Source organism: Streptococcus parasanguinis, from assembly GCF_019929185.1.
GTDB lineage: Bacteria > Bacillota > Bacilli > Lactobacillales > Streptococcaceae > Streptococcus > Streptococcus parasanguinis_O.
In genome coordinates this window covers 173015-262324 of the sequence record NZ_JAHZPC010000002.1, presented here as the reverse complement: position 1 = coordinate 262324, position 89310 = coordinate 173015, and the positions used below count along the sequence as shown (strand labels likewise).

88 protein-coding genes, 1 tRNA gene and 2 pseudogenes (1 of these 91 running past the window's edge) are annotated in these 89310 nt (G+C 42.7%); 73 read left to right on the top strand and 18 right to left on the bottom strand.

Going from position 1 to position 89310, the window contains the following annotated elements; translation table 11 throughout:
- Positions 1–149 precede the first annotated feature (149 nt).
- The 7 genes from K1I56_RS02675 (at position 150) to K1I56_RS02645 (ending at position 5901) form a co-directional block, all read left to right on the top strand.
- Positions 150–428 (top strand): DUF2129 domain-containing protein, encoded by a 279-nt coding sequence (locus tag K1I56_RS02675; RefSeq protein WP_023918810.1) that lies wholly within the window; start codon positions 150–152, stop codon positions 426–428.
- A 108-nt stretch (positions 429–536) separates the two neighbouring features.
- Complete coding sequence (locus K1I56_RS02670) at positions 537–1694, top strand: ABC transporter substrate-binding protein (protein ID WP_023918808.1); 1158 nt, start codon at positions 537–539, stop codon at positions 1692–1694.
- Positions 1695–1775: 81 nt separating this feature from the next.
- Positions 1776–2645, top strand: a complete 870-nt coding sequence (locus K1I56_RS02665) for a branched-chain amino acid ABC transporter permease (protein WP_021153669.1) — start codon at positions 1776–1778, stop codon at positions 2643–2645.
- Between the two features lie 3 nt (positions 2646–2648).
- Positions 2649–3596 carry a branched-chain amino acid ABC transporter permease gene (locus K1I56_RS02660; RefSeq protein WP_003008278.1) on the top strand — a complete coding sequence of 316 codons (948 nt, stop codon included), beginning with the start codon at positions 2649–2651 and terminating at the stop codon, positions 3594–3596.
- On the top strand, positions 3596–4360 hold the full coding sequence (locus tag K1I56_RS02655) for an ABC transporter ATP-binding protein (RefSeq protein WP_003005595.1): 765 nt from the start codon (positions 3596–3598) through the stop codon (positions 4358–4360). The genes K1I56_RS02660 and K1I56_RS02655 overlap by 1 nt, the downstream gene beginning before the upstream one ends.
- Positions 4360–5070, top strand: coding sequence for an ABC transporter ATP-binding protein (locus tag K1I56_RS02650; RefSeq protein WP_003005434.1), 711 nt, complete (start codon positions 4360–4362; stop codon positions 5068–5070). Before K1I56_RS02655 ends, K1I56_RS02650 begins: the two co-directional genes overlap by 1 nt.
- Positions 5071–5244: 174 nt before the next feature.
- Complete coding sequence (locus tag K1I56_RS02645; RefSeq protein WP_003005183.1) at positions 5245–5901, top strand: CBS domain-containing protein; 657 nt, start codon at positions 5245–5247, stop codon at positions 5899–5901.
- 42 nt (positions 5902–5943) lie between these two features.
- On the opposite strand, the gene K1I56_RS02640 is transcribed toward K1I56_RS02645, so the two are convergent.
- Complete coding sequence (locus K1I56_RS02640) at positions 5944–6831, bottom strand: YitT family protein (RefSeq protein WP_223141680.1); 888 nt, start codon at positions 6829–6831, stop codon at positions 5944–5946.
- A gap of 149 nt (positions 6832–6980) precedes the next feature.
- Between K1I56_RS02640 and tmk the strand changes: the two genes are divergently transcribed.
- The 8 genes from tmk (at position 6981) to K1I56_RS02600 (ending at position 12758) form a co-directional block, all read left to right on the top strand.
- Complete coding sequence (tmk, locus tag K1I56_RS02635; RefSeq protein WP_049472085.1) at positions 6981–7619, top strand: dTMP kinase; 639 nt, start codon at positions 6981–6983, stop codon at positions 7617–7619.
- Positions 7616–8509 (top strand): DNA polymerase III subunit delta', encoded by an 894-nt coding sequence (locus K1I56_RS02630; protein ID WP_223325164.1) that lies wholly within the window; start codon positions 7616–7618, stop codon positions 8507–8509. Before tmk ends, K1I56_RS02630 begins: the two co-directional genes overlap by 4 nt.
- 9 nt (positions 8510–8518) lie before the next feature.
- Positions 8519–8839 carry a DNA replication initiation control protein YabA gene (yabA, locus tag K1I56_RS02625; protein WP_003005416.1) on the top strand — a complete coding sequence of 107 codons (321 nt, stop codon included), beginning with the start codon at positions 8519–8521 and terminating at the stop codon, positions 8837–8839.
- A 2-nt stretch (positions 8840–8841) separates the two neighbouring features.
- The gene (gene rsmI, locus K1I56_RS02620) at positions 8842–9699 is read left to right on the top strand and encodes a 16S rRNA (cytidine(1402)-2'-O)-methyltransferase (protein WP_070587045.1); all 858 of its coding nucleotides are present in this window, start codon (positions 8842–8844) and stop codon (positions 9697–9699) included.
- Positions 9700–9716: 17 nt separating this feature from the next.
- On the top strand, positions 9717–10298 hold the full coding sequence (locus K1I56_RS02615; protein WP_031576369.1) for a GNAT family N-acetyltransferase: 582 nt from the start codon (positions 9717–9719) through the stop codon (positions 10296–10298).
- A complete protein-coding gene (locus K1I56_RS02610; protein ID WP_223325162.1) occupies positions 10282–10773 on the top strand; it encodes a methylated-DNA--[protein]-cysteine S-methyltransferase in 492 nt (163 codons plus the stop codon). Before K1I56_RS02615 ends, K1I56_RS02610 begins: the two co-directional genes overlap by 17 nt.
- Positions 10774–10778: 5 nt before the next feature.
- Positions 10779–11132: an arsenate reductase family protein gene (locus tag K1I56_RS02605; RefSeq protein WP_223325160.1), complete on the top strand. Its 354-nt coding sequence runs from the start codon at positions 10779–10781 to the stop codon at positions 11130–11132.
- A gap of 84 nt (positions 11133–11216) precedes the next feature.
- On the top strand, positions 11217–12758 hold the full coding sequence (locus K1I56_RS02600; RefSeq protein WP_223325159.1) for an ABC-F family ATP-binding cassette domain-containing protein: 1542 nt from the start codon (positions 11217–11219) through the stop codon (positions 12756–12758).
- A 323-nt stretch (positions 12759–13081) separates the two neighbouring features.
- Here K1I56_RS02600 and K1I56_RS02595 read toward each other — a convergent pair whose 3' ends face one another.
- Positions 13082–13927 (bottom strand): peptidylprolyl isomerase, encoded by an 846-nt coding sequence (locus K1I56_RS02595; RefSeq protein ID WP_118095442.1) that lies wholly within the window; start codon positions 13925–13927, stop codon positions 13082–13084.
- 239 nt (positions 13928–14166) lie between these two features.
- Between K1I56_RS02595 and K1I56_RS02590 the strand changes: the two genes are divergently transcribed.
- From K1I56_RS02590 to K1I56_RS02570, 6 genes and pseudogenes are all read left to right on the top strand, one after another.
- Entirely contained in the window at positions 14167–14931 is a 765-nt protein-coding gene (locus K1I56_RS02590; RefSeq protein ID WP_182280159.1) for a hypothetical protein, read from the top strand.
- A gap of 63 nt (positions 14932–14994) precedes the next feature.
- Entirely contained in the window at positions 14995–15498 is a 504-nt protein-coding gene (locus K1I56_RS02585) for a hypothetical protein (protein ID WP_118227925.1), read from the top strand.
- A gap of 152 nt (positions 15499–15650) precedes the next feature.
- A pseudogene (locus tag K1I56_RS10015) lies at positions 15651–16407 on the top strand (DNA translocase FtsK); the annotation flags it as partial.
- Positions 16408–16559: 152 nt separating this feature from the next.
- A pseudogene (locus tag K1I56_RS10010) lies at positions 16560–18014 on the top strand (DNA translocase FtsK); the annotation flags it as partial.
- A gap of 66 nt (positions 18015–18080) precedes the next feature.
- A complete protein-coding gene (gene gloA2 / locus K1I56_RS02575) occupies positions 18081–18467 on the top strand; it encodes an SMU1112c/YaeR family gloxylase I-like metalloprotein (protein ID WP_155167469.1) in 387 nt (128 codons plus the stop codon).
- 8 nt (positions 18468–18475) lie between these two features.
- Positions 18476–20821 carry an HAD-IC family P-type ATPase gene (locus tag K1I56_RS02570; RefSeq protein ID WP_223325143.1) on the top strand — a complete coding sequence of 782 codons (2346 nt, stop codon included), beginning with the start codon at positions 18476–18478 and terminating at the stop codon, positions 20819–20821.
- 22 nt (positions 20822–20843) lie between these two features.
- Here the strand turns inward: K1I56_RS02570 and K1I56_RS02565 are convergent, their stop codons facing one another.
- Positions 20844–21692 (bottom strand): helix-turn-helix domain-containing protein, encoded by an 849-nt coding sequence (locus K1I56_RS02565; protein WP_223325140.1) that lies wholly within the window; start codon positions 21690–21692, stop codon positions 20844–20846.
- Between the two features lie 83 nt (positions 21693–21775).
- Between K1I56_RS02565 and K1I56_RS02560 the strand changes: the two genes are divergently transcribed.
- A complete protein-coding gene (locus tag K1I56_RS02560) occupies positions 21776–23362 on the top strand; it encodes an ATP-binding cassette domain-containing protein (RefSeq protein WP_223325133.1) in 1587 nt (528 codons plus the stop codon).
- A gap of 94 nt (positions 23363–23456) precedes the next feature.
- Here K1I56_RS02560 and K1I56_RS02555 read toward each other — a convergent pair whose 3' ends face one another.
- Positions 23457–23801 (bottom strand): DUF3397 family protein, encoded by a 345-nt coding sequence (locus tag K1I56_RS02555; protein ID WP_223325131.1) that lies wholly within the window; start codon positions 23799–23801, stop codon positions 23457–23459.
- Positions 23802–23961: 160 nt separating this feature from the next.
- On the opposite strand from K1I56_RS02555, the gene rplK reads away from it, so the two are divergent.
- The 7 genes from rplK to K1I56_RS02520 all read left to right on the top strand — a co-directional run bounded on the left by rplK (position 23962) and on the right by K1I56_RS02520 (position 28904).
- On the top strand, positions 23962–24387 hold the full coding sequence (gene rplK / locus K1I56_RS02550; RefSeq protein WP_003005369.1) for a 50S ribosomal protein L11: 426 nt from the start codon (positions 23962–23964) through the stop codon (positions 24385–24387).
- A 97-nt stretch (positions 24388–24484) separates the two neighbouring features.
- The gene (rplA, locus tag K1I56_RS02545; RefSeq protein WP_003005355.1) at positions 24485–25174 is read left to right on the top strand and encodes a 50S ribosomal protein L1; all 690 of its coding nucleotides are present in this window, start codon (positions 24485–24487) and stop codon (positions 25172–25174) included.
- A 163-nt stretch (positions 25175–25337) separates the two neighbouring features.
- On the top strand, positions 25338–26069 hold the full coding sequence (pyrH, locus tag K1I56_RS02540) for a UMP kinase (protein ID WP_003005706.1): 732 nt from the start codon (positions 25338–25340) through the stop codon (positions 26067–26069).
- Between the two features lie 19 nt (positions 26070–26088).
- Positions 26089–26646 carry a ribosome recycling factor gene (gene frr / locus K1I56_RS02535; RefSeq protein ID WP_003005165.1) on the top strand — a complete coding sequence of 186 codons (558 nt, stop codon included), beginning with the start codon at positions 26089–26091 and terminating at the stop codon, positions 26644–26646.
- 99 nt (positions 26647–26745) lie between these two features.
- The gene (cvfB, locus tag K1I56_RS02530; protein ID WP_013903940.1) at positions 26746–27600 is read left to right on the top strand and encodes an RNA-binding virulence regulatory protein CvfB; all 855 of its coding nucleotides are present in this window, start codon (positions 26746–26748) and stop codon (positions 27598–27600) included.
- 10 nt (positions 27601–27610) lie between these two features.
- Complete coding sequence (locus K1I56_RS02525; protein ID WP_003005127.1) at positions 27611–27826, top strand: YozE family protein; 216 nt, start codon at positions 27611–27613, stop codon at positions 27824–27826.
- A 79-nt stretch (positions 27827–27905) separates the two neighbouring features.
- Positions 27906–28904 (top strand): PhoH family protein, encoded by a 999-nt coding sequence (locus K1I56_RS02520; RefSeq protein WP_049514277.1) that lies wholly within the window; start codon positions 27906–27908, stop codon positions 28902–28904.
- Positions 28905–29212: 308 nt separating this feature from the next.
- Here the strand turns inward: K1I56_RS02520 and ald are convergent, their stop codons facing one another.
- Positions 29213–30325, bottom strand: coding sequence for an alanine dehydrogenase (gene ald, locus K1I56_RS02515; RefSeq protein ID WP_195529566.1), 1113 nt, complete (start codon positions 30323–30325; stop codon positions 29213–29215).
- 202 nt (positions 30326–30527) lie between these two features.
- On the opposite strand from ald, the gene K1I56_RS02510 reads away from it, so the two are divergent.
- The 15 genes from K1I56_RS02510 (at position 30528) to tehB (ending at position 43953) form a co-directional block, all read left to right on the top strand.
- Positions 30528–31097, top strand: a complete 570-nt coding sequence (locus K1I56_RS02510) for a GNAT family N-acetyltransferase (protein WP_223325129.1) — start codon at positions 30528–30530, stop codon at positions 31095–31097.
- A gap of 50 nt (positions 31098–31147) precedes the next feature.
- Positions 31148–31220: transfer RNA gene (locus K1I56_RS02505), tRNA-Thr, on the top strand.
- A gap of 392 nt (positions 31221–31612) precedes the next feature.
- Positions 31613–33337 (top strand): tetracycline efflux ABC transporter Tet(46) subunit A, encoded by a 1725-nt coding sequence (gene tetA(46), locus K1I56_RS02500; protein ID WP_223325127.1) that lies wholly within the window; start codon positions 31613–31615, stop codon positions 33335–33337.
- Between the two features lies 1 nt (position 33338).
- Positions 33339–35075 (top strand): tetracycline efflux ABC transporter Tet(46) subunit B, encoded by a 1737-nt coding sequence (gene tetB(46) / locus K1I56_RS02495; protein ID WP_223325125.1) that lies wholly within the window; start codon positions 33339–33341, stop codon positions 35073–35075.
- A 97-nt stretch (positions 35076–35172) separates the two neighbouring features.
- The gene (ybeY, locus tag K1I56_RS02490) at positions 35173–35670 is read left to right on the top strand and encodes an rRNA maturation RNase YbeY (protein WP_003005431.1); all 498 of its coding nucleotides are present in this window, start codon (positions 35173–35175) and stop codon (positions 35668–35670) included.
- Entirely contained in the window at positions 35651–36049 is a 399-nt protein-coding gene (locus tag K1I56_RS02485; RefSeq protein WP_003008202.1) for a diacylglycerol kinase family protein, read from the top strand. Before ybeY ends, K1I56_RS02485 begins: the two co-directional genes overlap by 20 nt.
- A gap of 29 nt (positions 36050–36078) precedes the next feature.
- Positions 36079–36978, top strand: a complete 900-nt coding sequence (era, locus tag K1I56_RS02480) for a GTPase Era (RefSeq protein WP_003004993.1) — start codon at positions 36079–36081, stop codon at positions 36976–36978.
- 46 nt (positions 36979–37024) lie between these two features.
- Entirely contained in the window at positions 37025–37849 is an 825-nt protein-coding gene (gene mutM, locus K1I56_RS02475) for a DNA-formamidopyrimidine glycosylase (RefSeq protein WP_223325123.1), read from the top strand.
- Positions 37850–38446: a dephospho-CoA kinase gene (gene coaE / locus K1I56_RS02470; protein WP_223325122.1), complete on the top strand. Its 597-nt coding sequence runs from the start codon at positions 37850–37852 to the stop codon at positions 38444–38446.
- A 16-nt stretch (positions 38447–38462) separates the two neighbouring features.
- Positions 38463–39662: a multidrug efflux MFS transporter gene (locus tag K1I56_RS02465; protein ID WP_223325177.1), complete on the top strand. Its 1200-nt coding sequence runs from the start codon at positions 38463–38465 to the stop codon at positions 39660–39662.
- Complete coding sequence (rpmG, locus tag K1I56_RS02460; RefSeq protein WP_003005699.1) at positions 39652–39801, top strand: 50S ribosomal protein L33; 150 nt, start codon at positions 39652–39654, stop codon at positions 39799–39801. Before K1I56_RS02465 ends, rpmG begins: the two co-directional genes overlap by 11 nt.
- Positions 39802–39842: 41 nt before the next feature.
- A complete protein-coding gene (gene secG / locus K1I56_RS02455) occupies positions 39843–40076 on the top strand; it encodes a preprotein translocase subunit SecG (protein WP_003008189.1) in 234 nt (77 codons plus the stop codon).
- Between the two features lie 96 nt (positions 40077–40172).
- Positions 40173–42533 (top strand): ribonuclease R, encoded by a 2361-nt coding sequence (gene rnr / locus K1I56_RS02450; RefSeq protein WP_223325120.1) that lies wholly within the window; start codon positions 40173–40175, stop codon positions 42531–42533.
- On the top strand, positions 42496–42963 hold the full coding sequence (smpB, locus tag K1I56_RS02445; RefSeq protein WP_003005443.1) for an SsrA-binding protein SmpB: 468 nt from the start codon (positions 42496–42498) through the stop codon (positions 42961–42963). The genes rnr and smpB overlap by 38 nt, the downstream gene beginning before the upstream one ends.
- A gap of 129 nt (positions 42964–43092) precedes the next feature.
- Positions 43093–43953: an SAM-dependent methyltransferase TehB gene (gene tehB / locus K1I56_RS02440; RefSeq protein WP_223325118.1), complete on the top strand. Its 861-nt coding sequence runs from the start codon at positions 43093–43095 to the stop codon at positions 43951–43953.
- A gap of 415 nt (positions 43954–44368) precedes the next feature.
- On the opposite strand, the gene K1I56_RS02435 is transcribed toward tehB, so the two are convergent.
- Positions 44369–44911 (bottom strand): TetR/AcrR family transcriptional regulator, encoded by a 543-nt coding sequence (locus tag K1I56_RS02435; RefSeq protein ID WP_049483745.1) that lies wholly within the window; start codon positions 44909–44911, stop codon positions 44369–44371.
- Between the two features lie 342 nt (positions 44912–45253).
- On the bottom strand, positions 45254–46600 hold the full coding sequence (locus tag K1I56_RS02430) for an Nramp family divalent metal transporter (RefSeq protein WP_003013089.1): 1347 nt from the start codon (positions 46598–46600) through the stop codon (positions 45254–45256).
- 168 nt (positions 46601–46768) lie between these two features.
- Here K1I56_RS02430 and K1I56_RS02425 point away from each other — a divergent pair, with 168 nt between their 5' ends.
- The 4 genes from K1I56_RS02425 to K1I56_RS02410 all read left to right on the top strand — a co-directional run bounded on the left by K1I56_RS02425 (position 46769) and on the right by K1I56_RS02410 (position 51777).
- Entirely contained in the window at positions 46769–47470 is a 702-nt protein-coding gene (locus K1I56_RS02425; protein WP_223325116.1) for an ABC transporter ATP-binding protein, read from the top strand.
- A gap of 13 nt (positions 47471–47483) precedes the next feature.
- Positions 47484–50207, top strand: coding sequence for an ABC transporter permease (locus K1I56_RS02420; RefSeq protein ID WP_223325114.1), 2724 nt, complete (start codon positions 47484–47486; stop codon positions 50205–50207).
- Between the two features lie 165 nt (positions 50208–50372).
- Complete coding sequence (locus K1I56_RS02415; RefSeq protein ID WP_070675008.1) at positions 50373–51215, top strand: metallophosphoesterase family protein; 843 nt, start codon at positions 50373–50375, stop codon at positions 51213–51215.
- A 112-nt stretch (positions 51216–51327) separates the two neighbouring features.
- On the top strand, positions 51328–51777 hold the full coding sequence (locus K1I56_RS02410; RefSeq protein WP_223325112.1) for an Rrf2 family transcriptional regulator: 450 nt from the start codon (positions 51328–51330) through the stop codon (positions 51775–51777).
- A 240-nt stretch (positions 51778–52017) separates the two neighbouring features.
- Here K1I56_RS02410 and K1I56_RS02405 read toward each other — a convergent pair whose 3' ends face one another.
- On the bottom strand, positions 52018–53100 hold the full coding sequence (locus K1I56_RS02405; RefSeq protein WP_049473332.1) for a M24 family metallopeptidase: 1083 nt from the start codon (positions 53098–53100) through the stop codon (positions 52018–52020).
- Positions 53101–53260: 160 nt separating this feature from the next.
- On the opposite strand from K1I56_RS02405, the gene ccpA reads away from it, so the two are divergent.
- The 4 genes from ccpA to thrS all read left to right on the top strand — a co-directional run bounded on the left by ccpA (position 53261) and on the right by thrS (position 59027).
- A complete protein-coding gene (ccpA, locus tag K1I56_RS02400) occupies positions 53261–54265 on the top strand; it encodes a catabolite control protein A (protein WP_045759706.1) in 1005 nt (334 codons plus the stop codon).
- A 142-nt stretch (positions 54266–54407) separates the two neighbouring features.
- Entirely contained in the window at positions 54408–55406 is a 999-nt protein-coding gene (locus K1I56_RS02395) for an LTA glycolipid anchor biosynthesis glycosyltransferase, IagA/BgsA family (protein WP_003008161.1), read from the top strand.
- Between the two features lies 1 nt (position 55407).
- On the top strand, positions 55408–56730 hold the full coding sequence (locus K1I56_RS02390; protein ID WP_021153617.1) for a glycosyltransferase family 4 protein: 1323 nt from the start codon (positions 55408–55410) through the stop codon (positions 56728–56730).
- 353 nt (positions 56731–57083) lie between these two features.
- A complete protein-coding gene (gene thrS, locus K1I56_RS02380; protein ID WP_070595233.1) occupies positions 57084–59027 on the top strand; it encodes a threonine--tRNA ligase in 1944 nt (647 codons plus the stop codon).
- Between the two features lie 210 nt (positions 59028–59237).
- Here thrS and K1I56_RS02375 read toward each other — a convergent pair whose 3' ends face one another.
- A complete protein-coding gene (locus K1I56_RS02375; protein WP_223325110.1) occupies positions 59238–60287 on the bottom strand; it encodes a DUF389 domain-containing protein in 1050 nt (349 codons plus the stop codon).
- An 884-nt stretch (positions 60288–61171) separates the two neighbouring features.
- Here K1I56_RS02375 and yycF point away from each other — a divergent pair.
- From yycF to K1I56_RS02350, 5 genes are all read left to right on the top strand, one after another.
- Positions 61172–61873, top strand: coding sequence for a response regulator YycF (yycF, locus tag K1I56_RS02370; protein ID WP_003008151.1), 702 nt, complete (start codon positions 61172–61174; stop codon positions 61871–61873).
- Positions 61866–63218 (top strand): cell wall metabolism sensor histidine kinase VicK, encoded by a 1353-nt coding sequence (gene vicK / locus K1I56_RS02365; protein WP_061591303.1) that lies wholly within the window; start codon positions 61866–61868, stop codon positions 63216–63218. Before yycF ends, vicK begins: the two co-directional genes overlap by 8 nt.
- A 7-nt stretch (positions 63219–63225) precedes the next feature.
- Positions 63226–64035 carry an MBL fold metallo-hydrolase gene (locus tag K1I56_RS02360; RefSeq protein WP_223325108.1) on the top strand — a complete coding sequence of 270 codons (810 nt, stop codon included), beginning with the start codon at positions 63226–63228 and terminating at the stop codon, positions 64033–64035.
- Positions 64036–64193: 158 nt separating this feature from the next.
- Positions 64194–64739, top strand: a complete 546-nt coding sequence (locus K1I56_RS02355) for a putative periplasmic lipoprotein (protein ID WP_049497366.1) — start codon at positions 64194–64196, stop codon at positions 64737–64739.
- 33 nt (positions 64740–64772) lie between these two features.
- Positions 64773–65159, top strand: coding sequence for a YbaN family protein (locus K1I56_RS02350; RefSeq protein WP_223325106.1), 387 nt, complete (start codon positions 64773–64775; stop codon positions 65157–65159).
- A 262-nt stretch (positions 65160–65421) separates the two neighbouring features.
- Here the strand turns inward: K1I56_RS02350 and K1I56_RS02345 are convergent, their stop codons facing one another.
- Positions 65422–65883 carry a hypothetical protein gene (locus K1I56_RS02345; RefSeq protein ID WP_223325104.1) on the bottom strand — a complete coding sequence of 154 codons (462 nt, stop codon included), beginning with the start codon at positions 65881–65883 and terminating at the stop codon, positions 65422–65424.
- 333 nt (positions 65884–66216) lie between these two features.
- Between K1I56_RS02345 and rnc the strand changes: the two genes are divergently transcribed.
- The 5 genes from rnc to ftsY are packed head-to-tail and all read left to right on the top strand — an operon-like array spanning position 66217 to position 73706.
- Entirely contained in the window at positions 66217–66918 is a 702-nt protein-coding gene (gene rnc, locus K1I56_RS02340; protein ID WP_049483702.1) for a ribonuclease III, read from the top strand.
- Positions 66909–70445, top strand: a complete 3537-nt coding sequence (smc, locus tag K1I56_RS02335; RefSeq protein WP_223325102.1) for a chromosome segregation protein SMC — start codon at positions 66909–66911, stop codon at positions 70443–70445. The genes rnc and smc overlap by 10 nt, the downstream gene beginning before the upstream one ends.
- A complete protein-coding gene (locus tag K1I56_RS02330; protein WP_070587100.1) occupies positions 70435–71241 on the top strand; it encodes a Cof-type HAD-IIB family hydrolase in 807 nt (268 codons plus the stop codon). Before smc ends, K1I56_RS02330 begins: the two co-directional genes overlap by 11 nt.
- On the top strand, positions 71238–72059 hold the full coding sequence (locus tag K1I56_RS02325) for a Cof-type HAD-IIB family hydrolase (RefSeq protein WP_070587102.1): 822 nt from the start codon (positions 71238–71240) through the stop codon (positions 72057–72059). The genes K1I56_RS02330 and K1I56_RS02325 overlap by 4 nt, the downstream gene beginning before the upstream one ends.
- A complete protein-coding gene (ftsY, locus tag K1I56_RS02320) occupies positions 72060–73706 on the top strand; it encodes a signal recognition particle-docking protein FtsY (protein WP_070587104.1) in 1647 nt (548 codons plus the stop codon). It abuts the gene before it with no gap.
- 91 nt (positions 73707–73797) lie between these two features.
- Here the strand turns inward: ftsY and zwf are convergent, their stop codons facing one another.
- The 4 genes from zwf to K1I56_RS02300 all read right to left on the bottom strand — a co-directional run bounded on the left by zwf (position 73798) and on the right by K1I56_RS02300 (position 77324).
- On the bottom strand, positions 73798–75264 hold the full coding sequence (gene zwf / locus K1I56_RS02315) for a glucose-6-phosphate dehydrogenase (RefSeq protein ID WP_223325086.1): 1467 nt from the start codon (positions 75262–75264) through the stop codon (positions 73798–73800).
- Positions 75265–75457: 193 nt separating this feature from the next.
- Complete coding sequence (locus tag K1I56_RS02310; RefSeq protein ID WP_003015619.1) at positions 75458–76273, bottom strand: TIGR03943 family putative permease subunit; 816 nt, start codon at positions 76271–76273, stop codon at positions 75458–75460.
- Positions 76270–77175 (bottom strand): permease, encoded by a 906-nt coding sequence (locus K1I56_RS02305; RefSeq protein ID WP_070587107.1) that lies wholly within the window; start codon positions 77173–77175, stop codon positions 76270–76272. The genes K1I56_RS02310 and K1I56_RS02305 overlap by 4 nt, the downstream gene beginning before the upstream one ends.
- A complete protein-coding gene (locus K1I56_RS02300) occupies positions 77175–77324 on the bottom strand; it encodes an SPJ_0845 family protein (RefSeq protein ID WP_023918704.1) in 150 nt (49 codons plus the stop codon). Before K1I56_RS02300 ends, K1I56_RS02305 begins: the two co-directional genes overlap by 1 nt.
- Positions 77325–77472: 148 nt before the next feature.
- On the opposite strand from K1I56_RS02300, the gene K1I56_RS02295 reads away from it, so the two are divergent.
- The 7 genes from K1I56_RS02295 (at position 77473) to K1I56_RS02265 (ending at position 83558) form a co-directional block, all read left to right on the top strand.
- A complete protein-coding gene (locus tag K1I56_RS02295; protein WP_371106515.1) occupies positions 77473–79629 on the top strand; it encodes a Tex family protein in 2157 nt (718 codons plus the stop codon).
- Positions 79616–80071 carry a SprT family protein gene (locus K1I56_RS02290; RefSeq protein WP_070587111.1) on the top strand — a complete coding sequence of 152 codons (456 nt, stop codon included), beginning with the start codon at positions 79616–79618 and terminating at the stop codon, positions 80069–80071. The genes K1I56_RS02295 and K1I56_RS02290 overlap by 14 nt, the downstream gene beginning before the upstream one ends.
- A 74-nt stretch (positions 80072–80145) precedes the next feature.
- On the top strand, positions 80146–80427 hold the full coding sequence (locus K1I56_RS02285; protein WP_013903896.1) for a PspC domain-containing protein: 282 nt from the start codon (positions 80146–80148) through the stop codon (positions 80425–80427).
- A 559-nt stretch (positions 80428–80986) separates the two neighbouring features.
- Positions 80987–81919 carry an HPr(Ser) kinase/phosphatase gene (gene hprK / locus K1I56_RS02280; protein WP_023918696.1) on the top strand — a complete coding sequence of 311 codons (933 nt, stop codon included), beginning with the start codon at positions 80987–80989 and terminating at the stop codon, positions 81917–81919.
- Entirely contained in the window at positions 81916–82698 is a 783-nt protein-coding gene (gene lgt / locus K1I56_RS02275) for a prolipoprotein diacylglyceryl transferase (protein WP_223325084.1), read from the top strand. Before hprK ends, lgt begins: the two co-directional genes overlap by 4 nt.
- Positions 82699–82701: 3 nt before the next feature.
- Entirely contained in the window at positions 82702–83085 is a 384-nt protein-coding gene (locus tag K1I56_RS02270) for a DUF948 domain-containing protein (protein WP_013903891.1), read from the top strand.
- A gap of 14 nt (positions 83086–83099) precedes the next feature.
- Entirely contained in the window at positions 83100–83558 is a 459-nt protein-coding gene (locus K1I56_RS02265) for a YtxH domain-containing protein (protein ID WP_195227739.1), read from the top strand.
- 131 nt (positions 83559–83689) lie between these two features.
- Here K1I56_RS02265 and K1I56_RS02260 read toward each other — a convergent pair whose 3' ends face one another.
- Positions 83690–83983, bottom strand: coding sequence for a DUF3270 family protein (locus tag K1I56_RS02260; RefSeq protein ID WP_223325082.1), 294 nt, complete (start codon positions 83981–83983; stop codon positions 83690–83692).
- Between the two features lie 129 nt (positions 83984–84112).
- Here K1I56_RS02260 and K1I56_RS02255 point away from each other — a divergent pair, with 129 nt between their 5' ends.
- The gene (locus K1I56_RS02255; RefSeq protein WP_223325080.1) at positions 84113–85042 is read left to right on the top strand and encodes a peptidase U32 family protein; all 930 of its coding nucleotides are present in this window, start codon (positions 84113–84115) and stop codon (positions 85040–85042) included.
- Between the two features lie 95 nt (positions 85043–85137).
- Positions 85138–86424, top strand: coding sequence for a peptidase U32 family protein (locus K1I56_RS02250; protein ID WP_003002878.1), 1287 nt, complete (start codon positions 85138–85140; stop codon positions 86422–86424).
- A 182-nt stretch (positions 86425–86606) separates the two neighbouring features.
- Here K1I56_RS02250 and K1I56_RS02245 read toward each other — a convergent pair whose 3' ends face one another.
- Both K1I56_RS02245 and K1I56_RS02240 read right to left on the bottom strand, forming a co-directional pair.
- Positions 86607–87977: an MFS transporter gene (locus tag K1I56_RS02245; RefSeq protein ID WP_150906377.1), complete on the bottom strand. Its 1371-nt coding sequence runs from the start codon at positions 87975–87977 to the stop codon at positions 86607–86609.
- A gap of 40 nt (positions 87978–88017) precedes the next feature.
- Complete coding sequence (locus K1I56_RS02240) at positions 88018–88143, bottom strand: 3-hydroxyacyl-ACP dehydratase (protein WP_013903887.1); 126 nt, start codon at positions 88141–88143, stop codon at positions 88018–88020.
- Positions 88144–88245: 102 nt separating this feature from the next.
- Here K1I56_RS02240 and K1I56_RS02235 point away from each other — a divergent pair, with 102 nt between their 5' ends.
- Positions 88246–88575: a winged helix-turn-helix transcriptional regulator gene (locus K1I56_RS02235; RefSeq protein WP_013903886.1), complete on the top strand. Its 330-nt coding sequence runs from the start codon at positions 88246–88248 to the stop codon at positions 88573–88575.
- Positions 88576–88838: 263 nt separating this feature from the next.
- On the opposite strand, the gene K1I56_RS02230 is transcribed toward K1I56_RS02235, so the two are convergent.
- Positions 88839–89171: a hypothetical protein gene (locus K1I56_RS02230; protein ID WP_003008097.1), complete on the bottom strand. Its 333-nt coding sequence runs from the start codon at positions 89169–89171 to the stop codon at positions 88839–88841.
- 90 nt (positions 89172–89261) lie between these two features.
- Here K1I56_RS02230 and K1I56_RS02225 point away from each other — a divergent pair, with 90 nt between their 5' ends.
- A protein-coding gene (locus K1I56_RS02225) for a YdbC family protein (protein ID WP_223325078.1) crosses the window boundary here: on the top strand, positions 89262–89310 show its 5' end (the start). It continues 164 nt past the right edge of the window; only the first 49 of its 213 coding nucleotides appear in the window; its start codon is at positions 89262–89264; the stop codon falls past the right edge of the window.

The window sequence follows — 89310 nt, the reverse complement described above, 5'->3', positions numbered from 1 at the left end:
CCCTACTCAACTGTGCGGAGGTGGGACGACGAAATCGAATTCTAACGAATTACCGATTTCTGTCCCACTCTCTTTTTTGCTCCCATAAAAGAGTAGTTCTTTTTCTTGAAATTTGATATACTAGTAACAGAACGAGAAAGGGATTGACCATGTTTGAGAAACAAGAAAGAACAGGCTTGATTGTCAAGTTGTATTACAATCGAGATGGGAAAAAATTACAATCTGTCGGAGATGTCTTGTACCATTCTAAGAAATGCCGTTATGTTCAATTGTATGTGGACAGTGACAAGGCCGATCAAGTCATGGAAGACTTAAAGAAAGAACGTTATGTCAAAAAGGTCTTGCCTTGCCATCTCAAAGATTTAGATACAGATTTTGTGGGGAGTTTACAACGATTGGAGACCCCATCTGTGGTCACAGAAGTTTAGAAAACGCAATCATTTGATGGATTGCGCTTTTTTTATTGACAATTGTCAGATAATTCGGTATATTCTTAATGTATTTATTTTAAGATTCATTTAAGGAGATCATTACAAATGAAGAAAAAATTTGCTCTTTCATTTTTAACCATTGCAAGTGTCGCTCTTCTTGCTGCTTGTGGTGAAGTTTCTACTTCAGGTTCAAACACAACTGGTAACGAAATCGGCAAAGAACTAAAAGTCGGTTTTAACTTTGAAAAAACTGGTGAAGTAGCAGCCTACGGTAGCGCTGAACAAAAAGGTGCTCAATTGGCCGTTGATGAAATCAACGCTAAGGGTGGAGCTGACGGTAAGAAGATCGTTGTCACAGATAAAGATAACAAATCTGAAACAGCTGAAGCAGCTACAGTCACTACAAACCTTGTCACTCAATCAAAAGTGAACGCTCTTGTAGGACCTGCAACTTCAGGTGCTACTGCAGCAGCGGTTGCCAATGCTGGTAAAGCAGGTGTTCCATTGGTTACACCATCTGCAACTCAAGATGATTTGACAAAAGGTCAAGATTACCTTTTCCGTGCAACCTTCATCGATAGCTTCCAAGGAAAAATCATTGCCAAATACACAACGGATAACTTGAAAGCGAAGAAAGTCGTTCTTTACTACGATAACTCATCTGACTATGCGAAAGGGATTGCTGAAGCCTTCAAGAAATCTTACAAAGGTGAAATCGTAGCAACAGAAACCTTCCAATCTAAGGATACAGACTTCCAAGCTGCCCTTACAAAAATCAAAGATAAAGACTTCGATGCGATTGTTCTTCCAGGTTACTACACTGAAACTGGTAAGATCGTAAACCAAGCGCGTGGTATGGGAATCAAACAACCAATCATTGGTGGGGATGGATTTAGCGATGCTAAGTTCGTTGAACAAGCAACACCTGCTGCAGCTACAGATATCTACTACGTAGCTGGATTCTCTACTGAAGGTGAAATGACTGATAAAGCCAAGAAATTCGTAGAAGCCTACAAAGCGAAATACAATGAAGAACCTTCAATGTTCGCAGCTTTGGCTTATGATTCAGTTTACATGGTTGCAGAAGCATCTAAAGGTGCTAAGAACTCTGTCGAATTGAAAGATAACCTTGCGAAGTTGAAAGACTTGGAAGGTGTGACTGGTACAATGTCAATTGACAAGAACCACAACCCGGTTAAATCAGCTCTTATGATTGGCTTGAAAGATGGTAAAGTCAAATCAGTTGAGTCTGTAAAACCATAATTATCATTTGTTGTTTGTACAAGAGGCTGGGAGAATGAAAATTCCTGGCCTCGCTCTTTATTGTTAGAAAGGATGGTTCAAATGCTCCAGCAATTAGTGAACGGTCTAATCTTGGGAAGTGTCTATGCACTCTTGGCCCTTGGTTATACCATGGTGTATGGAATTATCAAATTGATCAACTTTGCCCATGGGGATATCTACATGGTAGGTGCCTTTATGGGATATTTCTTATTGAACTCATGGAAAGTGAACTTCTTTGTAGCCTTGCTCCTAGCAATGGTTGGGACAGCTATTTTAGGGGTTGTAATTGAATACCTGGCTTATCGTCCGCTTCGTCATTCGACTCGGATTGCTGCCTTGATCACAGCCATCGGGGTTTCCTTCTTGCTTGAATATGGGATGGTCTTCTTCGTAGGGGCCAATACCCGTTCCTTCCCGCAAGTGATTAAAACGGTTCGTTACAACTTCGGTCCTATTTCAATCTCCAATATTCAGTTGATGATCTTGGGAGTGTCTGTTTTCTTGATGGTTGCTCTTCAATTTATTATTCAAAAGACAAAGATGGGGAAAGCCATGCGGGCTGTATCTGTCGATAGTGATGCCGCTCAATTGATGGGGATTAACGTAAACCGTACGATCAGCTTTACCTTTGCTTTGGGATCAGCCTTGGCAGGTGCTGGTGGTGTCTTGATTGGTTTGTATTACAACTCGATCGAGCCTTTGATGGGGATGACACCAGGGATCAAAGCCTTTGTCGCAGCCGTTCTTGGAGGAATCGGAATCATTCCAGGTGCGGCCCTAGGTGGATTTGTTATCGGTTTGTTGGAAACCTTCGCTACAGCGATCGGTCTTTCAGACTTCCGTGATGCCATTGTGTATGCCATCTTAATTGTGATCTTGCTCATCCGTCCAGCAGGTATCCTCGGTAAAAATGTGAAAGAGAAGGTGTAAGCCATGAAACAAAATTTAAAAGTGAATTTAGTCTGGCTTGGTCTTTTGGTCGCAGGTTTTGCCTTGATCCAAGTCTTGGTTGCAGCGGGTGTGCTCAACCTCTTCTATATCCAAATATTAGAACAAATTGGAATTAATATTATCCTTGCAGTTGGCTTGAACCTCATTGTTGGTTTCTCAGGTCAATTCTCGCTCGGGCATGCCGGATTTATGGCGATTGGTGCCTATTCTGCAGCCATTCTCGGTTCTAAATCACCAACCTATGGTGCTTTCTTTGGCGCGATGGTTTTAGGTGCTTTGATTGCTGGTGTCGTTGCCTTGATCGTTGGGGTTCCAACCCTTCGTTTGAAAGGGGACTACCTCGCGATTGCGACACTTGGGGTTTCTGAAATCATCCGGATCTTGATCGTCAATGGGGGTACTCTCACCAATGGGGCTGCTGGGATCCTTGGTTTGCCAGCCTTTACAACTTGGCAATTGGTTTACCTCTTTGTTGTCATTACAACGATCTTTACGATTAACTTCTTACGCAGTCCAATTGGACGCTCTACCCTTTCTGTTCGTGAAGATGAAATCGCAGCAGAATCTGTTGGGATCAATACGACCAAAGTCAAAGTCATCGCCTTTGTATTTGGTGCGATCACAGCGGCGATTGCTGGATCTCTCCAAGCTGGCTTTATCGGATCTGTTGTTCCTAAAGATTACTCTTTCACCAATACCATTAATGTCTTGATCATTGTCGTGTTTGGTGGTTTGGGATCAATGTCAGGAACAGTTGTAGCAGCCATCGTCTTGGGTATCTTGAATATGGTGCTTCAAGACTTCTCAAGTGTACGTATGATCATTTACTCATTGGCTTTGATTCTCGTGATGATCTTCCGTCCAGGTGGTCTTCTTGGAACATGGGAATTCAGCTTGAAAAAACTACTCTCAAAAAAGGAGGCTAACTAATGGCACTTCTTGAAGTAAAAAATTTAACAAAAAACTTTGGTGGTTTGACAGCCGTTGGGGATGTGACCATGGAACTCAATGAAGGGGAATTGGTTGGTTTGATCGGACCCAACGGTGCCGGGAAAACAACCCTCTTCAACCTCCTAACAGGGGTATATGAACCAAGTGAAGGGACCATTACCTTAGATGGTCAGCTCCTAAATGGTAAAGCACCTTATAAAATCGCTGCAGGTGGTCTGGGACGTACTTTCCAAAATATTCGTCTCTTTAAAGATTTGAGCGTGTTGGACAATGTCTTGATTGCCTTTGCTAATCACCACAAACCACATGTCTTTGCGAGTCTTTTCCGCTTGCCAAGCTATTACAAGAATGAAGAAGCTTTGAAAGCAAAAGCCCTTGAATTGTTAGCGATTTTTGGTTTGGAAAAAGAAGCAGATACCTTGGCCAAAAACTTAGCTTACGGACAACAACGTCACTTGGAGATCGTTCGTGCCCTTGCTACAGAGCCAAAAATCCTCTTCTTGGATGAGCCTGCTGCAGGGATGAACCCTCAAGAAACAGCAGAATTGACCCAATTGATCCGTCGCATTCAAAAAGAATTTAATATTACGATCATGCTGATCGAGCACGATATGAGCTTGGTTATGGAAGTAACAGAACGGATTTATGTATTGGAATACGGTCGCTTGATTGCCCATGGTACGCCAGATGAAATCAAGACCAACAAACGCGTAATCGAAGCCTATCTAGGAGGTGAAGCCTAATGTCTATGTTAAAAGTTGAAAATCTTTCTGTACACTATGGCATGATCCAGGCTGTCCGTGATGTCAGTTTCGAGGTAAACGAAGGGGAAGTTGTTTCTCTTATCGGTGCTAACGGAGCTGGGAAAACATCTATTCTTCGTACCATTTCCGGTTTGGTGCGTCCAAGTGCTGGGAAAATCGAGTTTTTGGGTCAGGAGATTCAAAAGGTTCCGGCTCAAAAGATTGTAGCAGCGGGACTCTCTCAAGTTCCAGAAGGTCGTCATGTCTTTCCAGGATTAACTGTTATGGAAAACTTGGAGATGGGAGCTTTCTTGAAGAAAGATCGAGAAGAAAATCAAGCTAACTTGAAGAAAGTCTTCTCCCGTTTCCCACGTTTGGAAGAACGGAAGAACCAAGATGCAGCAACCCTATCTGGTGGGGAACAACAAATGCTTGCAATGGGTCGTGCACTTATGTCGACGCCAAAACTCTTGCTTCTGGATGAACCTTCTATGGGATTGGCCCCAATCTTTATCCAAGAAATCTTTGATATCATCCAAGATATCCAAAAACAAGGGACAACTGTTCTCTTGATCGAGCAAAATGCCAACAAGGCTCTTGCCATCGCAGACCGCGGTTATGTTTTGGAAACAGGGAAAGTCGTTCTTACCGGAACAGGAAAAGAACTCTTAGCCTCAGAAGAAGTCCGCAAGGCCTACCTTGGTGGATAAGATTTCTAAAGTTCACTAGAATAGTAAAAAGAAAGGTCCTGAAGACCTTTCTTTTTTCATCTTTCTTGTTTGATTTTTCTAAATTTTGAAAACAAGAGAAAACTGCTGAAAGCGTTTGAAATCATTCTTAAAATCAAGTATAATAAAACTAATAAAAGCATAGGAGAACTTGTTATGGCTGTTAAAGATTTTATGACACGTAAAGTGGTTTACATTAGTCCAGATACTACAATTGCCCACGCGGCAGATTTGATGCGCGAACAAGGTTTGCACCGTTTGCCAGTCATTGAAAACGATAAATTGGTTGGTTTGGTGACAGAAGGTACGATTGCAGAAGCAAGTCCATCTAAAGCAACAAGCTTGTCTATTTTCGAGATGAACTATCTGTTGAACAAGACTAAGGTTAAAGATGTCATGCTTCGCGATGTCATTACCGTCTCTAAATTTGCGAGCTTAGAAGATGCGACCTACCTCATGTACAAGAACAAGGTGGGAATTCTTCCAGTCGTGGACAATGACCAAGTATCCGGTGTCATCACAGACCGTGATATTTTCCGTGCTTTCCTTGAAGTATCGGGCTATGGAGAAGAAGGAGTTCGTGTTCGCTTTGTGACAGAAGATAAGGTTGGCGTTCTAGAACAAATCATTCACTTGATTGTAGAAGAAGGGTATAACATCGCCAATACAGTCAATATCCCAACCAAAGACGATCGTGTGGTTATCGAAGTCCAAATTGATGGGGTGACAGATCTAGAAGGAATCCGTAGTAAATTTGAAGCCAACGGTTTGAAAGTTGATGAAATCACTCGAACAACCGCAAAAGCTATTTAATAAAAAAATCAGGCTGGATGACAATCCAGTCTGATTTTTCTATTAACGGTTAATGGGTTGTTTTTCTTTATCTAAAGTGAAGCCTTCGCCGAGAATTTCATGGGCTTCAGAAATGGTGATGAAGGCGAATGGATCGATCTGATTGATGATGTCTTTCATTTGTTTCATCTCATTCCGTGAAACGACACAGTAGACGATATCCAGGTCCTTACGGCTGTAATAGCCCATCCCGCGGATAAAGGTAATCCCGCGACCCAGATCGTCGGATACTTTTTGGGCAATTTCTTCTGGTTTAGATGTGACGATAAGGAAGCCTTTTCCAGCAAAACCACCTTCTCCAATCAAGTCGATCACAAGGGTGTCAATCAGGATAAAGAAGAGGGTGTACATAGCTGTACGGACATCTTGGAAGACAATGACCACAGTTGTCAGAACAATGGCATCTACAATCAACATGAGTTTTCCCATGCTGAGGGAAGTGTATTTGTTAAAGATGCGAGCGAGGATATCAGTTCCTCCCGTAGTTCCCCCAGCATTGAAGATGATCCCTAGACCTAAACCAAGGACAACCCCTGAGGCTATACAGGCAAGCAGAATATCTCCTTTAAAGGCTGTAAAGATAAAGTGATGGTAGTGGTGGCTGAGGGGCATGGCCTCAAAAATTGCCATCCATGCCGAAACCGAGAAAGTCCCAAGTAAGCTCAGGTAAAGAGATTTCTTGCCCAGCAGTTTCCAAGCCAGAACGAAGAGAGGTATATTGATCAGCAAGTTCATCAGAGATACGGGGATTTTTAAGAGGTAATAGGTGATCAAGGTAATCCCTGTCGCTCCTCCTTCATAGAAGTGAAAGGGAATGACCAAAAAATAGATCCCAAACGAAAAAATGCCGGCCCCCAAGATGATAGCCAGAATATCTTTAAATTTAAACATGATAGGTTGTCTCCTAAAACTTTATAAGATCATTGTAACAAAAAAGTGAAAAAATGAAAATGACTTTGAAAAATTTTCTCTCCTAAAATACAAGATTTTTACCCTTATTTTTGGTAAAATAAAAAGTAGAAAACTAGAAAGAGGATACTATGGTAAACGGTACATTAATTTCATTTGAAGGTCCAGAAGGAGCGGGGAAATCATCGGTCCTAGAAGCCGTTTTGCCTCTACTTGAAGAAAAAGGAATTCCTTTTATTACAACCCGTGAACCAGGCGGTGTAGACATTGCAGAAAAGATCCGCCAAGTCATTTTAGATCCAGACCATACTAGTATGGATGCCAAGACCGAGTTGTTGCTCTATATTGCTAGTCGCCGGCAGCATTTGGTGGAACGCGTCTTGCCGGCCCTTGCAGCTGGGAAAATCGTCTTGATGGACCGCTTTATTGATAGCTCGGTCGCTTATCAAGGGTATGGTCGCGGTCTGAGTGTGGAAGATATCGAATGGCTCAATCAATTCGCGACAGATGGTCTTAAACCAGATCTCACCCTTTACTTTGATCTGGATGTCGAAGAAGGGCTCGCCCGAATTGCGAAAAACCAAGAGCGGGAAGTCAATCGTTTGGATTTGGAAGGTTTGGAGCTTCACCAAAAAGTCAGACAAGGTTATTTGGCCTTGTATGAAAAGGAACCAGAGCGCATTGTGAAAATCGATGCCAGTCAATCCTTTGAAGCAGTCTTTGCAGATGTCTTGGCTGTTTTAGAAAATCGCTTGGGGATATTGAAATGAAGCTAGAAGAGATCCAACAGCTCCAGCCAGAATTGGTGGAGCGCTTCACCCAGATCTTAGAACACAAACAGCTCAGTCATGCTTATCTCTTTACGGGTTCTTTTGCCAGTTTTGAGATGGCTCTCTTGCTAGCTCAGAGTCAATTTTGCGAAGATTTGCAGGGAGTCTGGCCTTGTGGCAAATGCCGTTCCTGCCGCTTGATTGCAGAAGAAGAATTCTCAGATGTAAAGATCGTGCGTCCGGTCAACCAGATCATTAAGACGGACCGTATTCGCTTGCTCGTTCAAGACTTTTCTCAATCAGGGTTTGAAGGAAGTCGGCAGGTCTTTATCGTCCAAGATGCGGATAAGATGCATACCAATGCGGCCAACTCTCTTTTAAAAGTCATGGAAGACCCCCAGAGTGAGATCTATCTCTTCTTGTTGACATCCGATGAAAACTTGATCTTACCGACTATCAAGAGTCGGGCCCAGCAGGTCCATTTTCCTAAAAAGCAAGCCTACCTAACTAAACTGCTAGAAAAAGAAGGCTTGATCAAATCACAGGCAAATTTAGTAGCTCGTTTTAGTTTTAGTCTCGAAGAAGCAGAGCAGCAAAAAAAGAATGCTACGTTTTTTGAACTGGCAAAAGTTTGTGATCAGTTCATCGAACGGTGTCAATCCAATTTGAATCGTGCTTATTTGGAAGTGACCCGTTTAGTGAGCCTAGCAGATGATAAGGAAAAACAAAGCCAGGCCTTTCGTTTGATGGAGTTGGCTTTAGAAGAGCAGTTGCGCTTGAGTAGATCCCAGCAGTTGCTTGATAAATTGAGTCTTGCTCGCAGGATGTGGAAGGCCAATGTTTCTTTTCAAAATGCTCTAGAATATATGGTTTTGAGCTTAGAAAGTTAAGGAGTCAGAATGAATAAAAAAGAATTATTTGATGCTTTAGACGGCTTTTCTCAGAATTTGTTGGTCACCTTGGCTGAAGTCGAAGCCATCAAGAAAAATTTGAAACAAGTCATCGAAGAAAATACAGCTCTTCGCTTAGAAAATGATAAATTGAGAGAGCGTTTGGGGGAAGTGGAGAAGACTTCATCCGCAAAGTCACAACACCATGGTCGTGAAAATTTGCAACGTATTTACAACGATGGTTTTCATATCTGCACTTATTCCTATGGTCAACGCCGTGAGAACGATGAAGAGTGTATGTTTTGTGACGAGTTGTTATTTAGGGAGTAAGCATGCAGATCCAACGAAGTTTTAAAGGGGAAAAGAAAACTGGGGTGCTTTACTTGGTCCCAACACCGATCGGTAACCGGGAGGATATGAGTTACCGCATGGTCCAGACCCTAAAGGATGTGGACTTGATCGCAGCTGAGGATACTAGAAATACAGGCCTCTTGCTCAAGCATTTTGAGATTGCGACACCCCAGACCAGCTTTCATGAGCACAATGCCATGGAGAAAATTCCAGATCTGATCGCCCATTTAGAATCTGGAAAAGACTTAGCGCAAGTCTCAGATGCAGGACTCCCTAGTATTTCTGACCCTGGTCATGATTTGGTCAAGGCAGCGATTGAACGCGAGATTCCTGTCGTAGCTGTGCCTGGTCCTAGTGCAGGTATAACGGGTTTGATTGCCAGTGGCCTAGCCCCTCAACCTCATATTTTTTATGGATTTCTGCCTCGCAAAGAGGGGCAACAGAAGGCATTTTTCCAAGAAAAAGTGGCCTATCCGGAGACCCAGATCTTTTATGAATCGCCTCATCGAGTGAAGGCAACCTTAGAGAATATGTTGGCTGTCTATGGGGATCGTCCTGTTGTCCTGGTTCGTGAATTAACCAAGATCTACGAGGAATATACTCGCGGCAGTATTTCTGAGTTAGTCGCATTTCTTGAAGAAAATCCTCTCAAAGGGGAGTGCCTCTTGATCGTCGAAGGAGCCAAGGAAGAAGAGCTAGACCTAGAAGAGGTCGACTTGATCCAAGAGATCGATACCTTGGTCCAAGAGGGCATGAAGAAAAATCAAGCAATTAAACAGGTCGCAAAACAATACGGCCTGCAAAAGAGTGAGCTCTATGCTCGTTACCATCAAGACTAGGAAAGGTTGAAAGCAGGATGGAAATTAGAATGGCTTATCCCAACGAGATTAAGCGAATTATGGAAATCATCCAAGATGCCAAGGAAAGCCTGGCTCAAAGACAGGTTGACCAGTGGCAGGATGGCTATCCAGATGAAGAGATTATTTTTGAGGATATTCTAGAAAGTCGTGGCTATGTGGCAGTTGAAGATCAGGAAGTTGTCGCCTATGCAGCCGTCCACAAGGGAAATGAAGCGGCCTATAATGAGATTTATGATGGCAAGTGGGAGCATGACAATTATATGTATGTCACTTTTCACCGCGTCGCTGTAGCCAAAGAAGCTGCTGGCAAAGGGGTAGCGCAGACCTTCCTTCAAGGTTTAATAGAAGGGGAAAAAGGACCAGATTTCCGTTGCGATACGCACCCGGATAATCTGGTCATGCAACATTTGCTTGAAAAATTGGGCTACCATTATTGTGGAAAGGTCCCTATTGATGGCGTCCGTCTGGCTTATCAAAAGATCAAACGAAAAGCAGAAACTAGTCTATTCCAAGTGGTCTCAGAAGAAGATCGCTGGGACCAAAGAGCAGAAGCGGCCTACAATGACTCTCTATCTTAAACAATTTTATGAAAGTCCTATGGGGCTTCTTTCGATCATTGTCAGTGAGGAAGGCCTTGTAGAGCTTGATTTTTATGATCCGAAAGAGGATGCGCCTGATCCCTATGGGGCGCTGGAGCAGGTCCATCCCTACCATGAGAAGGTGAAGGAGTGGTTGGACCATTATTTTGCGGGAGATCCAATCCCTATCAGCTTTCCACTAGCGCCACAAGGAACAGCCTTTCAAGAGCGAGTGTGGCAGTTATTGCGAGAGATCCCATATGGTGAGACCAAGACCTATGGCCAACTTGCCCAGGATCTTTCTTGTGGTTCAGCCCAGGCCGTGGGACAGGCTGTTGGACGCAATCCCTTGACGATCTTAGTCCCTTGTCACCGCGTGATGGGAAAAGATGGACAACTGACGGGCTATGCGTCTGGACTCGATCGCAAACGCTGGCTCTTACACCATGAAGGAATTATCTGGAAGGAGAAATAAAATCGATGTATACCTTTATTGAATACCCAAAATGTTCGACTTGTCGAAAGGCTAAATCAGAATTGGACGGTCTCCAATGTGAGTTTCAAAGCCAAAATATTGTCACAGAAACACCTACTAGCAAAGAATTGCAAGACTGGATGGCAGCGTCTGGCCTACCGATCAAGTCTTTCTTTAATACTAGCGGGATGAAATACCGGGAACTCGGTTTGAAAGATAAGGTGGATCAACTGACAGTGAAAGAAGCGGCGGATCTCCTTTCTTCAGACGGTATGCTAATCAAGCGGCCTCTGCTTGTCAAAGACGGAAAAGTGGTTCAAGTGGGCTACCGGAAACCATACGCAGACTTAGGTTTGTAAAAGAAAAGGGAGTTGGGCTCCCTTTTCTTTTTGTAGTGAAGATGATATAATCATACGAGTGAAATCAATGAAAGAGAGTCAAGCATGAGTATTTTAGAAGTGAAAAATTTGAGTCACGGTTTTGGGGATCGTGCGATTTTTGAGGATGTGTCCTTCCGTTTGCTAAAGGGAGAGCATATCGGTCTTGTCGGGGCCAATGGTGAGGGGAAATCGACCTTCATGAGCATTGTGACGGGTAAAATGCAACCTGACGAAGGGAAGGTGGAGTGGTCTAAGTACGTGACGGCAGGTTACCTGGATCAGCATTCGGTCTTAGAAGAAGGACAAACGGTTCGCGATGTCTTACGGACCGCTTTTGATGAGTTGTTCACAGCTGAAGCTCGCATCAATGACCTCTATATGGCCATGGCGGAAGAGGGAGCCGATGTCGATGCTTTGATGGAAGAGGTTGGAGAACTCCAAGAGCGTCTAGAAAGTCGTGATTTTTATACCTTGGATGCCAAGATCGATGAAGTGGCGCGTGCTCTTGGGGTCATGGACTTTGGCATGGACACGGATGTGACCTCCTTGTCAGGAGGGCAACGGACCAAGGTCCTCTTGGCCAAACTCTTACTTGAGAAACCAGATATCCTTCTCTTGGACGAGCCAACCAACTATTTAGATGCAGAGCACATCGATTGGCTCAAACGCTATTTGCAGAATTATGAAAATGCCTTTGTCCTCATTTCTCACGATATTCCTTTCTTGAACGATGTGATCAACATCGTCTACCATGTGGAAAATCAGCAGTTGACCCGTTATTCTGGGGACTACTACCAATTCCTCGAAGTTTACGAAATGAAGAAATCGCAATTGGAAGCGGCTTATGAGCGTCAGCAAAAAGAGATTGCTGATTTGAAAGATTTCGTAGCCCGCAATAAGGCGCGTGTGGCTACACGGAACATGGCCATGTCTCGTCAGAAGAAGCTGGACAAGATGGAACTCATTGAGTTGCAAAGTGAGAAACCAAAGCCATCCTTTGAGTTTAAAAATGCCCGCACTCCGGGACGCTTTATCTTCCAAGCTAAGGATCTCCAGATTGGCTATGACCGTCCTTTGACCAAGCCTTTGAACTTAACGTTTGAACGCAATCAAAAAGTTGCCATCATCGGGGCCAATGGGATCGGGAAAACCACTCTCTTGAAGAGCTTGCTAGGAATCATCCCACCGATTGCTGGAGAAGTAGAGCGGGGAGATTACCTAGAACTTGGCTACTTCGAGCAAGAGGTCGAAGGTGGCAATCGCCAGACACCGCTTGAAGCAGTCTGGAATGCCTTTCCAGCTCTCAACCAAGCGGAAGTCCGTGCCGCCCTTGCCCGCTGTGGCTTGACCACCAAACATATCGAGAGCCAAATCCAGGTGTTATCCGGTGGAGAGCAAGCCAAGGTACGCTTCTGTCTCTTGATGAATCGTGAAAACAATGTCTTGGTACTAGACGAGCCAACCAACCACTTGGATGTAGATGCCAAAGAAGAATTGAAACGGGCTCTGAAAGAGTACAAAGGATCGATTCTCATGGTTTGCCACGAACCAGACTTCTATGAAGGCTGGATGGACCAAATCTGGAACTTTAATGAATTGACGTAAAGACAAAAAGAGAACCGCATGGTTCTCTTTTCAGATTCTTTTTAGAAACTTTCCTTAGGTGAGTACGGAGGTTAGGTGAAATTATCCAGTGGATGATTTCAGCAATCCAGGAAGTTCCATGACTAATTATTGAGCCTAAGGTCTCAATAATTCCGTGTGCCTGAAACAAATCTGTTTCAGGCACTTTTCTCACGGTGGAAAGTTTCAGTAGATGAATGACTTAAATAATTAGAATTCATTTTTTTACCAATGAATCTATTAGCTAATTTTATGTAAAATGTTTATCAATATCTTAAAAAGAGAACCTCTCGGTTCTCTTTTCATTATTTCTTGAAATTGTAGTCTTTTAAGATCTCGATTTTTTCAATCTTGATGTCTGTTTTTGGTTTGTCCTTATCATCAGTTTCGGCAGAGGCGATTTTATCCACCACATCCATGCCATCGATCACTTGGCCAAAGACAGTGTAGTTACCACCATCGAGGGTTGGATTTCCACCATTTTTATAAGCATCGATGATCTTAGCTGGGAAGCGATCAGTTGGGAGTTTACTTGAAATATCATCCTTATTTTGGTTGATATAGAATTGACTGCCATTGGTATTTGGACCAGAATTGGCCATGGCAAGGGCTCCACGAAGGTTGTAAAGGTATGGAGAATACTCATTCTCAAAACCAGTACCTGAATCTTTGGATTTGTCTTTGCCCTTCCAGATGGATTCGCCACCAGTACCATCTCCCTTAGGATCTCCAGTTTGGATCATAAAGTTGTTAATGACACGGTGGAAAAGTAAGCCATTGTAGTAGCCTTCTTTTGCATGGGTCAAGAAGTTTTCAACTGCAAGGGGCGCATATTTAGGGAAGAGCTTCACAGTGATATCGCCTTCAGTTGTTGTGATTTTAACCTCTGCTTCGTCTTCAGCCACATCAGTTGAGAGTTGTGGGAAGACGGCATTTTCATTGGTCATGGCATCGTTAAAATCTTTGCGCAGTTGTTCTAATTTCTTTTGTTCTTCTTCAATTTTCTTTTGATCTTTTTCACTAGAGCTAGAAGTTGCTGTTTGCTCTGTCTTTTCTTTGCTTGCACTTGAAGAGCTAGCGTCTGTCTTATTGGACGAACAAGCTGTCAAAGCCAAGCCGGAAAATAATAGTAGTGCGATTAATTTTTTCATATTCTTCCTTTCCAACATAGTTGTCTTTCTCTATTGTACCTTAATTTTGCGATACTTTCAAATCTGGACGGGATTCTCTATTTTCTGAGGTTGTTTCAAGACCGATAACATTTGATAAATCACTAATTAAGAAGGAAGTTGCGTATAGATGGAAAATTCGGTATGATGGGAGATATGTTAATTTGTTTGAAAATGAACGAATTCCCTCAAAAACCGTATCATGAATAGGAGGCTACAAATTGGATTATAAAACTCTACGCAAAAACTATAGACTCTATATTAGATCTGCAGGCTTGTTAGCAATGCTTCTGATCTTTTGCATTGGATTAGTGGTCAGGGATAATCTTCTTCAGACTGCTGGCGTTTTATTGGTTATTGCATGCTTGATTTTATTCATCCAATTGCTCAAGAAAAGCTACACCAACAAGTGCAACACCTTGCTCCATGTAGACTTAGATTTAGCTTTTTGGCAGCAATACCTTCAGTTGAACAAGAATGTGAAAAAAGCTATTTCACAGATAGATATTAAGCTGACATCGGTTGCCTATTCTTTTATGATGGGAGATTTTGATACTGTCATAAAAGAATCTAGGGAAGCACTTAGTCAGACGGATTATTCGCAGAAATATAAGAATTTTTTTGAGAGTTATCTTATTCGCTCGATCGTGCTGACAGATACTGATTTGTCTAGGGAAGAGCTGGAGGATCGGTTGAATGAATTGACTATCACAGACCCTACACTAGCTGAGAAAACAAAAAAAGTCTGTCTCGCTCTTTATGATTTAACCATTGCACACCAAAGCAATGACTATTTCGAAGATTTAAGCAATGATTTCAAGTACCAGCAGTTGGAAATTATCTACTACCAAGCCTTGAATGCTACTCTTAAAGGTGATCAGCACAGAGCCAATGATCTCTTTCACAAGTTAATCTCAGAAGATGAGTCACTCTATATCGTTCGAAAGGCTAAGCAATACTTGAAGGATGAAGGCAGGCATCTGTAAATCCTCCGATCAAAATAGAGATTAATTGAAAGAGCCTGAAAAAACACAAGGAGTTATTGGAGAATGAATAAGAATTTTAACGAGATGTCATTTGATGAATTGAAATGCTACCGTAGGGAAGGTCTATGGGGATCTTTGGGCTTATTACTGGTCATTATTTTGGTGATTACGGGCATGGTCCTGATGGAAGTGAACCATGTTTCTCCATCTAATCAGAATCGTTTTCGGGTTATTGGTTTGACAACGGTCATTGCGCTCTTTGGCTACCTGATGCCTCTGATGGCAGCTAATCGTGTCATGCGAGATCATCCGGATTGGGTCAAGAAATCAGGTATTCGAGCGAAAATTCCCTTGCCGATGGCTTGGCATGTCAAGAGACTTTGCGTCCTTGGAGCGAGTTTATTGGTAATTGGAGTAGGATTTGCTTCGTCATTCAAACCACAAGTCCAGCAGACAAATTTACAAGATCAAATTGATATGATTCAAACGGATCATGACTTGGAAAGAGAGCAAAAAGTCGACCAAGTTCTAGATACCATCACACCGGAGGATAAAAAATCTGAGTAAGAACCATTTTGGAATTTGAACATCATTGAATATCGTTCTAAACAGCTCTAAAGAACAGTGCCCACTCGGTGCTGTTTTTCTGCTTTCTGCTACAAATTTGTGGAAGAGATTTTACTAGAGAACTAGCTTGGAAATGTGATATAATAAAGGTTATGGCAAACAATAATCAATCAAAAAAAACACGGTCGACGAGACGACTGTCCAAAGCAGAATTAGAAAGAAAAAAAGCGATTCATCGCATGATTGCGACCATTCTCATTAGTCTGGTTTTAGTCTTTGCAGCCTTGAAATTGGGGGCAGTAGGGGTCTTGGCCTACAACTTAATCCGACTCTTTGTTGGGAGTTTGGCTTACTTGGCTATTTTAGCGACCTTTTTCTACCTCTATGCCTTTAAATGGCTGGACAAACACGAAGGGGTTATTTCAGGATTCCTAAGCTTCTTTGCTGGGGTTCTCTTGATGTTTCAGGCCTTCTTTGTATCCTCCCTTCATTTAGACAATAATGGAATCAAGGTCACCTTTTCAAGAATCATGGCAGACTTGATTCATCTGCGAGTGGAGAGTTTTGCCGGTGGTGGTATGATCGGTGCCCTTCTTTATGCTCCGATTTCCTTCCTCTTTTCAAATATTGGCTCTTATTTTATTGGCCTTCTCTTTATTGGATTGGGGATTCTCTTGATGAGTCCCTACTCCATCTATGATTTGTTTGAAAAGGGATCGGAAGCCTTCCACGCTTCTATGGAAAAACGCAAAGAACGTCGCGAGCAGAAATTCCTTGAAAAAGAAGCGAGAGCTGCCGAGGAAGCTGCTGCAGCTGAACGAGAGCAAGAAGAAGCAAGTGCAGTTCTTACAACTCCCCTTTCAATGGAAGGGCATCCTGTAGACCCTGAAACGGGAGAGGTGCTGGCGGCGGAAGAGCCGTTCACAGAGACCTTCCCAGAAGCCGAAATTTTCGCACCAGCAACACCAGAGATCTACCTGCCAGATGAAGAATGGCCTGAAGAGCCTGAAGCATACGAAGAGCTTCCGGAAGCCGAAGAATTCGAGGACGATGGGGAAGAAGTTCAAGTGGATTTCACACCTAAGGAACTCCTCCAGTACAAACTTCCAACCATTGATCTCTTCGCACCTGACAAGCCGAAAAATCAATCCAAAGAGAAAAATATCGTTCGTCAGAATATCCGCATTTTGGAAGAGACCTTTGCAAGCTTCAATATCAAGGCGACAGTGGAGCGGGCAGAAATCGGTCCTTCTGTCACTAAGTATGAGGTCAAGCCAGCTGTCGGTGTGCGGGTCAACCGCATCTCCAATCTAGCAGATGATTTGGCCTTGGCACTAGCAGCCAAGGATGTGCGGATTGAAGCACCGATTCCAGGGAAGTCTCTGGTCGGGATTGAAGTGCCCAACTCAGAGATTGCGACTGTTTCCTTCCGTGAATTGTGGGAGCAGTCCAAAACAGACCCAGCTAAACTCCTTGAGATTCCTCTTGGGAAGGCTGTAGATGGCTCGGCACGAACCTTTGATTTGGCTCGGATGCCCCACCTCTTGGTAGCGGGTTCTACTGGATCTGGTAAGTCAGTAGCGGTCAATGGGATTATTTCGAGTATCTTGATGAAGGCCCGTCCGGACGAAGTCAAGTTTATGATGGTCGATCCTAAGATGGTGGAGCTTTCTGTCTACAATGATATTCCTCACCTTTTGATCCCAGTGGTGACCAACCCACGCAAGGCCAGTCGAGCCCTGCAGAAGGTCGTTGATGAGATGGAAAATCGCTATGAGCTCTTCTCGAAAGTGGGTGCTCGTAATATTGCTGGCTTTAATGCCAAGGTGGCTGAGTACAATGCCCAGTCTGAGATGAAGCAAGTGCCCCTTCCATTGATCGTGGTCATTGTCGATGAGCTGGCAGACTTGATGATGGTCGCAAGTAAAGAAGTGGAAGATGCCATTATCCGCCTTGGACAAAAGGCGCGTGCGGCGGGGATCCACATGATCCTTGCGACTCAACGGCCATCGGTTGACGTTATCTCAGGTTTGATCAAGGCCAATGTGCCTTCCCGTGTCGCTTTTGCGGTATCATCTGGAACCGACTCACGGACCATCTTGGATGAAAATGGCGCAGAGAAATTGCTCGGTCGTGGGGACATGCTCTTTAAACCGATCGATGAAAATCATCCAATCCGTCTACAAGGATCCTTTATCTCAGATGACGATGTGGAGCAGATTGTCAACTTTGTCAAAGAGCAGGCAGAAGCTGATTATGATGATGCCTTTGATCCAGGCGAAGTATCGGAGTCGGACTTTGACGGAGGCATGGGTGGCTTAGACGAAGGTGATCCTCTCTTTGAAGAGGCCAAAACGCTCGTCATCGAGACCCAAAAAGCCAGTGCTTCAATGATCCAGCGCCGCTTATCGGTTGGTTTTAACCGGGCGACTCGCCTCATGGAAGAGTTGGAAGCAGCGGGTGTGATTGGACCAGCTGAAGGGACCAAGCCTCGAAAAGTATTGCAACAATCATAAGGATAGGGAAAAAGGGCATATGCCCCACTCCCTTTTCTTTTTATAGAAAATAGAAAGTAGGACCAGATGAAGTTAGACACGATTCATCATATTGCCATCATTGGACGGGATCGCGACGCCATGTTGCATTTTTATGTGGACCAGTTGGGCTTTGCGATTGTCAGTGAGTATGACCGTCCCGAACGCAGAGATATCTTGATCAATCTCCGCCAAGGGGAGTTGACTTTAGAACTCTTTATCAAACCGACGGCCCCAGAACGGCCTAAGCTCCCCTTGCCCGAGCATGCGGGACTGCGTCATCTGGCCTTTAAAGTGGACGATGTAGAGACCTATCTAGCTAGATTGGATCAGCTAGGTATTGAGAATACAGGCCTTCGCTATGATGATTTTGATGGCAAGAAGATGGCATTTTTCTTCGATCCAGAAGGATTGCCCTTGGAAATACATGAGTGAGGAAAGCAATGGTTAGATTAGAAGGACTCAGTCAGGAAGAAGTAGCGAAAAAGATCCAAGAGGGCAAGCAAAATAAGGTCACGATTAAGACAGAAAAAAGTATTGGGCAGATCATTCGAGACAATGTCTTTACTTACTTTAATCTGATTTTCCTGGTCTTGGCGGTCTTGCTGGTAGCAGTGAAATCTTGGAACAATCTCTTGTTTGTCCCGATTGTGGTGGTCAACTCCTTAGTTGGAATTGTGCAGGAAGTCCGCTCTAGACGGATCTTACGTCAGATGCAATTTCTACACATGAGTGAGGCGATCGCTCTTCGCGAAGGCAAAGAAGTCGCTCTACCTATCGATCAGCTGGTGGAGGGCGATCTAGTTCGCTTTCAAGCTGGAGACCAGATCTATGCGGATGGGGTCTTGCTGGAGGGCGAGCTAAAAGTCGATGAATCTCAATTGACAGGTGAAGCTGATGAGGTCAAAAAAGGAGCGCAAGATGCGCTCATGTCAGGTAGCTTTGTGATTGCTGGTCAAGGGCTGGCACGATTGGAAAAAGTGGGGAATGACTCCTACATCAACCAATTGAGCTTGGAAGCCAAGCAGGTCAAGTCCCATGAGGAGTCTGATATGGTTCATGCAGTTAACCGCATCGTAGGGATCATTGGTCTCCTTATCATTCCGCTAGGTTCCCTCCTTTTTCTTCGGAGCTATATCAGCCTAGGTGACAGCCTTAAGCTCAGTGTGACTTCAACAGTCGGAGCCTTGATCGGGATGATTCCAGAAGGTTTGTACCTCTTGATGACCTTGGCGCTGGCTCTTGGTGCTGTCAGATTGGCCAAGGAAAAGGTTCTGCTCAATAGCATGAAGGGGATTGAGACCTTATCGCGCGTGGATGTCCTTTGTGTCGATAAGACAGGGACTATTACAGAGCCTGGTATGGAAGTGACAGAGATTCGTCCGGCAAAAGACGCTCAAGAATTGGAAGCTCTAGCTCAGTATGTAGAAGCTAGTATGGATCAAAACGATACCATGGATGCGATCCGAAAATTCAACAAGATGCCAGTCAGCCGTCCTTGGAAGCCTCTTGAAATACTGCCCTTTACGTCCAAGAAAAAGTATGGGGCCATTGCCTTTGAATCGGGGATCTATGTATTAGGCGCTCCAGAATTTGTTTTAAGAGAAGGTTTTTCAGAGGTTGAAGAGGAGATTGCTTCTGCTACGCAGGCAGGTAATCGGGTCTTGGCCTTTGGAAAATATAGGGGAGAAAACCTTAGAGAGACGTTAGAGGCTCCTGTAGATTTGGTAGCCTGGATTATTCTCTCCAATCCTTTGAGAAAAAATGCCAAAGAAACCTTCGCCTACTTTAAAGAACAAGGTGTAACCATTAAGGTCATTTCAGGGGACAACCCTGCTACCGTCTCAGCTATTGCACAAAAAGCAGGAATTGAAGGAGCTGAAGATCTGATCGATGCCAGAACCTTGCAGACGGAAGAAGACTTGCACCAAGCGGCGAGTCAGTATACAGTCTTTGGTCGGGTGACCCCAGAGCAAAAGAAAAGCCTTGTAGAAGGCTTGCAGGCAAAAGGACACAAGGTCGCTATGACCGGAGATGGTGTCAACGATATTTTAGCCTTAAAAACAGCGGATTGTAGTATTGCGATGGAATCTGGAAATGATGCGACCAAAAAGATGGCACAAGTGGTCTTACTGGATTCCGACTTTGGGAAGATGCCGTCTATCGTAGCAGAAGGTCGGCGGGTGGTCAATAACATTCAACGATCAGCTAGTCTCTTTTTGATCAAGAATATCTTCTCCATTTTGTTGGCTATCTCAGTAACGCTTTTGGCCTTTACCTATCCCATCATGCCGTCGCAGATGTCTTTGATCAGTGGTTTTACAATTGGGATTCCAGGATTCTTCCTAGCGCTTGAGCCCAATAGCGAGCGCATCAAAGGACGCTTTATCGAAACGGTCTTTAAAAATGCACTGCCTGCTGCCTTGACGGATTTTATACTGATCTTTAGTCTGGTACTGTTCTCTTCAGCATTTGGCATGAGGTCGGAAGAACTCTCGAGTGCAGCTATCTGCTTGATGGCCTTCGTCGGCTTTACCATCATCTACCAAGAATCCCAGCCTCTCAATCACTACAAGAGACTGGTTCTCCTAGGAAATATCCTAGCTTTTCTGGTTTCAAGCAGTATCCTAGGGAAATTCTTTAACATGAGCCCCTTGAGGCTTCAAACGTTACTTATTTGTGCCGTCATGGCAGTTCTTTCTCTCTTCTTGATTCAATTCTTCAAGAAGTTAGTAGGCTGGCTCTTTCATCGGAAAAAACAAAAGAAAAGAGCAAAACAGATAAAATAGTTTCGATTGGATGACGATATTCTTACTGTTCAGTTAGTTCTAGAAAATAGGCATCCCATTCTTGTGCTTCGGATTTTGAAAGCAACAATGAAACCGAATGGATCACATCATTATGGAGAGATCTCCCTTGCTTTGGATCTTCCCAAATACTTTGATAGATAGCCTTTAATTCTAGTAAGTATAATTCTTGAAATGCAAAATAGTTAGGGAAATGTTTTTCAAATAGAAGTGTTAGCAGTTGTTTGCTAGCACTTTTTTCTTTTCTACTGATTAAGACAGATACTAAATTTAAAATCGTATCAATTTTGATTCGATCTAGATTGTTCTTAAGTTTGTCCGGTGTATTTTCCAAAATTGTATCCGTAAAGAGAACAATAGCCTCAGTTGTGAAATAGGAGACCACACTTCCCATTAACCCAATGTCAAGATTGGTCCAATAATCTAATGAAAAAAAGTAATCCGTCAGTTCATTTATTGCCTGCTGTGAAACGGTTTTGTGCTGTTTTTCTGCAATGATAATCTCTAAAACGAGGGAGAGGATGTGGTAAATGTATTGATGCTTTGAGATCGCTAATTCTTGCAAATCATTTTTTATTTGAAGAAGTGATGGCCAATCCGAGTTTTCCATTGCTTCATCCATTCGTTTTTTCAAGGTTAAAAACTCAGCACTATGGAAATCACTCCAATCAAAGATCTCATTAATCTCCACAATCATGTACCCCAATAATTGAAGCAATATATCATTGGATAGATTGGTTTTCCCATTTTCAAAATCAGAAATACTCGAAGCAGAACCAGCGATATTCCCAAGTTCTCTTAAGGAGATTTTTCTTTGTTTTCGAATCAATTTAAATTTTTCTCTAATGTCCATTTGTTCGGATTTCCGTAATTTTTTATATACTATTTTTTTATATTATATACTATATCTATAAAAAGGGAAAGGAGAAAAATAAGATGCAAGTCATTCTAAAAAGTTTATCTAAATGGAAATTGATGTTATATGTTCTATTTGCTGTCTTGTATTCACTTCAAGGACTTTTGTTATCGCTTATTATTCAGTTTGCAGGTGAGATTAATCCGCGAGATAAGGGCGCTTTACTTGTCTTTGGTATAGGAGGAATTGCTCTATTTGTATTGATCTATGCATGTATGTATATCGATAATCTTCTAGTTCGATCGATCATCAAAGAATTCAACATATTGATCTCAGAGAAAACTTTAACCTACTTTCATCTAAAAAAATTAGAGTATACAGAGGCAGAGTTAAACTCATTTTTAACACAGGATATTCCGATGTTTTGGCAAGAATTTTTGACTCCTATGCTCATTTATCCAGTATTTGGCTTATCCATTCTAGCATCTATAGTCTATCTCATCATGCAGAACTTTTTTATTGGTTTTCTCTTTACAATAGGTGGTTTCTTGATGATCATTCCTCAGTTTGTATTTAACAAACTCCTACAAAAACGTGGGGAAGAGCTAAGTAAGGCAAGAAAGAAAAGTTTATCAAGTATCACCGATTTCAGCAAAGGAATTCAAACCATCCAAAGCAATCAAGCCGGAACTGAATTTTCTCAACATGTTCTGAAAGAAATTAGTGAAACGGAGCATCAACAATATACCTACTATACAACACACAATTTAGTCATGTTTTGGACGGGTCCTTTAAAAGGATTAGGACTGATTGCCCCCTTGTTAACGGGTTTATTGCTTCTTCCTTCTACGACCCTGTCTCTGACAACACTCATCGCAATGATGACGGCTTCTATGAATCTAATCTCACCTTTGCAACAATTATTAGAAATGACCTCTAATTTGCAAGGATCAACGGTCGTCAAAAAGAAAGTTGTGTCGATTTTGAAAATGCCTGAAGTAAATGAGACGACAACCATCTTAGAACCTTTGGCAGAAAAGCTCAGTATTCAGATCGATGATTTAACGAAGACATTTGGAGATCATTTGATCTTTAGAAATACAAACCTGACGATTGTTGCTTGTCAGAAAGTACTGCTCACGGGTGCCAGTGGCAGTGGTAAAACTTCCCTGTTTCACTTATTATGTGGAGAAGATAATGAGTTTGGTGGAAAAATCGAATTGATAGGTGGAAAAGGGAAATCTTACTGTCCTTCTTATGACATGGTCAATTTAATCCATCAAAAACCCTATCTATTCAAGGGGACTGTAAAAGAAAATTTGACCCTATTTCAGGAGTTTTCAGATGACCAACTTCAAAAAGCTTTAGAAGCTGTTCATCTTTGGGATGAATTGGCTGGCGATTTAGAGTACCAAGTAGATCCACAGAATTTATCTGGAGGACAAATGATGAAACTAGAAATCGCACGGTGTATTCTCCGACCAAAACCCATTTTATTAGCCGATGAGGTGACAGCAGCTTTGGATGAAATAAATGCAAGAGAAATTCGAAAAATATTGGCTCATCAAAAGTGTACCTTGATAGAAATAGCTCATAAATACCAAGAAGAAGATTATGATTCTATTTATCAAATTATCGACCATAAAATTGTAAAAATGAATCATTAACAAAGGCAAATACGTCCTAGTTCATTCAAATCAACGTATTTTGTCAAAAAAAGATACCACCTTGAGATGAAGGAAGATGGTATCTTTTTGAGCATTAGATAAACAAACTAGCGGTTAGGATCAGATAGAGCAAGAAGGTCACCAGAAATCCAGCGCGCCAGAAGTATTTGATAAATTTCGGATAATAAAAGCTTTTTTTCTTTTTTAAGAAATAAATCGTTAGCCCCAAGGCTAAAATCGAAAGGCTTAAAGCTAGCAGCGGTAAGAGGCTGTGATAAAAGGCGCTGTCTGAGATCAGGTAGTACTCTAGGGCAAATAAAGGAAAGGCAATATCTGTGGATCGCCATCCTCTTTTTTGGAGTTTAAAGAGGTGAACAATGATGCCGCTCAGAATCAGCGTTAAAAAAATAAATAATACAGAAGCAACTTTGATTAACATAGCTTCATTCTATCATAAAACGAAAAAAAAGTTTACTATATTTTAATTTTTTCTTGCAAAAAATGAGAAATCGTGTATAATAGAAAGGTATGCACAAAGCATACTTGTGGGAGGTAAAAATCTGTAATTACCGCCAAAACCACAAAGGAGGATTTAAGAAATGGCTAAAAAAGTCGAAAAACTTGTAAAATTGCAAATCCCTGCTGGTAAAGCTACTCCAGCTCCACCGGTTGGTCCAGCGCTTGGTCAAGCAGGTATCAACATCATGGGATTCACTAAAGAGTTTAACGCTCGTACAGCTGATCAAGCTGGTATGATCATCCCAGTTGTCATCACTGTTTATGAAGACAAATCATTCGATTTCGTTACAAAAACACCACCAGCTGCTGTTCTTTTGAAAAAAGCTGCAGGTGTTGAAAAAGGTTCAGGTACACCGAACAAAACGAAAGTTGCAACTGTAACTCGTGCACAAGTACAACAAATCGCTGAAACTAAGATGCCAGATTTGAACGCTGCAAACATTGAGTCTGCAATGCGTATGATCGAAGGTACTGCTCGTTCTATGGGATTCACTGTTACTGACTAATTGTAACAATCCTATTTGCCCGCAATACACTTGATCAAATGACGAGTGACGTGGGAGATGAAAATCGATATGACCACATTACAAGGAGAAAGATAAAATGGCTAAAAAAAGCAAACAACTTCGTGCTGCTCTTGAAAAAATCGACAGCACAAAAGTCTACAGCGTAGAAGAAGCTGTAGCTCTTGCAAAAGAAACTAACTTTGCAAAATTTGACGCAACTGTAGAAGTTGCATACAACTTGAACATCGACGTGAAAAAAGCTGACCAACAAATCCGTGGTGCAATGGTATTGCCAAACGGAACTGGTAAAACAGCTCGCGTACTTGTATTTGCACGTGGTGCAAAAGCTGAAGAAGCAAAAGCTGCTGGTGCAGACTTCGTAGGTGAAGATGACCTTGTTGCGAAAATCAACGATGGTTGGTTGGACTTCGACGTAGTTATCGCTACACCTGACATGATGGCTCTTGTTGGACGTCTTGGACGTGTCCTTGGACCTCGTAACTTGATGCCAAACCCTAAAACTGGTACAGTAACAATGGATGTTGCGAAAGCAGTTGAAGAGTCTAAAGGTGGTAAAATCACTTACCGTGCTGATAAAGCAGGTATCGTTCAAGCGATCATCGGTAAAGTTTCATTCGATGATACTAAATTGGTTGAAAACTTTAAAGCTTTCAACGACACAATCCAAAAAGCAAAACCAGCTACAGCTAAAGGTACTTACGTAACTAGCTTGACTTTGACTACAACTCAAGGTCCTGGTATCAAAGTGGATGTTAACTCACTTTAATTGAAATGAAAAGCTGCCTTCGGGTAGCTTTTTTTGTACGCCATTTTTATTTGCTACAGTTGGTAAAACTAATCGGATGGAAAAAAGAAAATTTTGATGGATATGACTATATAAAAAACGTAATTTATGGTAAAATAATACAGATCAAAAAAGGAGAGAGAAAATGGTAGAACCTAAGTATAAACGTATCTTAATCAAGCTATCTGGTGAGGCTCTTGCCGGCGAACGTGGTGTCGGAATCGATATCAAAACTGTCCAAAATATGGCCCAAGAAATCAAGGAAGTTCACGAGCTTGGAATTGAAATTGCCTTGGTGATTGGAGGGGGAAACCTTTGGCGTGGAGAACCTGCTGCTGAAGCAGGGATGGATCGTGTCCAAGCAGACTACACAGGTATGCTCGGTACTGTCATGAACGCTCTTGTTATGGCTGATTCGCTTCAACAAGTTGGCGTGGATACCCGTGTTCAAACTGCGATTGCTATGCAACAAGTTGCAGAACCATATATCCGTGGTCGTGCCCTTCGTCACCTTGAAAAAGATCGGATCGTGATCTTTGGTGCAGGGATCGGTTCTCCTTACTTCTCAACAGATACGACCGCAGCCCTTCGTGCAGCTGAGATTGAAGCAGATGCCATTCTCATGGCCAAAAATGGGGTCGATGGTGTTTACAATGCCGATCCGAAAAAAGATGCTTCAGCTGTGAAATTTGAGGAATTGACTCACCGTGATGTGATCAACAAAGGTCTTCGCATCATGGACTCAACAGCCTCTACTCTCTCCATGGACAACGACATTGACTTGGTTGTCTTTAATATGAATGAACCAGGCAATATCAAACGCGTTGTCTTTGGTGAAAATATCGGTACAACCGTATCGAATAACGTAGAAAAATAATAGAAAATAGAGGAAGATTATGGCAAACCCAATCGTAGAAAAAGCAAAAGAAAGAATGACCCAGTCTCACCAAAGTTTGGGACGTGAATTTGGTAGCATCCGTGCTGGACGTGCAAATGCAAGTCTTTTGGATCGTATTTTCGTAGAATACTACGGAGTAGAGACTCCTTTGAACCAATTGGCATCTATCACTATTCCAGAAGCGCGTGTCTTGTTGATCACACCATTTGATAAATCATCTTTGAAAGACATCGAGCACAGCATCAATGCTTCTGACCTTGGTATCACTCCAGCCAACGATGGATCTGTTATCCGCTTGGTTATCCCAGCTTTGACAGAAGAAACTCGTCGTGACTTGGCAAAAGAAGTGAAAAAAGTGGGTGAAAATGCTAAAGTAGCGATCCGTAACATCCGTCGCGATGCTATGGATGAAGCGAAGAAACAAGAAAAAGCAAAAGAAATCACAGAAGATGAATTGAAAGGTCTTGAAAAAGAGATCCAAAAAGTTACGGATGACGCTGTCAAGCATGTAGATGAAATGACAGCTCACAAAGAAAAAGAATTGATGGAAGTTTAATCCATCCCAACCACTACAGGAAAGAAAGACTCAGTTGGCACTGCTGGCTGGGTTTTATTTCCATTATTCTTGTGAAGAGGCAAGAGGAAAGAAGGAAACATGAATACGAATCTAGCAAGCTACATCATGGGAATGGTCATCGATGAAAATGATCACTTCTATTTTGTTCAAAAAGATGGCCAGACCTACGCGCTTGATAAAGCAGAAGGACCACACCAAGTCGGAGAAAGTGTCAAGGGCTTTGCCTATACAGATATGAAGCAAAAGCTCCGACTCACGACGCTTGAAGTCACTGCGACTCAAGAAAGCTTTGGCTGGGGAACGGTCACGGAAGTGCGCAAGGATTTGGGAGTCTTCGTGGATACAGGACTTCCAGATAAGCAGATTGTTGTCTCACTAGATATCCTACCGGAGATCAAAGATCTATGGCCTAAAAAGGGCGATCGTCTCTATATTCGCTTAGAAGTTGATAAGAAAGATCGTATTTGGGGGATCTTGGCCTATCAGGAAGATTTCCAGCGTTTGGCTCGTCCAGCTTACAACAATATGCAAAACCAAAACTGGCCAGCCATTGTCTACCGCTTGAAATTGTCTGGGACTTTTGTCTATCTCCCAGAGAACAATATGCTGGGCTTTATCCATCCAAGTGAGCGCTATGCAGAACCACGCTTGGGACAAGTCCTAGATGCCCGGGTTATTGGATTCCGTGAGGTAGATCGGACCTTGAACTTGTCGCTGAAGCCACGCTCCTTTGAAATGTTGGAAAACGATGCCCAAATGATTTTGACCTATTTGGAAGCTAATGGAGGCTTTATGACCTTGAATGATAAGTCATCGCCAGAAGAGATCAAGGCAACTTTTGGGATTTCAAAAGGGCAGTTCAAAAAGGCTTTGGGTGGGCTGATGAAGGCCAAAAAAATCAAGCAAGACCAGTTTGGAACAGAATTGATCTAAGAGGAGACGTATGCGTAAATCGTTTTATACTTGGCTGATGACGGAGCGCAATCCTAAAAGCAATGCTCCTAAGGCCATACTAGCGGATCTTGCATTTCATGAGTCCGCTTTTCCCAAGCATACAGATGACTTCGACGAAGTCAGCCGCTATCTAGAAGAGCATGCCAGCTTTTCCTTTAATCTTGGCGATTTTGATGCGATTTGGGAAGAATACCAAGCCCACTAGAAAAGGACAGGTCGAGGATGGTTTTTTCTCGGCCTCTTTGTTATAATAATAGAAAAACACAGGTAGAGAGGTTCTTTATTTGCAAGAACATTCAGTTGAAATTACATTAACACATCCAGACGATCTCTTTCATTTGTTTGGATCCAACGAACGCCATCTCCGTTTGATGGAGCAAGAATTTGGGGTAACTATTCACGCCCGGACAGAAATCGTCCAAATCATTGGGGAAGAAGAAAGCTGCGAGCAGGTTCGTCAGGTCATCCAGGCTCTCTTGGTCCTCGTCAACCGTGGCATGACCATTGGAACGCCAGATGTGGTGACCGCCATTACCATGGTGAGAAATGGGGAATTGGATAAGTTCATCGCTCTCTATGAAGAAGAGATTATCAAGGATAGTTACGGCAAGCCCATTCGGGTTAAAACGCTGGGTCAAAAGATTTATGTCGATAGTGTCAAAAATCATGATGTCACCTTTGGAATCGGACCAGCGGGGACTGGGAAAACCTTCCTAGCTGTGACCTTGGCCGTGACCGCTCTCAAGCGTGGTCAGGTTAAGCGAATCATTTTGACTCGTCCAGCTGTGGAAGCCGGAGAAAGCCTTGGTTTCCTTCCAGGAGATCTCAAAGAAAAAGTAGACCCTTATCTCCGTCCGGTCTATGATGCCCTCTATCAAATCTTGGGCAAGGACCAAACAACTCGGATGATGGAGCGCGAGATTATCGAGATAGCTCCCTTAGCTTATATGCGGGGCCGGACCTTGGATGATGCCTTTGTCATTCTCGATGAAGCGCAAAATACCACCATCATGCAGATGAAGATGTTTTTGACCCGTCTTGGTTTTAATTCCAAGATGATTGTTAATGGGGATACCAGCCAGATCGACCTTCCGCGAAATGTGAAATCCGGATTGATTGATGCTCAGGAGAAATTGAAGAACATTTCTCAAATTGACTTTGTGCATTTCTCTGCCAAGGATGTCGTTCGACATCCGGTAGTAGCAGAGATTATCCGGGCCTACGAGCCAATACCAAATCCAGTGCTCAAAGAAAAACCGGATGTGGAAGAAGAAGCAGAATAAAAAGGCAAAGATCAGAGGATCTTTGCCTTAAATTGACGATAAAATCATCTTCTAGCCTTTCCTTAGGTGAGAACGGACGTCAGCGAACTTCTTCGAAGTTCCATGACTAATAATTGAGCCTAAGGTCTCAATTATTCCGAGTGCTTGAAACTTAATTGTTTCAGGCACTTTTCTCACGGCGGAAAGTCTCTGAAAATGATTAAAAAAACTCAAAACAACTTGTTTTTTCCAAAACTTTTTTAATTAGTTCAGATGAAAAAATAAGTTGCTTATTTTTTTCGATGATAATTCTTTAAATATATGATTGTTTAAACCAATTCATCAATTGGTGTGAAGTCGCGCTCTAAACCAGTAGCAACGGGCTGGCTAGTGATGTGACCTTGGTAAGTAGTGACCCCTTCTCGCAAGCCTTCGTCGAGGGCGATGGCTTTATGGAAGCCATTGTCAGCTAGGGATTCGACATAAGGAAGGGTCACATTGGTAAGGGCGATGGTAGAAGTGCGAGCGACAGCCCCTGGAATATTGGCAACGGCATAGTGGAGCACACCATGTTTTTCGTAAACTGGCTCCGTATGTGTTGTCACACGATCTGCTGTTTCAATAACCCCACCTTGGTCAACGGCCACATCGACGATGACAGAACCGGGACGCATTTGTTTAACCATATCATCTGTCACTAATTTAGGAGCTTTCGCACCAGGAATCAAGACAGCACCGATGACAACATCGGCATCACGGACGCTGGCTTCAATATTAAAGGGGTTGGACATGAGGGTTTGGATTTGGTGACCAAAGACATCTTCCAGAACAGCTAAACGTTTGGCGCTGATATCTAAGATGGTAACTTGGGCACCGAGTCCAAGGGCGATCCGAGCTGCGTGGGTTCCAACAACCCCACCTCCGATGATAGTGACTTTTCCTTTGGGAACACCTGGCACTCCACCTAGGAGGACACCAGATCCACCTTCTTGTTTGGTTAAGAAGTGAGCACCGATTTGCACCGCCATTCGTCCAGCAACCTCACTCATTGGCACCAAGAGGGGCAATTGGCCATCAAGGTCACGAACCGTTTCGTAGGCAACTCCTGTCGTTTTCGCTGCAACCATAGCGTTCGCTAATTCAGGTGCGGCAGCCATATGCAAGTAAGTGAAGAGCAAGAGGTCTTCGCGAAGGAAACCGTATTCTTCAGCGAGAGGTTCCTTGACTTTCACCACCATCTCAGCGTTCCAAGCTTCTGCAGCAGTCGCAACGATGATTGCCCCTTGCTTAGTATAATCTTCATCCGCAAAGCCAGAACCGAGTCCGGCATTGGTTTCTACCAAAACTTGATGCCCTTTCTTCACCAAGCTTTGTACACCTGCAGGTGTCAAACCGACACGATTTTCATTGTTTTTAATTTCTTTTGGAATACCGATTAACATGTTTATTTCTCCTTGCTTAGATATAGGTGTAAAAAGGTCATTGGTGTGAGATTGCTCTCCTAACTCAATGACCCTTTCACTCCTTATCCGATTGTTTTGATTGATTTTATTGTATAGAAAAGTTGGTTAAAAAGCAAGAAAAATTTGAGCTTGCCTTTCTTTAGGTTATTTGCTAAACTAATCCCTAAAGAAGGAGTGTCAAATGGAAAATTTATATGTGAAGTTAGCGGCTTATTGTGAAATGGAGACAGAGCGTTTACGTTTGCGTCCGGTCACTCTTGAGGATGCACCGGCTATGTTTGAGTATGCTTCTGATGAAGCTGTTACGCGCTACACTTTTCCAACCAATCAAAGTCTAGAAGAGACGCGTAATAATATTGCCCTCTTTTACCTAGCGAGCCCGCTCGGAAGATGGGGGATCGAGCTCAAAGAAAATGGAAAATTTATTGGGACGATTGATTTACTGGATTTGGATCTTTGTCTGAAAAAGGGGAGTATCGGCTATGTTCTGAATAAAGACTATTGGAACCAAGGTCTTGCGACAGAGGCTACCAAGGCAGTCATTGCCCTGGCTTTTGAACAGTTAGGGATGAACAAGCTCATTGCCGTTCATGACAAGGACAACCCAGCTTCTGGCCGGGTGATGGCCAAAGCAGGGATGCAATTTTCCCACGAAGAAGCTTATGCGATGCTAGACCTGCATGAAGAAGGGCGAATGGTGACGAGAGTTCATTATGTCCTCACAAAGGAAGAATATTTGACAGAAAAATGAGTCAGGATATTGACAAAAGGCCTATCTCCATGATATAGTAGATAGGTACTGCTGGTTTAGCTCAGTCGGTAGAGCGCATCCATGGTAAGGATGAGGTCGCCGGTTCAATCCCGGCAACTAGCATAGAAGAAGAGAAGCTTAGAGAGGATCTAGGCTTCTTTTTTTTGCGAATCCATCTTTAAAAGTCCGGCTTTTTTCAACAATTTTCAAAAAAACGTTGACAAGCACAGAAATCCGTGGTAAAGTTAGAACAACAAAGAGAAAGGAGAAAACCATCATGAACAAAGTAGATGTTTTGATGACACAATTGAATACACAGCTTCTCCAATCTCAGTTGAGTTCTATGTAAAAATTGAATGAACCCAAGATGGAGGAGTCTGTCTTGGGTTTTTTGTATGCATTTTTGCCTGCCTTAACTGAATTGGTGATAGGCATCAGAAGGCCCAAGTGTGGACTGAGCACCTACTCAGCTCCTTACTTGGGTTTTTTCTGTGCCATTTTGAAAAGGAGAATATATGATCAGAGCTATTTGGGAGTATATCAGGGAACGCAAGTGGCGATATATCAGTATTGCTGTTGTCCTGATTCTTTATGATTACACCTTATTGATCCCGACGCAAGTTATTCAGCGTCTAGTGGATCATCTGAGTCAGCAGACGCTGACGCAATCCAACTTTGTATGGGATATGGTCCTCTTGGTAGGATCAGCCATCCTCAATTACCTGACGGCTTTTTATTGGCAGTTGCGCCTCTTTCAGTCGTCAGTTCATTTCAAGGCGACCCTTCAGGGACAAGCTTTTCGTAAACTAGTAGCTATGCGACGTCCCTTTTTTGAGAAATTCCGTTCAGGAGATCTCTTGACGCGGTTCACGACGGATGTCGATGGCATGGCCGACATGGCTGGTTACGGGATGATGGTGCTCCTGTTTGGCGGTGGCTTGTTTGCCTTTATTATTCCGACCATGTTTTTCATTTCTTGGCAATTAACCTTGATTTCCTTTATTCCGATGATCTTCCTCATCGTCTCGACCTATTTTTTGAGTAGAAAGCAGGAGGATTATGTTGAGCAAAACCGGGAAGCAGTCGCTCAGTTGAATGATGAAGTCTTGGAGTCCATCGAAGGAATTCGGGTCATGCGGGCCTATAGTAGACGGGACCAGCAGGTCAAACAGTTTCAGAAAAAAACGGCCAGTCTATCCAAAACGGGGGATAAAATTGCCTCTATCCAGTATTCTTTTGGACCTTTAGCCCTGTTGTTTATTGGATTCTCGACGGTCTTGCTCCTGCTATTTGGAGGCCAGTCCCTGGCAAGCGGGCAGTTGAGCCTTGGTAAGTTATTGGCTTTACAGCTGTATTTGGTCTTTTTAATTGAGCCTATGTGGATGATGGCGGACCTGATCTTGGTCTATCAGATAGGGCAAATGTCCTATAAAAAATTAAAAGAAGTGATTGATGAGACAGATGATCTGGAGCCAGATGGTCCTCACTACTTAGAGCAGATTGATTTGGTGCAGTTTAAGGACTATTCTTTCAGCTATCCTGGTGCTGAGCGAAAGAGCCTGTCAGGCATTGATTGGACCATTCAGAAAGGACAGACGGTTGGAATTGTTGGTCGTACCGGTGCAGGAAAGACTACCCTGGTTCGACAATTCTTGCGGCAGTACCCAGTTGGTGAGGGAGAATTCTTGGTCAACCAGCAACCGATCGTGGATTACAACCGACACTCCATCGAAGAAAAAATTGGCTATGTTTCCCAAGAACATATTTTATTCTCCAAGTCTATCCGTGAGAATATAGCGCTTGGTAAAAAAGGAGCCAGCCAAGAAGACTTGGTGGAAGCAGTAGCCCAAGCTGCTTTTGCGGATGATCTCGAACGGATGTCTCAGGGAATGGACACCCTGATCGGTGAGAAAGGGGTCTCTGTATCAGGTGGTCAAAAACAACGGATCTCCCTGGCGCGTGCATTCTTAAGAGATGCTGAGCTCTTGCTGTTAGATGATTCCCTTTCGGCAGTAGATGCTAAGACTGAACAGGCCATTATTGACACGATTCAAAAGGAACGAAAAGACAAGACGACCATCATTGTTTCTCATCGCTTGTCTGCTGTTCATCAGGCGGATTGGATCATCGTCTTGGATCAAGGTCGTATTGTAGAAGAAGGTAGGGCTAGTGATTTATTAGCTCAAGAGGGCTGGTATTATGAACAATACCAACGGCAACAAAAACAGGAAGGAGAATAAGATGAAAGTATTGAAACGATTATTATCGAGGATCACGCTTTATCCAACTGTCTTTCTTGCTGGCTTTATTTGCCTCTTACTAGCCACCATTTTTTCTGAATTGTCACCCTTTCTTCTCCAAAAGATGATCGATGGGCCTTTGACCGCACTGACCCACGGTGGCGGACAAGGGGACTTGCTTCAGATGGGAAGATTCTATCTCTTGGTCTTGAGCCTGGGGCAGCTGATTAGCTACATGGGCAATCGGATCTTACTGCATGGAAGTAATCAAGTAACCGCTAGTCTGAGAGACCAAGCCTTTCAAGTCATGCAAGGACTGCCTATTTCTTATTTTGATGATAAGCCGGCTGGGAAGATCGCGACAAGAATTGTCAATGATACGGAGACCTTGCGGACCCAGTTTTATAACTCTTGTATGATTTTAGTCATCTACTTGGTGCGTTTCCTCTTTATCCTAGGGATTCTCTTTTACCTGAGTCCTATGATGGGCCTTCTCTTGTGTTTGGTCTTTCCGATTTTCTATGGGATCCAGTATCTCTACAAGGTCATGACGGACCAGCCTATGAAGGATTTCTTTGATGCGCGAAGCGAGGTCAATACCCAGGTCAATGAACTCTTGCATGGTGCCAGTATGATTCAACTCTATCATCAAGAGCCTGGTGTGGTGGATGAGTTTGAAGCCACTACTCAGAAGATGTTAGGAGCCAATGATCGAATCCTCTTAGCCGATTCTATTGCTTCTTGGACCTTGACAGAATTGCTCAAGTTTTTAGTGATTGCAGGCATTTTGACTATCGCTGGGATTTCTTTCCTACAGGGTAATATCGGTGTGACGGCTGGTTTCTTATTTATCAATATTAACTATGTGATTAATCTATTTGATCTCATGGCCAATCTTAGTCGTCAATTCCCAAATATTCGGCGATCCTTAGAAACGGGGAGCCGCGTCCTTGCTTTCTTAGACCAACCGTTAGAGGCTGATGGTGCATTGGAACTGAAGATAGAAAAGGCAGAAGTCGTGTTTGACGACGTTCAATTTGCCTATGAAGAAGGCAAGCCAGTTCTGCGGGATATTGCCTTTCAAGCAAGTCCTGGGCAAACCGTCGCTCTTGTGGGTCATACTGGATCGGGTAAGTCTTCGATTATGAACCTGCTCTATCGTTTTTATGATCCTCAAGAAGGAGCGATTTTGATCGATGGTCAAGATATTCGCCAAGTCTCTCGTGAGAGCCTACGAAGCTATATGGGGATTGTCCTGCAGGATCCTTATCTATTTACAGGAACCATTGCTAGTAATGTGGCCATGAGTCAGGATCACATTGATCGGGATGCGGTCAAAGATGCCTTGAAAAAAGTCGGAGCTTGGCCCTTTGTAGAGCGCCTTGAAAAGGGAATCGACCATCCAGTCGTAGAAAAAGGATCCGCCTTTTCAAGTGGCGAGCGCCAATTGATTTCCTTTGCGCGGACGCTCTATATGAATCCGCAAATTCTGATTTTGGATGAGGCTACCTCTCACATCGATACGGAAACAGAAGAAATCATCCAACAGGCTATGGCAGTCCTGCAAAAGGGCCGGACCACCTTTATCATTGCCCATCGCTTGTCCACTATCCAAGATGCGGATCAGATCTTAGTCTTATCCGAAGGACGCATTGTGGAACGTGGTAGACATGAAGAACTGGTTACACAAGGCGGGATCTATGCCCAGATGAATGCCATCCAGCAAACAGTGGTGTAAGATTGTCCTGCAAAGAAAAAGATTGAAAACCAGTCTGTATCTAGTATATAGGCTGGTTTTTGTGATATAATAAAGTGATAATAGTGAGGTGATCCAGATGTATATTGAAATGGTAGATGAGACGGGTCAAGTCTCTGACGAAATCTTAAAACAAACGCAAGAAATTTTAGAATTTGCTGCTCAAAAAATTGGGAAAGAAGACAAGGAAATGGCTGTGACTTTTGTAACCAATGAACGCAGTCATGAACTAAATCTTGAATACCGTGATACGGATCGTCCGACGGATGTCATCAGTTTAGAATACAAGCCAGAGATGGAGATTTCTTTTGATGAGGAAGACCTTGCAGAAAATCCAGAATTGGCAGAGATGATGGCTGAATTCGATACCTATATTGGTGAGCTCTTTATTTCAATTGACAAAGCGCGGGAGCAAGCCGAAGAATATGGCCACAGCTTTGAGCGCGAAATGGGATTTTTAGCAGTGCATGGTTTTCTTCACATTAATGGCTATGATCACTATACGCCGGAAGAAGAAAAGGAAATGTTTGGCTTACAGGAAGAGATTTTGACAGCCTATGGACTCACAAGACAATAAGCGAAAATGGAAAAATCGAGACTTCACTTCAAGCCTGGAGTTTGCGATAACAGGAATTTTCACTGCGATCAAAGAAGAGCGCAATATGCGCAAGCATGCCTTATCAGCCCTTGTAGCAATTCTTGCTGGTTTGGTATTTAGGATTTCTGCGACAGAATGGCTCTTTTTATTGCTCAGCATCACCTTGGTGATTGCTTTTGAGATTATGAATTCAGCCATTGAAAATGTGGTGGATTTAGCTAGTAACTACCATTTCTCCATGTTGGCAAAGAATGCCAAAGACATGGCGGCTGGAGCAGTCCTTGTCGTATCAGGTTTTGCCCTACTAACAGGACTGGTGATTTTTGTGCCCAAATTCTGGGCCTTAGTATTTGGATAAGAGGGAGTATGCCCTCGTGAAAGGATAATATGACATTTAAATCAGGTTTTGTAGCCATTTTAGGACGTCCCAATGTTGGGAAGTCAACGTTTTTGAACCACGTCATGGGGCAAAAAATTGCCATCATGAGTGACAAGGCGCAGACAACGCGCAATAAGATTATGGGGATTTATACGACGGACAAGGAACAGATCGTCTTTATCGATACCCCAGGGATTCATAAACCCAAGACAGCGCTTGGAGACTTCATGGTGGAGTCGGCCTATAGTACCCTTCGAGAAGTGGATACCGTTCTCTTTATGGTGCCAGCAGATGAGCCGCGTGGGAAGGGCGATGACATGATTATCGAACGCCTCAAGGCTGCTAAGGTGCCGGTTATTCTTGTGGTCAATAAGATCGACAAGGTGCACCCTGACCAACTCTTGGCGCAAATCGATGACTTCCGTAGTCAGATGGATTTCAAGGAAATCGTGCCGATTTCAGCCCTCCAAGGAAACAATGTTTCGCGTTTGATTGATATTTTGAGCGAAAACTTGGAAGAAGGTTTCCAATATTTCCCTGCTGACCAAATCACTGACCATCCAGAGCGTTTCTTGGTTTCTGAAATGATCCGTGAAAAGGTCTTGCACTTGACGCGGGAAGAAATTCCCCACTCTGTGGCAGTAGTAGTGGATTCTATGAAGCGGGATGAAGAGACAGATAAGGTCCATATCCGTGCAACCATCATGGTCGAGCGCGATAGCCAAAAAGGTATTGTCATCGGAAAAGGCGGCGCCATGCTTAAGAAGATCGGAACCCTTGCGCGTAAGGATATTGAGCTCATGCTAGGGGACAAGGTCTTCCTAGAAACATGGGTCAAGGTCAAGAAAAATTGGCGGGATAAGAAATTGGATCTTGCCGATTTCGGATACAACGAAAAAGAATATTAAGAAGAGGTGGGCAGAAGGCCTGCTTCTTGTTTTTGAAAGGAGTTCTATGCCTGAATTACCAGAAGTAGAGACCGTTCGACGAGGTCTTGAGAAATTAATTCTTGGGAAAACCATCCAGTCCGTGGAAGTAAAGTATCCAAAGATGATTCATACGAATCTGGATGCTTTTTGTCAAGATCTCCCAGGGCAAGAAATTCGGGCCATGGGGCGCCGCGGGAAATACCTCTTGTTTTATCTGACGGATCTGGTCCTCATCTCGCATTTGCGGATGGAAGGCAAGTATTTCTTTTATCCAGACGAAGTCCCTCTTCGCAAGCACTCCCATGTCTTCTTTCATTTTACAGATGGCAGCACCCTGGTCTATGAAGATGTTCGCAAGTTTGGGACCATGGAAGTCCTAGTACCTGAGCTTGTCGACAGCTATTTTTTGGCGAAAAAAATTGGTCCAGAGCCGACAGAAGCTGATTTTAAAGCACCAGCCTTCCAAGCAGCTCTTAAACAATCAAAGAAACCCATAAAATCAGCTCTTTTAGACCAAAAATTAGTGGCTGGTCTGGGCAATATCTATGTGGATGAGGTCCTTTATCGAGCCAAGGTTCATCCAGCCCGCTTGGGTCAAAGCTTGACTGCTAGAGAAGCTAAAGCGATTCGCAAAGAAACGATTGCTGTGCTTGCTCAAGCTGTTGAAAAGGGTGGCTCCACCATTCGCTCCTACAGCAATGCTTTTGGAGAAGATGGTACCATGCAGGAAGAACACCAGGTCTATGGGAAAACAGGCCAGCCTTGTTTGCGCTGTGGGACACCGATTGAGAAAATCCAGCTGGGGGGACGCGGAACCCATTTTTGCCCCCAATGCCAAAAGGAGAACTAGATGGCGAGAATCATCGGATTAACAGGAGGGATTGCTTCAGGAAAGTCCACTGTGACCTCCTATCTGAGAGAAAAAGGGTATCCTGTCATTGATGCGGATCAAGTGGTTCATGATTTGCAAGCACCAGGAGGAGCCCTCTACCGTGTCTTAGTAGATCATTTTGGTAGAGAGATCCTTACCAAAGAAGGAGAGCTGGATCGCGTCGCTTTGGGTCAGCGGATCTTTTCAGACCCTAGTGAACGAGACTGGTCCAATCGGGTCCAAGGCAGGCTTATTCGTGAGGCTCTAGCTGAGGTAAGAGATAGACAAGCTGCACAATCCGGTCTCTTTTTTATGGATATTCCTCTCTTAATCGAGCAGCACTACGATGAGTGGTTTGAATCTGTCTGGTTGGTAGCTGTATCAAAAGAAACCCAGCTCAAGCGCCTGATGGAACGCAACCACTTATCAGAACTGCAGGCCCAAGAACGCATCGCGTCTCAAATGCCGCTAGATGAGAAAAGAGCCCATGCAGATCTGGTTTTAGACAATAATGGCGATCTAACGGCCCTCTATGCCCAATTAGATGCAGCCCTACAACAATTAGAAAGAAGATGATTTTATCACAAGAGAAATCAATTGGCGTAAAAATCTATATATTGCCTGGATCGGGTGCTTTTTCATCGGAGCTAGCCTTTCTTTAGTCGTTCCTTTTATGGCCCTCTTTGTGGAAGAGTTGGGGGTTACGGGCAAGGCTGTTCCCTTTTATGCTGGGATAGCCGTCGCAAGTTCTTCTGTAACCTCTGCGATCATGTCTCCCATCTGGGGAAGCTTAGCCGACCGCTATGGTCGAAAACCCATGATGCTTAGAGCTTCCATTGCCATGACGCTGACCATGGGAGGCATTGCCTTTGTCCCATCCGTCTTTTGGCTCTTGGTCCTGCGCTTGCTCAATGGGGTCTTTTCAGGCTTTGTCCCTAATAGTACGGCCCTGATTGCCAGTCAAGTTCCCAAGGACCAATCCGGCTATGCCCTAGGGACCTTGTCGACCGGTGTCGTAGCTGGAACCTTGATGGGCCCTTTGATTGGGGGACTCATTGCTGAAAATCTAGGAATGCGCAATGTCTTTCTCTTGGTCGGCTTCTTCTTATTTTTGGTTTCCCTCTTAACCTTCTGGGGTATCGAGGAAGAGTATGAGCCCCTTCCAAAAGAAGAACAAAAATCCAGTTGGGAGTTGCTCATGTCCATTCAGCAAAAAGATATCCTCTTGGGACTCTTTTTGACCAGCATGACCATTCAAATGATCGCCCAATCTATTTCTCCGATCCTACCTCTTTATGTACGGGCTTTGGGACAAAGAGATAACCTGATCTTTGTATCAGGGATGATTGTTTCGGCTATGGGAGTCTCCAGTATGCTCTTTTCAGGTTGGATGGGAAAACTCGGAGACCGAATCGGGAATCACCGGCTCTTATTAATCGCCCTTCTTTATAGTGGCTGTCTCTATATCCTTTGTGCCCAAGCGCAATCACCCCTTCAATTAGGGATTTTACGCTTCCTCTTTGGGATCGGGACAGGAGCCCTACTACCAGGAGTTTCTGCATTATTGAATCGTTTAACCCCTCCTGAAGGGATTTCTCGGATCTTTAGCTACAACCAGCTCTTTTATTATTTAGGTGGTGTATTAGGGCCAATGATGGGTTCGAGTATTTTCATGCATTTTGGCTATCATTGGGTATTTTACGGTACAGCCCTTTTGGCCTTTACCGATTTGATGTTCCTCTTATTCTTATTTAGAAAGTATTTGAAAGTGAGAGACGTACGTGCGAATTAAAGTTCAATTGACCTGCACCAGCTGTGGGAGTCAGAATTATTTGACCAGTAAAAATACCAAAACCCATCCTGAAAAGATCGAGGTCTTGAAGTATTGTCCCAAGGAAAGAAAAGTAACCTTACATATTGAATCAAAATGATTTTCATGGTATAATAGTGAAGATTTTAAGGAGTTTTGAATATGAGCGGAGCATTAACAACTATTTTACTAGTATTATCAGTATTGATTATTATCGCAATTTTTATGCAACCAACAAAAAACCAATCGAGCAACGTCTTTGACGCAAGCTCAAATGACTTGTTTGAACGTTCAAAAGCGCGCGGGTTTGAAGCCGTGATGCAGCGTTTAACAGCTATTATGATCTTCTTTTGGTTATTGATCGCGATGATCTTAATGGTACTTTCTAGTAGATAAGATAGGCTCAGACATTGTCTTTGCCTATTTTTATTTTGCAAAACAAAGACACAAGTAGATAGAAAAAAGGAGGCTGGATAACCAGCAAATAAATCAATGAAAACAAGTATTAAAGAATATTTACAAGAGCATGACAAAGTCCAGATCAATGATCTAGCAGCAGCTCTAGGAAAAGAAGGGTCAAAGGATTTCCGTGACTTGGTCAAGACCATCTCTCTGATGGAACGCCGCCATGAGTTGAAATTCGAAGATGATGGCTCTCTTCGTTTGGCTCAAAAGAAGGCCCCGGCCATTACGCTCAAGGGGATCTTTCATGCCCATAAAAATGGCTTTGGCTTTGTCAGTTTAGAGGGCGAAGAAGAAGACCTCTTTGTTGGCCGAAATGATGTCAACCACGCTATCGATGGTGACACCGTTGAGATCGTCATTACCAAGGTAGCAGACCGAAACAAGGGAACGGCAGCAGAAGCTAAAATTATTGATGTTCTGGAGCATAGCATCAAAACGGTGGTTGGACAAATCGTTCTGGATGAGGAAAAACCTAAATATGCCGGCTACATTCGTTCGAAAAATCAAAAGATCAGCCAGTTGATCTATGTGAAGAAGCCAGCCATCCAATTGGAAGGGACCGAAATCCTCAAGGTCGAAATAGATCAATACCCGAGCCGCAAGCACAATTATTTTGTGGCAACCGTGCGGGATGTGGTCGGTCATGTAACAGATCCAGGAATCGATGTCTTGGAAGTGTTAGAATCCATGGACATTGTCTCAGAATTTCCAGAAGAAGTGCTGAAAGAGGCTGAACAGGTTCCAGATGCACCGTCTAAAAAGGATTTAGAGGGGCGATTGGATCTGCGAGAGGAGATTACCTTTACGATTGATGGGGCAGATGCCAAAGACTTGGACGATGCAGTCCATATCAAGCTACTCAAGAACGGCAACTTTGAGCTGGGGGTTCACATCGCAGATGTTTCTTATTATGTTACAGAAGGTTCAGCACTCGACAAGGAAGCTCTAAATCGTGCTACCTCTGTCTATGTGACCGACCGAGTAGTACCCATGTTGCCCGAGCGTCTCTCCAATGGGATCTGTTCTTTGAATCCGAATGTGGATCGCCTGACCCAGTCTGCCATCATGGAGATTGATCCTCATGGCAAGGTTGTCAAGCATACCATTACCCAAACAGTGATCAATACAACCTTCCGAATGACCTATAGCGACGTCAATGATATCTTAGCAGGCGACGAAGAAAAGGCTCAAACCTTTAAGAAAATTGTCCCAAGTATTCATCAAATGGCCACCTTGCATGGCATTTTAGAAAGCATGCGGATTCGCCGCGGAGCCCTTAATTTTGATACCAATGAGGCTAAAATCTTGGTCAATAAAGAAGGAAAACCAGTTGATATCGTTTTGCGTCAAAGAGGGATTGCCGAGCGGATGATTGAGTCCTTTATGTTGATTGCCAATGAAACGGTAGCGGAACACTTTACGCGACTGAAGCTGCCGTTCATCTACCGGATCCACGAAGATCCGAAAGCAGAAAAAGTACAGAAGTTTATCGATTATGCTTCTAGCTTTGGGATCCAGATCTACGGAACGGCTAGTGAGATGAGCCAAGAAGCCCTGCAAGAAATTATGCGCAAGGTTGAAGGAGAACCCTATGCAGATGTCCTTTCGATGATGTTGTTGCGCTCGATGCAACAGGCCCGCTACTCAGAGCACAACCATGGCCACTATGGGCTTGCTGCGGAATATTACACCCACTTTACCAGTCCCATCCGTCGTTATCCGGACTTGATGGTTCATCGAATGGTGCGTGAATATGGAAAATCTCAAGAAGTGGCTGAACACTTTGAACAAGTCCTTCCAGACATTGCCAGCCAATCCTCTAGTCGAGAGCGCCGGGCTATTGACGCCGAGCGCGAAGTAGAGGCTATGAAAAAGGCCGAATACATGGCAGACTATGTTGGGGAAGAGTACGATGCCGTGGTTTCCAGTGTAGTGAAATTTGGCCTCTTTGTGGAGTTGCCAAATACAGTCGAAGGGTTGATCCATATTACTAATCTTCCTGAATACTACCATTTTAACGAACGGGATCTAACCCTTCGCGGGGAGAAATCGGGAGTGACTTTCCGTGTTGGTCAGCAAATCCGGATCAAGGTCGAAAGAGCTGACAAGATGACCGGAGAGATTGATTTCTCTTATATTCCAAGTGAATGGGATGTCGTCGAAAAAGGCCTAAAGGCTAAAGGACGTGACCGAGATGGCAGTCGCCGGGATCGCAGACGCAAAGACAAAAAAGTTTCTAAGGGTTCAACAGTTAGAAGAGATGACAAACGGAAAGATTCTTCATCTAAATCCAAAAAGAAAAAAGGGAAGAAACCATTTTACAAGGAAGTAGCAAAGAAAGGAGTCAAACATGGCAAAGGGCGAAGGAAAGGTAGTCGCTCAAAATAAAAAGGCGAGACATGACTACACCATCGTGGATACAATAGAAGCAGGGATGGTGCTGACAGGTACAGAGATCAAAAGTGTCCGTGCAGCACGCATTAACTTGAAAGATGGCTTTGCACAAGTAAAAAATGGCGAAGTTTGGCTTAGCAATGTCCACATTGCCCCTTATGAGGAAGGCAATATCTGGAACCAAGATCCAGACCGTCGTCGCAAGCTCCTTCTTCATAAAAAGCAAATCCAAAAGCTGGACCAAGACACCAAAGGGACCGGAATGACCTTGGTGCCTTTGAAGGTCTATCTCAAGGATGGCTATGCCAAATTGCTTTTGGGGCTCGCTAAAGGGAAACATGATTATGACAAGCGTGAATCCATCAAACGTCGGGAACAGAACCGGGACATCGCACGGGTCATGAAACAATACAATACACGTTAAAGAAAAAGGCAGTTTTGAAACTTGTTTCAGAACTGTCTTTTTTCTTAGAGATGGGCTCTCCTTTTTCAACTTGTAAAAAGGGGCTTTTTTCTGTATGATAAGGATAGTGAAAGAAAAAGGAGAAGCAGCATGACACAAAAATTGATCGCCTACAAGCGCATGCCTATCTGGACCAAGGATAGCATGCCAGAAGCTCTTCAAAGAAAGCACAATACCAAGGTGGGAACCTGGGGGAAGATTACAGTTTTAAAAGGTCAGTTACGATTTATTGAATTGACCGAAGAGGGGGAAGAAATCGCGAGCCACCTCTTTGAAGCAGGAGCAGAAAACCCCATGGCCGAACCCCAGGCCTGGCACCGTGTGGAAGCAGCGACTGACGATGTGGAGTGGTACCTAGAATTTTACTGTGAGCCAAAAGACTATTTCCCAAAAAAATACAACACCAATCCTGTCCATTCAGAAGTACTAGAAGCAGTGGAAATTGTCCCAGCTGGAAAGGCGCTGGATCTAGGATGCGGGCAAGGTCGCAACGCCCTCTTTTTGGCCCAACATGGCTTTGACGTGACAGCTGTAGATCAAAATGAACTGGCTCTTGAGATTTTACAAAGTATTGTCGCTGAGGAAGATCTAGAGATGCCAGTGGGCCTTTATGATATTAATGCTGCAGCTCTTACCCAAAACTATGACTTTATCGTATCAACTGTGGTCCTCATGTTTTTAGACGCTGATCGGATTCCAGCGATCATCCGCAATATGCAAGAGCATACCAATCCAGGGGGCTATAATCTCATTGTCTGTGCCATGGATACGGAAGATTATCCCTGCCAGATGCCCTTCTCGTTTACCTTTAAAGAAGGAGAATTGGCGGAGTATTACAAGGATTGGGAATTGGTCAAGTACAATGAAAATCCAGGCCATCTCCATCGTCGAGATGAGAATGGCCATCGGATTCAACTTCGATTTGCAACCATGTTGGCAAAGAAAAAATAAAGAAAAAGCAGGATGTTAAGATCCTGCCTTCATATTGAAGACAAAGTCATATAAAAAACTTTCCTTAGGTGAGTACGGACGTCAGCGAACTTCTTCGAAGTTCCAAGACTTAGTTTTGAGCCTAGGGTCTCAAAACTCCCGAGTGCCTGAAACGTTATTGTTTCAGGCACTTTTCTCACAGCGGAAAGTTTCGATATTTTCTTGAATCGATTTAAAAATTGGAACTCATTTTTATTTTTTTTGCAAAATCGCTTAACTTATTTTACTTTAAAGTAATTTGTCTACATTCTAAAAGCAGGATGTTAGGATCCTGCCTTTTTGCTTGTCTACAAACAAGTTGAACTAGGTGATCTACATTTTGTTCATTTGCCAAAAGAAAAACCTTCTCCATAAAGCTAGGAAAAGGTTGGGGGATTTAGTTCCAGCTAGCAAAGTCGCAGACGCTGAGAATGATCGTCCCGATTTCGATTGGCTCTTCTTTCGCACCGGATTCTAGCCAGGTCACAATCACAGATTCGATCGTAGCGATGAAAATTTCTAGACCATACTTGTATGGAACTTGAAAGTCTGAAATGATGTGTTCTTTCGCATGGGGAGTATCGTCTAGTGCATGGAGAGTAAAACTTCTTACCAATTTACGGAAGTCTGAGCAGCAGGATTGGGACAATGCATAAATAAAATCATAATTCTCTTTAATAGCGGTCAAGACATTGAGAAAGTTCACCTTGACAGGGCTTCCTTCAACGAAGAGGCTATCTAATTCTTGCATCATGTCCATTTTCATTTGCTCAAACATGTCGTATTTATCGACATAGTGCAAGTAGAAGGTCCCGCGGTTAATCCCAGCGGTTTCAGTTAATTGTCGAATAGTGATGCTTTCAAAAGGTTGTTGCAAGAGGAGTTTTGAGAGCGCATTTCGTAAGTCTGACTTGGTTGTTGTTTGTCTTTGGCGTACCATATGTTCCTTTCTGTAGTTGTATCAATCTGTTTCTATTTATTTGACGTTAAAATAATCTATATGTTAAATAATTTTACGACACTAACAAAGAGCATTATACTCCAAAAGAATAAATTAGACAACAATTCTAATTTTTGTACAGATAACGGAAAGTGTACAAAAAATTTACAAGTTTATGAATGACGGGCACTGACAAGATTTTGTGAAAATCTCACAACAATTAGTGATTTAAAATAATTCCCTCCTAAAAAAATGGTCAGGAAATTTTTAGGAAATGGAGGAGCAAGATGGAAAAGGGAGTGTAATAAACCAAAAACCAGCACCGTTTAAGTGCTGGTTTCTTTATTTGATAAAAGTTGTCACGATCAAATTGAAATTTAAGATGGTTAAGACAATCGCAACGAGATAGCCTAAGAAAGTGTTCCACTTCGCATTGACATGCTCTCCCATGATTTCCTTGTTGGAGGTGAAATAAACCAGAGGGAAGATGGAGAATGGAAGAGCCGCTGATAGGAAGACTTGAGAATAAACCAGAAGGTCATCAAGGACATGTTCCTGATCTCCAAATAAGATCGCAACGATGATGACAGGAAGAAGGGCAATGATCCGAGTCATGAGACGAACGACCCATTGTGGTAAGCGGAATCTCAAGAAACCTTCCATAACGATTTGACCGGTTAGGGTCCCAGTAATGGTTGAATTTTGACCACTGGCTAACAAAGCGATGGCAAAGAGGGTGGATAAGAAGGGACTGGCGATAGCACCGGCAATATGGTTATCCTTGAGGGCGTTGTACATGCTAGAGAAAGCACCGATCTTATCTCCGTGGCCAAAGAAGAGGGCTGCTCCAAGAATCAAGAGGAGGGAGTTGACGACGAAAGCCAGACTCAATTCAATATTTGAATCCCAGGTCATAAAGCGAACTGCCCGTTTGATATCTGCTGGATCCTTGTAATCGACTTTTCGCGTTTGCGAAATGGAAGAGTGGAGATAGAGGTTGTGGGGCATTACGGTTGCACCGATGATCCCAAGCGCCAAGGTTAAGGCTTCATTTCCTTTTGGAAGCCCAATTCCTAGCACCTCTTTTTGAGGCAGGAAGCCAGCGAAGATTCCTCCGATATCAGGTTTCGATAGGAAAACCAGATAGCCAAAAATTGCAAGGATCGTGAGGATCAAGGTTGATACGATGGCCTCGATCTTTCGAAATCCTAGATGCATGAGTCCTAGTAATAGGAAGACATCAAAGATGGTGATCAGGATGGAAAAGAGCAAGGGCCAGCCAAAGAGGAGGTGAAGGGCAATCCCTGATCCGATGACTTCTGCTAAATCTGTCGCCATCAAGGCAAGCTCAATCACAATCCAAAGAGTATAGCGAAGCCATTTTGGCAAATGATGGGCGGTTGTTTGGGCCAGATCCTTACGATGGACAATCCCTAGTTTACCAGCCATTTGTTGCAACTGCATGGCGATTAAAGACGAGAGAAGAACCACTGATAAGAGGAGGTAGCGGTATTGGGCCCCTCCAACGACACTAGTAATCCAGTTTCCCGGATCCATATAGCCGACAGCTACTAGACTTCCTGGTCCTGAAAAGAGCAGGAGAGTCTTCCAAAAAGGGATCCCTTTTGGCACGTCAATAGATTGGTTGATTTCTTGAAGTGATTTCCTTTCAAACTGTTGTAAACTCACAATGAGCCTTCTTTCTAAGAATAAATCAAATTTGTCTCTAATTATAGCATAAAATTTATAATAGTTCATGATAATTTAGGATAACCTTGTTTTCTACTACCTCGATTTCTTTGTAATCTATCAGAAAAGGACTATAATATAGATAGGAAGTAGGAGGGAGGAGAGGAAATGGCCTACATCGAAATGCAGCACTGTTACAAGCGCTATACGAGTGGAGAGACAGAGATTTTCGCTAACCAGGATGTTTCCTTTGAGATTGAAAAAGGTGAGTTGGTCATTATTTTAGGAGCTTCAGGAGCTGGAAAATCAACGGTTCTCAATATCTTAGGGGGGATGGACACCAATGACGAGGGTCAGGTTCTGATTGATGGGGTGGATATTGCAAAGCTAAATGCCCATCAACGAACCAATTATCGACGAGATGATGTTGGTTTTGTCTTTCAATTTTATAATTTGGTCCCTAATTTGACAGCTAAGGAGAATGTTGAGTTGGCTTCAGAAATTGTTTCTGATGCTCTGGATCCGGAAGCTGTTTTAAGAGAAGTAGGACTTGGCAATCGTCTTCATAACTTTCCTGCCCAATTGTCAGGCGGCGAGCAACAACGGGTGGCGATTGCTCGGGCAGTGGCGAAAAACCCTAAAATTCTCCTTTGTGATGAGCCAACGGGAGCCTTGGATTACCAGACGGGTAAGCAAGTATTGGGGATTTTACAGGATATGTCTCGAAAAAAGGGAGCGACGGTTATCATCGTAACCCATAATGGTGCTCTAGCTCCTATTGCAGACCGTGTGATTCGCATGCATGATGCCAAGGTCAAGTCGGTAGAAATCAATGAGCTTCCTCAAGATATTGCTACGCTAGAATATTAGAAGAGGTGGTAGCATGAAACGAAAAGTCTATTGGAAGGATCTATTTGCTTCCTTTACACATTCAAAAGGACGTTTTCTCTCCATCTTAACCTTGATGTTGTTGGGAAGCTTGGCCTTGGTAGGTCTAAAGGTGACCACTCCAAATATGCACCGAACGGCTAACCAGTTTATTCAGCAACAAAAGATGCTAGATCTTGCTGTCATGGGGGACTTGGGATTAGATCAGGCAGACCAAGAGGAACTTTTAGGAGTCAAAGGAGCGCGTGTCGAATTTGGTTCCCTGCTGGATTTGACTGTGAAAGGAACAGGAAAAGCAATTCGACTGTTTTCTGTCCCAAAAAGTCTTTCTTCCTTTCGTGTGACCAAGGGGCACCTGCCCAAAAAAGAAGGGGAACTGGTCCTAGCAAGTTTTTGGGAGGATCGCTATCAGATAGGGGATACCCTCACACTTGAAGAAAAGGCAGGAACGCGCTCTAGTATAAAGCGAAAGCAATTCACCATTGTTGGCTTTGTTCAATCCTCTGAGATGTGGTCTCAAAAGAATTTAGGCACTGCCATGAGTGGTAGTGGAAATCTAGATGCCTATGCACTAGTTTCAAAAGAGGTCTTTACGACTAAACTTCCCGCGATGGCGCGGATCCAGTTTGATGATCTGAAGTCTTTAGATTCTTTTTCGCAAGTCTACCAAAAAGGGCTCAAAGCTCATCAAGAAGAGTTAGAAAAACTTCTGAAAGACAATGGAAAGGCCCGCTATCAAAGACTCAAGCAGGAGGCGGATGGGCAGATTCAAAAAGGCCAGAAAGAACTCAGTCGTGCCAAGGAAACCCTCCAGTCAGCTAAAAATCAGATCGATCAGGCTCAAAAACAATTAGACTTGCAGGAGGCCCAGCTCAAGAAATTAGCTCCATTTCTGCCAGCTAAAGAGCAAGTAGCCAGTCAAGAAAAGCTCCATCAAGCCAAAGAACAACTGGATCAGAAAAAGAAGGACTGGACTACAGGTGAATCGGAGCTCGCAAAAAAAGAGGAGGAGCTGAAAAAAGCCCAAAGCGAGCGAGATCAGCTGGAAATCCCAACTTATCATGTCTATGACCGCAAGACCATGCCAGGTGGACAAGGTTACCTGATGTATAGCAATGCCAGTAGTAGTATCTCTGCTGTCGGAAATATTTTTCCAGTCGTTCTTTATCTGGTAGCTGCCATGGTGACCTTTACCACGATGACCCGCTTTGTCGATGAAGAGCGGACCAATGCAGGTATATTTAAGGCACTGGGCTATCGTACCAAGGATATCATTCTCAAATTTGTCCTCTATGGATTCTTTGCAGGGACGATCGGGACCCTTCTAGGAACCCTGCTGGGCCATTATTTCCTATCGGGGATCATTTCCAACATTATTACGCAAGGGATGGTGATTGGAGAGAGCAGAGAGTATTTTTATGGGGATATGACTCTGATTGCGCTCGGACTGTCTTTCGTCGCGAGTGTGCTTCCGGCTTACTGGGTTTCGCGTAAGGAATTAAAAGAAGAAGCCAATCTGTTATTACTGCCCAAACCACCGGTATCTGGTTCGAAGATTTTCCTGGAGCGTCTCCAGTTTATTTGGAAGCGTCTGAGTTTCACCCACAAGGTCACTGCTCGTAATCTCTTTCGTTACAAACAACGGATGCTGATGACCATATTTGGAGTGGCAGGTTCTGTTGCTCTCCTCTTTGCAGGGCTAGGGATTCAATCTTCTGTAGGAGGGGTTCCCAAACGCCAATTTCAAGAGATCCTATCATATGAGTTGATTGTAGCCAAAAAAACGAATGCATCAAGCCAAGAAAGCAAGCAACTAACCAATCGTCTGGAAAAATCAGATATCAAAGATTATCGAGCCATCTATAGTAAGGTTATCGAAGATTCTTTAAAGGGTGGACGCGACAAGCAGACCATTACGATGATGGTAACGGATCGTACAGATTTTTCTCCCTTTGTCAGCTTGCGTTCTCTCAAGCAGGGAGAGTCCTTGTCTCTCAAGAAAGGGGTCATCATCAGTAGTAAGCTAGCACAACTAGCCCAGGTTACAGTCGGTGATCGACTGACCTTTGATGGTCATACTTTTAAGGTGGCGGGAATCACTGAAAATTATGTCGGCCATTTTGTCTATATGGATCAGGCAAGTTACCAAAAAATCTACGGAAAGCGGACTTCAGCAAATAGCTATTTGGTGCAGTTGAGAAATCCTTCTACACGAAAAGTGCAGACTGTCAGTCGGGACATGATGGCACTTGCAGCTGTGAAGGCAGTTAGTCAGAATGCTTCGATGATTTCCCTCTTTAACTCAGTTGCCAAATCCTTGGACACCACTATGATGATTCTAGTAGTCGTATCGATCTTGCTAGCCATCGTGATCTTGTATAATTTAACCAATATCAATGTGGCAGAGCGGATCCGTGAATTATCGACCATTAAGGTCTTAGGATTCCATAATAAGGAAGTGACGCTCTATATTTACCGCGAAACCATCTTATTGTCTATCATAGGGATCCTCATGGGATTAGTGGGTGGTTATTATCTTCATCAATTCCTCATTGCCATGATTGCACCAGATGCCATTCTCTTTTATCCCCATGTGGGACTTGGCGTGCTCCTCTTCCCTGTCGGAGGAATGCTCCTTCTCTTGATCCTGTTAGGAATTTATGTTGACCATTATCTTCGAAAAGTAGACATGCTCGAAGCCCTCAAATCAGTAGACTAAGATACAAAGCCGTTAAGCAACTCTTTGGAAAAAGATAAATCCAACGACGAAGCTTCCGCTTCTAGCCTGAGTTTTCATTTCTGGTAGCATGGAATGTTCATAAAACTTTCACCTTAGGGTGGAAGTTTTTCTTCTCTTTGTTATAATGGAGAGAAGGAGAAGATCATGACTAAAATTGCTTTACTTTCAGATATTCATGGAAATACGACAGCATTGGAAGCTGTCCTAGAGGATAGTCGAAAAGCCAAGGTGGATGAATATTGGCTCTTGGGAGATAGTTTGATGCCAGGGACAGGGAGACGGGACCTCTTGGAGCTGTTAGAGGAGTTACCGATTACGGTCAAAGTCCTTGGGAACTGGGAGGATAGTCTTTGGCGGGCTATGAGGGGGATGTTGGATGAGACCAGACCCAGTCATCGCTACCTCATGCGCCAGTGTCAATATATTCTTGAAGAAATCACGCCCCAGGAAATTGAAGACATGCAGAAAACGCCCATGCAGGTCCATAGAGAAATCGCAGGTTTAAAGATCGGCATTACCCACCACTTACCTGATAAGAATTGGGGTCGCGAATTGATCCACATTGGTGAGCAGAAGGATTTTGATCGTTTGGTGACAAACCCGTCTTGTGATATCGCAGTCTACGGACACATTCACCAGCAGTTTTTCCGCTACGGGACAGGAGGAGAACTGATTATCAATCCTGGATCGATCGGTCAACCTTTCTTTTTGGAAAAGAATCTTCGCAAGGACCTTCGGGCCATGTATGCTATTCTTGAATTTGATCAAATGGGGTTAAAAGATGTAGATTTTAGACGGGTGGACTATGATGTCCAAAAAGAACTGAAACTTGCAAAAGACCTCCATCTTCCTTATTACCAAGTGTATTATGAAAGTTTGGTCAATGGCATTCATCATACCCACAATCATGAGCTTCTTCATGAGATTGAGCAGAGAGAAGGTCATGATCGAGAAATCGATGCTTGGTTAGAGGACTTCTTCCAATAGTGTAACTGTTGACATTACAACTGAAAAGAGTATAATAGGAATAACGAAAGTCGTCCCTTGACGGTTGTTCAATAGACTCTACCTTCAAAAACGGGTAGAAAGGAGTGAAGTTATGCAAATTTCGAGTCGCTTTACCATTGGGACTCATGTCTTGATCATGATTGCTCTACAAGGAGAGAAAACAAAAGTAACCAGTGATTTTTTGGCAGGAAGTGTCGGCGTGAACCCTGTTATTATTCGAAAGACCTTGTCTCAGTTGAAGAAAGCTGGATTGATTCATGTAGCGCGTGGGACAGGCGGAGCTGAGCTTGCAAAAGCAGCCGATGAGATCAGCCTGCTGGATATCTATCAAGCAGTAGAATGCTTAGGTTCGACAGGTCAATTATTTGGTTTTCATGACAATCCGAGTCCAGCCTGCCCAATTGGCCACAATATCCATAATGTTTTAGATGGGAAGCTTGAGGACATTCAGACTGCTATGGAAAAAGAAATGTCCCAAACCACTTTAAAAGACGTTGTAGAAGATACGCAGAAAAGAATGAAACTCGAATCGGTTTCATAAGAAAAATGAGAGTGGGACAGAAATCGGTAATTCGTTAGAAATCGATTTCGTCGTCCCACCTCCGCACAGTTGAGTAGGGCTGTAAAAGCTGATGAAATCAGCGTAGTAGGGCCCACTCAACTACTGCGCCTTGCTCGACAATCCAAAGATAATTAAGAGGCTAGGACTTTTGTCCCAGCCTCATTTTTTATAGTTATTAACGAAACAAGATGTTTGTTATATATTGAAACGACTAAAGGATTAGTCAAAGTAAAGTAAGTCTTTGCTGGTTTCTGTGAAGAGTCCAAATCCGTCTTTTGTTACGTACCCACAATCTTCGATACGGACACCGACTTTACCTGGAATATAGATTCCTGGTTCGACTGAGAAGCACATGCCTTCTTCAAGTACCATGTCATTTCCTTCCATAATAGAAGGGAATTCATGCACGTCCATTCCGATCCCGTGTCCGAGGCGGTGGTTGAAGTACTCACCATAACCAGCTTTTTCAATGACGCTCCGTGCAGCACGGTCTACGTCATGTGCTGTTACACCTGGTTTGATCATGTCAATGGCTGCTTGTTGAGCTTCTAAAGTCAAGTGGTAGATTTCTTTTTTGAAATCATCAGGTTTTCCAACTGCAACAGTACGAGTCATATCTGACGCATAACCATTCACCATACAGCCAAGGTCAAAGAGCAAGAGAGCATTGTTTTCGACTTTATTGCTTCCAGGAATTCCGTGTGGGTTAGCTGCATTATTCCCCGTCAAGACCATAGTTTCAAAGCTCATTTCATAGCCCAAGCGTTTGATGCCAAAGTCGATTTCTGCCACGATATCGGTTTCTGTTTTATCCAGTGAGATGGCGTCAAAACCCATATTGACAGCCTTATCTGCGTATTGACCGGCAACCAACATCTTTTGGATCTCATCAGCAGATTTGATCAAGCGCATGCGGTTAATCCGTGGTGTTAAGTTAGTAAATTCCGCTTTTTCAAAGACAGTGCGCAAACCATTGTATTTGGTCAGAATCAAGTTATCATATTCAAGTGCAACAGTTTTGGCATCTGGTTTAGCGATAGCCCCTTTAATCTTTTCCCAAGGGTTTTCCGAATCTACATAGCCAACTACTTGGAAATCGACAACTGCAGTCGCCCGTTCCACTTCAAGTGCAGGAACGAAGAGAAGGGGTTCGTGGTCTGTATAGACGAACAAGAAGAGTTGGCGTTCGTGGGGATCACTGTAAAATCCAGTCAGGTAATTGATGGTGACAGGATCGGATACAACAGCGACATCTGTTTTTTCAGTTTCAAGAAAATCGACGATTTGATCTAATTTAGACATAATGCTACCTTCTTTCTATGGATCTATTTTGTCAAATTTTCCCCAAAAAAGCAAGAGTTTACAAAATTTTACCAAAATGCTTGAAAGTGTTTACAATAAGTGATAAAATAGGATTAATTAGAGAGTGAAAACGAAATTTTCAACAATGAAAGGAAATCTTATGAATACAGACGATACAGTTACAATTTATGATGTCGCCCGTGAAGCAGGGGTTTCAATGGCAACCGTTAGTCGTGTAGTAAATGGAAATAAAAACGTTAAAGAAAATACACGTAAAAAAGTTTTAGAAGTGATCGAACGCTTGGATTACCGTCCAAATGCTGTTGCGCGTGGTCTTGCTAGCAAGAAAACCACAACAGTCGGTGTTGTGATTCCAAACATCACGAATAGCTATTTCTCTACATTGGCTAAGGGGATCGATGACATTGCTGAAATGTACAAGTACAATATTGTTCTTGCAAATAGCGATGAAGACGATGACAAAGAAGTTTCAGTGGTAAATAACCTCTTTTCAAAACAAGTGGATGGGATCATTTTCATGGGCTATCACTTGACTGAAAAGATTCGCTCAGAATTTTCACGCTCTCGTACGCCGGTTGTCCTTGCTGGTACAGTAGATGTTGAACACCAATTACCAAGTGTCAATATTGACTACAAGCAAGCAACCGTTGATGCTGTTACACAGTTGGCAAAACACAACAAGAAAATTGCTTTTGTAAGCGGCCCATTGGTGGATGATATCAATGGAAAAATCCGTTTGGCGGGCTACAAAGAAGCTTTGAAAGCGAAAAAATTGAGCTATAGCGAAGGACTTGTCTTTGAATCCAAGTACCGTTATGATGAAGGTTACAACTTGGCAGAACGCATCATTGCGTCAAAAGCAACAGCTGCTTTTGTGACAGGTGATGAATTGGCTGCAGGTCTCTTGAACGGCTTGTCTGATCACGGTATCAAAGTACCAGAAGACTTTGAAATCATTACTAGTGATGATTCACAAGTAACTCGTTACACGCGTCCAAATCTATCAACGATTGGCCAACCTTTGTATGACCTTGGTGCGATCAGTATGCGCATGTTGACCAAGATCATGCACAAAGAAGAGTTGGAAGAACGCGAAGTACTGTTGTCTCATACGATCAACCAACGTGGAACGACCAAAAAATAAGGATTAGTAGACTAGAGTCTCGACTTGGGAAGACGTGTCTACTAGTCTAAGAGGCTAGAACAGAACTGTTCTAGCCTCTTTTTTTATACTGCGAACAGGTAGAGACTTGCTGGGCACTCTTTATTTCGGTATAATAGAAGGTATGAAAGTTTTACTGTATTTAGAAGGAAAATCCGTCTTACAAAAATCAGGAATTGGTCGAGCCTTGCAGCATCAAATGCATGCGCTGGATTTGGCTGGGATTCCGTATACGACAGATATTTTAGGAGATTATGATGTGGTGCATATCAATACCTATGGCCCACGGAGTTTCCTTTTGCTCCATGCAGCAAAGCGTCGTGGAAAGAAAGTCATCATGCATGGCCATTCAACCCGTGAGGATTTTGAAAATTCCTTTATCGGGTCTAACTTTTTTGCGCCCTTGTTTGGAAAGTATTTGGCTCACATGTACCAAAAGGCAGACTATGTGATCACGCCATCTGAGTATTCCAAACACCTGATTCAGTCTTATGGGGTGACCACACCGATTATCGCGGTTTCCAATGGGATTGATTTGGAAAAATACAAGAAGGATCCGAAAAAAGAAGAAGTCTTTCGCAAGCATTTTAATATCCAAGAAGGCCAGAAAGTTGTCATCTGTGCAGGGCTTTATTTTAAACGCAAAGGGATTGAAGATTTCGTAGAAGTGGCCCGTCGCATGCCGGATGTTCGCTTTATTTGGCTAGGTTCTATCAACAAATGGATCATTCCGCGTAAGATTCGTCGTATCGTGGAAAAGGATCATCCGAGTAATGTGGAATTCCCTGGCTACTTCAAGGGAGCGGTCTTCCAAGGGGCCATGACGGGTTCAGATGCTTTCTTCTTCCCATCTTATGAAGAAACAGAAGGAATCGTTGTTTTGGAAGCCTTGGCCAGTCATCAGCACACGGTCTTGCGGGATATTCCAGTATACAATGGCTGGATCGACGAGACGTCTTCTGAATTGTGCCATAATGTAGACGAATTTGTGGATTCCTTGAACAAGGTCTTGAACGGTCAAGTAGACAAGCGGGAGGCGGGCTACAAGGTCGCTGAAAGTCGTTCGATCGACTTAGTGGCTTATCAATTGGTCGAAGCCTATCAAACAGTTTTGGAGATGTAAGATGCGTGTAGGGTTATTTACAGATACCTATTTCCCGCAAGTTTCGGGAGTGGCGACCAGTATTCGGACGCTCAAAACAGAATTAGAAAAATTGGGTCACACAGTCTTTATCTTTACGACAACGGATAAAGATGTCAACCGATATGAAGATTGGCAGATCATTCGGATTCCAAGTGTGCCTTTCTTCGCCTTTAAGGACCGCCGCGTTGCTTATCGTGGATTCTCAAAGGCGCTTGCCATTGCCAAGCAATACCAGCTGGATATTATCCATACCCAGACTGAGTTTTCACTGGGCCTTTTGGGAGTGTGGATTGGACGCGAATTGCGGATTCCAGTCATTCATACCTACCATACCCAGTATGAGGACTATGTCCGCTATATTGCAAGAGGCATGGTCATTCGCCCAAGTATGGTCAAATACATTGTGAGAAGTTATATGAATGATCTGGATGGAGTGATCTGTCCAAGTGAGATCGTCTATGACTTGCTCCAAAAGTACAAGGTCAAGGCAGAAAAACGCATTATTCCGACAGGGATTGATTTGGCCAAGTTTGACCGGCCAGAAATCACTCCGACAGAGACAGCAGCCCTTCGTGAAAAATATGAAGTCGCAGAAGATGAAACGCTTTTACTGAGTCTGTCGCGGGTTTCTTATGAAAAGAATATTCAGGCTGTTATTGCGGCCCTTCCTGATGTCCTCAAGGTCAATCCAAAAGTTAAGTTGATCGTGGCTGGAGATGGTCCTTATTTGGATGATTTGAAAAAACAAGCGGCGAAACTGGGGATTTCAGATGCGGTTGTCTTTACAGGGATGATCCCACCAAATGAGACAGCTCTCTACTATAAGGCGGCTGACTTCTTTATTTCAGCTTCAACGAGTGAGACGCAAGGGTTGACTTATTTAGAGAGTATTGCAAGTGGTACCCCGATCATCGCTCATGGCAATCCTTATCTCGATCATGTGATTGATGACCCTATGTTTGGAAAGCTCTTTTATGAAGAGAGCGATCTGGCACAAGCGATTCTTGAAGCGATTGAGGAGATGCCTCCAATCGATGAGACCAAGTGGGCAGAAAAGATTGATGATATTTCTGCAGCAACCTTTGGTCGTCGGGTCTACGAATTTTACCTGGATAAAATCATTTCTAAAGACTTTTCAAATGATTTGAATCCTGAGCAAAGCCGGGTTAAGCGGATGTCTAAGACCATTGTGAAAATCCCGACCAAGGTGATTGCTCTTCCGGTCAATGGATCTGTGAAGATGATGAAGGCTTCGGTCAAACAAGTGAAGAAAATCCGTAAAATCACGCATTTCTTTGATTGAAAATGAAACTTTTTCTTGCAAAATTTTTCAATCGTGCTATAATAACTGACAGAGACATATCAAATCTAGGAAATCTGATAGAGAGCGCGTGGGGCTGGAAATCGCGTAGAGGATAGGTTTGGGACTACTCGATATACTTTTATGCAAACATAAAACGGTGGCTACGTTAGAGCCAATCAGAGGTGTCCCTCTTTTTTGAGGAACATAAATGAAGGTGGAACCACGTTGCGACGTCCTTTCGAGGAGGTCGCTTTTTTGATTTCTTAATGAAGACATCAAAAGGAGTGACGATTCCAATGTTCAAAGACACCTCCCACCCATTTAGCTACTAAAAACTTTATAAGGAGAAAATCATGATTAAGATTACTTTCCCAGATGGCGCTGTTCGTGAATTCGAATCTGGCGTTACTACTTTTGAAATTGCCCAATCTATCAGCAATTCCCTAGCTAAAAAAGCTCTTGCTGGTAAATTCAATGGCAAATTGATTGACACAACTCGTGCTATCACTGAAGACGGAAGCATTGAAATCGTGACACCTGATCACGAAGATGCTCTTCCAATCTTGCGTCACTCAGCGGCTCACTTGTTCGCTCAAGCAGCTCGTCGCCTCTTCCCAGATATCCACTTGGGTGTCGGTCCAGCCATCGAAGATGGTTTCTACTACGATACAGACAACCAAGCTGGTCAAATCTCTAACGAAGACCTTCCTCGTATCGAAGAAGAAATGAAGAAAATCGTGAAAGAAAACTTCCCATCTATTCGTGAGGAAGTGACTAAAGATGAAGCGCGTGAAATCTTCAAAAATGACCCCTACAAGTTGGAATTGATCGAAGAACACTCAGAAGATGAGGGTGGTTTGACCATCTACCGTCAAGGTGAATACGTTGACCTTTGCCGTGGCCCACACGTCCCATCAACTGGTCGCATCCAAATCTTCCACCTTTTGAATGTTGCTGGTGCATACTGGCGTGGTAATAGCGACAACGCGATGATGCAACGGATCTATGGTACCGCTTGGTTTGACAAGAAAGACTTGAAGAACTATCTCCAAATGCGTGAAGAAGCCAAAGAACGTGACCACCGTAAACTTGGGAAAGAGCTTGATTTGTTCATGATTTCTCAAGAAGTTGGTCAAGGTCTTCCATTCTGGTTGCCAAATGGTGCGACCATCCGTCGTGAGTTGGAACGCTACATCGTTGATAAAGAAGTTGCAGCAGGCTACCAACACGTCTACACTCCACCAATTGCTTCTGTAGAACTTTATAAAACTTCAGGTCACTGGGATCACTACCGTGAAGACATGTTCCCACCAATGGATATGGGAGATGGAGAAGAGTTTGTTCTTCGTCCAATGAACTGCCCTCACCACATTGAAGTCTACAAACACCATGTGCATTCTTACCGTGAATTGCCAATCCGAATCGCTGAAATCGGTATGATGCACCGTTATGAAAAATCTGGTGCCCTTACAGGTCTTCAACGTGTGCGTGAAATGTCTCTGAATGATGGTCATACCTTTGTGGCTCCAGAACAAATCGAGGAAGAATTCAAGAAGATCCTTCAATTGATCATCGATGTGTATGAAGACTTTAACTTGACAGATTATCGTTTCCGCTTGTCTTACCGTGATCCTGAAGACAAACACAAATACTTTGATAACGATGAAATGTGGGAAAATGCCCAACGCATGTTGAAAGCAGCCGTTGATGATATGGGTGTTGAGTACTATGAAGCTGAAGGGGAAGCAGCCTTCTACGGACCAAAATTGGATATCCAAGTGAAAACAGCTCTTGGTAAAGAAGAAACTCTTTCAACTATCCAATTGGACTTCTTGCTTCCAGAACGCTTTGATCTTCATTACATTGGAGCAGACGGGGAAGAACACCGTCCAGTCATGATCCACCGTGGGGTAATCTCAACCATGGAACGCTTTACTGCGATCTTGATTGAAAACTATAAGGGAGCTTTCCCAACCTGGCTTGCGCCACACCAAGTAACCCTTATCCCAGTATCGAACGAAAAACACGTGGACTACGCTTGGGAAGTAGCTAAGAAACTTCGTGATCGTGGTGTTCGTGCCGATGTGGATGAACGCAATGAGAAAATGCAGTTCAAGATTCGTGCTTCTCAAACTCAAAAAATTCCTTACCAATTAATCGTTGGGGACAAGGAAATGGAAGAGCAGGCTGTAAACGTTCGCCGTTATGGTCAAAAAGAAACAGAAACCATGCCGGTAGATGCATTTGTAGAATTGATTCTTGCAGATATTGCAAATAAATCTCGTGTTGAGAAATAAAACGATCACAGTCTGGGAAATATTTTTCAGTAAGAAAAAGCAACAACTATTTCAGTTGTTGCTTTTCTATTTTGTTTAACCTGAGTTAGTAGTGATTGGTCAAACCACCACAAATAGTATCCTCATCAACAATCCTTTCTATCCATTAACTTTTGGATATAGGATATCCTCCCAAGATTTGCTTCCATGAGTTAGATAAGTTGACTATCCTCAGTCCTTGTCTGCTTCATTTTCTTTTACGAGATCGTTTTGGGAATCTTTTTCAGAGAGTTTTTGATCGATATACTTGTCAATGTTTTCGTAAAATTCCTTGGTCGTCTCACTATCTAATTTTGTCGAATTATGGACTTGATTGACCTTCAATTGAACAGATTGAATACCGTAAGAGTCTTGTTTTTGGCGAATGGTTTCTAATTCTTCTTCTGAAATCGGATCTCCAACAACTGTCAAGACCAATTCATTGCTACTTGATTTGTAGACTTGATTAATGATCGTATGATTGGCGAACTCTTTTCCTACAAACTGTTTGATCCCTTCTTTTCGTGCTTGATCCATCGTCAGAGTGACTGCTGAATAGCTGGCTGGAAGAATCAATAATACAATCAAGGAGATCAACCCAATTCTCATTTTCATGTTTAGCTCTTTAAATGAACTTAAGGGAGATTGTCTCATCATAATTCTTGTTCCAACAATATTGATTAGCATGATAAAGACACAGTTGATCAAGAAAAGATAGAGAGCCCCAAATAAAAATCGTACATTTCCATTAGCTAAACCATAGCCTGCAGTGCAGATAGGTGGCATCAGAGCTGTTGCAATGGCTACTCCTGGCACGATATTGTTTGCTTCTTTTTTTCTTGAACCAATGACACCTGCTATCCCACCCGCAATAGCAATGAGAACATCCCAAATGGTTGGAGAGGTTCGTGCAATCAATTCGCTACTTGCATAAGATAAGGGAGAAATCCAGAAATATAGAGTCGAGACAAGCAAACTGACCAATACTTGAGTAAATAAAACCTGTAGAGATTGCTTGATTAAACGCGTATCAAAAATAGCTAAACCAAACCCCAGTCCAATAATCGGTGTCATAAGAGGGGAAATCAGCATGGCCCCAATAATGACAGCTGTTGAATTCATATTTAGACCTATAGAGGCAATAAAAATCGAACACATCAAAATCACTGTATCTCTTAATCGAACATGAAGGTCATCATATAGTTTCTCGCGGAATTCACGTGTTGAATAGTTTCCGGACATTGGTTACTCCTTTTATTTCATATAATCTTGTTTCTGCATGGATGATGGTAGAGAGACTTCTGTCCAAACTGACATGTTTTTAATTCTCATTTGTCATTCTTTTGAACATTATCTTTTAAATATCCATCAGTCCATCCTGCATATTATATCAAAAATTTTACATTCTTTCTCTGAAGAAATCTATCAATTGAACAGATAGAGAAAGTCAGAAATTTTAGATTCCTTATTCAAAGAAGGAGAACGGTATCTCCTCTGAAAGTAGATATCGTTTTAATGTTTAAAGATGATGAGTTTGTAGCAGCAATCCTAGCTGATATCGCCAACAAATCACGTGTTGAGAAATAATGAAAAAATAAAAAGATTGAGGATAAAACAATCTAAAAACCCTTCCCTTAGGTGAGTAAGAACGTCAGCGAACTTCTATGGAGTTCCAAAACTCCCTAGAGAGGCTGGGACAAAAGTCCTAGCCTCTCAATTATCTTTGGATTGTCGAGCAATACGCAGTGGTTGAGTGGGCTCTACTACGCTGATTTCATCAGCTTTTACAGCCCTACTCAACTGTGCGGAGGTGGGACGACGAAATCGAATTCTAACGAATGACCGATTTCTGTCCCACTCTCATTTTTCTCACGACGGAAAGTTTTTAATAAATGATTTATTCATTCTAGCAAGTAGGAAATTAACTATTTTTAGAATAACTCAAGTGATTTTATCTTCTACATATCATTCGTTTTTTCTGAGACGGAGATTTTAACTTCTCGGTCTTTTTTAACCTTTCTTATTGGAAAGTCCAGCAATTGAGGCTCCACATTTCTTCATAAGTTTGATATAATAAGAAAATAGAGATTGATAAGGAAAAGTAGCATTAGAAACAGGTATGTAAGATGAAAAAAATATTAGTAGTTGATGATGAAAAACCAATTTCAGATATTATCAAATTTAACATGGCAAAAGAAGGCTATGAGGTATTGACAGCCTTTGATGGTCGGGAAGCTTTAGAGGTCTTTGCAGCTGAAAATCCGGATATTATTATTCTTGATTTGATGTTGCCAGAGATTGATGGTTTGGAAGTGGCGCGTACGATTCGTAAGACTAGCAATGTGCCGATCATTGTCCTATCTGCTAAGGATACGGAATTTGATAAGGTCATCGGGCTTGAAATCGGGGCGGATGACTATGTCACCAAACCCTTCTCAAATCGGGAATTGCAAGCGCGTGTGAAAGCCCTGTTGCGTCGTTCTGAGTTTGCGGCTGATCCTCAGCTTGAAAATGAGGCCGATACGGAAATTGTCATTGGTGATCTTCACATTCTTCCAGATGCCTTCTTGGTTCAAAAAGGCAACAAAGAATTGGACTTGACCCATCGTGAGTTTGAATTGCTCTATCACCTTGCGACCCATGTCGGTCAAGTGATGACCCGTGAACACCTTCTTGAGACGGTGTGGGGCTATGATTACTTTGGTGATGTTCGGACAGTGGACGTGACAGTTCGTCGTTTGCGTGAAAAAATCGAGGACACACCGGGACGTCCAGAATATATCTTGACCCGCCGTGGTGTCGGATATTATATGAGAAACAATGATTGATCAACTAAAACAATTTGTCATGTCGTCGAACTTTGTCTTTGTTCTGATTACGGTTGGGTTTATCATTGTGGTAGCCTTGCTTTTGCTAGAAAACCGTAGGGACAATATCAAGCTCAGACAATTAAACGCCAAAATTAAGGATCTGATTGCAGGGGACTATTCCGAAGTGGTCGACATGCAAGGAAGTCCAGAACTGACGGATATGACCAATAGTATCAATGATCTGTCGGAGGTTATTCGCCTGACGCATGAAAACTTGGAACAAGAAACCAAGCGTTTGACCAGTATCCTTTCTTATATGACAGACGGGGTGCTTGCGACCAATAGACGCGGTCAGATCATCATGGTCAATGAAATGGCCGCCAAGCAATTAAATGTTAATCCAGATGAGGTGCTCAATACTAGTATTCTGGATTTGCTTTCGCTAGGAGACGACTATGATCTGCGAAGCTTGATTACAGAAGTACCAGAGTTGACCATCGATTCCCAGGATGAAAATGGGGAATACTTAAGCCTTCGTGTGCGCTTTGCCTTGATTCGTCGCGAGTCAGGTTTTATCTCTGGTCTGGTAGCTGTCTTGCACGATACGACAGAGCAGGACAAGGAAGAACGGGAACGTCGCCTCTTTGTCTCCAATGTGAGTCATGAACTGCGAACACCTTTGACCAGTGTGAAATCCTATCTGGAAGCCTTAGATGATGGCGCTTTGTCAGAGCCGGTGGCACCAGACTTTGTCAAGGTTTCACTGAATGAAACCAACCGCATGATGCGTATGGTCACAGATCTTTTGAGTTTGTCACGAATCGATAATGAAACTAGTCAGTTGGACATCGAGTTGACCAACTTTACGGCCTTTATTACCTTTATTTTAAACCGGTTTGATAAGATCAAGAGTCAATCGCAAGAAGATACCAAGAAGTATGAACTGATCCGTGAATACCCGATCACCCCGATTTGGGTTGAAATTGATACGGATAAAATGACCCAGGTAATCGACAATATCTTGAACAATGCCATCAAATACTCACCCGATGGTGGGAAAATCAAGGTAGGGATGAAAACAACAGATGCCCAGTTGATTATCTCTATCTCAGATGAGGGCTTGGGAATTCCCAAGAAAGACTTGCCACGTATTTTTGATCGCTTTTACCGAGTGGATAAGGCGCGTAGCCGGGCCCAAGGTGGGACTGGTCTGGGCTTAGCCATTGCTAAGGAGATCATTAAGCAGCACAAAGGCTTTATTTGGGCCAAGAGTGAATATGGTAAGGGATCTACCTTTACCATTGTCTTGCCGTACGACAAAGATGCGATTAAAGACGACTGGGATACAGAAGAGGAAGAATAAGGAGTCAATGACAGAAGAGGGATTTAAGTACAGTATTTTAGCTTCAGGTTCTAGTGGAAATTCTTTCTACCTTGAGACACCAAAGAAAAAACTGCTCATTGATGCAGGTCTATCAGGGAAAAAGATTACGGGACTATTGGCTGAAATTGGTCGCAAACCAGAAGATTTAGATGCCATTCTGATTACGCACGAACACTCAGACCATATCCATGGTGTGGGTGTTTTAGCGCGGAAATATGGGATGGATCTATATGCTAATGAAGCCACTTGGAAGGCTATGGAAGGGACCAAGTATCTAGGAAAGGTCGATGATGCTCAAAAGCATATCTTTGAAATGGGCAAGACCAAGACTTTCGGAGATATCGATATCGAGAGTTTTGGGGTCAGTCACGATGCTGCAGCCCCTCAATTTTATCGCTTGATGAAGGATGGGAAGAGCTTTGTCATGCTGACGGATACTGGCTATGTGAGTGATCGCTTAGCAGGAATCGTCGCGGATGCGGATGGCTATCTGATTGAGTCCAACCATGATGTAGAAATTCTTCGAGCAGGTTCGTATGCTTGGCGTTTGAAGCAACGGATCTTGTCTGACCTAGGCCACCTTTCTAATGAAGATGGGGCAGATGCCATGATCCGGACCTTGGGGAATCGTACCAAGAAGATTTATCTGGGGCATTTGTCAAAAGAGAACAATATCAAAGAATTAGCCCATATGACCATGGAGAACCAACTGGCCAGAGCAGATCTAGCAGTCGGTCATGATTTTGAGGTGCTGGATACCTCACCAGACACCGCGACTCCTTTGACGAAGATATAAGATAGAGAACCACCTACGGGTGGTTTTTTGATTTCTGATTAAAATCCTTTCATTTAGTGATGAATTTGCTCTTTGCCCTAAATTTGTGTATGATAAGAAAGAGCGAATTCTGAATGAGAGTCACGTTTTGTACAATCAAAGAAGAGGAGAAATGAAAAATGAAAAAGATGATGTTATTACTGGCAAGTTTAGTTGCTTTAACAGCTTGTAGTCAGTCTAAGCAAGATACGAAAGAGTCAACCTCCACTCAAACGGCGAAGGAAACAAAAGTATCAGAGTCTTCTAAAAAAGAAAAAGAATTGAAATTTGTGGTGGCCCCTCAAAATGAAGGAAAGACGTCTGATCTTATTGAGTTAGGGAAGAAATTGGTTAAAGAACATCCTGAAGTTGGTAGCGAGGGGAATATGGCGATCTATTTTACCGGGGCTGTTTCAGATGGCAGGGCGGCACTCATGCTGGTCAATAAGACAGATGTAGATATCAAGAAAGATTTGAACTTTTCAATTACCTGGTCTTATGATGGAAAGGCTATTTTTGAGAATCAAAAGGTTAGCTATTTTATCAAGGATAGTGGGGAATTACCTTCTCATACAGCAACTATAATATTATTGCCATTAAATGAGGAACAACAGAATATTGTGGATGGAATGTCAGATCCATCTAAGATGAAGCTTCTAATGTCAGATGTGAACACTGTAGAGTGATTATGAAACAAGAAACATACAAAGGAGAAGTAAATGCGCCTTGTTTATCTTACGATTGGTTTTATATCATTGGGACTAGGAATTATTGGGATTCCATTGCCAATTTTACCGACAACCCCCTTTTTATTGCTGTCCATGGCTTGCTTTGCTAAAAGTTCCAAACGCTTTGAAACTTGGCTTTACCAAACCAAGCTTTATCAAACCTATGTAGCGGATTACCGAGAGACCAAATCGATTGCCAAAGAACGGAAGAAATGGATCCTTCTTCAGATCTACATCCTGATGGGCATTTCGATCTTTTTGGCACCGATTATTTGGGTGAAGCTTGCTCTAGTTGCTTTGACGATTTTTATCACCTATTATCTCTTAAAAGTGATCCCTAATAAGCCTGAAAATCCAACAGAAGAAAATCCTGATTAAAATTGGAGAATTCAGGCCCTAGAACTAGGAAAAGAAGTGCGTTCGTGCTTCTTTTTTGAATAAAAATAAAACCCCTTGTGTATCAAGAGCTTTCGTGTAATGAATACGTTTTTGACTACGCTTCGGGAAATTTTAATAAGCGATCTACTTTAGGATTTTTAGTTTTCTATAAAAGGATCAACTCTTAAATATGATTAAAGTATATTTAAGAGTTGATCCATCTTTTATTAAATATCTCTTATTGTGATATGTATCTATTATATCATTGTTCTAACTCAGTTATCTTTTCTAACATTTCTTGTATATCCTTTTGCGTCTTGAAAGGATTATTTTTTATTTTCTTAACAAAGAGAATGAGTGTGATAATCAAAAAAATACAAGCGATAACAGGGTTGATGGTAAAGTATAAAAGGCTACAAAATGCAGATAATCCTACAGGAAAATACCAAGAAGAAGCTGGATATACCTTTGCCCCTCTACATGTATAAAGACTACGATTTGTTCGTTGGTAATTTATATTTCCTTTCTTAACACTGCTGAAAGCATCCACAGTAGTTTTGTTATATACCTTATTGTATATTGCACGTTTAGGATCTTTAATAAGGCCTGTCCCTTTTTGGCCGTATGTTGGAATGATTGCTCGTTTAACCTGTCTCTTTAATTTCGATGTTGTCCGAGCTTTTAAACTCTTTGAAAGACTGGGTTTTCTAACTCCTATTTTCATAGTAATACTCCTTATTATTATTTCAATCCCAAACTTTTTTGTTTTAATTATATCAAATAACGAAGGGGAATGAAATAATAACGAGGTAAAGAAATAAAATTCACTATAAGAAGTGGGCATTATGTCGGTAAGATATAGAAATGCGCCAGTTGAAGAAACTTAAAATTCATGGAGCAAATTTACAAAACGTGGTATTCAACTTATTGGATCGATATCCAAACACACCTAAAATATAGTAAAAGCAATCAACTGTATCTAATGGATATCTAATGGTAATAGTATTAAAATTTTGGTATACTTAAGAGTATGAATTTATTAGAAAGTAGGCTTCCCATGGAGAAATTACAAGCCCTGTTATCGGAACGGTTTCAGATCGTTTTTTCAGATACCAGTTTATTAGATACAGCTTTTACGCACACCTCTTATGCCAATGAGCACCGCCTCTTAAAAATTTCACATAACGAACGTTTGGAATTTTTAGGAGACGCTGTTCTTCAATTAGTTATTTCCGAATATTTGTATAAGGAACACCCCAACAGACCGGAGGGAGATTTGTCCAAATTCCGTTCGATGATTGTCCGTGAAGAGAGTTTGGCTGGTTTTTCTCGAGATTGCCAATTTGACCATTTCATCAAACTAGGCAAAGGCGAAGAAAAATCTGGTGGTCGGGACCGCGATACGATTCTTGGCGATTTATTTGAAGCCTTTTTAGGTGCTCTTTTACTAGATCAAGGAGTGGAAGCAGTCAAACGCTTCATCTATCAGGTCATGATTCCAAAGGTTGAAACGGGTCAATTTTCTCAAGTCATTGACTACAAGACTCGCTTGCAAGAACTGTTACAGGTTCACGGAGATGTGGAGATCCAATATCAAGTGGTTAGCGAGTCCGGTCCAGCTCATGCCAAAGAGTTTGAAGTAGAAGTGTTCGTGAACGGTCAAACGATGGGACATGGTCATGGTCGTTCCAAGAAATTAGCGGAGCAGGAAGCAGCCCGCAATGCAGTTGAAACGAGGAATGATGGGCCATGTATCTAAAAGAGATTGAAATCCAAGGCTTTAAATCCTTTGCGGATAAGACAAAAGTCGTGTTTGACAAAGGGGTCACTGCCGTTGTAGGGCCTAATGGATCTGGAAAATCAAATATCACGGAGAGCTTGCGTTGGGCCCTGGGGGAATCTAGTGTCAAGAGTTTACGTGGAGGCAAGATGCCCGATGTCATCTTTGCAGGGACAGAATCGCGAAAACCGCTGAATTATGCCTGTGTCACAGTTGTCTTAGATAACCAGGATGGTTTTATCCAGCAGGCAGGGAAAGAAATTCGGGTCGAACGGCATATTTATCGCTCGGGAGACAGCGAGTACAAGATCGACGGCAAGAAAGTACGTCTCAGAGATGTGCATGATTTGTTCATGGATACGGGATTGGGACGTGACTCCTTCTCTATTATTTCCCAAGGACGGGTAGAGGAGATCTTTAACTCCAAACCGGAAGAACGACGGGCTATCTTTGAAGAAGCTGCAGGTGTCTTGAAATTTAAGACGCGGCGCAAGGAAACCGAGACCAAACTCAACCAAACCCAGGAGAATTTGGACCGTCTGGAGGATATCCTCTATGAATTAGAAGGACAAATCCAACCTCTTGAAAAGCAAGCGACTGTCGCTCGCCGTTTCTTGGAATTAGACCAAGAACGGCAGGTTCTCTTGCTGGATGTTTTAGTTGCTCAAGTCGATTTGACAAAGGACCTTTATGAAAAGGCTGATCAAGAAGAAAAGGCCATTCAAGAACAGTTGGCTTCTTATTACCAACGTCGTCAGGTCTTAGAAGAAGATAATGTACGTATCAAGAAAGCCCGCCATCAGTTGGATGAGAGCTTAGCTGAGGACCAGGCCAGCTTGCTTGAGGTCACTCGTTTGATCAGCGATTTAGAAAAGCAAATCGAAGTAGCTAAGTTGCAATCGAGTCAAGCAGCCCATAGTCGCAGGGAAAACCTTGAGCGGTTGGATGCTGTTTTAGCTCGTCTGGAAGAAGCGAAACAAGAGCTGGCTCAAAAACAAGAGACGCTAGCTGTGCTTCAACAAAGACTGACAGAGAACCGTCAGCAACAAGAAGAGTTGGAAAAAGAATTAGCCAACTACGAAGAAGATCCGGAACAAGTCATTGAGCATCTACGCGAGCAGTATGTCGCACTCTTGCAGACGGAGGCTGAAAAATCGAATGAGCGGACAGCCATTGAGAGCCGGATCCAAGTACTCCTGCAAGAATCTAGCCATCGTCAAGAGGATTTGGCCAAGGCACAAACAAACTTTGAAACTGCCAAGGAAAAAGAAGTCCGACAATTGGAAGAGTTGGATCAGGCGCAAGCGACGGTCAAAAGTTTACTAGTAGAATACCAAGAGCAATTGGTAAAAGTGGAGCAGGCCAAAGCTGCTTACCAAGAGGCTCAAGCTACCATGTTTGACTTGATGGATGAGAGCAAGAATAAGCGGGCGCGGATCAATAGCTTGGAAGCCATTCAGAAGAACCATAGTAACTTCTATGCAGGCGTCAAGAGCGTTTTGCAAGAAGCAGAACGGTTAGGAGGCATCTGTGGGGCTGTTAGTGAGAATTTGAGTTTCTCAAAAGACTACCAGACGGCGCTTGAAATTGCTCTGGGGGCTAGCAGCCAACAGATCATTGTCGAGGATGAAAAGGCCGCAACGCGAGCGATCGATTTCTTGAAACGCAATCGCTTGGGACGGGCAACCTTCCTTCCGCTAACGACGATCAAAGCTCGTCAACTATCTCCTCGGAATTTGGAATTGATTCAAGCCAGTGCAGGATTTCTAGGAATTGCGAGTGACTTAGTGACCTATGAGCATCGTTTTGAACAGATTTTCCAAAACCTGCTTGGCGTAACGGCCATCTTTGATACGACGGAGCATGCGCGTGAGGCGGCCCGTAAAGTCAACTATCAAGTTCGGATGGTGACCTTGGATGGGACTGAATTGCGGACCGGAGGATCATATGCCGGTGGTGCCAATCGTTCCCAAAATACGGTCTTTGTCAAACCAGAATTGGATAGTTTGAAGCAGGAAATGCAAGCTCTGGATGCTCGTTTGAGAGAAGCTGAGCAGGAAGTCGAGACCAAGGACAATCTGCTCAAGCAGGCGCAAGAATACTTGGCTTCTATTCAAAGCCAGGGTGAGCAAGCGCGTCTGGAGCAACAGCGAGCCCAATTGGCTTACCAACAAAGCCAAGAGCAACTGAAAGAAATTCAGGAACTCTTAGAAGCTTTGAAGTCAGAATTGGCAACAGATGCGACCCAATCTCTACAAGAAGAGCAGGAGTCCCTTACTGAGCAATTGGCAGCGATTGAGCTTCAAAAAGAAAACTTGAATCGCGACATTGAAACCATGAAGTCGGATAAAGATGTCCTGCAACAAAAAGTACAAAACCTGCAAGAGCAATTGGCAGAACTGCGACTCCAACAGACGGAATATAATAGTCAACAAAGTTACGAGCAAACAGATGCTCATCGTTTGGAAGAAACGATCACTCAGTTGGAAGTAGAAGAGCATCAGTTGCAATTGCTGATTGAACAAGGCGAGGCCCAAGTTCAGACGGTGGATGTGGAGCAACTAGCCAATCAATTGGCACAGGCACAAGCCAAGAAAACGGACTTGGAACAAGGAGTCATTCGGAAACGCTTTGAGCTGGATGATTTGGAAGGCCAGGCCGAAGATGTTGCTGAACAGATGGAACAAGCGCGCAAGAAAAACGAAGAGTGGATTCGTCAACAAGCCAAGGCTGAAGCGACACGTGAAAAGCATGCGGATCGTTTGAACAAGCTCTTAACGCAAATTACCGATGAATTCATGCAAAGCTTTGACCAAGCCAAAGAGCAGGCCAAACCTGTTGAAAATCTTGCTGCAGCTGAAAACCAGCTCAAGAGCATCGAAAAAGATATTAAGGCACTTGGTCCAGTCAATGTGGATGCGATCGAGCAGTACGATGAGGTGAAGGGGCGCTTTGATTTCCTTTCCAGCCAGCGCGAGGATGTCTTGGCTGCGAAAAATATGCTTCTGTCTACCATTAACGACATGAATGACGAAGTCAAGGAACGTTTTAAATCAACTTTTGAAGCCATTCGTGAATCCTTTAAAGTCACTTTCCGTCAAATGTTTGGTGGGGGTTCTGCTGATTTGATTCTGACAGAGCCAGATCTTCTGACAGCTGGTGTTGAGATTTCTGTGCAGCCACCTGGTAAAAAGATCCAATCCTTAAACCTTATGAGTGGTGGAGAAAAGGCCTTGTCTGCCTTGGCTCTCTTGTTCTCGATTATTCGTGTCAAGACCATTCCATTTGTCATTCTGGATGAGGTAGAGGCTGCCCTAGATGAGGCCAATGTCAAGCGCTTTGGGGATTATCTGAACCGCTTTGATAAGGAAAGCCAATTTATTGTCGTGACGCACCGGAAGGGAACTATGTCGGCTGCAGATTCCATCTATGGGGTGACCATGCAGGAATCTGGGGTTTCTAAAATCGTCTCAGTAAAATTGAAAGACTTAGAAAATGAAGAATAATGATATTAAATTGATCGCTACGGATATGGATGGAACCTTTCTAAATGACCAACATCAGTACGATCAAGACCTTTTACGCAAGGTATTAGCAAGCTGCAAAGAAAAAGGCATCTATTTTGCTGCTGCAAGTGGCCGTGCCCTCCTTTCACTCAAATCCCTCTTTAAAGGATTTGAGGACCAGATGATTTTCATTGCTGAAAATGGTAGCGTGGTAGAATTTCATGGAGAAGATCTCTACGAAGCGACCATGTCCAAAAACTTTTATTTGAGTGTTTTTGAGGCTTTGAAAGCTTCCCCTTATGCAGACCCGAATAAATTACTTTTGACTGGGAAAAAAGGAAGCTATGTCTTAGAAACAGTAGATCCCGACTATCTGGCCTTGAGTCAGCACTACAATGAAAACATTCAAAAAGTGCAAAGCCTAGCAGATATTCAGGATGAAATCTTCAAATTGACCACCAACTTTGATGCAGCTCTGGTATTAGAAGGTGAACAATGGGTCACTGAGAATATCCCAGGTGTCAAAGCGATGACGACAGGTTTTGAATCGATTGATATTGTCCTCGATTATGTCGATAAGGGAGTGGCCATTACCGCCTTAGCGGATAAACTAGGGATCTCGATGGATCAGGTGATGGCTTTTGGAGATAACCTAAATGACCTCCATATGATGCAAGTCGTGGGCCATCCTGTAGCGCCAGAAAATGCACGTCCTGAAATCTTAGCGATTGCTGAAACAGTCATCGGCCACCATGCGACGGGTTCTGTCCTCCGCTATATGGAGGAGATTGTATGAGTAAGATTTCCTTGATTGCGCTGGATTTAGATGGGACCCTTCTCAATTCTGAAAAAAAGATCTCCTCTCGCAATAGAGCAGCCCTCGCTGCTGCACAGGCCCAAGGTGTCAAGGTGGTTCTAACCACTGGTCGCCCCTTGAAAGCCATGGATTTTCTTTTGGAAGAATTGGGAACAGCAGGCCTCAAAGAAGAGTATACGATTACCTTCAACGGTGGTCTAGTGCAGCGAAATAATGGAGAAATCCTCTCAAAAGTTGTCTTGGCGCCAGAAGATGTCGCAACCATTCATGCTGAAACAGCTCGTCTAGGCCTTCCGCTGGATGCTATCAGTGAGGGAAGGGTTTATGAGATTCATGCAGATCGAAAGTCTCTCTATTCCCTTTACAATCCCTACCTGAACTTTATTGAGACAGATTTTAAAGACCTGCCATCCACGATTTCCTACAACAAGTGTGTGACAGCCGTTGATCAAGACTTTTTAGATGCAGCGATCAAGGAGATCAAGCCGGACTTATTTCAAGACTATGAAATTTTTAAATCTCGGGAAATGTTGCTGGAATGGTGCCCCAAAAATGTTCACAAGGCGACAGGTTTAGAGGCGCTGGCTTCTATTTTGGGTCTTAAGGCAGATCAAGTCATGGCCTGTGGAGATGAAGCCAATGACCTGTCTATGATACAATGGGCTGGACTGGGGGTTGCCATGGGCAATGCGATTCCAGCAGTGAAGGAAGTTGCAGCGCTTGTGGCCCCTGTGACAAATGACCAAGATGCCGTCGCATGGGCGATTGAAAATTATGTGCTAAAGGAGAGTGAATAAATGGGATTATTTGATCGTTTATTTGGAAAAAAAGAAGAAACTGAAAAAGTGCTTCCGTCTTCGGAAGAAGTGACGGAAAGTACGGAGGTTGAAGAAACTGTCAAAGAGGAGCCGGCGGCTACCTTAAATGACAAGGAAGAGCAAAAAATTGCAGATATGGAGGCTTATTACCAAGAGCTCAAAGCGCGAATTGCAGCCACTCATCAACCTGTTTCAACCCTCGCTCAAGAAGAGCCGGCAGAGGAACCTCTTGTAGAAGAAAAAGTGACATCAGAGACTAATGAAGACCAAGTACCAGTAGAGGAGTCTCCAGTTGTTTTTGAACCTGTTCAAACAGAAGCAAGTCCTGAAGAAGTTTCACCACTAGCTGATGAAACGGAGACTGAGCCTCTTGAAGAAGCGGAAGAAACTGAAAATGGTGAGGAAGCAGATGGGGCTGATGGTTCAGAAAGGAAAGAAGAGTCACCAATTGCCTCTCCATCATCTGATGCTGAGCTAGTAGAAGGGAGCACGACAGAAGAGGAGGTTCCAGAACTAGTAGAAGCTCAGGATGAGGTCCCAGAACCTGAAGTATCAGAAGCGATTGCTCAAGTGGAGGAAACTTCAGAAGTGGCAGAAGCCGAGTCCAGAATTCCTCAAGGAGAAGCTGCATCAACCGTTGAGGAAAGAACTGTTGAAGAGGCAGAGGAGCCAATTCCAGATGAGGTTGAGCCAGAGCAAGAAAACATTCAGGAAAAATACGATCGTAGCTTGAAAAAGACACGGACTGGATTTGGAGCACGCCTCAATGCCTTCTTTGCCAATTTCCGTTCAGTTGATGAAGAATTCTTTGAAGAATTGGAAGAACTCTTGATCATGAGTGACGTTGGGGTTCAAGTGGCCTCTAATTTAACCGAAGAGCTGCGTTATGAAGCCCGTTTGGAAAATGCCAAAAAACCAGATGCTCTCAAGCGCGTGATCATCGAAAAATTGGTGGACTTGTATGAAAAGGATGGCCAATTTAATGAAGCCATTCGTTTTCAAGATGGTCTTACGGTCATGCTCTTTGTTGGGGTCAATGGAGTTGGTAAAACAACATCTATCGGGAAGTTAGCCCACCGCTACAAACAAGAAGGCAAGAAAGTCATGCTGGTTGCAGCAGATACTTTCCGTGCAGGAGCAGTAGCTCAACTGGCAGAATGGGGACGCCGCGTAGATGTTCCTGTTGTGACAGGTCCTGAAAAATCAGATCCTGCCAGCGTCGTATTTGATGGAATGGAACGCGCGATCGCTGAAAACATTGATGTTCTGATGATTGATACAGCTGGTCGTCTGCAAAACAAGGACAACCTCATGGCGGAGCTTGAAAAAATCGGCCGGATTATCAAACGTGTTGTACCCGATGCACCGCATGAAACCTTGCTGGCCCTCGATGCATCAACCGGTCAAAATGCCTTGGTGCAAGCTAAAGAATTTTCAAAAATTACACCTGTGACAGGAATTGTATTGACCAAGATCGATGGAACGGCTCGAGGTGGGGTCGTCCTTGCGATTCGAGAAGAGTTGGATATCCCAGTGAAGTTGATTGGATTCGGAGAAAAGATTGATGACATCGGACCATTCCACTCAGAAAACTTCATGAGAGGCCTCTTGGAAGGCTTGATTTAAGAGTCAAATAGAAAAAGACAAATTGTTTAAAAGACAATTTGTCTTTTTGTTTCCTTGCGCTATCAAAAAAACCACCCGAAGGTGGCTTTCCTTAATTCTTAGGTTCAGGTTTCCAAACCCATTCGGCTCCGTATTCTGCAAGGAGATCATCGGATGCAGTTGGTCCCATGGATCCAGACTTGTATTCATAGAGCGGTGCTCCATTTTCGGCCCATAGTTTTTCAATCCGGTCAATCAATTGCCATGAAGCACGGACTTCGTGCCAGTGGCTGTAATTGGTTGAGTCATTGTTCAAAACGTCGAAAATTAATTTTTCATAAGGCTCTGGTGAAGCCCCAGTTGCAGTCGCATCTGTTTCATAATCAAAGGAAATTGGTGCGATGCTGAATTTTTCTCCGACCTCTTTTCCGTTGATGCTCAATGAGAAACCTTCATTTGGTTGGATATAAATTGTCAAGACATTTGGTTGCAAGCTATGTCCAAAGATGGAGTCGGTTTGCTTGAAGACCACATTGACCATGGTTCCTTTTTGCGTCAAGCGTTTTCCGGTACGGAAGAAGAAAGGCACACCGCGGAAGCGATCGCTATCAACAAAGAACGTACCAGAAGCATAGGTCTCCGTAGTAGATTCAGGGTCGACATTGGGCTCACTGCGATAAGAGATATCTTTTTTCCCTTCGATCGTACCTGAATGGTATTGACCACGGATAAAGAATTTCTTCAATTCGTCATCTGTTGGATTGTGCAATTGCTCAAATACTTTTACTTTTTCAGCCCGAATCGCATCCTTGGTAAAGGTAGCTGGTTTATCCATGGCAAGCAAAGACAAAAGCTGAAGGGTATGGTTTTGCACCATATCTCGAAGGGCCCCCGAGTGATCATAGTAGCCACCGCGTTCTTCAACTCCTAAGCGTTCAGCGAAGGTAATTTGGATATTGTCAATAAAATCTCGGTTCCAAAGATTATCAAAAATAAGATTTCCAAAACGAATGGCAAAGATATTTTGGATCATTTCTTTTCCAAGGTAATGGTCGATACGGAAGATTTGTTCTTCATCAAAGGTTTCTTCCAATTCCTTGTTGAGCTGACTAGCCGTTTCTAGGTCTGTACCGAAAGGTTTTTCAACGATCAAGCGCTCAAAACCTTGTCCATCCACAATGCCTTCTGATTTGAGGTGTTTAGCAATGGTTCCAAAAAATTGAGGAGCCATGGACAAGAAGAAGACCTTGTTGTGTTCCGTTTGGTATTTTTCATCCAAGCTATTTTGCAATTCGCGCAGGGCGATGTAATGTTCGGTATCATTAACATCATGACTTTGGTAGTAGAAATGACTGGCGAATTCTTGGGCTTGTTGAGGGCTATCTGCCAGGTCTGTGATGGATTCTACCACGACTGATTCAAAGTATTCCTTGCTCCATGGTCTGCGGGCTGTTCCGATAACCGCAAAGTTTTCAGATAGATTTCCTGATTTATAGAGTCTAAAAAGGGATGGATAGAGTTTGCGCTTGGCTAAATCTCCACTGGCCCCGAAAATGGTTACAATAACTTTTGAAGACATTTAAGTACCTATTTCCTATTTTATTAACCATATTTTACCATAAAATCCACAAGATTTCTTTGATGGAATCGTTGTTCCGAATATTTTCCGCTTGGATTAGAGGATTTGAGAGGAAAGCATAGAAAAAGCTAGAATCAATGTGGATTCTAGCTTGAACAGTTATAAGATGTTTGGATCTACAATGAAAGCTCCATCAGAATACGCGGTAGACATATGGATTAGCCGGTTTCGTAATGGTCTGGCAATCGCTAATGTGGAGAACAGGCAAGCTTTGCTTGAGCTGCTTGTGGTATTCAATGGACAAGGTTCCTTTCGCATGGATCCAAGTATTGTTTTCGAAATGCTGCGGAGCACCCGTCGTTAAGAGACCGTAGACGCCGGAATCTGCGATACAGTGGATGATCCCAAAGCGAAAGAGAAATTGGCTGTCCTTGTTATTGGGATCATTGTATACAAAACCGGTCAGCTCGATCGTCTTTCCTGCAAATTGGTCAGGATAATCATAAATCACTTCCATGACTTCCATGTAATTCTCAGTGGTCACCTGAATCACTTTTTTATCAACATATTTCTTTGCCGCCTGCTTCATTTCTGACTCATAGGCAGATTTGGTAAAATAGCTACTAGTATCTGGTTTGAGATACTGGGTTGTTGTCCCTTCGTCCTGCTGGATTTCCTTGGAAGATCCAGCCGCAACCGGGAAGTGGTAGCCTTTGGCAGAGACTGTTTGGGAATCCAGTGTCACTGTAGGAAAAAATAGCCCGACAAACAAAGGAATACAGAGCAAGAAAATACTCGCCACTTTTGCCCAGAAGCCAGAGAGATGACTGTGGATCTTCATCTGCTTGACCCAGATGATCAGCTGCACAAGAGCTAAAACAAAGGACAAGAACATGGAAATATAAGCCAAGTAAGAATAGTGTAAGTTGATGTATTGATTGAGCTTACCAGATAATTGCAGGTACATGGTGAGCTCAAAATAGCCAGCTAATATCAAGAAACGAATCATAGCACTACCCCCACAAACCAAGCATAAAGGAGCACAACTCCACTCACAATTCCGATAAATTGCCAGATAAAACGGGTCTTGAGATAATTTTTCATCATGAGGAGATTTTTGACATCAAGCATAGGCCCAATCACCAGAAAGGCAAGAACAGGCGCTACTCCAAAACTTGTTAGAAGAGAGGATCCAACAAAGGCGTCCGCCTCGCTACAAAGTGAGAGGAGAAAGGACAAGACCATGAGAAGGAGAATAGCAATAACCGGTGTCGCACTGATCGAAGTGAGGATCCGTGTTGGGACATAGACTTGGACGAGGCTGGCAAAGAGACAACCAAATACCAAGTAGCGTCCTGTATCAAAGAATTCATCAATGGCTTGCACCAAGACTTGAAAGAGCTTTTGGCCTTTGCTCAAGTCCCTAAAATCATGTTCATGCACAGGTTTGCGATGTTCTTTTTGGATCGAATCTGTCTGAATAAAGCCAAGGAAGATCCCTAGTACTGTTGCGACAAGCAAGGAACCAAGGGCGCGGTAGAGGGCCATCTTAACAGAATTCCCAAAGGCTGAGTAGGTCGCAAAGAGAACGATGGGATTGATGACCGGTGCTGTCACCAGAAAGGGAACAGCAGTATAACTTGGGACTTTCTTTTCTAGAAAGCGATTGATAATGGGAACAATTCCACATTCACAGGAAGGAAAGATAAAGCCGATAAAAGTCCCAAAGAAGATCCGCCCAAATTTATTTTTGGGAAGAAAGCGGTAGACCCTCTCGGGGGTGATATAGACCTCAATAATCCCTGAAATGATACTTCCGATTAGGACAAACGGTAGGGCCTCGATAATAATCGAGAGAAAAATAGCCCCAGCCTGCAAGACGCTAGAGGGAAGGTGTTGAAAGAATGTCATTACTTAACCTTCTTTGCTTCTTTAGTGGTAGCAGTTTCTGCCTTCTTTTTCTCTTCAGGAAATTCTACTTTCTTTTCTACATCCGGAAAACTCGCAAAATTTTCAAACATTTTATCAAGATCATCTGTTTTTGAGAATTTAATAGCCATTGTTGGGCCTCCTTTTTATTTTCTTTCATTATAACAAAAAGGAAAGAGCAAGGGGGAAATGGAGCATAAAAGGAAGGATCCATAGGGTCAAAATTATTCTATGAAAAATCCCTGAAACAGAGACCAGAACAGGCGATCTCACCCCTTGATGGCAGCAAAATATGCTATAATAGAAGCTATGGATAAATATGAAAAAATAGCCCAAGAATTGGGTGTTAGCTTAAAACAAATCGATACCGTATTGAGTCTGACCGCAGAAGGCTCAACCATTCCCTTCATTGCTCGCTATCGAAAAGATATGACGGGAAATTTAGATGAAGTAGCGATTAAGGCCATTATTGACCGGGACAAATCGTTAACGGCTCTGGCTGAACGAAAGGAAACCGTCCTTGCTAAGATTGAGGAACAGGGCAAACTGACAGAGGCGCTCAAGCAGGCTATTGAGGCTGCTGAAAAATTAGCGGATGTCGAAGAGCTCTATCTCCCTTATAAGGAAAAACGGCGGACCAAGGCGACGATTGCTCGAGAAGCAGGACTTTTTCCTTTGGCACGTCTCATTTTGCAAAATAGTCCAGACTTGGAAGCAGAGGCTCAGAAATTTACCTGTGAGGCCTTCCCAACTGAAACTGCGGCTTTAGCTGGTGCAGTGGATATTCTGGTAGAAGCTATTTCAGAGGATACCCAATTACGGGCCCTCACCTATCAAGAAATTCATGGGCATTCCCTCATGACGTCAACCTTGAAGGATGAAAGCTTAGATCCTAAGAGAACCTTTGAAATCTACTATGATTTTTCTGAGAAGATCAAGAATATGCAAGGCTACCGGACTCTAGCTCTCAATCGTGGAGAAAAATTGGGCGTTCTCAAAGTCGGATTCGAGCACCATTTGGATCGGATCATTCGTATTTTTGAGGCTCGTTTTAAAACTAAAAATGCCTATGTGGATGAGGTTATTCAACAAGCGGTTAAGAAAAAAATCGTTCCTGCGATTGAACGTCGGATTCGGACAGAGTTGACGGAGGTGGCAGAAGACGGGGCCATTCAATTGTTCTCTGAGAATCTACGGAATCTATTGCTCATTCCTCCGTTAAAAGGGCGCGTGGTCCTTGGATTTGACCCAGCCTTTCGGACTGGTGCTAAACTAGCCGTTGTCGATGAGACAGGAAAGATGCTCGCTACCCAGGTTATCTATCCAGTTGCTCCTGCAAAACCAGCTCAGATCGAGCAGGCTAAAAAGGATCTGTCCTCCTTGATCAAGGAGTTCGGAGTAGAAATTATTGCGATTGGAAATGGAACCGCCAGCCGTGAAAGTGAGGCCTTTGTCGCAGAGGTCCTCCATGACCATCCAGGAGTTCGCTATGTTATTGTCAATGAAAGCGGAGCCTCTGTCTACTCAGCTAGTGAGTTGGCCCGTCATGAGTTCCCAGAGCTAACCGTTGAAAAACGCTCGGCCATCTCGATTGCCCGCCGCTTGCAAGATCCGCTAGCAGAATTGGTGAAAATCGATGCCAAATCCATCGGTGTCGGTCAATACCAACACGATGTCAATCAGAAAAAACTGACAGAAAGCTTGGATTTCGTGGTAGATACCGTAGTCAACCAAGTTGGGGTCAATATCAATACGGCTAGTCCCTCTCTCTTAGCGCATGTAGCAGGACTCAATAAGACCATCTCTGAAAATATTGTGAAATACCGGGAAGAAGAAGGAATGATTCTTTCACGAGCGCAAATAAAAAAAGTCCCTCGTCTCGGTGCCAAGGCTTTCGAGCAGGCGGCTGGATTCTTACGCATTCCTGAAAGTAAAAACATCTTGGATAATACCGGCGTTCACCCTGAAAGTTACAAGGAAGTTGAAAAACTTTTTCAACTTCTTGAAATTACCGACCTCGATGCATCAGCTCAGGAAAAATTAAAAGCTGTGAACATCGAGGAGATGTCTACTCAGCTGGATCTGGGACCAGAAACTCTGAAAGATATCATTGCCGATCTCCTAAAACCAGGTCGCGATTTGCGGGATTCCTTTGATGCACCTGTGCTCCGTCAGGATGTCTTGGATATTAAAGACTTGCATATTGGCCAAAAATTAGAAGGGGTTGTGCGCAATGTGGTTGACTTTGGAGCCTTTGTCGATATTGGCATTCACGAAGATGGCTTGATTCATATCTCCCATATGAGCAAGCAGTTTATCAAGCATCCAAGCCAGGTCGTCTCAGTAGGTGATTTGGTTACCGTCTGGGTGAAGAAGATTGATGTGGAACGCGAAAAAGTCAATCTCAGTTTGGTAGCTCCGAATGAATCTGACTGAGTATGTACGCCAAGTATCCCTAGAAGATTTTGGGAGAGAATTCCGTCATCGAGCAGAGTGGAATTCACGTCTTCAAACCACTGGAGGCCGTTTCTTTCCCAAGGATCGACACCTTGATTTTAACCCGAAAATATACCAAGCTTTCGGGTTAGAGGTCTTTCGCAAAATCGTCCGCCACGAACTCTGCCATTACCATCTTTACGATCAAGGTAAAGGATATCGCCATAAAGATCTAGCCTTTAAGCAACTCCTCCAGCAAGTGGACGGTCTTCGTTTCACACCTCCTCTACCAGATAGAACTAGGCGAGTCAAGCGGATCTATCTCTATCAATGTCCCCATTGTGGCCAAGAGTATAGACGAAAGCGAAAAATCGATCTGAAGAAATATGCTTGTGGTCGCTGTCGCAGCCACCTGCAATTCCTTGAAATGAGACAAGAGTAAGAATCGGTCTTTAGGCGGATCTCTTTCCAGTTCGACTCTGCTAAAATAGGTCTAACTAGAAAGAGGAAAATCAAATGACAGCATCATTTTACAAATTAAAACGACATCGCCTGGTTTCAGGTGTGCTAGCTGGCTTAGCCGATAAATTTGGTCTTAGCGTAACTCTCCTACGCTTCTTGTTTATTCTTTTTACGGTTTCTCATGCCTTTATCGGTGTGATTATCTATTTACTGTTAGATACGACCTTGCCTTATAAGGACGAGGAGGAGCAGGAAATGTTTGACTATGGCCCTCGACCTCGTCGAAGAAAAGAGGCTGAACCCATCCATGATCAGAATGATAGTCCGTTTTTCTAAAAGGAGATCCGGGTGAAGCAGAAGTTCTATTCCCTTGCTTTTATTCTATATCTCTTCTTCAGTTTTATAGGACAGTTTTTCATTTTAAATCGTGTTTTTGGGGAAGGAGTTGGAACAGTTTTGATCGGAATGCTCCTTTTTCCACTGGGCATTTGGAATAGTCTCTTCTACCTCTTGTTTCTGCCAACAGAAATGGCTAGAAAGCCACAAATTTATCGGTTTTCGATTTTATTTCTGCCGGTTTTGTATTTGGTTTTCTCCTTGTTGGGGGGAGGACCTTACGTCTTTATGCTCGGCTTGATCGCATTTCCTTCAAATGCGGTGGTCTATGCGGTCTCTACCGGAATCAAATCTATGATTAAAGATTTTTTGCAAGGCGAAGGCTAGAGCATTCTTCATATGTTACCATCATTTCCTAGAGGTTGAAGACCTTTGTCTTGGCCTCTTTTTGCTTGCCTTAAAAAGGAGTTGAAAATGGATCTTTCAAATGACACTTCAGTCTCTCGTCTGAAGAGAAAATCTGCTATAATAGAGAGAGAATTTGAAAAGGGAGAATGATATGGCAGTTACTGTTCGCGATCTACAGGAAAAGCTTCGTCTATCGGTTGTTTATGGGGATGATAGCCTCTTAAGCAAGGAAATTACGACTGCGGACATTTCACGTCCAGGTCTTGAAATGACGGGCTATTTCGACTATTACACACCTGAGCGGATTCAACTTGTAGGAATGAAAGAATGGTCCTACCTGGTGAAGATGAGCTCTCACAACCGTCATCAGGTCCTGCGCAAGATGTTCCAGCCAGAGACACCTGTCATCATTGTTGCGCGGAATTTAGAAATTCCAGAAGAAATGTTGCGTGCTGCGGAAGAGAAGCAACTAGCCATTTTAAAGAGCAATGTTGCAACCAGTCGTTTATCTGGAGAGCTTTCTAGCTATTTGGATAGTCGGCTAGCAGAACGTACGAGTGTACACGGTGTCTTGATGGATATTTATGGGATGGGTGTCTTGATCCAAGGAGATAGCGGAATCGGAAAAAGCGAGACAGGTCTGGAACTTGTCAAGCGGGGTCACCGCCTTGTAGCAGATGACCGGGTCGATATCTATGCGAGAGATGAGATGACCCTTTGGGGAGAGCCAGCTGAAATCCTACGCCACTTACTAGAGATCCGTGGTGTCGGGATTATCGATGTCATGAGTCTCTACGGTGCGAGTGCTGTGAAGGATTCTTCACAAGTCCAAATCGCCGTTTACTTGGAAAATTATGCTAAGGATCAGGTTTATGATCGTCTTGGTAATAATGCAGAAGAGTTGGAAATCGGTGGCGTGACCATTCCTCGGATTCGCATCCCTGTGAAGACTGGTCGGAACATTTCGGTCGTGATCGAAGCAGCGGCGATGAATGTTCGTGCCAAAGAAATGGGCTATGATGCCACTAAAACCTTTGAAGAACGTCTGTCCCAGTTGATTAGTCAAAATGAGGTGAAGGAATGAATCCAGTAGCCCTTCAATTAGGTCCGATCAGTATTCGTTGGTACGCAATTTGTATTGTCTCTGGCTTGATTCTAGCCGTTTATCTTTCTATGAAAGAAGCACCTCGTAAGAAAATTGATCCAGATGATATCATTGATTTCATTTTGATCGCTTTTCCGCTTGCGATTGTGGGGGCTAGGCTCTATTACGTTATTTTTGAATGGGGCTACTATAGCCAGCACCTGGGTGAGATTTTTGCTATCTGGAACGGAGGAATCGCGATTTATGGTGGCCTCTTGACAGGTGCCCTTGTCCTCTACCTATTCTCTCGTAGACGCTTGATTGAGCCAATTGATTTCTTAGATATTGCGGCCCCAAGCGTCATGATTGCACAGAGTATTGGTCGCTGGGGAAACTTCTTTAACCAGGAAGCTTATGGAGCTGCTGTCAAAAGTCTTAACTACCTGCCCTCTTTTATTCGAGATCAAATGTATATAGATGGTAGTTACCGTCAGCCAACGTTCTTATATGAATCCAGTTGGAATCTGTTAGGATTTCTCTTGATCTTAATTCTTCGTAGGAAGCCCCAATTTTTGCGACAAGGTGAGGTCACAGCCTTTTACCTTATCTGGTATGGTTTTGGTCGGATGATCATCGAAGGAATGCGGACGGATAGCTTGATGTTTGCGGGCTTACGTGTTTCCCAGTGGTTGTCGATGATCCTGATTCTAGTTGGACTCGCCATCATCTTTTACCAACGACGCAAAAAAGCCCCTTATTATGTAGAAACAAAGGAGTAACATATGTTTATTGAAATTGCATACGGCCTCTTAGGTCTTGCCTTAGTAGCGCTTGTCATTTATATGATTTTTTTCCTCTCAAAGATTGGAAAAGTTGTAGATGAGACGCAAAAAACGATCCAAGTTTTGACATCAGATGTCAATGTCACCTTGCATCAGACCAATGATCTATTGGCAAAAGTCAATGTTTTAACGGATGATTTGAATCAAAAAGTTGCAACGATTGATCCACTCTTTACAGCCGTGGCGGATCTTTCAGAGTCTGTTTCAGATTTGAATGATCAAGCCCGTCAATTGAGTGTCAAAGCAGTGTCAGCTGGTGGAAAAACAGTGAAAGCCTCTATCGGATTAAAAGCGATTAAGATGGCTTCAAAATTATTTAAATAGAATCGAGGAAGAATATGGGACGTTTATCTAGTTTATTAATTGGTGTGATTTCAGGTGCTTCAGCAGCCTACTATTTATCAACAGAGCAAGGAAAGAAAGTCACTAAAAAGGTGGTGCGCTTCGTAAAAGATTATCAAGAAGATCCTCAAGAAGTACATGAATCGGTTAAACAAACTGCTAAGGATGTTTCCAAACAAGCAGCAGAAGTGATTCAACAAACCAAAGAAAAAGTTGGTTCTGGAGAAATTACGACAGGAACTGTTTTGGAGTCCGTCAAAGAAAAGACGCAAGATGTGGTTGAAAAATCTCAAGAAGTCTATCACTCATTTAAGGATAAACTTCAAAAAGAAAATCTAAGTGGCAATGACTTGGTTCAATCCATTCGCAAACAAACAGAATCAGAAGACATCGTGTTAGAGTTGGATGAAAAAGATTCTGAAGAAGTAGCTGAAGAAGAAACAAAAGAAGCATAAAAAAATGAGGCTCAGTGAGCCTCATTTTTTATGGAAGGTAAGATGGCAATTGGCAGTTAAGTTTTATCTTCCAACTGTTATTCCAATTAAAAAAATTCGAGTAAATAAAAGAAATCAGGAAAACCTGATTTTTATTTTTTTCGTTTATTGTAGTAAATTCGGAACCCTTGAATACTAGCAAAGCTAGAACCAATCGCTAAAGCAAACGCAAAGAAGGTATTCATTTTCGTTGCTAAAAAGACAAAACTAAATACAACCGTCAACACACAGAAAATAGCAATATTTAAAAAATATAGCAATTCACTTAATTGAGGTGCGGGTTCAACTTCAGGAGCATAGTCCTGAATAGGGGTTTCTTGGGTTTGTTTGGTTAATTCGATATAATCGAATTCTTCTTCATGGTGTCTTAAATTTCTTACGGGCATTTTCTCTCTCCTAACAGTACTCTATTATTCTATCATGAATTCAGGTATATAAATGTTACAAAAATGTTACAAATTTTACAAAATGAATATATTTTTCTAGAATATCGGAATTTTTGTTATAATGGTTCTATGAAAAATATTATTATTACAGCAACAGCAGAGAGTGTTGAGCAAGCGCAAGCCCTGATTGATGCAGGGGTTGACCGAATCTATGTCGGTGAAAAAGACTACGGATTACGATTGCCTCAAACTTTAAGCTATGACGAAATAAATCGAATTGCCCAACTGGTCCATGCTGCTGGCAAAGAATTGACAGTAGCTGTAAATGCACTCATGCACCAATCGATGATGGATTCAATCAAGCCTTTCCTAGATTTTCTAAAGGAAATTCAGGCTGATTATATTACTGTCGGAGATGCGGGCGTTTTTTATGTCTTGAAACGAGATGGCTATCCATTCAAAACCATCTACGATGCATCAACCATGGTCACTTCTAGCCGCCAGATCAATTTCTGGGGAAAACAAGCAGGAGCTTCTGAAGCTGTTCTGGCTCGTGAGATTCCATCTGCCGAATTATTCGTAATGGCTGAGAATCTTCAGATTCCAGCAGAAGTATTGGTCTATGGTGCTAGCATTATTCACCATTCGAAACGACCTCTTCTTCAGAATTATTACAACTTCATCAAGACAGAGGACTCTGTGACCAAGGAGCGTGATTTGTTCCTAGCAGAACCAGGAGATCCAAATTCTCATTATTCGGTCTACGAGGACAAACATGGAACCCATATCTTCTCAAATAATGACTTGAATATGATGACCAAATTGTCTGAGTTGGTAGAACATGGCTTTGATCATTGGAAACTCGATGGTGTCTACTGTCCGGGTGAAAACTTTGTCAAGATTACAGAGTACTTTGTCAAGGCCCGTGATTTGATTCAAAAAGGAACATTTACACAGGATCAAGCCTATCTGTTTGATGAAGAAATCCGCAAATTGCATCCAGCTAATCGTGGTTTGGATACTGGTTTCTATGATTATGAACCAGATCGTGTAAAATAATAAAAAAACTAGGGCTTCTTCGTTTGTGAGTTTTCCTTTTTCAGGGAACGAAGAGGCTATTCATCATATCGACAATCTTGTAAATTGGAGAAAACATGACAAATACAAAAAAACGTCCAGAGGTTTTGGTACCTGCTGGAACATTAGAAAAATTAAAAGTTGCCGTTAATTATGGGGCAGACGCAGTGTTCGTCGGTGGACAAGCCTATGGTTTGCGTAGCCGTGCTGGAAACTTTACCATGGATGAGCTTCGTGAAGGTATCGAATATGCGCATGCACGTGGCGTAGATGTACACGTGGCTTCGAACATGGTGACCCATGAGGGAAATGAACAAGGGGCTGGTGAATGGTTCCGTGAATTACGAGATATGGGCCTTGACGCCGTGATCGTCTCAGACCCGGCCTTGATTGAAATCTGTGCAACTTATGCACCTGGACTCAATATTCACTTGTCTACGCAAGCTTCTGCAACCAACGTGGAGACCTTCCATTTCTGGAAAGAATATGGCTTGACCCGTGTCGTCTTGGCCCGTGAGGTATCCATGGAAGAGTTGGCAGAGATCCGTAAGCGTACCGATCTTGAGATCGAAGCCTTCGTTCATGGAGCCATGTGTATTTCTTATTCCGGACGTTGTACCCTTTCTAACCACATGTCTGACCGGGATGCCAACCGTGGTGGTTGTTCTCAATCTTGTCGTTGGAAATACGATCTCTATGATATGCCATTTGGCCAAGAACGCAAGAGTATCAAAGGACAAGTCCCAGAAGAATATTCTATGTCAGCCGTGGACATGTGTATGATCGAAAATATTCCAGACATGATTGACAATGGGGTTGATAGCTTGAAGATCGAAGGTCGGATGAAATCTGTCCATTACGTATCAACAGTTGCCAACTGTTACAAGGCAGCTTGTGATGCCTATATGGAAAGTCCAGAAGCCTTTTATGCCATTAAGGATGATTTGATCAATGAATTGTGGAAAGTCGCTCAACGTGAATTAGCAACTGGATTCTACTACCAAACACCGACTGAAAATGAACAATTGTTTGGGGCACGTCGTAAGATTCCGCAATACAAATTTGTAGGAGAAGTGGTGGACTTTGATCCATCTACCATGACTGCGACGATTCGCCAACGGAATGTCATCAATGAAGGCGACCAAGTGGAATTCTACGGACCAGGCTTCCGTCATTTTGAATGCCAGATCCAAGACTTGCATGATAAGGATGGAGTGAAGATTGATCGCGCACCAAATCCGATGGAACTTCTTACGATCACCGTTCCACAAGAAGTCAAGCCAGGAGATATGATTCGTTCTTGCCAGGAAGGTTTAATCAATCTCTACTCAAAAGATGGGGCAAGTAAAACTGTTCGAGTATAACAAAAAAAGAGAGGGTTAAATCTCTCTTCAGAATATAGAAAAACTCTATTAGGACTAGAAAAACTTCTCCTTTAGAGTTTTTTCTTTATATAATTATGAAAAAAGATTGAAGAAAATTGTCAAAATGGACTTTTTCTTCAATCTGTATAATCAACTTTTAATTGAATGCATTCTGTTTGGTTTTATTCTTTTCCATAAAGGTAACGACTAGCAATTAACCAAGTAGCAATATACATTATCACGTTAACCAAAAATGCGACAACGATAACCATATTCCAATTATGGGATAAATTAGTAGTTAGAATCCCCATAATTGTTGTACCAAAAAGTCCACCAATTTGTTTGTTAGCGTTTAAAGTTGCACCAGCAATTCCAGATAATTCTTGACCAGCAGCTTCCATAAGAATGGTAGTAGTTGCTGGAGTTAACACTCCGATACCAAGGCTCATTAAAGAAAATAAAGGGATTAGGATGTATAGTTGAATTTCATGAAAAAGGACTCCAATTCCAAAAATTCCTGCTGCTCCTACAATGGCAAAAATAATTGAGACAGTAGCGAGGCTTCCCACGGAAAATCGTTTTACAGCACGTGCGTAAAATAAATTACCAATAATTAAGACAATCATTCCTGGTAGAATGAGGAGTCCAGAAACCATTGAGGAGAGGTTTAAATAAGTTTGAAAATAAAGTCCTAGCACCAAAACAATACCATATAATGAAATGTTAACTACTAAACCTAACAGATTAGAGACAATAAACTTAGCATTTTTTAATAGTTGGTGGGGAACAATAGGTGCTTTACTTTTTTTATCGTGGACTACTAAACCAACAGTAAATAATATAAACAGGAGAAGAAACAATAAAAGATTTAGGTTACTATAGCCATATTGATTCCCTTCAACAAGGTAAATAACTAGACTTCCGATAGTTGCAACAAGAAATATATTACTGAAAATGTCAATTCTAGTCTTTGGATTGGCAATATTGTTTTTCACAAGAAGTAATATTGAAATTACTGTCAAAATTCCCAATGGAATATTGATTAAGAAAATACCCCTCCATCCGAAGTAGTTAATAATTAGTCCACCAATAAAAGAACCAGTACCGGTTGCAACAGAAATAATTGCTGTCCAAATTCCTAACATACGTGCTCTTTTAGTAGAATCAGGGTATGAAATGAATAAAAGTGCTAATGAACTAGGCATAAACAAAGAAGCACCGAAACCTTGAACGAATCTAAGTATGATTAATGTTTCAATATTTGGTGAAAAAGAGCACCCAAATGAGGCAAGTGTAAAAATTGTCATTCCAAATAATAAAATTCGTTTAGCACCATATTTTGTTGTTAGATTTCCTGAAAGTAGGAGTAAAGAGCCTAAAGCTAGTGTATAGGCGTTAATAATCCAAATGGATTGCTCTAATGAGACGCTCATAGCTGTTTCAATATGGGGAACAGCAAGAACCACTCCGGTTGTATCTAGGACCGCCATAATGTATCCTAGTGAAAGAATAAAAAGTAGATAAGCTGGCGCTTTTGTATTTGTTTTTTTCATCAAGCTTCCTCCGTTATTTCATCAAACCAATTTTCATTTATCAATCAAAAGCAATATATTTAACTTTCTGAAAATATTTTACTTGAGTATATCCAGTGCCAAAGTATCTTCCATCAGCGCAACCGAGAATATCTTTGATACGGTCAAACTTAGTTGTAATATCCATAGTAATTTCCCCTTTCAAATGATATAATTAGCTTATCATGTAATAATTTCTGAAACAAGAAGGGAAAAAAAGTATAGTAACTATCAAAAAAGGAGGAAATGAATGGAGACTTGCAAGAAGCAATCTTTGAAAAAATCAATTTGTCCAGCAAGAAGGGTCTTGAATTTACTAAAAGGTAAATTTACTCTTGAGATCTTATCTGAAATTATTGATGGTAATATACATTATAGTAGTCTTTTGCGTAGTGTAGAAGGTATTAATCCTAGAATATTAGCTCAACGATTACATGATTTTGAGCAAGAAGGTATTTTATCAAGAAAAGTTTTACCGACATCGCCTCCACAGGTTGAATATAAAATGACAAAAAAAGGTATTGCTCTAAGAAGTATCGTTGAAGAAATGAAAAAATGGGAGCATACTTATGGTGATTAGAGATTAGATTGAATTTACATAATTTATTACTAATATTTTTCTTTAAATAGATAATGTAATTATGAAAGATTTGGTGACCTTTTTAATCAAGGCAACGTCAATACTAGTAGTATGTACTGGAACTTTAACTTTTTACTAGGTTCAAAAGTTAAAGTTAAAATTTGATAGAATTTTTTTGATACTCTAATAAATTTAGAAATGAGATTAAAAGTAATAAAAACAAACGCCAAAAATGACGTTTGTTTTCAATATAAAAGAGAGGGTTAAACCTCTCCTTTTTGTTGAGCGATGCGAATATTATTGGGGACCAAACTGATTTTCTGGATCTCAGAAATCCGAATAATCGTGGACATACTCTTTTTAAAATTTTTCACGATCAGTTGTCGGCGTTCTTGGTCATACTTGACAATGTCGCCTGTAAAACTCTTATTTGAAAAAATAACATGTACCCCTTGTTTTTTTCGCAATGCTTGTTGAATGATGTCAATAATTCTCTCATCTTCTAATGGGGCAGGGGTACTGACTTTTCCATTGAAAAATTCATTTGCTCGGTCTTTAACGATCTCGAGAAATTTTTTCATAGCTAAATTCTCCATAACTTGATACAATATATTATAGATAATTTAAACGATTTTGTAAATGATTTACGAATATTAGAGATGAGAAGGCAAGAAAGGAGTCGTGAAATGGCAGAATTTTCATTCCAAATCGAAGAACATTTGCTGGTCTTGTCAG

Excerpts from the sequence above, each read along its gene's own strand:
- K1I56_RS02655 (WP_003005595.1), top strand. The coding sequence starts at position 3,596 with ATGGCACTTCTTGAAGTAAAAAATTTAACAAAAAACTTTGGTGGTTTG.
- K1I56_RS02290 (WP_070587111.1), top strand. The coding sequence starts at position 79,616 with ATGAATCTGACTGAGTATGTACGCCAAGTATCCCTAGAAGATTTTGGG.
- K1I56_RS02345 (WP_223325104.1), bottom strand. The coding sequence starts at position 65,883 with ATGAAAATAGGAGTTAGAAAACCCAGTCTTTCAAAGAGTTTAAAAGCT.
- hprK (WP_023918696.1), top strand. The coding sequence starts at position 80,987 with ATGGCAGTTACTGTTCGCGATCTACAGGAAAAGCTTCGTCTATCGGTT.
- yycF (WP_003008151.1), top strand. The coding sequence starts at position 61,172 with ATGAAAAAAATATTAGTAGTTGATGATGAAAAACCAATTTCAGATATT.
- K1I56_RS02285 (WP_013903896.1), top strand. The coding sequence starts at position 80,146 with ATGACAGCATCATTTTACAAATTAAAACGACATCGCCTGGTTTCAGGT.
- K1I56_RS02605 (WP_223325160.1), top strand. The coding sequence starts at position 10,779 with ATGTATACCTTTATTGAATACCCAAAATGTTCGACTTGTCGAAAGGCT.
- secG (WP_003008189.1), top strand. The coding sequence starts at position 39,843 with ATGAGCGGAGCATTAACAACTATTTTACTAGTATTATCAGTATTGATT.
- tmk (WP_049472085.1), top strand. The coding sequence starts at position 6,981 with ATGGTAAACGGTACATTAATTTCATTTGAAGGTCCAGAAGGAGCGGGG.
- K1I56_RS02260 (WP_223325082.1), bottom strand. The coding sequence starts at position 83,983 with ATGCCCGTAAGAAATTTAAGACACCATGAAGAAGAATTCGATTATATC.
- K1I56_RS02355 (WP_049497366.1), top strand. The coding sequence starts at position 64,194 with ATGAAAAAGATGATGTTATTACTGGCAAGTTTAGTTGCTTTAACAGCT.
- vicK (WP_061591303.1), top strand. The coding sequence starts at position 61,866 with ATGATTGATCAACTAAAACAATTTGTCATGTCGTCGAACTTTGTCTTT.
- K1I56_RS02585 (WP_118227925.1), top strand. The coding sequence starts at position 14,995 with ATGAATAAGAATTTTAACGAGATGTCATTTGATGAATTGAAATGCTAC.
- lgt (WP_223325084.1), top strand. The coding sequence starts at position 81,916 with ATGAATCCAGTAGCCCTTCAATTAGGTCCGATCAGTATTCGTTGGTAC.
- rnr (WP_223325120.1), top strand. The coding sequence starts at position 40,173 with ATGAAAACAAGTATTAAAGAATATTTACAAGAGCATGACAAAGTCCAG.
- K1I56_RS02630 (WP_223325164.1), top strand. The coding sequence starts at position 7,616 with ATGAAGCTAGAAGAGATCCAACAGCTCCAGCCAGAATTGGTGGAGCGC.
- frr (WP_003005165.1), top strand. The coding sequence starts at position 26,089 with ATGGCAAACCCAATCGTAGAAAAAGCAAAAGAAAGAATGACCCAGTCT.
- tehB (WP_223325118.1), top strand. The coding sequence starts at position 43,093 with ATGACACAAAAATTGATCGCCTACAAGCGCATGCCTATCTGGACCAAG.
- ald (WP_195529566.1), bottom strand. The coding sequence starts at position 30,325 with ATGTTAATCGGTATTCCAAAAGAAATTAAAAACAATGAAAATCGTGTC.
- gloA2 (WP_155167469.1), top strand. The coding sequence starts at position 18,081 with ATGAAGTTAGACACGATTCATCATATTGCCATCATTGGACGGGATCGC.
- cvfB (WP_013903940.1), top strand. The coding sequence starts at position 26,746 with ATGAATACGAATCTAGCAAGCTACATCATGGGAATGGTCATCGATGAA.
- mutM (WP_223325123.1), top strand. The coding sequence starts at position 37,025 with ATGCCTGAATTACCAGAAGTAGAGACCGTTCGACGAGGTCTTGAGAAA.
- era (WP_003004993.1), top strand. The coding sequence starts at position 36,079 with ATGACATTTAAATCAGGTTTTGTAGCCATTTTAGGACGTCCCAATGTT.
- K1I56_RS02390 (WP_021153617.1), top strand. The coding sequence starts at position 55,408 with ATGCGTGTAGGGTTATTTACAGATACCTATTTCCCGCAAGTTTCGGGA.
- K1I56_RS02570 (WP_223325143.1), top strand. The coding sequence starts at position 18,476 with ATGGTTAGATTAGAAGGACTCAGTCAGGAAGAAGTAGCGAAAAAGATC.
- K1I56_RS02600 (WP_223325159.1), top strand. The coding sequence starts at position 11,217 with ATGAGTATTTTAGAAGTGAAAAATTTGAGTCACGGTTTTGGGGATCGT.
- K1I56_RS02595 (WP_118095442.1), bottom strand. The coding sequence starts at position 13,927 with ATGAAAAAATTAATCGCACTACTATTATTTTCCGGCTTGGCTTTGACA.
- K1I56_RS02300 (WP_023918704.1), bottom strand. The coding sequence starts at position 77,324 with ATGGCTATTAAATTCTCAAAAACAGATGATCTTGATAAAATGTTTGAA.
- rsmI (WP_070587045.1), top strand. The coding sequence starts at position 8,842 with ATGCAGATCCAACGAAGTTTTAAAGGGGAAAAGAAAACTGGGGTGCTT.
- K1I56_RS02645 (WP_003005183.1), top strand. The coding sequence starts at position 5,245 with ATGGCTGTTAAAGATTTTATGACACGTAAAGTGGTTTACATTAGTCCA.
- rplA (WP_003005355.1), top strand. The coding sequence starts at position 24,485 with ATGGCTAAAAAAAGCAAACAACTTCGTGCTGCTCTTGAAAAAATCGAC.
- K1I56_RS02255 (WP_223325080.1), top strand. The coding sequence starts at position 84,113 with ATGAAAAATATTATTATTACAGCAACAGCAGAGAGTGTTGAGCAAGCG.
- coaE (WP_223325122.1), top strand. The coding sequence starts at position 37,850 with ATGGCGAGAATCATCGGATTAACAGGAGGGATTGCTTCAGGAAAGTCC.
- K1I56_RS02265 (WP_195227739.1), top strand. The coding sequence starts at position 83,100 with ATGGGACGTTTATCTAGTTTATTAATTGGTGTGATTTCAGGTGCTTCA.
- K1I56_RS02395 (WP_003008161.1), top strand. The coding sequence starts at position 54,408 with ATGAAAGTTTTACTGTATTTAGAAGGAAAATCCGTCTTACAAAAATCA.
- K1I56_RS02420 (WP_223325114.1), top strand. The coding sequence starts at position 47,484 with ATGAAACGAAAAGTCTATTGGAAGGATCTATTTGCTTCCTTTACACAT.
- K1I56_RS02650 (WP_003005434.1), top strand. The coding sequence starts at position 4,360 with ATGTCTATGTTAAAAGTTGAAAATCTTTCTGTACACTATGGCATGATC.
- ccpA (WP_045759706.1), top strand. The coding sequence starts at position 53,261 with ATGAATACAGACGATACAGTTACAATTTATGATGTCGCCCGTGAAGCA.
- K1I56_RS02295 (WP_371106515.1), top strand. The coding sequence starts at position 77,473 with ATGGCAGCAAAATATGCTATAATAGAAGCTATGGATAAATATGAAAAA.
- ybeY (WP_003005431.1), top strand. The coding sequence starts at position 35,173 with ATGTATATTGAAATGGTAGATGAGACGGGTCAAGTCTCTGACGAAATC.
- K1I56_RS02560 (WP_223325133.1), top strand. The coding sequence starts at position 21,776 with ATGCAAGTCATTCTAAAAAGTTTATCTAAATGGAAATTGATGTTATAT.
- K1I56_RS02525 (WP_003005127.1), top strand. The coding sequence starts at position 27,611 with ATGCGTAAATCGTTTTATACTTGGCTGATGACGGAGCGCAATCCTAAA.
- K1I56_RS02610 (WP_223325162.1), top strand. The coding sequence starts at position 10,282 with ATGACTCTCTATCTTAAACAATTTTATGAAAGTCCTATGGGGCTTCTT.
- zwf (WP_223325086.1), bottom strand. The coding sequence starts at position 75,264 with ATGTCTTCAAAAGTTATTGTAACCATTTTCGGGGCCAGTGGAGATTTA.
- K1I56_RS02330 (WP_070587100.1), top strand. The coding sequence starts at position 70,435 with ATGAAGAATAATGATATTAAATTGATCGCTACGGATATGGATGGAACC.
- K1I56_RS02435 (WP_049483745.1), bottom strand. The coding sequence starts at position 44,911 with ATGGTACGCCAAAGACAAACAACAACCAAGTCAGACTTACGAAATGCG.
- smpB (WP_003005443.1), top strand. The coding sequence starts at position 42,496 with ATGGCAAAGGGCGAAGGAAAGGTAGTCGCTCAAAATAAAAAGGCGAGA.
- ftsY (WP_070587104.1), top strand. The coding sequence starts at position 72,060 with ATGGGATTATTTGATCGTTTATTTGGAAAAAAAGAAGAAACTGAAAAA.
- K1I56_RS02510 (WP_223325129.1), top strand. The coding sequence starts at position 30,528 with ATGGAAAATTTATATGTGAAGTTAGCGGCTTATTGTGAAATGGAGACA.
- K1I56_RS02555 (WP_223325131.1), bottom strand. The coding sequence starts at position 23,801 with ATGTTAATCAAAGTTGCTTCTGTATTATTTATTTTTTTAACGCTGATT.
- K1I56_RS02310 (WP_003015619.1), bottom strand. The coding sequence starts at position 76,273 with ATGATTCGTTTCTTGATATTAGCTGGCTATTTTGAGCTCACCATGTAC.
- K1I56_RS02485 (WP_003008202.1), top strand. The coding sequence starts at position 35,651 with ATGGACTCACAAGACAATAAGCGAAAATGGAAAAATCGAGACTTCACT.
- thrS (WP_070595233.1), top strand. The coding sequence starts at position 57,084 with ATGATTAAGATTACTTTCCCAGATGGCGCTGTTCGTGAATTCGAATCT.
- K1I56_RS02230 (WP_003008097.1), bottom strand. The coding sequence starts at position 89,171 with ATGGAGAATTTAGCTATGAAAAAATTTCTCGAGATCGTTAAAGACCGA.
- K1I56_RS02250 (WP_003002878.1), top strand. The coding sequence starts at position 85,138 with ATGACAAATACAAAAAAACGTCCAGAGGTTTTGGTACCTGCTGGAACA.
- K1I56_RS02360 (WP_223325108.1), top strand. The coding sequence starts at position 63,226 with ATGACAGAAGAGGGATTTAAGTACAGTATTTTAGCTTCAGGTTCTAGT.
- K1I56_RS02375 (WP_223325110.1), bottom strand. The coding sequence starts at position 60,287 with ATGTCCGGAAACTATTCAACACGTGAATTCCGCGAGAAACTATATGAT.
- K1I56_RS02670 (WP_023918808.1), top strand. The coding sequence starts at position 537 with ATGAAGAAAAAATTTGCTCTTTCATTTTTAACCATTGCAAGTGTCGCT.
- K1I56_RS02660 (WP_003008278.1), top strand. The coding sequence starts at position 2,649 with ATGAAACAAAATTTAAAAGTGAATTTAGTCTGGCTTGGTCTTTTGGTC.
- K1I56_RS02665 (WP_021153669.1), top strand. The coding sequence starts at position 1,776 with ATGCTCCAGCAATTAGTGAACGGTCTAATCTTGGGAAGTGTCTATGCA.
- pyrH (WP_003005706.1), top strand. The coding sequence starts at position 25,338 with ATGGTAGAACCTAAGTATAAACGTATCTTAATCAAGCTATCTGGTGAG.
- K1I56_RS02235 (WP_013903886.1), top strand. The coding sequence starts at position 88,246 with ATGGAGACTTGCAAGAAGCAATCTTTGAAAAAATCAATTTGTCCAGCA.
- smc (WP_223325102.1), top strand. The coding sequence starts at position 66,909 with ATGTATCTAAAAGAGATTGAAATCCAAGGCTTTAAATCCTTTGCGGAT.
- K1I56_RS02325 (WP_070587102.1), top strand. The coding sequence starts at position 71,238 with ATGAGTAAGATTTCCTTGATTGCGCTGGATTTAGATGGGACCCTTCTC.
- K1I56_RS02270 (WP_013903891.1), top strand. The coding sequence starts at position 82,702 with ATGTTTATTGAAATTGCATACGGCCTCTTAGGTCTTGCCTTAGTAGCG.
- K1I56_RS02350 (WP_223325106.1), top strand. The coding sequence starts at position 64,773 with ATGCGCCTTGTTTATCTTACGATTGGTTTTATATCATTGGGACTAGGA.
- K1I56_RS02565 (WP_223325140.1), bottom strand. The coding sequence starts at position 21,692 with ATGGACATTAGAGAAAAATTTAAATTGATTCGAAAACAAAGAAAAATC.
- K1I56_RS02615 (WP_031576369.1), top strand. The coding sequence starts at position 9,717 with ATGGAAATTAGAATGGCTTATCCCAACGAGATTAAGCGAATTATGGAA.
- K1I56_RS02640 (WP_223141680.1), bottom strand. The coding sequence starts at position 6,831 with ATGTTTAAATTTAAAGATATTCTGGCTATCATCTTGGGGGCCGGCATT.
- K1I56_RS02425 (WP_223325116.1), top strand. The coding sequence starts at position 46,769 with ATGGCCTACATCGAAATGCAGCACTGTTACAAGCGCTATACGAGTGGA.
- K1I56_RS02240 (WP_013903887.1), bottom strand. The coding sequence starts at position 88,143 with ATGGATATTACAACTAAGTTTGACCGTATCAAAGATATTCTCGGTTGC.
- yabA (WP_003005416.1), top strand. The coding sequence starts at position 8,519 with ATGAATAAAAAAGAATTATTTGATGCTTTAGACGGCTTTTCTCAGAAT.
- K1I56_RS02410 (WP_223325112.1), top strand. The coding sequence starts at position 51,328 with ATGCAAATTTCGAGTCGCTTTACCATTGGGACTCATGTCTTGATCATG.
- K1I56_RS02405 (WP_049473332.1), bottom strand. The coding sequence starts at position 53,100 with ATGTCTAAATTAGATCAAATCGTCGATTTTCTTGAAACTGAAAAAACA.
- rplK (WP_003005369.1), top strand. The coding sequence starts at position 23,962 with ATGGCTAAAAAAGTCGAAAAACTTGTAAAATTGCAAATCCCTGCTGGT.
- K1I56_RS02675 (WP_023918810.1), top strand. The coding sequence starts at position 150 with ATGTTTGAGAAACAAGAAAGAACAGGCTTGATTGTCAAGTTGTATTAC.
- K1I56_RS02305 (WP_070587107.1), bottom strand. The coding sequence starts at position 77,175 with ATGACATTCTTTCAACACCTTCCCTCTAGCGTCTTGCAGGCTGGGGCT.
- K1I56_RS02245 (WP_150906377.1), bottom strand. The coding sequence starts at position 87,977 with ATGAAAAAAACAAATACAAAAGCGCCAGCTTATCTACTTTTTATTCTT.
- K1I56_RS02415 (WP_070675008.1), top strand. The coding sequence starts at position 50,373 with ATGACTAAAATTGCTTTACTTTCAGATATTCATGGAAATACGACAGCA.
- rnc (WP_049483702.1), top strand. The coding sequence starts at position 66,217 with ATGGAGAAATTACAAGCCCTGTTATCGGAACGGTTTCAGATCGTTTTT.